Consider the following 114,576-nt stretch of genomic DNA (forward strand, 5'->3'; position numbering starts at 1 on the left):
GTGCCGGGCACTACCTTGACGCGGCTGACGTCGATGCCCAGTTCGGTCAGGCGTTCGAGGTATTCGCCGGCATCCTCGCCCACGGTGGCCACCGGCACCGGATGGCCGCCCAGCAGATTCAGGTTGTAGGCGATGTTGCCCGAACAACCGCCGTATTCCTTGCGCATGCTGGGCACCAGGAACGACACGCTCAGGGATTGGATGCGATCGGCCATGATGTGCTCTTTGAAACGGCCTTCGAACACCGCGATGGTGTCGAACGCCATCGAACCGCAGATCAGGACAGGAGGTGCCATGAATGTCATCCTTCAGGGAAAGAATTTGTCGAGTTGGTAGCCGTTGACTTGAACGCCTGTCACTTCAATCGGCACGGAGATCTTCAGTTCGCCCGCCGGTTCGAACGGGCCCCGCAATTGCTCGGGCGTGAGGTAATTCTCGGGCATCAGCACCCGCCGCACCACCACGGTATCCGACAAATCAGTCAGGTCCAGCACCAGCGCCGGCCAGTGCTGCGGCTTGTCGTAGCGGTTGCGCAGCACCAGGTTCAGCACCAGCCGCGTGCGGCCGTCATCAATGGCAGCCGCACCGGCGGGCGGCTGCAGCGATGACGACGAGATGGCGATGCGTTCGAGGCGGCGCGCATAACCGACCGTGCAGCCCAGCGGCTGGCAGGCGGCTTCGAGCGCGGGCCGCAGGACCGGCACCGAATTGGCCAGGTCGATGCGATACACATACAGCAGTTGCAGGCCCAGCGCGAGCAACCCGGCCAGGCAGGCATAGCCCCACAGCCTGCGCAGCAGGCCACGTCGCTCCTGGCGATCCTGGTCGAGGAATTCGGGCGGCGCGCGGCCGACATCGGTGGCGCTGGAGTAGCGCGTGCGCAGGTCGCCCAGGATCGGCTCGGCCCCGCCATCGTCGTGGTCGCGCGGGCCGTCGTCATCCCGATCGTCATGATGGCGGTATCCACCGGCGCCCTCGCCGTGGCCGGGTTGCCCAGGCCGGGGGGATTCAGGCACCACGAACACCGGCTCGGCCGGACGGGGGCTGCGCGGCGCGTCCCGGCGCGCGCTGTCGCGCACCGCCACGAGGGGCTCGTCGCGCGGCCCGGCGGGCGCTTGCCAGGGTGGCGCGGGGTCAGGCCGCGATGCTTCGTCGTAGCGGTCCAGGTCTTCGTTTTCGTCCTCGTCGTCGTCGCCCTCTTGCGCCAGCACGGCGTCCGGTTCGATGCGCCGCCGGATATCCTCGCGGCCGCGCAGCACGGCGGGCGGCACGGCAGGGGCGGCAGGCGCCGGCGCGGCGGCGCGATGAGCGGCGCTCTCCGGTGCGCCCGGGGCCGCGGGCAGGTCGTCCCACGGGGCCACGGCGCGCGGCTCGGCGGACGCACGCTGCGCTGGCGGCGCCTCGCCGACGGATGGCGCGGGCGCGTCCGGCGACGGCGCCAGCACCGGCGCGGCGATCGCCTGCGGCACCGCGCTGGCCGGCGGTTCGGCGGGCGCGGGCGGGATCTGTGGCGTGACGGCGGCCGGCTTGGGAACGTCAGCCGCCGGTACGCCCGTCGCCGGCAGCAGGCAGGCGCGGCCGTCGAACACGGTGGCGCAGGCGCCGCAGCGCACCAGGCCATTGCGGACCCGAAGCTGGTCGGGCACCACCTTGAATGACGTACCGCATTGCGGGCAACGGGTGGTCAGGGCCATGGCGCGATCCGGCGAAAAACTCAGGCCTTCTGGCCGTGCAGGCAGACCCAGCCGTCGCGGGCGCGCCAGACCGACATGGCGATCCAGGGCGCGTAGGCGGCGGCCACTTCCTCGGCCTGCCGCTCCAGCACGCCGGACAACACCAGGTGGCCGCCCGCGGCCACCCGGCCGGCCAGCATCGGGGCCAGCACCTTGAGCGGGTTGGACAGGATGTTGGCCACGACCACCTCGAAGGTGCCCTCGGCCAGGCCGTCGGGCAGCATGGCCTGCAATTCGACGTGGTTGACCTCGGCGTTGAAGACCGTGCTCTGCACCGCCTGGGCGTCGATGTCGACCGCCTGGGTGGGGCCGGCGCCCAGCTTGCGCGCGGCAATCGCCAGGATGCCCGAGCCGCAGCCATAGTCCAGCAGCGTCGCGCCGCGGGGCAGTTCGGCTTCGAGCCAGGCCAGGCACAGGTGCGTGGTCGGATGGCTGCCGGTGCCGAAAGCCAGGCCCGGGTCGAGTTCGATATGGATGGCCCCGTCCTCGGCCGCGGCGGTTTCCAGGCCCGGCACGTCCGGGCTGTCGCGGTGCCAGCTGGGCACGATCCAGAGACGTTCGGCGATGTGGATGGGACCGAACTGCGATTGCGTCAGGCGCACCCAGTCGGCGTCCGGCACGTCGCGCAGGCTCCAGCCGGCGAACAAGGCGGGATCGAGTTCGCCGGCCGCGGCGGCTTCTTCCATGATCTGCGCGGGATCGGCTCCGTCCGGCAGCAGGGCCACGACGCGGTTGCGTTCCCAGGCCTGCACGTCGGGCTCGGTGCCCGGCTCGCCGAACAGCGGACGCTCGTCGTCGGTGCCCAGGTCGGCGTCCTCGACCGACACCGACAGCACGCCCGCTTCCAGCAGCGCGTCGGACAGGGCTTCGGCTTGCGCCTCCTGGCAGTGGAGCACGAGTTCACGCATGATGATTCTTCCATCTGGCCAACGGGCCGCGGCATGCGCCGCGGCCCGGGTGGCCGGTTAAGGCAGTAAAAAGGGGGCCGAGGCCCCCCTGCTATCGGCTGATCAGGGACGCTGGGCCAGCTTGTTTTCCAGGTAGTGGATGCTGGTGCCGCCTTCGACGAAGCGGGCATCCTGCAGCAGTTCGCGGTGCAGCGGGATATTGGTGGAAATGCCTTCCACCACCATTTCCGACAGCGCCGTGCGCATGCGCGCCAGGGCCTGGTCGCGCGTATCGCCGTAGGTGATGACCTTGGCGATCATCGAATCATAGTTCGGCGGCACGAAATAGCCGTTGAACGCATGCGAATCGATGCGCACGCCCGGGCCGCCCGGCGTGTGCCAGTTGGTGATGCGGCCGGGGCTGGGCACGAAGCGGAACGGATCCTCGGCGTTGATGCGGCACTCGATCGCATGGCCCTTGAAGGTGATGTCGCGCTGGCGCAGCGTGAACTTCTCGCCGGCGGCGATCAGGATCTGCTGCTGCACCAGGTCGATGCCGGTGATCAGCTCGGTGACCGGGTGTTCGACCTGGATGCGGGTGTTCATTTCGATGAAATAGAACTCGCCATTTTCATACAGGAACTCGAACGTGCCGGCGCCGCGGTAGCCCATCTTGCGGCAGGCGTCGGCACAGCGGTCGCCGATGCGCTCGATCAGGCGGCGCGCGATGCCCGGGGCCGGCGCTTCCTCGATGACCTTCTGGTGGCGGCGCTGCATGGAGCAGTCGCGCTCGCCCAGCCAGACGGCGTTGCGACCGCCGTCGGCCAGCACCTGGATTTCCACATGGCGCGGGTTCTCGAGGAACTTCTCCATATAGACTTCCGGGTTGTTGAACGCGGCGCCCGCTTCCGAACGCGTCATGGTGACGGCGTTCAGCAACGCGGCCTCGGTGTACACCACGCGCATGCCACGGCCACCACCGCCGCCGGCGGCCTTGATGATGACCGGATAGCCGACTTCGCGCGCAACACGGATGATTTCCTGCGGATCGTCGGGCAACGCGCCCTCGGAGCCCGGCACCACCGGCACGCCGGCTTCGATCATGGCGCGCTTGGCGCTGACCTTGTCGCCCATCAGGCGGATAGTGTCGGGGCGCGGGCCGATGAACACGAAGCCGCTCTTTTCGACGCGATCGGCGAAGTCGGCATTTTCGGACAAGAACCCGTAACCCGGGTGGATTGCCTCGGAATCCGTGACTTCGGCCGCCGAAATGATGGCCGGCATGTTGAGGTAGCTCTCACGCGACGGCGCAGGCCCTATGCACACGGATTCATCGGCCAGGCGCACGTACTTGGCTTCGCGGTCGGCCTCGGAGTGCACCACCACGGTCTTGATGCCCAGCTCGCGGCAGGCGCGCTGAATGCGCAGGGCGATTTCGCCCCGATTGGCGATCAGGATTTTTTCGAACATTTCAGCTATCAGCCAATGACGAACAGGGGTTGGCCGTACTCGACGGGCTCGCCGTTCTCGACCAGGATTTCTTTGATGACGCCGGACTTGTCGGCTTCGATTTCATTGAGCAGCTTCATGGCTTCAATGATGCACAGCGGATCGCCTTCCTTGACCGACTGGCCGACGTCGATGAACGGCGCGGCGCCCGGATTCGGCGAGCGATAGAAGGTGCCGACCATCGGCGCCTTGACCACGTGGCCCTGCACCACCGGGGCGGCCTCGGCCGGCGCGGCCGGCGCGGCCGGGGCAGCAGGCGCGACCGGCGCGGCGGCGGCGCCGGCTTCCGGCTGGTGGTAGGCCACCGGCTGCAGGGTCTGCGAGAACTTGACGATGCGAACCTTGCCTTCGCCTTCAGTGATTTCCAGCTCGGCGATGCCCGATTCAGCCACCAGGTCGATCAGGGTTTTGAGTTTTCGAAGGTCCATAGAAGCTGCTTCCCGAGATAGTGTCGGCAACGCCCCGGTGTCCGGGTCCGCGCCATATAAGATGTAAAAGCTGAGAGTTGATGCGAGATCAATGCCGCACTGCGTAACGCAGAGCCGCTTCGTAACCGTCCGCGCCCAGGCCGCTGATGAGGCCCACCGCCAAGTCGGACAGATATGAGTGATGCCTGAAGGGCTCTCGCTTATACAGGTTGGACAAATGTACTTCAATAAATGGGATCGCGACCCCGGCCAGCGCATCGCGAATCGCGACGCTGGTGTGCGTATATGCCGCCGCGTTGATGATGATGAAATCGGTGCCGTCTTGCCGGGCCGCCTGAATGCGGTCAACCAGCGCGCCTTCATGATTGCCTTGCCACGCGTTCAGCGTGGCGCCCAATTCACCGGCCAGCCGCTCCAGGCCCTCGTTGATCTGAGACAGCGTGAGGCTGCCGTAGATATGAGGTTCCCGGGTGCCGAGCAGGTTCAGGTTCGGGCCATGCAATACCAGTATGTTTTGCGCCATGCGCTTGCCAATGAGTGGATTGCCAATTGTTGGCAAAACAGCCGATAAACCAGCTTTTTACGCCAATTCCTACTATTTGTCCAACAGACTTACGCCTTAAAACCAGAGAGTGTCTGGCTCAGGTCATCCGGTTGGATTTCACCCAATATCTTCCGGTTAATGCTGCCATCTGCATTGAAAACAATAGTAAATGGCAAGCCGCCGCTCGGGTTTCCGAGTTTGCGCAGGGTATCGACCGCCCCGGCGCCCATCACCCACAAGGGATAGGAAACCTGTACTTTCTCGACAAATTTTTGCATGTTGGACGCTGAATCGACCCCGATGCCGACAAAGCGAACCTGCGGGTGTTTTTTCTGCAAAGCGTCGAGTTCGGGCATTTCCCTGACGCAGGGCGCGCACCAGGTGGCCCAGAAATTGACCACGATGGGTTGGCCTTTCCAGCCGGCCAGCGACTGCGTCGCGCCGTTCAGGTCGGGCAATTTCATCTGTATCAGGGCGGCGACGGGATCCTCGGCGGCGGGCGCCGCCGGCTGCGGCTTGTTTCGGCCCAGCAAGGTGTAGCCACCCGCGACCGTGGCGGCCACGGCCACGGCGGCGGAAAGGAGTAGGCGTCGATTCATGGCGCGATCATAACCGCTGCGGCCGGTTTGCGCCGCAAGCGCCGGCGCGCCGGCATGACCGCCGCCTATCTATACAATGCGGGGCAGGAGAGTTTTCAATGCATCTGCACATTCTTGGCATCTGCGGTACGTTCATGGGCGGCCTGGCGCTGATCGCGCGCGCCGCCGGCCACAAGGTCACGGGCTGCGATGCGGGCGTCTACCCGCCCATGAGCACCCAGTTGTCCGAACAGGGAATCGAACTGATCGAAGGCTTCGGTCCGGAACAGATGGCGCTCAAGCCGGACCTGTACGTCATCGGCAATGTCGTCAGCCGTGGCAACCCCCTGATGGAAGCCATCCTGGAATCGGGCGCGCGCTATGTGTCCGGCCCGCAGTGGCTGGGCGACAACATCCTGCCTGGCGCCCACGTGCTGGCCGTGGCCGGCACCCACGGCAAGACCACCACCAGTTCGATGCTGGCCTGGATCCTGGAAGCCGCGGGCCTGGCGCCCAACTTCCTGATCGGCGGCGTGGCCACCGATCTGCATGTATCGGCACGCTATGACCCGGCGCGGCGTCCCTTCGTGATCGAGGCGGACGAGTACGACACGGCGTTCTTCGACAAGCGCTCGAAGTTCGTCCACTACCGGCCGCGCACCGCCATCCTGAACAACCTGGAATACGATCACGCCGATATCTTTCCCGATCTGGCGGCCATCGAAACGCAATTCCATCACCTGGTGCGCACCATCCCGGGAACCGGCCGCATCATCCGCCCGGCGCACGCTGACGCCCTGGATCGCGTGATTGCGCGCGGATGCTGGTCTGAAACCGTCACGTTCGGCGCCGATGGCGCCTGGCAAGCCGGCACGCCCGACGCCGACGGCGCCTTTGCGGTGCGCCGCGACGGCATCGCCGTCGGCACGGTTCGCTGGACCCTGAGCGGGGAACACAACCGCATGAATGCCCTGGCCGCGCTGGCCGCGGCCGATCACGCCGGCGTGCCGGCCGCCGAGGGCGTCGAGGCGCTGAGCCGTTTCGGCGGCGTGAAGCGCCGGATGGAGCTGCGCGGCACGGTCAATGGCGTCAAGGTCTACGACGATTTCGCGCACCACCCCACCGCCATCGCCACCACCCTGGAAGGCCTGCGCCGCCAGGTGGGCCCGGCGCGCATCCTGGCGGTGCTGGAACCGCGCTCCAACACCATGAAGCTGGGCGCCATGGCCGCGCGCCTGCCGGACTCCCTGCGCGATGCCGACCTGGTGTTCTGCTTCGGCGCCCGCGCCGGCAAACATGCGCTGGGCTGGAACCCGGCCGAGGTGCTGGCGCCTCTGGGCGAGCGCGCTTCCAGTTACGATGACATCGATGCCCTGGTGGCAGCCGTCACCCAGGCCGCCCTGCCGGGCGACCAGGTGCTGGTGATGAGCAACGGCGGCTTTGGCGGCATCCACGGCAAGCTGCTGGCCGCCCTGGAGGCGCGCGGCTGAGGCGGGCGCCTCCGCCCGCGACCCAGGCCGACCGATCGGAAAGGCACGCAATGATCCTTTACCTGCACGGCTTTCGTTCCTCGCCGGCCTCATTCAAGGCCCGCATGATGGCCGACGCCATGGCCGCCCGCGGTCTGGCAGGCGACTGGGCCTGCCCGCAGTTGCCGGCCAGCCCGCGCCAGGCCATCGACCTGGCGCTGCGCATCGCCGGCCAGCAGTTGGCCGGCGCCGCCGACCCGCGCGCGCTGACCGTGATCGGCTCGTCGCTGGGCGGTTTCTACGCCACCTGGCTGGCCGAGCAGCTCGGTTGCAAGGCGGTGCTGCTCAATCCCGCGGTCGAGGCCGCGCGCGACCTGGCGACCCAGGTGGGCGAGCACCGCATGTATCATTCCGACGCGCCCTTCATGTTTCTGCCGGAATATGTGGCGGAACTGTCCGCCCTGCACGTCAGCCGCATCAGCCAGCCGGAACGGTATTTCCTGGTGGCGGCGACCGGCGACGAGGTGCTGGACTGGCGCGAAATGCGCGATCGCTACGCAGGCTGCCGCCAGCGCATCGTGCAAGGCAGCGATCATGGCCTGTCCGATTTCGCCGACTGGATGCCGGAGGTGCTGGCGTTCGCCCTTGGCGCCACGCCGACCGACCCCAGATAACTCACTACACTCTTATATATATATCGCTGCGCAAGGCGGCGCTCACGCGCCGCCCAGGACGACCCTCACCATGTATGTGTTTTACGAAGACGACGGCAGCTTCAAGGCCGGCCATATCCTGTCCGAAACCGACGCCAGCCTGCAGGTGGAGTCGGAATCGGGCAAGCGCAGCAAGATCAAGCGCGCCAACACGCTGTTCAATTTCGCCGCGCCCGAACCGGCCGCGCTGATGAGCCAGGCGGCCGCCCTGGCCGAGACCCTGGACCTGCAATTCCTGTGGGAATGCGCGCCCCAGGAAGAATTCGATTCGCCCGCGCTGGCGGCCGATTACTTCGGCCACGCCCCCACCCCGGTCGAGCAGGCCGCGCTGCTGATGCGCCTGCACGGCGCGCCCGCCTATTTTCACCGCCGCGGCAAGGGCCGCTATCGCCCGGCCCCGCCCGACATCCTGGCCGCCGCCCTGGCCGCGCTGGAGAAAAAGCAGCGCCAGGCCGAGCAGCAGCAGGAATGGGTCGACGAGATGGCCGCCGGCCGCTTGCCCGAACCCATCGCCCAGGCCGCCGAATCGCTGCTGATCCGGCCCGACAAGAATTCACAGCAATGGAAGGCGCTGGACGCCGCCTGCGCCAAGCTCGGCAAGAGCCCTGACCGCCTGCTGCTGGAACTGGGCGCCTGGCCGCACGCGCTGGCGCTGCACAAGCGCCGCTTCCTGGCGGTGAACTTCCCGCGCGGCCTGGCGTTCCCCGAACTGGAACTGCCGCCGATCGACCGCGAACTGCCGCTGTCCGACGCCGAGATCTATTCGGTCGACGACATCACCACCACGGAAATCGACGACGCCCTGTCGGTCTCGACGCTGGCCGACGGCAACCTGCGCGTCGGCATCCACGTGGCCGTGCCCGGCCTGAGCGTGACGCGCGACAGCGAGTTCGACAAGCTGGCGCGCGCCCGCCTGTCGACCGTCTACATGCCGGGCGACAAGATCCCGATGCAGCCCGACAACGTGATCAAGGCGTTCTCGTTGGACGCCGGCCGCGAGGTGCCGGTGCTGTCGCTGTACGTGGTGGCCAATCCGGAAACCGGCGAGATCATCGAATCCGACACGCGCCTGGAGCGCGTGGTGGTGCGCGAGAACCTGCGCCACAACATGCTCGACGCGCAGGTCACCGAAGCAAGCCTGAACGACACCTCCGCCGACCTGCCCTACGGCCACTGGCTGCGCCCGCTGTGGAAGCTGGCGCAGGCGCTGTCGGCGCAGCGCGAGAACGTGCGCGGCAAGCCCGAGAACAATTCGCGGGTGGAATACAGCTTCTACCTGGACGGTGACCCCGACGATCCCGACACCCCGGTGCGGCTGGTGCCGCGCCAGCGCAACGCGCCGCTGGACCGGATGGTGGCCGAATACATGATCCTGGCCAACAACCTGTGGGGCGGCCTGCTGCACCAGCACGGCGTGCCGGGCATCTACCGCTCGCAACAGGCCGGCCGCGTCCGCATGAGCACCCAGGCACTGCCGCACGAAGCCATCGGCGTGCCGCAATATGCCTGGAGCACGTCGCCGCTGCGCCGCTATGTGGACCTGGTGAACCAGTGGCAGCTGATCGCCGCGGTCGAGCACGGCGTCTCGGCGCGCCTGGTGGCCCCCTTCAAGCCGCGCGACGCGGACCTGTTCGCGATCATCGGCGCCTTCGATGCGCAGTACGCGGCCTGGGCCGAGTTCCAGAGCGCGATGGAGCGCTACTGGTGCCTGCGCTGGCTGAAGCAGCACCACATCACCCGCACCGTGGCGCACGTGCTGCGCGAAGACCTGGTGCGCTTCGCCAACTGCCCGCTCGTCACCCGGATCGGGGGGATGCCCGAGCTGGAACGCGGGACGGCGGTGGAGGTGGAGATCCTGGGGATGGATGAGTTGTCGCTGGAGCTGGATTGCCGGTATGTGGGGCAGGTGGGGCCGGCGGCTGAAGAGGCTGCTGCTTAGGGCGGCGTTTGGCTTGTCGTTAGGCTGTTTCTGCTGGCGGCGGGGTGGTCTTTCTTAGGCCGCCCGCAACTTACGCGGTATCTTGGCTTGGCGTGTTGGCGCTGCGCGCGGGTGGCGGGTTGCTTGCTTGGGGCGCCGTCCGGTCGGGGGAGAGTGTGGGCGGCGCGCGGTGGAGGGTGGCTTGCGCATGACGGACTTAGCGCGCGCCTGATGCCAGGGAAGAACGGCTGACGGGGAAGATGTCTGGCGATGCACCGCTGATCCTTCCACGAGGAAGAACACCCGATGCATCGCTGATCCTCTCCACGGGAAAGAACGCCCGATGCATCCCGGATTCTTCCAAACGGAGCACCGCCGGCCTTGCCTCACCGATTCCTCCGCTTCTCGCCCGACCTCTCCCCAAATGCCAAAGAAGGCCGCCCGCGCGGCCGGTTTTGGCGGCCCCGCAAGATTTTCCGCTCCACTTGACTATCTCACCAAAACGCCAAGCACTCGATTCGCCCCCGCGCCGGTGAAATGATCATGCTGCAGCCCGTGGCGTCGGCGGCCGGTGGGCGCGGGGCGTGTAGATGCGCCCGAGGGAAACCGTAGGGAGCCGCAGGCGTACGAGGTTGACGCAGGGGCAGTCCGGAGCGAACGCTCCGGACCGCAATCGTAGCCCCGCGCCCACCGGCCGCCGACGCCACGGGCGGCCAAAAGAACCCATCCCCCCGCCGCGACAGCATCAAAACCTCCCGTTAAACTCCCGAGAAAAATCACAAATCAAATTTCGGAGGACGGACATGCGCATTCTGCTGGTCGAGGACAACCTCGACCTGGGCGATGCCGTGGAAAGCAAGCTGCGCTCGGCGGGCCACAGCGTGCAATGGGTGCGTGATGGCATCGCCGCGCTGCGCTGGGGCCGGGACGAGACCTGGGATGCCCTGGTGCTGGACATCAACCTGCCCGGCAAGGATGGCTTCAGCGTCATCCGCGAACTGCGCGCCGCCGGGCTGGACGCGCCCGTGCTCGTCATGACCGCGCGTTCCGAGATCGAAGACAAGATCGACATGCTCGACCTGGGCGCCGACGACTACCTCGTCAAGCCCTTCGACCTGCGTGAACTCGAAGCCCGCCTGCGGGCCCTGCTGCGGCGCCCCGCCGGGCAGACCAGCAGTATCACCACCTACGGCAACCTGAGCCTGGACCTGGCCAACCGCCACGTCATGCTGGCCGGCGCGCCACTGGAACTGGGCCGGCGCGAATTCCGCCTGCTGGAGATCCTGCTGGGAAAACTGGGCCAGACGGTCGCCAAGGAACGGCTCATGAACCAGCTGTTCGACCTGGACGACGGTTCGCTCAACGCGCTGGAACTGCTGATCTCGCGCCTGCGCAAGAAGCTGGCGGGCGCGTCCATCGATATCGTCACCGTGCGCGGCGTCGGCTACCAGGCCCGCAGCCATGAGCCCGCCTGAGAGCTTCTCCATCCGCCGCCGCGTCTTCACGCTGGGCGCGGCGCTGCTGGCCTGCGCCCTGATCGGCCTGGTGTTCTTCCTGCGCGGCTATGCCCAACGCGCGGCCGAGCAGGCCTTCGACCGGCTGCTGGCGGCGTCGGCGCTGACCATTGCCGGCTCCGTGCAGATCGAGGACAACGGCGTCACTGTCGAACCACCGGTCTCGTCCCTGGCCATGCTGTCGGGCAGCGAACGGGTGTTCTATGAAGCCCGCGCCTCCAATGGCCGGCTGATTACCGGCTACGCCGATCTGGCCCCCGGCCTGCCGCTGGCGCAATCGGCCACGCCGGTCTTCACCTATCTGCGCTATCACGATGAGCCGGTGCGTGTCGCCACCGTCGGCCGGCTGGTGTCGGCCAGCCAGCACGCCGGCTGGGTCACCGTGCGGGTGGCGGAAACGCTGGGATCGCGCGAGGCACTGGCCGATGAAATCCTGGGCCGCAGCGTGCTGCCGCTGATTGTGGTGTCGCTGGTGGCGCTGGGCCTGCTATGGTTCGGCGTGCAGCGCGCCTTCGCGCCGCTGGCGGTGGTCGAGGGCGAATTGCGGCAGCGGGCGCCGGACGACCTGGCGCCGCTGGTCACGCCCGTGCCCACCGAGGTGCGGCGCCTGGTCGAGGCCCTGAACGCTTTCATGCAACGCCTGTCGGGCATCATGGACACCCTCAATACCCTGGTCGCCGATGCCGCCCACCAGGTGCGTACGCCGCTGGCCTCGCTGCGCGCGCAGGCCGAAGTGGCGCTGGATGAAACCGATCCCCAGCGCCTGCACGAGCGCCTCGGCCGCATCCACCAGAATGCCACCCACGCCAGCCAGCTCATCAATCAGTTGCTGATGGACGCCACGATCACCCATCGCCTGGGCAAGGGCGCGCGCGCGCTGGTGGGCGTGGCCGAGACCATCAACGAAACCCGCCGCCGCATCGGCCCGCTGGAGGCAAGGCGCCTGCGTATCGACATCGCGCCGGCCGTGCGGCGCGCCCGCATCGCCGGCGATCGCGTGGCGTTGCGGGAGATGCTGCGCAACCTGGTGGACAACGCCCTGCGCTACGCGCCGCAGGGCACCGTCGATATCCAGGCCACGCCCGTGGCAGGCTACCGGGTGGCCTTGACAGTGTCCGACCGCGGGCCGGGCATCGCCGACGACGAAAAGGATGCGGTGCAGCAGCGTTTCACCCGCGGCCGCACCGGTGAATCGCTGCCGGGCTCGGGCCTGGGCCTGGCCATCGTGCGCTCGGTGGCCGTGGCGCATGGCGGCTCGCTGTGGCTGCAAGACCGGCCCGGCGGCGGCCTGTCGGCGCGCGTCATCCTGCCGCTGGCGCGCCAGCGCGCCGGCCGCGCAATGGCCGCCTGGCTGGCCGCGGCCGGCGCGGCGCTGGTGTTGCTGGGCGCGCCCCCCGGCGCGGCGCGGGCGGCGGAAAACGCGCAGATCGTCACCCGCTACCCGGCGCCGCAGCCGTCATCGCGCGTGCTGACCATCGCCGGCCCCACCGACACCCCGGTGGTGGCGCCGCTGATCCTCGGCTTCCAGGCACAGCGGCCCGACGTGACCGTGGTGTACCGCGAGATGGGCAGCCGCGAACTGTACGAGGCCGCCATCGAGGACCGGCTCAAGGACGTGGACGTGCTGATGAGTTCGGCCTCGGACCTGCAGATCCGCCTGGCCAACGACGGCTACGCGCAGCGTTATGCGTCGCCGTACGCGGCCAGGCTGCCATCGTGGGCGGTGTGGCGCGACGAGGTCTACGGCTTCACCTTCGAGCCGGCGGTGATCGTCTACAACCCCAAGCGCTACACCGAGGCCACCGTGCCGCGTTCGCGCCAGGACCTGCTGCGCACGCTGGAGCACGATCGCGCGCGGCTGCACGGACGCGTCGGCACCTACGACATCTCGCGCAGCAGCGTGGGCTACCTGATGGCCGAGCAGGACGAACTGGTGTCGTCGAACTTCTGGGGCCTGGCCAACGCCTTCGGCCAGGTCGGCGTGCGGTTGTCGGCCACCAGCGCCGAGCTGCTGGACGCCATCGAAAACGACGAAATTGACCTGGGCTACAACGTCCTCGGTTCGTATGCCCTGTCGCGCCAGGCGGCGGGCGCGAAGATCGGCGTGGTGTTCCCGCAGGACTATGTGCTGGTGCTGGCGCGCTCGGTGCTGATCGCGCGGCGCGCGCCCCACCCGGACCTGGGCCGCGCCCTGGTCGATTGGCTGCTGTCGCCGGCCGGCCAGCAGGTGGCGTCGAGCCATGCGGCGCTGGGTTCGATCATGGAAGACACGCCCGGCCGCTGGACCTCGGAAGCGGTGCTGGCGCGCTCGCAGGGCATCGTGCAGCCGGTGGTGCTGTCGCCGGCGCTGCTGGTGGGATTGGACCAGCGGCGCCACTCGCGCTTCGTGCAGAACTGGATCCGGCTGGTCACCGACACGCCCGAACGGCCGTAGCGCCGCCTCGGCCGGCCCGCGCCCGGACAGCGGGATTACCCCTATCCCCACTGCCGCGCCATGACAGGACGACGACAGACACCGAATCCTAAGATGGGTGCCAAGCAGGCTCCCGCGCCTGTCGATACCTATTCCAAACGGAGACAAGACATGCTTGCCAAGTCCAGACTGGCGGCCGCCTGCGCCGCTGCGTTCGCCATCGCCGCCGGTAGCGCCCACGCCCAGCAGGTTCCCGCCGGTTATCCGGCCGACTACCAGAAGATCCTCGACGGAGCCAAGAAGGAAGGCAAGGTCGTGATCTACTCGACCACCGACACCAAGGCCGCCGGCCCCATCATCAAGGGCTTCGAGGCGATGTATCCCGGCGTCAAGGTCGAATACAACGACATGAACAGCACCGAGCTGTACAACCGCTACATCAGCGAGCAGGCCGCGGGCGGCAGCAGCGGCGACATCGTCTGGAGCTCGTCGATGGACTCGGCCCTCAAGCTGGCCACCGACTACGCGCTGAAATACAAATCGCCCGAGGTGTCCAAGCTGCCGGCCTGGGCGGTATGGAAGGACTCGGCCTACGGCACCACCTACGAACCGGCGGTATTCATCTACAACAAGCGCCTGGTGCCCGCCAACGAAGTGCCGACCACGCACGGCGCCCTGGCCAAGCTGATCGCCAGCCAGCCGGACAAGTTCAAGAACAAGGTCACCACCTACGACATCGAGAAATCGGCGGTCGGCTTCATGCTGGCGGTACAGGACAAGAACAACGATCCCAAGTACTTCGAAACGCTCAAGGACATCGCCAAGGGCGGACTGGTGGTGCAATCGTCCACCGGCACCATGATGGAACGCGTGTCCTCGGGCGAAAACCTGATTGGCTACAACATCCTGGGTTCGTACGCCGAGACCCGCGCCAAGACCGATCCCTCGCTGGGCGTGGCCTATCCCACCGACTACGCGCTGGTGCTGTCGCGCGTGGCGTTCATCAGCAAGAAGGCCAAGCACCGCAACGCCGCCAAGCTGTGGATGGACTACCTGCTGTCGCGCAAGGGCCAGGAAATCATGGCCAACCAGGCCGACCTGGCCTCGGTCCGTGACGACATCGACGGCGACAACGACGTTGACGGCATGACCAAGAAGCTGGGCGCCTCGCTCAAGCCGATCCCGGTCAACGAAACGCTGCTGGACTACCTGGAGCAGAACAAGCGCCTGCAGTTCATCAAGGACTGGCGCGCCGCCACCGGCAAGTAAGCCTGAGCGCCCGTGGCGCGCGGGGGGCTTGCCGCCCCGTGCGCCGCCGGCAGGCGGGCGGGCGCGCGGGGCCGACGGACGCTGTCCGCGCCTATCGAGACAACAGGATTTCCCCATGCAGTCATTGCGCAGAAAATGGCAGTCCCTGCCGCGCGGCGTGGTGGTGCTGATCACAGCCTTGGCCATCTACGTGCCGCTGTCGTTCATCATCATCCAGAGCTTTCTCTCCGCGCCCTTCTTTTCGCCGTCCAAGGTCTTCAGCCTGGACGCGTTCCGCTTCATCTTCGCGGACCCCGATTTCTACAAGGCACTGAAAAGCGGCTTCATCCTGGCGTTCGGGCTGGCCATCATCGCCATCCCGCTGGGGGGCATGCTGGCGTTCCTGATGATCCGGACCGATCTGCCGGGACGGCGCTGGATCGAGCCGCTGATCCTGGTGCCGATCTTCGTCTCGCCGATGGTGCTGGGCTTCGGTTACGTGGTGGCGGCGGGTCCGGTGGGCTTCTTCTCGGCCTGGGTGCAGAGCCTCCTCGGCTTCGTGCCCTGGAATGTGTATTCGCTGACCAGCATCGTCATCATCGCCGGCCTGACGCACGTGCCGCATGCCTACCTGTACATCTCGTCGGCGCTGCGCAGCATGGGCTCGGACGTCGAGGAGGCGGCGCGCGTCAGCGGCGCCTCGCCGCTGCGCGTGATGATGTCGGTGAGCCTGCCCATGGTGCGGCCGGCCATGCTGTATGCCACCGTGCTGCTGTTCTTCCTGGGCCTGGAGGTGTTCGGCCTGGTGCTGGTGCTGGGAGACCCCGAGGGCAACCTGGTGCTGGCGACGTATCTGTACAAGCTGACCAACAAGCTCGGGATTCCGTCGTACCACTTGATGGCCGCGGTGGCCGTGGTGCTGATCTGCATGACGATCCCGCTGGTCATGTTGCAGCGCCGCCTGATGCGCACCGCCAACCGCTTTGTCACCGTCAAGGGCAAGGCGTCGCGCGCGCGTCCGCTGCCGCTGGGCAAATGGCGCTGGGTCGCCGGCGCGGTGGTGGCGTTCTGGCTGCTGGTCGCCATCGTGGTGCCGCTGCTGGGCGTGCTGCTGCGCGCGTTCGTGTCCAACTGGGGCCTGGGCGTGTCGTTGTTCGACGTGCTGTCGCTGGACGCGTTCCGCACCGTGTTCTCGCAGCCCAACCTGATGCGCGCGATCGTCAACTCGGTGGCCATTGGCGTGTTCGGCGGCGCGCTGGCGGTGACCTGCTATACCTTCGTCGGCCTGGCCATGCACCGCAAGCCGGACAACGTCACGCGCTTCATGGACTACAGCGTGCTGGTGCCGCGCGCCGTGCCTGGCCTGCTGGCGGGGCTGGCGTTCCTGTGGGTATTCCTGTTCGTGCCGATGTGGCTGGACAACGCGCTCGACGCCGACCTGGGCGGCTGGCTGTCGGGCCTGCCGTTCGCGGAATGGCTGCGCGAGAACTTCGTCGAATGGCTGCGCGCCATGCGCAGCACCATCTTCAGCGTGTGGCTGGCCTACACGGTGGTATGGATGGCCTACGGCCTGCGGCTGATCTCCTCGACGCTGCTGCAGGTCGGCCCCGAGCTGGAAGAGGCCGCCCGCAGCGCCGGCGCGCGCCGCGGCCAGGTCACGCGCCACGTCACGGTGCCGCTGGCCAAGTATGGCCTGATCGGCTCGTGGCTGCTGATGTTCCTGATTTTCGAGCGCGAATACTCCACCGGCGTCTACCTGCTGTCGCCCGGCACCGAGACCATCGGCTCCATGCTGGTGTCGCTGTGGGCCTCGGGCGCCATCGACATCGTGGCCGCGCTTTCCTTCATCAATATCGTTCTGGTCGTGATCGGCCTGGGTATCGCCCTGCGATTCGGAGTCAAACTTCATGATTGAGCTTTCTGTAGAAGACCTGCACCTGGATTACGGCGACAACCCGGTGCTCAAGGGCGTGTCGATGCAGTTGCGCCAGGGTGAAGTGGTATCGCTGCTGGGCCCTTCGGGCAGCGGCAAGACCACCCTGCTGCGCGCCGTGGCCGGCCTGGAAGGGCCCAAGCGCGGCCGCATCACCATCGGCGAGCGCACCGTGTACGACGGCGCCGCCCGCACCGAGATCCCGGCCGAGGAACGCAACCTGGGCCTGGTGTTCCAGTCGTATGCGCTATGGCCGCACAAGACCGTTTTCGACAACGTCGCCTACCCGCTCAAGCTGCGCAAGGTGCCGTCCGGCGAAGTGCGCGAACGCGTGCAGGCGGTGCTGGACCAGCTCGGCCTGGGCAAGCTCGGCCAGCGCCATCCGCATGCGCTGTCCGGCGGACAGCAACAGCGCGTGGCCATCGGCCGCGCCCTGGTGTATAGCCCGCCGGTGATCCTGCTGGACGAGCCGCTGTCCAACCTGGACGCCAAGCTGCGCGAGGAAGCCCGCGCCTTCCTGCGCGAACTGATCATCCGCCTGGGCCTGTCGGCATTGATGGTGACGCATGACCAGAGCGAAGCCATGGCGATTTCGGACCGAATCCTGCTGCTGAACAACGGCAAGATCGAGCAGCAGGGCACGCCGCAGGAGATGTACGGCTCGCCATCGACGCTGTTCACCGCCGAATTCATGGGCAGCAACAACCGCCTGGACGGCAAGGTCACCGAGGTGCGCGATGGCCGCGCCCGCATCGAGGGCCGCGGCTGGGCGCTGTGGGGCAAGGCGGGCGAGGGCCTGGCCGCCGGCCAGGACGCCACCGCCGTGATCCGGGTCGAACAGGTGCGCCTGGCGGACGATCCGGACGGCAACCATATCGACATGCCGCTCCTGACCAGCATGTACCTGGGCGACCGCTGGGAATACCTGTTCCGCACCCCCGACGCGGACCCGGCCGACACCCTGGCGCTGCGCGCCTACGGCCCCGAGGGACGCGAACCCGCGCTCTGCCGCCTGGCCTTGCCCGCCAGCAAGGTCTGGGTGTTCGCGCGCCCGTCCAGGTAAGGTGACGGCGGCGGGCGGAGTGGCTCTACAATGCGTGCGTGCAACGCCTCGCTGACTCCCCCTCCCCGCTGAGCCGGCCGCTGCGGTGGCTGGCCGCGCCCGCCCAGCACTACCTGCGTATCGGCATCGCGATTTCGCTGTTGGTGCACGCCGGCGCGCTGGCGTGGCGCTTCGGCGCGCCGGCCCTGTCGCGCCCGCCCGCCGCCAGCCTGGAAATCGTGCTGCTGAACGCGCGCAGCGAGACCCCGCCCGACACGCCGCGCGCCCAGGCGCAGAACCAGATGAGCGGCGGCGGCAATGCCGAACGCGGCCTGTCCACCACGCCGCTGCCCCAGACCGGCGCCTCGGCCGAAACCATCGTGCTGGAGGCCATGCGGCGGCGCCAGGTCCAACTTGAAGCGGAACAGGCCCGCCTGATGACCCAGCTGCGGGCGGCCGACAAGACCGGCGCCGAGCGCCAGGCCGTCAACCCCTGGCCCGAGGGCAACGAGCCCGGCCAGGATGCCGAAGACCAGGCCAGCGTCATCCAGAATGCCCAGATCGCGGCGCTGGCGGCCAAGGTCCAGCAGTACAGCGCCGAGCCGCGCAAGCAGTTCGTGGCGCCCTCGGCTGCGGCCTCGCGCTATGCCGCCTACCTGGATGCCTGGCGCACCCGCATCGAAACCGTCGGCACCCAGCACTATCCGGACGAGGCGCGCGGCCGCATCTATGGCTCGCTGCGCATCACCGTATCGGTGCGCGCCGACGGCAGCATCGCCAATGTCGAAATCGACCAGCCCTCGCCCCACGCGGTGCTGAACCAGGCCGCGCGCCGCATCGTGCAACTGGCCGCGCCGTTCCCGCCCTTCCCGCCCGACATCGCGCGCGATACCGACGTGCTGGTCATCACCCGCACCTGGCATTTCGTCAACGACACCCTGGAAACCGAAGCCCCATGACCGAGGCGCCCCCGCTTGCCCGCTATGCCGTGATCGGCAATCCCATCGCACACAGCCGCTCGCCGCAGATCCATGCGCTGTTTTCCCGTCAGACCGGCAAGCCGCTGCGCTACGAGCGCCTGCTGGCGCCGGTGGACGGCTTCGCGGCGGCCGTGGCCGCCTTCGCCGCCGAGGGAGGCCTGGGCCTGAACGTGACCGTACCGTTCAAGCAGGACGCCTATGCGCTGGCCGCGGCGCATCTGTCCAGCCGCGCCCGGCTGGCCGGCGCGGTCAACACCCTGTCGTGGCGCGACGGCGCCTGGCACGGCTGCAATACCGACGGCATCGGCCTGGTGTCCGACCTGCTGCGCCTGGGCGTGCGCCTGAACGGCGCCGCGGTGCTGCTGGCGGGCGCCGGCGGCGCCGCCCGGGGCGTGCTGCAGCCGCTGGCCCAGGCCGGCTGCGCCCGCATCCATATCGTCAACCGCACCGCCGCCCGCGCCCTCGAACTGGCCGAAGGCTGGCGCGAGAGCGGCGCGGAGCCGCAGACCCAGGTGACGGCCGGCGGCCTGGCCGACGCCGTCCGGTCCGGCGGCTGGGACCTGGTGATCAACGCCACCGCCAGCGGCCTGCAGGACGCCGCCCCGGATCTGCCGGCCGGCCTGTACGCCGAGGGCGCGGCCGCCTACGACATGATGTACGGCGCCCAGCCGACGGCGTTCATGCGCCAGGCCCAGGCAGACGGCGCCAGCCTCACCGCCGACGGCCTCGGCATGCTGGTGGGCCAGGCGGCCGAGAGCTTCTTCATCTGGCACGGCGTGCGGCCCGACCCCGCCCCGGTGCTGACCGCGCTGCGCGAGGCGCTCATGGCCGGGAACTGAGGCCATGGCCGCGCGCGGCAAGAGCGGCAAGGGCCGCTCCTGGTTCCGGATCATCACGGGCACGCTGATGGCGTTGGCGTGCGCGGTCTTGCTGTACCAGTTCTGGCTGTTCGGGCTGGTGGTCTGGTACAACTATCAGAACCCTGGCAGCAGCGCGATCATGCGCGAGGAACTGGCGCGCCTGCGGGACGGCAACCCCGATTTCCAGCTGAAGTACGAGTGGGTGCCCTACGACAGGATCAACCGCAGCCTGAAACTGGCGGTGGTGGCGTCCGAGGATTCCAATTTCACCGAACATGACGGCGTCGAATGGGACGCCATCCGCAAGGCCTGGGAATACAACCAGAAACAGGAGGCGGCCGGACGCAGCAAGATGCGCGGCGGCTCGACCATCACGCAGCAATTGGCCAAGAACCTGTTCCTGTCCAGTTCCCGCAGCTACCTGCGCAAGGGGCAGGAACTGGTGCTGACCTACATGATCGAACACGTCATGACCAAGGAACGCATCCTCGAGCTGTACCTGAACGTTGCGGAATGGGGTACCGGCGTGTTCGGCGCCCAGGCGGCGGCCAAGCATTATTTCAACGTGCCGGCGGCCAATCTGGGCGTCAGCCAGTCGGCGCGGCTGGCGGCCATGCTGCCCAATCCCCGCTTCTATGACAGCCACCGCAACTCCAATTACCTGAATTCCCGTGTCTACACCCTGACCCGGCGGATGCGGCTGGTCGACATTCCCTGAGACACCGGCCGGCCGCGCTGGCAAGCACCCGCCCACCCTGGCCGGCCGGATTTGTTAAGCTTTCACGTTTAGCGCTTCTTCGCCCTTTTTCATGCGTACCGCACGTCGCTACCTGGCCCGCGAGATCTATCGCTCTTGCGCAGTGGTCCTTCTGGCCCTGCTGGGCCTTTTCACGTTCTTCGCGCTGGTGGACGACCTGGACAACGTGGGCGACAAGTTCTCCATGATGGCCCTGCTGTACATGCAGGCGCTGGCCATCCCGACCCGTCTCTACGACCTGCTGCCCATCGGCCTGCTGATCGGCGCCATCCTGGCGCTGGCCGGCCTGGCGCAACGCAACGAACTGGTGATCCTGCGGGTCTCGGGGGTCAGCGGCATGCGCCTGCTGCGCATGCTCTGGATCGTGACCGTGCCGCTGATGATCGGCGCCGCCTTGCTGTCCGAATACGTCACTCCCTGGGCCGAGATGAAGTCCGGCGAGGCCAACCTGATGTTCCGCGGCAAGGCCGGCGGCGACCGCCTGAACAGCGGCTACTGGTTCAAGGAGCCCACCGCCGACGGCGGCACCCGCATCATCAACATCGCGGAATTGCAGGGCGACGGGCAGGTCACCGGCGTCACGCTGTACGAATTCAAGAAAGACCTGACCCTGTCGGTGCTGTCGACCGCGCCCAACGGCCAGTTCGCCCACGGCGACCTGGTGCTCAAGAACGTGTCCGAGACCCGGCTGGACGACAAGGCCGCCGAGGCGCTGGCCGACGCCCGCCCGCCGAAGAACCCGCCAGCGGTGGTGGTCAAGGTGCCCGAGCGCACGGTCGACACCACCCTGAGCGCCGAACGCCTGCTGGCCCGGGTCCTGACGCCCGAACGCATGTCGATCGTGACACTGCTGGACTATGTGGATTATTTGCGCAACAACCAGCTGCAATACGGTCGACAGGTCGTCGCCTTGTGGCGCAAACTGGCATATCCGTTCACGCTGCTGGTGATGATCACCATCGCCGCCCCCATCGGCCTGATGCAGACGCGCCGCGGCGGCGTGGGCGCCAAGGTGTTCATCGGCATCCTGCTGGGCGTGGGCTTCTTCATGCTCAACCAGCTGGCCCTGAACGTCGGCATGCTGGGCAAGTGGCCGCCCTGGCTTACCGCCCTGGGGCCGAACATCGGCGCCATGGCGCTGGCGCTGGGCGCCATGAGCTACATGGAATACCGCCACACCATCACCCGTATCGTCCAACAACGTTGGCCCTGGAGCAAGAGTCCCGCATGAACGGCAGTATCTGGATGATCGGCGACGTGCAAGGTTGCTGCTCGCCGCTGGATCGCTTGCTGTCCCATCCCGATCTGGTCGGCGACCCGCAATCGCGCTTCTGGTTCGCCGGGGACCTGGTCAACCGCGGCCCGCAGTCGCTCGCGACCCTGCGCCGCATCATCGACCTGGGCGAGCGCGCCACGGTGGTGCTGGGCAACCATGACCTGCACCTGCTGGCGGCCGCCGCGGGGGTGCGCAAGCCGTCCAAGTCCGACACGCTCGACGAGATCCTGCGCGCGCCAGATGCGGCCGACCTGATCGACTGGCTGCGCTCGCGCCCGCTGGCGCATTTCGAGCAAAACCACCTGATGGTGCACGCGGGCACGCTGGCCAAGTGGGACGTGGCCAAGACGCTGTCGCTGGCCGCCGAAGTGCAGGATGCGCTGCGCGGCCCGAACTGGCAGAAAGCGCTGCAGAAGATGTACGGCAACGAGCCGGCCACGTGGAAGGAAGACCACAAGGGCGGCAAGCGCATGCGGGTGATCATCAATGCGCTGACGCGCATCCGCCTGTGCACGCCGAATGGCCACATGGAGTTCGCCACCAAGGTGGCGCCCGGCGCCTGGCCGGCGGGCCTGGTGCCCTGGTTCGACGTGCCGAATCGGGCGACCCGCAATGTGACGACGGTGTTCGGCCATTGGTCGACGCTGGGCCTGATGATGCGGCCGGATGTGATCTGCCTGGACACGGGGTGCGTGTGGGGCGGCGCCTTGACCGCGCTACGGTTGCAGGACCACAAGCTGGTGCAGGTCAAGTGTTCGCAGTTCCAGGACCCATTGTCCCAGTAACGCCGGGCGCGCCCTACTGCCGTCCCTTCGAAGAAAAATCACAGCAACTGCGCGCCAGCTCGGCCACGCTCTCGCTGAACGCGTCGTCGGCCCCGCGCCGGTACATGGCGCAATACACCGACTGCGGCGCCGCGGTGCTCGTGCGCGCGATCACCAACTGCCTGGCGCTGACCATGTCGGCGAAATAATCCCGCGGCAGGCAGCTCACCCCAAATCCCGCCGCGGTCAGGCCGGCCATCGCGATCAGGCTGTTGATGGTGAACATGTTGCTGGCCGGCGTGTGTGGCTTGAGCCAGCCGTCGTAGATCATGTTCAGCCCCGATTCCCGGCTCTGGCGCAGCAGCGGCAGCGCGGCGATGGCGGCGGGCGTGTAGATGCGGCTCGGGTCGATCATGTCGGGACTGCCCATCCAGGCGAATTCGAGGCGCTGCAAGGTCACGACCTGCAGACCGGGTTCGGCGAACTCCCCATGCAGGAACGCCATGTCCAGTTGCCCCGCCTGCAAGCGCTTCTGCAGGTCCGCGCCCAGGTCGATATGCGGCTCCAGCGTAATGCGCGGATAGTGCGCGCGCAGCAGGCGGATCAGGGCCGGCAACCAGGTCATCGCGGTGATTTCGGTGATGCCGAAACGGAACGTGCCGGTCAGGGTGTGCTGGCCCTTCAGGCGCACCAGCAGGCGGTCGCGCTGGCCCAGCATTTCCTCGGCCAGCGCATAGACCTCGTGGCCGCGCGCGGTCAGCGCGGCGCGGTGGCCGGAGCGGTCGAACAGGGCCACGTCGAAATCCGCCTCCAGTTCCTGGATGCGCTTGGTGATGGCCGATTGGGTCGTGTGCAGCTTCTGCGCCGAGGCCGAGAACGTGCCCAGGCGCACCGTCCAGTAGAGCGCCTCGATCTGCTTGAAGGTCAGCATGCGGGGCTTCGCGACAGGGTCTGATTCATTCCAAAATTTCCGATAAGGGCTAACCCTTATATTCCCTTAGTAGATGAAGATCATGGAAATTTAATCCCTTTTTCGAAATGCCGAAAGCGCCGAACATTCGGTCTGACTCATTCGTTTCAGGACTACGCAGACCGCCATGGCCACCCCCATCACCGGCACGCGCATATTGCCGGCCGCCCCCGTTGCCCCCGAATCCATCCTGCAGGCGCTGGCCGGCATCGTCACGCCGCACCTGAGCGACAATCTGGCGCGCCGTGAAGGCATTGCCGGACTGCATCGCTACAACCGCGCCGGCAAGCTGGTCGGCACCGCGCTCACCGTCAAGACCCGCCCCGGCGACAACCTGATGATCTACAAGGCCATGATGCAGGTACAGCCCGGCCACGTGCTGGTGGTGGATGCCGGCGGCGACCTGTCCAATGCCGTGCTGGGCGAGATCATGAAACGCTACCTGCAGGCGCACGGCTGCGCCGGCGTGGTGGTGGATGGCGCCATCCGCGACGTCGGCGCGTTCGAAGCCGACGCGTTTCCCTGCTATGCGCGCGGCCATATCCACCGAGGCCCCTACAAGGACGGCCCCGGCGAGGTCAACGTGCCCGTCTCCATCGGCGGCCAGGTGATCCATCCGGGCGACATCGTGGTGGGCGACGAAGACGGCCTGGTGAGCTTCGCGGCCGACGAGGCGCCGGCGCTGATCGCGGCGGCGCGCGCGCATGCCGACAAGGAAGCGCGCATCATGGCCGAGATCGATGGCGGCGCCCGCACGCAGAGCTGGATGCAGGCGGCCTTCGCCGCCAAGGGGCTGGCATGAACGGCGCCGCCACCGAATTCCTGGCGGCGCGCGCCCGCGCCATCAAACCGTCGCCGAGCATGGCGGCCAAGACCCGCGTCGACCAGTTGCGCGCGCAGGGACGCGACATCATCGACTTCACCGTCGGCGAGCCCGACCTGCCGACGCCGGCGCACATTGTGCAGGCCGGCATCGACGCGCTCAACAGCGGCGACATCCGCTATACCGCCTCGACCGGCGCGCGGCCGCTGCTGGAAGCCGTGCGCGCCAAGTTCCAGCGCGAGAACGGGCTGGACTACGCGCTCGACGAACTGATCGTCGGCGTGGGCGCCAAGCAGTTGCTCCATACCGCGCTGGCCGCCACCGTGCAGGCCGGCGACGAGGTCATCATCCCGGCGCCTTACTGGGTGTCGTATCCCGACATGGTGCTGGTCAACGACGGTACGCCGGTGGTGCTGGCCTGCCCCGAGGCCGACGGCTTCAAGCTCACGCCCGCCGCGCTGGAGCAGGCCATCACGCCGCGCACCAAGTGGCTGCTGCTGAACACGCCGGGCAACCCGACCGGCGCCATGTACAGCGCACCGGAGCTGCGCGCGCTGGCGGCGGTGCTGGCGCGCCACCCCCAGGTGTGGCTGATGACCGACGAGATCTATGAGCACCTGGCCTATGGCGACCAGCGCCATGCTTCACCGGCCGCGGTCGCCCCCGAGCTGGCCGATCGCACGCTGACCATCAACGGCGTCTCCAAGGCCTACGCCATGACCGGTTGGCGCCTGGGCTACGCCGGCGGCCCCAAGGCGCTGATCAAGGCCATGGCCACGCTGATCTCGCAGAGCACCAGTTGCGTCAGCGCCATCAGCCAGGCCGCCGCGCGCGTTGCCCTGAGCGCTGACCAGGCCTGCGTCGGCGAAGCGGCCGCGGTGTTTCACGCACGCCGCGACCGCATCGTGGCGCTGCTGGACGCCGTGCCGGGAATCCGCTGCCCGCGCCCGCAGGGCGCGTTCTACGTCTATCCCTGCGTCGAGGGCCTGCTGGGCCGTCGCACGCCGGGCGGCCTGACGTTGCGCACCGACCTGGACGTCGTCATGTTCCTGTTGGACGAGGCGGGCGTCGCGGTGCTGGACGGCACGGCCTACGGCCTGTCGCCCTATCTGCGCCTGAGTTTCGCCACCTCGATGGATCACATCGAGGAAGGCTGCCGCCGCATCGCTGCGGCCTGCGGCCGGCTGGCTTGAATCCGGCGGCCCCGCGCCGGGGTCGCCGCCGTTGGCAGTACCCATACCTATATTTCAAGGGAATCAACATGAAGCAATGGATCATCACCTGCGCGGCCGCCGTCGGCCTGGCCGCCACCCTGGCCCCCATGGCCCACGCCGATACGCTGCAGGACATCAAGGCGCGCGGCAAGTTCATCTGCGGCACCATGGGCACGGCCGAGCCGTTCAGCTTCCAGGACCCCAAGACCCGCGCCATCGTCGGCTACGAGGTAGACATGTGCCAGGCGGTGGCCGACAGCCTGGGGGTGCCGCTGGAACTGAAGCTGATCGCGGTCGAGGCCCGCATCCCTGAACTGATCGCCGGCCGCGTCGACGTGGTCGCGGCGAACCTGGGCTGGAGCCCCGAGCGGGCCAAGCAGATCGATTATTCGCACCAGCATTTCGTGAGCCTGCAGAAAGTGCTGGCGCGCGCCTCGGACAAGGACCTGAAGTCGCCCGCCGACCTGGCCGGCAAGCGTGTCAGCGCCGTGCGCGGCTCGTCCTCGGAACAAGGGGCGCGCAAGTTCATCCCGAATGTCGACCCGGTGACGTTCAAGGACCCCAGCGGCGCCTTCCTGGCCCTGCAGCAAGGCAAGGTCAGCGGCTTCGTCGCCTCCGAACTGATGCTGGTCAAGCTCAAGCAGCAGGCCGCATCCAGCGCGGTGCCGGTCAAGATCCTCGAACCCGCGCTGTTCGTGGAGCCGTGGGGCATGGGCGTGCGCCGCGGCGACACGGCCATGCTGAACCAGGTCAACAAGGTGCTCGACGGCATGGAGGCATCGGGCAAGGCCACGCAGATCTTCGACAAGTGGTTCGGCCCCGGCACCCCGTTCAGCATGAAACGCGACTTCCGCATCGAAGCGATCAAGGGTTGACGCGCCGCGCGCGCCGGAGCCTTTGCCGATGCATTACGTTTTCGACTTCTCCGCCATCTTCCAGGGGGAGTACCCGGCCTGGCTGCTCAGGGGGCTGGTCACCACCCTGGCGCTGGCCGGGCTGGCCTGGATCCTGGCCTTCCTGGTGGGCAGCCTGCTGGCGGTCATCCGCCTGACGGGCTCGCCCGTGGCCAACGCGCTGATCGCGCTGTACGTGGCCTTCCACCGCAACGTGCCCATGCTGGTGCACATCCTGTTCTGGTACTTCGGCGTGCCGGCGTTGCTGCCGCAGGCGGCGGCCGACTGGCTCAACGCCCATGGCAGCGAGTTCATCCTGTCGTGCATCGCCATCGGCCTGGTGATGTCGGCCTATGTCTGCGAAGACCTGCGCAGCGCGGTGCGCGGCATTCCTCCGGGGCAGGTCGAGGCGGCGCGGGCGCTGGGACTGGGCTTTTTGCGCACCATGCGCTGCGTGGTGCTGCCGCAGGCCTTCCGCATCGCCATTCCGCCGCTGTTGAACCAGACGCTGCTGCTGGTCAAGAACACCAGCCTGGCGATGGCCATCGGCGTGGCCGAACTGACCGCCGCCGGCCGCGAAATCGAGAACTACACGTTCCGCACCTTCGAGGCCTACGCGGTGGTGACGGCGATCTATCTGCTGCTGTCGTTCCTGATCATGGGCGGCGGCGCGCTGCTGCAGCGGCGCTACCGCCCGCTGGGAGGCCATTGAATGTGGGATATCCTCAAAGACAACTGGCTGCTGCTGCTCATCGGCCAGTATCCGCACGGCCCCATCGGCGGCCTGGCCGCCACGCTCGGCCTGGCCGCGGTCAGCCTGGCGCTGGCGCTGCCTTGCGGCGTACTGCTGGCATTGGGCCGCATCAGCCCGTACCGCGCGCTGCGCTGGCCGGCCTCGGCCATGGTGTACCTGGTGCGCGGCCTGCCGCTGCTGATGTTCATCTTCTGGGCCTATTTCTTCGTGCCGCTGCTCATCGGCCGGCCAGTGGCCGGCACCACGACGATGGTGGTGGCGCTGGTGTGCTACGAAAGCGCCTATCTGGCCGAGATCATCCGCGCCGGCATCCAGGCGCTGCCGCGCGGCCAGCAGGAGGCCAGCCGCGCGCTCGGGCTGTCGTACCTGCAGACCATGCGGCGCGTGATCCTGCCGCAGGCGCTCTACAACATGCTGCCCAGCATGCTGAGCCAGTTCGTCTCGACCGTGAAGGAGACCTCGCTGGCCTATGTGATCAGCGTGCAGGAACTGACCTATGCCGCCAACCAGATCAACAGCGTGCTGCTGACCAAGCCATTCGAAGTGTTCGCGCTACTGGCGCTGACTTATTTCATCCTGAATTTCGGCCTGAGCGCTCTGGTGCACCTGACCGAGAAACGCATCGGCAGACGCCGCGCCGGCCGCGCGCCTGCCCCCAAGGTGGTCCCGATATGATCCGATTTTCCGAAGTGCAGAAGTGGTATGGCGATTACCAGGCGCTGGCCGACGTGACGGCGCAGGTCCGGCGCGGCGAAGTGGTGGTGGTGTGCGGCCCGTCCGGTTCGGGCAAGTCGACGCTGATCCGCACGGTCAACCGGCTCGAGCCGATCCAGCAGGGCGTGATCGAGGTCGACGGCCAGGACATCTATGGCGGCAAGGTGCACCTGGACACGCTGCGCAGCCATATCGGCTTCGTGTTCCAGCAGTTCAACCTGTTCCCGCACCTGTCGGTGCTGGACAACCTGATGCTGGCGCCGCTGCAACTGAAACGCGCCCGCCGCCCCGAAGCGCGCGAACGGGCCATGCAGTTGCTGGAGCGCGTGGGCCTGGCGCACAAGGCTGACGCCTATCCGGCGCAGTTGTCCGGCGGCCAGCAGCAGCGCGTGGCGATCGCGCGGGCGCTGGCGATGAATCCGCCCGTGATGCTGTTCGACGAGCCGACCAGCGCGCTGGACCCCGAGATGGTGGGCGAGGTGCTGCAGGTGATGAAAGACCTGGCCCGGGACGGCATGACCATGGTGTGCGTGACGCACGAAATGGGCTTTGCCCGGGAGGTGGCCGATACCGTGTGGTTCATGGATGCGGGCCGTATCGTCGAGGTGGGCGGACCCGAGGCGTTCTTTGTCAGTCCGCAGACGGACCGGGCGCGCAAGTTCCTGGCCGAGATTCGGCGGTGAATGGGTGGTTGCGCTTGGGGTTGTGTCGCGGGAGTTGGGTTCTTTAGGCGCGCGTGTCGGGGTCGGTGGGGGCTGGCGGGGCTACGATTGCGGTCCGGCGCGTTCGCTCCGGACTGCCCCTTCGTCATCCTCGTACGCCTTCGGCTCCCTACGGATTCCCTCGGGCGCATCTACACGCCCCGCCAGCCCCCACCGCCCCCGCCACGCGCTCGCGATGAGACGTAGCCTCGGGCGTCGGGACGGCCTGCGTGCTTGGCATGCTGGCGCACATCGGGGCTGGAGAGGACGGTCTTGCGGGGCCCGCCGCAAGCCGGCCGCGCGGGCGGCCTTTTGCGGCTTACGCGGCGTCTTGCGTCGAGATGATGATGCTCTCGCGTGTGGGAAGGGTGTCCGTGTGGAACGGTGCCAGCACGGTAGGGAGCGCGCCAGCAGCCCGGCGGCGTGGGCACGTCGCAATCGTGTGCCAATGAAATACCGCGCGCAGCGCGGCCGCGATGGGCAGCCCCGCAGGTTCCATTCCCCGCACACGGCTCTGGCAGCGCGACAAGCCTAGATGCTCGCAGCCCCTCGGGCTGCCCGCCATTGGGTCCGCCCGACCGAGGGGCGACCTACGAAGATCAAACGACGACGCCAAGAAAAACACTCAAACCACCACAAGCAAGAAGCAACCGTCCAAGCCTGCAGCAACACAAACCTCAAAGCACCGCCTGAATCGCATCGCGTGCCTGATGCGACAGCTCCAGCCGCGTCGGCAAGGTCCCGTCGGCATGCCTGGCCGCCAGCACCGGCAGAAACACCACTTCCACCGACAGCCCGGTGGCGCCCAGCACCCGCCAGAGGTTGACCACCAGCGTTTCCTCTCCGATGAACGCCGCGAAACCGCTGCGTTCACCGTGTTGCAGGAAGCGCAGCGCCACCGGTTGGATCTCGACCGCCGCCGCGCGGGCCGGCTCGAACAGGCTGGCGTGGAACGGACGCAGCGTGAAACCTTCGCTCGTCGTGCCTTCCGGGAACAGGCCGACCGCATCGCCCTGCTTGAAGCGCGCCAGCATCGACTCGCCCATCGCATGCACCGCGTGGCGTTGGCCGCGTTCGATGAAAAGCGTGCCGGCGCCCGCCACCAGCCAGCCGATCACCGGCCAGCTGCGGATCTCGCTCTTGGCCACGAACGAGGTCGCGCGGGCCGAATTCAGCACGAAGATATCGATCCAGGACACGTGGTTCGCCACCAGCAGCACGGGCCCGGTCATGCGCGGCTCGCCTTTGAAGACGATCCGCAGGCCGCAGGCCGCCATCAGGCAGCGCGACCAGGTACGGTTGAGCCAGGCGCGCGACTTCGGGCGCAGCAGCGGATACACCAGGCCCACGCACAGCAGGCCGAAGAGGATCAACGGCACCACCAGCAAAAGGCGAAGAACAAAGCGCAGCAGCTTCAAACAGGGGTCTCCCAGGCCGGGCGGCCACCCACCAAGGTGACGCGGACTCGACCGGGCAGCATCATACCCGCGAACGGTGTATGACGGCTGTGGCTGTGCAAGGCGCCGGGCGCCACCAGCCATTCGTCCTCCAGGTCCACCAGGCACAGATCGGCGGGAGCGCCCACGCCCAGTTCGCCCAGCCCGGACAATGCCGGCGACAGATCACGCAGCAGCGCTGCCGGCCCGGAGGTCACCCGGGCCAGCGCCTGCGGCAACGGCAGGCGGCCGTCGCGGGCCCATTTCAGCGTCAGCGACAGCAACAATTCCAGGCCGGTGGCGCCGGGTTGCGATTGCGGGAACGGCACCGCCTTGCCCGCGTCGTCCACCACGGCGTGGTCCGAACACAGCGCCTGCACCAGGCCCTCGCGCAGCGCCGCCTGGATTGCGTCGCGGTCGCGCTGGCCGCGCAGCGGCGGGCGCAGGTGGAAATCGGTATTGAAATAGCCGATGTCCACGTCTGTCAGGTGCAGGCTGTTGGCCGAGACGTCCGCGCTGACCGGCAGTCCTTCGCGGCGCGCGGCGCGCAGCAGTTCCAGGCCGCCCGCGGTGGACAGGCGCGACAGATGCACGCGCGCGCCGCTGGCGCGTTGCAGTTCGAAAATCGTTTGCAAGGCCAGCACTTCGGCCTGCGGCGGCAGGCCCTCCAGGCCCAGGCGGTCGGCGTAGGCGCCGGCGGCAACCACCGCGCCCTGCCCCAGCCACGGGTCCTGCGGCCGCAACCACAACGCCAGCCCCAGCCCGGCGGCATAGCGCATGGCGCCCCACAGCACCCGGGTGTCGGCGATGCCGGATTCGCCCTGCGAGAACGCCAGGCAACCGGCCTGCGCCAGCAGGCGCATTTCGGCCAGGGTTTCACCGCGCAGGCCGACGGTCAGGGCGCCGATCGGCAGCACCCGGCCGTGGCCGGGCGGCGCCTCGCGCAGCAGCGCCTCGACCTTGGCCGGTTCGTCCTGGGGCGTATCGGCGTCCGGCGGCATGGCCAGCGTGGTCACGCCGCCGGCCAGGGCCGCGCGCAGCTCGGAAAGAGACAGACGCCAATCGTTCGGCGCGCCGGCATCCTGGCGCTGCACGCGAGCCGACAGGTCCACCAGGCCCGGCAGCACCGCCAGGCCGGTGGCGTCGATCCGCCGGTCGGGCTGGAAACCGTCCGGCGCCTGGCCGACCGCCACCACGCGGCCGTCGGCGATGAACAGGTCCTGGATACCGTCGCGGCCGTTGGCCGGGTCGATCAGTCGGCCATTGGCGATGTGTAGCCTCATGCGGCGGCTCCCGCCAGCACACTCAGGGCGGCCAGGCGTAAATCGTGTTCGGCGCGGACCAGATCCGCCTCGGTGTCCACCAGGCCGGCGGCAATATCGCCATCGACCTCGATGCCCGGCGTCAGCGCGGCGGCGGGCAGCAGCAGGGCATCGGGCCTGGCCGCGGCCAGGCGGGCAGGCGTCAGGCCGTAACCGGCGGCGTACTCGCGCGCCGACGGCAACAGCGCGCCGCTCATGCGTTCGGACCGCAAGGGCAGCACGACCACGACGTCGGCGTCGGCCAGGCATTCGTGCAGCGCGCCACAGGCGCGCACGCCCAGCTGCGGCAGGCCATCGGGCAGCAGGGTGCGCGGCGCGGCGGCGCGCACTTCGGGCACGCCCAGCGTGGTCATGGCATGGATCAGGCTGCGGGCCACGGCACTATGGCGGATGTCGCCCACCAGCGCGACGGCCAGGTTGGTCAGATCGCCCTTGGCCCGCAACATCGCCTGCAGCCGGGCCAGCGCCGGCAGCGGGTCGGCGTGCGCGCCATCGCCGGCATTGAGGATACGCAGGCCCGGCGCCCGGGCGCCGGCGGCGCAGATGGCGGCGCCGCTGGCCGGGTGGCGCAGCGCCAGGATGCCGGCGGGCAGGCCGGCGGCCACAGTGGCGGCAGACAAGGCCCCGCCGCCCCGCGCCGACGCGGCCTCGCCGGCGCCCACGCCATGGCCGCGATCGACGCCGGCATCGGCGCCCTGGCCTGCGCTGGCCTCCAGCGCCACGGGCCGCAGCCCCAGGCGCACGGCGGCAGCCTCGAAGTCCTGGCGCAAGCCAGTGTCGGCGGCGGGCAGGCTGAGGAACAACGGCAGGTCGGCGGCAGGTGCGGTGGATGCGGCGGCGGCACCGGCCGCCGCCGCATCCAGCAGCCGCTCGACATGACGGCGCGGCAACCCTTCCGTGGTCAGCAGATGAATCAGTTCACCGTGGCGGTCGAGTTGCGGATTGAGCATGGGCGGGCCAGCGCCGGCATCAGGGCGCCGGCGGCTTGTCCAGGTAGCGTTGCAGGATGACGGCCGCCGCCATGGCGTCGTCGGCCGCGTGGGTGCCCAGCAACTGCTGCGCCTGCACGCTGGAGCCGCGTTCGTCGACCAGTTCGACGGCGACGCCGAAGCGGCCATGCAGCTGGTTGGCAAAACGGCGGCAGCGCGCGGTGGCGGGCTGTTCGCCGCCGTCGCTGGCGAGCGCCAGGCCGACCACCACGCGGTGCGGCTGCCATTCGCGCAGCAAGGCCTCGATGCGCGCGAAACGCACGTCGCGCACTTCGCTGAAGATGATCTCCAGCGGCCGCGCGTGGCGCGTCAGCGTATTGCCGATGGCCACGCCGATTTTCTTTTCGCCGAAGTCGAAGGCCAGCAGGGTTTCTTCAGGCATGGCCCGCGTCGCCGGCCAGCATCACCGGATCGATGCCCAGCAGCTTGAGCGCGGCCGGATAGCGTTCCTCGGGGGGCACGTCGAAGATGATGTGGTCATCGGCGCCGACCGACAGCCAGGCGTTCTGGCCCATCTCGCTTTCGAGCTGGCCGGCGCCCCAGCCGGCATAGCCCAGCGTGACCAGCATGCGGGCCGGGCCGTTGCCGTCGGCCACGGCCTGCAACACGTCGCGCGAGGTGGTCAGGGCCATTTCGCCCAGCTTGATGCTGGAGCTGTAGTCGCCGGCGGGCGCGTGCAGCACGAAACCGCGGTCGGTCTGTACCGGGCCGCCGAAGAACACCAGGGTGTCCTTGACCGGCCCGATTTCGAGCGCCAGGTCGATGCGTTCGAACAGGGTGCCGAGCGTCAGGTCGGTGGGCCGGTTGATGACCAGGCCCAGGGCGCCGCGCTCGCTGTGTTCGCAAACATAGATGACCGAGCCGGCCAGACTGCCTTCGACCATGCCCGGCATGGCGATCAGGAACTGGTTGGCGAAGTTGGCGGCCTGCGTGCTGGCCTCTTCGTGGTGTTTTTCCGTCATGGCAACCCCTCTGTGGGTAGTCTGATAAGCCGGGGGCCGCCACCATGGCGTGGCCCGTCGGAAGCGCGGAGCGGACATGGCCGCCCCTCGTTGCAAGCCTTGGCGGAATACGTCGGCGCTGCGGGTTCAGATTTCCATCAGTTCGAAGTCCTCTTTGCGGGCACCGCATTCGGGACAGACCCAGTTCGGCGGCACATCTTCCCAGCGCGTGCCGGGCGCAATACCTTCGTCGGGCAGGCCAGCCTCTTCGTCGTAGACCCAGCCGCAAATCAGACACATCCAAGTACGCATAGTTCTCTCTTACATCAATTCCCTGCCGTCGTCCCCGCTACAGGGCAAAGGCGGGAGGCATCCATTAGAATGGGGACAATCTTACCGAAACCCAATAGGGGTTCCCCTGATTCTCCGCAAAATGAGTCCGGGTACCCTTACTCTAGCGCTGTCCACGTGGCCCCCGTTACTCCCCCTCTCGTTTTGGTCTTCGGCCCGCTCGACCCCTCGGGCGCCGACGGCTTGCCCGCGGATGCCGTCACCTGTGCCCGCCTGGGCTGTCATGGCCTGGCGGCCGTCACGGCGCTGACGGTGCAGGATACCGCCGGCATCGAAGAAATCCATCCCGTGTCGCCCGACCTGCTGGACGACCAGGCCCGCTGCCTGCTCGAGGACATGTCGGTGCAGGCGATCAAGGTGGGCGGACTATACACCGCGGAAACGGCAAGCGTGGCCGCGCAGGTGGCCGCCGATTACAGCCAGGTGCCGCTGGTGCTGCACCTGGGCCAGCGCGCCCAGGTGCCGGCCGACGCCGCCGACGAGGACGAGGCCGACGATCTGCTGGCCGCCGTGCTCGAACTGGTGCTGCCGCAGACCGACCTGCTGGTCGTCGAACATCTGCGCCTGGCCCAATGGCACGCCGACGGCGACATCGATATCGGGGACGCACCTTCGCCGATGCATGCGCTGGTCGCGGCCGGCGCCGAATGGGTGCTGGTGCTGGGCAGCCCGCAGCGGCCCGGCCATTACGCCAACGTGCTGCTCGGCCCCAATGGCCAGACCACCACGCTGCCCTGGCAGGCGCCGCCCGACCGCAATGGCGATGCCGGCGGCCTGGCCGCCACCGCCATCACCGCCCAGCTGGCGCGTGGCCTGGAGATGCCCGAGGCGGTGCGCCAGGGCCTGGCCCACGCCGACGCCGCGGTCGCCGCCAGCTTCCTGCCGGGCATGGGCCGGCGCATTCCCAACCGGATCCAACCGCAATGAAAGCCCTGCGTTTTCCCACCGGCCTGTACGGCGTCACCCCCGAATGGGACGACACCGAGCGCCTGATGCGCGCGGTGCGCCAGGCCGCCGAGGGCGGCATGCGCGCGCTGCAACTGCGCCGCAAGGATGTGCCCGACGCCGTGCGCGCCGAACAGGCGCGCGCCCTGGCGCCGCTGTGCCGCGAACTGGGCGTGGTGTTCCTGATCAATGACGACTGGCGCCTGGCGCTCGAGGTCGGCGCCGACGGCGCCCACGTCGGCCGCGACGACGACAGCCTGGCGCGCATCCGCGCCGAAGCCGGCCCCGACCTAATCCTGGGCGGTTCCAGCTACGATGACCTGGCCCGCGCCCGCGAGCTGCTCGACGCCGGGGCCGACTACATCGCCTTCGGCGCCATGTTCCCCTCGCGCGTCAAGCCGGACACCGTGCGCGCGCCGCTGTCGGTGCTGACCGAGGCCCGCGCGCTGGTCGAGGAGCGCGACGCGCCGCGTCCGGCCGTGGTCGCCATCGGCGGCATCACGCCCGACAACGCCGCGCTGGTGGCCGCCGCCGGCGCCGATTCGGTCGCCGTCATCACCGGCCTGTTCGAGGCGCCCGCCATCCGCGCCGCCGCCGCGGCCTGCGCCGCGCCCTACTCCATCAACCGCAACCAGAAGCCCTGACCGCCATGTCCCGTAACGCCCAGCTTTTCGAACGCGCCTGCCGCAGCATCCCCGGCGGCGTCAACTCGCCCGTGCGCGCCTTCCGCTCCGTGGGCGGCACGCCGCGCTTCATCAAGCGCGCGCAGGGTCCTTACGTCTGGGACGCGGAAGACAAGCAGTACATCGACTACGTCGGTTCGTGGGGCCCGGCCATCCTGGGCCACTCCCATCCGGAAGTGGTGCGCGCGGTACAGGAAGCGGCCGTCAACGGCCTGTCGTTCGGCGCCCCCACTGAGGCCGAGATCGAGCTGGCCGAAGTGCTGATCGCGCGCCTGCCGTCGCTGGAACAGGTGCGCCTGGTCAGCTCCGGCACCGAGGCCACCATGACCGCCATCCGCCTGGCGCGCGGCGCCACCGGCCGCAACAAGATCGTCAAGTTCGAGGGCTGCTACCACGGCCATTCCGACAGCTTGCTGGTCAAGGCCGGCTCGGGCCTGCTGACCTTCGGCAACCCCAGCTCGGCCGGCGTGCCGCCCGAGTTCGTCTCGCACACGCTGACCCTGGAATACAACAACCTGGACGCGGTGCGCGCGGCCTTCGCCCAGCACGGCGCCGACATCGCCTGCATCATCGTCGAGCCGATCGCCGGCAATATGAACCTGATCAAGCCGGCCGCCGGCTTTCTGGAAGGGCTGCGCGAGGTCTGCACGCAGCATGGCGCGCTGCTGATCTTCGACGAGGTCATGACCGGTTTCCGCGTCGGCCCGCAGGGGGTGCAGGGCCTGTCGGGCGTCAAGCCCGACCTGACCACGCTGGCCAAGGTGATCGGCGGCGGCATGCCGGTGGGCGCCTTCGGCGGCAGCGCCGAGATCATGAAGCACATCGCGCCGCTGGGCGGCGTCTACCAGGCGGGCACGCTGTCGGGCAATCCGGTGGCCGTGGCCGCCGGCCTGGCCACGCTGCGCCTGATCGCCGCGCCCGGCTTCTACGACAAGCTGACGGCGCAGACCGCCAAGCTGGCCCAGGGCCTGCAGGAGCGCGCCCGCGCCGCCGGCCTGCCGTTCTCGGCCGACTCGGTGGGCGGCATGTTCGGCATCTATTTCAGCGACAAGGTGCCGGCCACCTTCGCCGAGGTCTCGGCCTGCGACACCGCGCGCTTCAACCGCTTTTTCCATGCCATGCTGGACCACGGCGTGCATTTCGCGCCCTCGGCGTTCGAGGCCGGCTTCGTCTCGGCCACCCATGACGACGCCGTGATCCAGGCCACGCTGGATATCGCCGCGAAAGTGTTCGCAACCCTCTGACCGGCACGCCGGGCGCGGCCCGCGCCCGCCCCTTGCTACCCGACGGCCCGCCGGCATCCGCCACGGGCCGTTGTCCTAGGGGGTCTTGTACTGCCGATACAGCGCGGTGACGTCGCGCACGTACTGCTGCGTCTCGGCGTAGGGCGGAACCGCGTCGTACTTACGCACCGCGCCCTCGCCCGCGTTGTATGCCGCCAGCGCCAGGTCCAGCCGGCCGGGATACTGGTCGATCAGGCGGCGCAGCAGGTTCGACCCCGCCTTCACGTTGGTGGCGGGATCGACCAGCGCCCTTTCGATGTCGTCCGACACCAGCAGCGTGGCTGCCGTCGCCGGCATCAGCTGCATCAAGCCCAGCGCCCCCTTGGGCGAGCGCGCATCGCTGCGAAAGCCGGACTCCACCGCGATGACCGCGGTAATCAGCGCCCGGTCCACCCCCGAATCCCTGGCCGCCTGCGCGATCAGTTCGTCGTGCGCGGTGGGCGGCGGCGTCGGCCCCCAGCGCGCGGCGCGCTGGCGCACCCCCAGCAGGCTGGCGCCGTCGCCGGCGCGCGGCTCGCATTCCAGACAGACCTTGACGCGGTTGCCGCGCACGGCGACGCGGGCCTGGGCGCGCTTGTAGTACTTGGCATAGCCGTTGGGCACTTTCATGGCGCGCCAGACGCCGAACGGATCGCGGTAGCGGTAAATCTCGTCGGCGCGGGCGCTGCCCGCCGGCGCCAGGAGCGCCGCGGCGGCCACCAGGGTGACGATGGCCAGGCCGGCCGTGGCCGCGCGCCCGCGGCGCGGCAGGGACGACAGGAAAGAAAGGGATCGGGACATGGCGTCGACGCTCCGGCGGCAGCAAAGGGGAGATGACATCGGACACTTATGCTGAGCCGCCGCGCGCGCTTTGTCGCTCCTGCCGATGGCCTAGAGCTTGTTCATCCCCAGGGCGAATGGCAGCCAGGGCGGGAGGCGCGATCGCGGCCACGCGCCCCGCCGAGGGGGGCAATCGGTCTGAAATAAGGGCCGCATCTAGACCATTTGTGCCCGTTCCAGGACGATTACTGCGCAGTAGCCCCCGCTTCCTGGGTTAACATATGTCGCAATATTTCGTTTAATTACTAAATGAATGAACCCCGGCGAAAAGCCGCCGGGCGGGAGGCGGAGATGGGCGCAGACAACACGCTCCAGCTGGTGCTGGATGCCAATACCAACGTCCTGACGGCGATATACACGCCGCCATCCGTGCCGGACAGCGCCGCCGGCACGCCCGGGGATGCCCCGGCCGGCGATGCCGCGCCGCAGGACGCCGCGGCCCAGGACAGCACCGTCCACGACGGCACGGCCCAGGATGTCGCGTCCCAGGATGCCCCCGACGCCACGCCGCCTGCCGCCCTGCCGAGCTGGGACGCCCTGGCCGCCCTGGCCAGCGCCCAAGGCTGGTCGACCGAGGCGTTGGATAACCACGCCGTCATCGCCTTCATCGAGCTGGCCCGCCAGGCCACCGAAAGGGTACAGGTTCCGGTGGGCAAGCTGGTCGACGGCTCGTTCGACCTGGAAGTGGACGCCACCTGCATGTCGGCCCTGGTCACGCTGCACCCGCCCAAGGGCGGCAAGCCGGTGAGCCTGGCGGCGCTGCGCCAGGCCATCGCCGACCAGGGCATCATCCACGGCGTGCTGGAACAGGAACTGGCCGAGGCCGTCGAACGCGGCGGCCCGCAAACCGTGCTGATCGCGCAGGGCACACCGCCCACGCGCGGCACCCCCACCCGCTTCGAGAGTCTGCTGGATCGCCTCAAGCCGCGCGCCCAGGAATTGGATGACCTGGCGCAGATCGACTACCGCGACCTGGGCAGTCTGCTGCTGGTGACGCCCGGCATGCCGCTGATGCGCCGCATTCCGCCGCTGCCCGGCATCGATGGCCGCAACGTGCTGGGCCAGCCGGTGCTGCCGGAAGAACTGCCGGACACGCCGTTCAACGCCGAAATGTCCGGCGTCGAAATCGACCCCGAGGACCCCAACCTGCTGCGCGCCGCCATCGCCGGCTCGCCCAAGCTGATCCACCAGGGCGCGCAGGTCAATCCGGTGGTCGAGGTGGACGCGGTCGACCTGTCCACCGGCAACATCAACTTCCAGGGCTCGCTGCAGGTGCGCGGCGACATCAGCGCCACCATGGAAGTGCGGGTGACGGGCGACGTGGTCGTCAACGGCACCATGGAAGCCGCGCTGGTCGAGGCCGGCGGCAACGTCACGGTCAAGGGCGGCATCATCGGCATGGCCGAGGCCATGTCGGACGCCAGCGGCGGCGCCAACGCGGCCGCGCGCACCGCCCACATCGTCTGTGGCGGCGAAGTGCGTGCCCGCTTCATCACCAACGCCATCATCAGCGCCGGCCAGAACGTCGAGGTCGAGCGCGAGATCCGCCAGAGCAGCATCGCGGCCGGCGGCAGCGTCAATGTCGGCCCGCCCAGCGCCCAGCAGACCGCGATCACCGGCGGCCAGACCCGCGCGCTGCAATCGGTGCGCGCGGGCACCATCGGGTCACCGGCGGGCGTGCCCACGCTGGTGCAGGCCGGACTGGATCCGCACGCCGACATCAAGCGCTCGGCGCTGACACGCAAACGCCTGAAAATGAACGAGGAAAAGGCCAAGCTGGAGCAGTTGCTGCTGTTCCTGCAGGCCAACCCGGGACGCGCCGCTGGCGACGTGGTCGACCGCGCCCGCAATACCCACACCAAGTTGGGCCGCGACCTGATCGAGCTGGACGAGGAAGAGGCCCAGCTGATCCGCGATCTGCAGCCGCTGCATACCGCCACCATCATCGCCGCGCGGCGCTTCTGTGGCGGCACCCGGATCCAGGTGGGCAACCGCATGCAGGAATTCATGGAGGATCAGGTCGGCGGCAAGGCCGGCCTGGAAGAAGGCGAGATCGTCATCCGCTGACGCGCGCCGGCCTGCCGCCGGTATCTTTGCGCGCGGCGCGCCGCCCCGCCCTCGCCCCGGCCGGCGAGGGGCTCAGGGCGCCAGCTGCTTGAACCAGGCGCGCGGGGAAATCCCGCGATCCGGCCCCAGGATCGAGAAGCCGCCGTCCACCGGGATATCCACGCCCGTCATCCACGAGGCCGCATCCGAGCAAGCGAAACACACCGCCGCCGCGATCTCTTCGCCCGAGCCGACCCGGCCCAGCGGATGGAAGTGCGCGCCCACCGCGTCGGCCGCGGCGCGCGAGCCGCCCGCCAGTTGCTCGACCGAAGGCGACCAGGTCCAGGCCGGCGACACCGCCAGCACGCGCACGCCGGCCGGCGCCAGTTCCACCGCGAAGTTCTTGGTGATCTGCAGCAACGCCGCCTTGGACGCCGGATACAGCGCCCGCCCCGCGGCGCCGAACTTGCCGCCGGTGCTGCCCAGGTTGACCACCACCCCGCCGCGCGGCAGCAGCGGCGCCGCCATCTGCGTGAAAATGGCGGCCGACACCAGGTTGGTGTCGAGCGTGGCGTGCCATTCCTCGCGGCTGGAGGCCAGCCCGCGATCGTTGTACTGGCAGGCGTTGTTCACCAAGATGTCGACCCGGCCGAAGCGCGCCAGCGCCGCGTCCAGACATTGCCGGATCTGCTCGTCGCGGCCGATGTCGGTTTCCTGGAACAGCGCGGCCGCGCCGATTTCGCCGGCCAGCGCCTGTCCGGCCTGGGCGTTGCGCCCCACCAGCACCACATTGGCGCCAGCCGCCGCCAGGCCGCGGGCGATGTCCGCGCCCAGTCCCTGGGTGCCGCCGGTGACGATGGCGGTCTTGCCGGCCAAGCCGGGAAAGCCTGAAAAATCCATGATGGGGTCCTAGATCAATGGGGCGTGGCCGCCCAGCTTACCGCCTGCGCCACCGAGCCGGTCTGCGCGATCAGGCGCATGCTGGCCAGCGAGGCATCGTGTACCGCCGGGTCCGCCGCAGCGCAGGCGTCTTCGGCCACCATGACATGGAAGCCGATATCGGCGGCGTGGCGCACGGTGCCTTCAACTACCGAATGCGTGGCCACGCCGGCCACCACCAGCCGGCGCGCGCCCAGCAGCCGCAGGGTTTCCTCCAGCGGCGTGCCGTAAAAGGCGCTGATCCGGGTGTGTTTGACCACGAACTCGCGCGTACTGCCCGCCAGCGGCTGCAGGCCGTCGTAGAAGGCGCTGCCCCACTGGCCTTCGGCCACCGCGCCGATGCTGGCGACGTTGCGGAAGATCGCGCAGTTGGGCAGCAGGTCGGCATAGTCGGGACGGAATGCGATACGCACATGCACGATCGGCAGGCCATGACCACGCGCGCCGTCGAGCAACGCCGCGGCGCCGCGCAGCACGCGCTGGCGCACCTCGCCGTCGGCGTCCAGCCCGACGCGGATCTTGCCGGCGGGATGCAGCACGTCGTTCTGGTAGTGCAGCGCCAGCACCGCGGTATCGCTCGCGCTCACACAAACACCTCGAACACGTCGTGCGCATCATCGCAGTTGACCAGGTCGACGCGCTTCATGCGGATACGCCAGCTGTCGCCGGCGGCCGCCAGTTTGTGGGTATAGCGGCCGGCCAATTGGCGCGGCTGGCGCTTGCGCCACTCGGTCATCTGGAATGCCGAGTGCACCACCAGGTTGCCGCCGGCATCCACGCCCTCGACCTGCACCCCGCCCACCAGCCGCGCGCTGCGCGTGGGCGGCTGCTGCGACCAATTGCGCGGATGCTGCAGCCGGCGGATGCGCACGTCGCGCAGCATGCGGTCCTCCCAGAACAACGAGATATGGTCGTAAGGGCTGGCCTGGCCCGGCTCGCGCGGCATCCAGTACATGCCGTCGTCGGTCCACAGCGCCTGCCAGTCGTCGTAGCGGCGCTCGTCCAGCAGCCGCGCCTCGCGGTACAGGAACTGGGCGATGCGGTGGTAGGCCTCGGCCGGCACGTCGGCCGGCGCCAGGTTGGCGGTGGATACGTCGAATTCCAGGTCTAGCAGCATGCGCCTTCTCCTTGGCCGTGGACGGGCGCCACGGGACCGGCCTCCATGTAGTTCTTCCAGGCGCGAAACTGGTTGCGCATCGGCAACTCGCTGGTGCCGTTGACCGACACCATGCCGTCGGCGTCGCGGCGGTCGGTGCCGTGATAACGGTGCATGCTGACCCACTCGCCGCCCCGGGTGGCGTTGCCTTCCTGGCAGCGGTTGTAGAGTTCGATATCGTCCGGCATGACGTTGGACGACGGCGAATTGATCACGTTGGCGTACAGCATGGCGCGCTTGAACACGCCCTCGGGCGCGCCCTTGCAGCGGAAGGTCTGGATCTCGATCAGGGTGCGGTCGACGGCGATCGGGCGGATCACGCGGAACTGCTGGAACACCGTATGCGGCGAACCGCTGCCGTAGATAACGGTATTGTGGCGGTTCATGCCCAGGATCTCGCGGGCGCGCTCGGCGCCATAGGCCGCGGTCAGCGACTCGAAGTGGGCGCGCGACACCGGATCGCGTTCGGCCGCGCCCGGGTTGAAGATGCCTTCCATGTAGCCGTGGCCGTTGTCGTAGGCGCGCAGCTCCAGCTTTTCCCAGAACTCGTAGGGTTCGCCGTTGCCGTCCATGATGTGCAGCTCGAACGGCATCTCGCCGATCTCCTTGGCCTCGTCGCGGGCGGCGGCAAAGGATGATTCGTGCGTCACGCGGGCGTGCATGGTGTCGTGCAGATTCTCGTAGAACACCTTCCAGTTCGAGCGCTGCATCACGCGGAAGATGCCGCCGGCCACTTCCACCTCGCCCACCGGCGAGCGGTCGCAGAGGTTGTCGATCGACGAGCGCACGCCGCCCAGGAATTCCGCCAGGCCCTGGCCGTCGCGCGCCTGACTGGCGAAGACGAAGCCACGATAGCTTTCGACGCGCGGCAGGCGGCGCATCGAAAAGGTCGGATCGGTGGGATCGTACGAAGTGCCTTCCAGCCCCTGCTTGAGCGGCACCCCAAGATGGCTCCCATCCAGCTTGAAGGTCCAGGCGTGATAGGGGCAGCGGAAAAACTTGCCGACACAGCCGTCGCCGTCCGCCACCACCTTCGCGCCCTTGTGCGGGCAGCGGTTGTACAGCACGTGCACACGGCCGTCACTGGCGCGCACCATCAGCACGTCCTGGTCGCCCAGACGCGTGGTGTGATAGTCGCCGGTCCTGGGCACCTGACTTTCGTGGCCGACGTAGACCCAGGCGCGGCCGTAGATGCGCTGCATCTCCAGCTCGAAAATCGCCGGATCGGTGTACAGGGCGCGGTGCACACTGTCGCCGCGCACCATCTCGCCCAATTGTTGATCGCTATACGGCATGGCGGTCTCCTACTTGTTCTCGCTGTCTTTCCAGCGCGCCATCAAAGTATTCGAGGGCAGGGTTTCGTCGAGCAGCTTCTGCGCGGTCTCGCGGCCCGCCACCGGCAGGCCCTTGGGATCGAGCACGCCGATCTGCACCAGCACGCTGGCCTGGTCCCAATAGATATGCTCGTGGCAGAGCTTGTCGCCGCGGAACTTGACGATGGCCACCAGCGGGATCTCGACGTACTTGCCGGTGGGCGCGATGCCAGGCAGCAGCCAGTCGATCTCGGTGGTGTGGGTGAAGCAGAACAGCAGCTCGTCGACAATCTGCGTCGCGCCCACAGTGCGCGACAACGGCACCAGCTTCGTGTCCGGCGGATTGCTGTTGACGAAGTGGTGCTGGTAGAAGCGCGACAGCTCGCGATAGCCGACGCCGCCCGTCATGGTGGGGATGTGGTTGACGTAGGGCTCGGCCACCATCGTGGCCATGGTCGCGGCCACGTCGCGGGTGCCGAATTCGTACTCGCAGTGCTTGTCCCACAGATACGAATAATCGAACTGCGGGCCGATCACCCGTTGCAGCGCGGCCATGCTGCGCTGGTGCGCCATCAGCGCCGACGGCTTGTCGTAGTGCTCGCCGCCGGTGCGGGCAAAAGCATGGTCCATGCCCGGATAGACGTACAGCTCGACGTTCGGCTTGCCGCCCAGCGCCTCCAGAATTCGCTGGCGCGCCGGCGGCGGGCAGAAGCCGTCCTGCTCGGCAATGTGCAGCACCAGCCGGCCGCGCAGGTTGGCGGCCTCGTCCAGGCTGTCCTCGATGCCCACGCCGTAATAGCCGATGGCCACGTCGGCATCGGTGCGGCAGGCGGCCAGGTAGGCCAGCTTGCCGCCCAGGCAGTAACCCAGCACGCCGGCGCCGCCTTCCTGCTCGGGCAGCGCCCGCAGCGCCGCCAGGGTCGAGGCGACATCCTTGACGCCCAGATCGACATCGAAACGCTGGTACAGCTCGAAGGCCCGCGGCATGTCGGCTGGTCCGTCGGTCAGCTGGATGCCGGGTTGCTGGCGCCAGAACAGGTCCGGCGCCAGCACCACATAGCCTTCCTCGGCCAACGCCTGCGCGGCGCGGCGCATGAAATCGTTGATGCCGAAGATCTCCTGGCACAGCACCAGCCCCGGCCCGTGGCCCGAGGCGGGCACGGCCAGGTAGGCGCCAAAGGACTTGCCGTCGTGCGAGGCGACGGTCACCTCGCGCGTCGTGATGGTTGCGGTCATGCGTCTCTCCTTGATGCTTGCGTCGCCCGGCCTACTTCATCTGGCAGGCGGCGGCGAACGGATCGTGATATTGCGTCAGCAGCGTGCCCGACAGCTTGTTGGCCAGCTTGCCGTCCGCGCCCTTGACGATGGTGCGCAGGTAGTAGTTCTGGATCGGATACTGGTTGCGATTGAACTTGAAATCGCCGCGCACCGACTTGAAATCGGCGCGGCGCAGCGCCGGCCGCAACGCGTCGGCGCCCAGCTTGCCGCCGGTCTGCCGGACCGCGCTGTCCAGCAGCATGGCCGCGTCGTAACCCTGCGAGGCATAGAGCGTGGGGGTGCGGTTGTAGGCCTTCTTGAAATCCTCGACGAACTTGCGGTTGGCGGCGTTGTCCAGGTCGGCGGCCCACTGCGAAGAATTGTGCAGGCCCTCGATCGGCGCGCCCACCGCGGCGATGGTGTCCTCGTCGCCCGAAAAGCCCGGCGCCAGCAGCGCGATGTCCTTGCCCAGGCCGGCGCCGTTGAACTGCTTGATGAAATTCACGCCCATGCCGCCCGGCAGGAAGAAGAACACGGCGTCCGGCTTGCTGGCGCGCAGGCGCGTGATCTCCACGCCATAATCGAGTTGGCCCAACTGGGTGTAGATCTCCTCGGACAGCCCGCCCTTGTACAGGCGCTTGAAGCCATTGAGCGACTCGCGCCCGCCCGGATAGTCCGGCGCGATCAGCGCCACCCGCTTGAAGCCCTGGTCGGCGGCGTACTTGCCCATGGCCGCCGGGATGTCCTCGTTTTGCCAGGCCACCGCGAAGAAATTCGGGTTGCAGCCGGCGCCCGCATAGTTCTCGGGTCCGGTATTGGTGCTGAGATAGATCGTGCCCGACTGCAGGATGGCCGGCATCACCGGCAGCAGCACATTGGAGAACACGATGCCGGTCATGACATCGACCTTGTCGCGCTTGAGCAGCCGCTCGACCGCCTGACGCCCGGCGTCGGCCTTCTGCTGGTCATCGGCCACCACCACCTCGGCCGGCAGCCCGCCCAGCTTGCCGCCGGTATGTTGCAGCGCGAGATTGAAGCCGTCGCGGATCTCATTGCCCAGCGCCGCGCCCGGCCCGGACAGCGTGGTCAGCAGGCCCACCTTGATCCTGTCCGCCGCCGCCGCGCCCGTCGCCACCGCCATACAGGCCGCCGCCACCAACGCCCCCAGCGCACCGCGGCGCCACCGTTTTCCGTTCATGAGACATTCCCCAGATAGCCGCCGGCGCCGCCGGCGCAATGCTGACAGAATCCGTCTGCCGTCGGTACACCCTGCCACCGATGAAAACTGCCAGCTTACGCGCCACGGCGCCGCCTTCCAACAACCCCCAGCTTAGGGCCGGCGCGCGCCCCGCTCTATCCGATTCGGCCCACGCCTATCCGGGATTCACTTAATTCCAAAGGCTTGACGATTGCATTACGCTCGACGGCGATACGGGAGCGTTCCCGTCCCGGAGGCATCCATGCACGGCTGGTCCCGCATCGAGCTGGCGCCATTGCTCAAACAACGCGTCTTCAGTTCCACCCAGCCCGCCGAAACCCGCGAGCGCGTCTCCGAGGCGCTCAAGGACCATCGCCTGACCTGGAAAGGCGGCCGCGTCGACGCCGAACTGAACCGCGCCCGCTTCGGCGCCCTGAGCGTCTGTACGCTGCGCTACGGTGCCGAAGTCCACATCGAACCCGACCGGCTGCAGGACTTCATGCTGGTGCAGGTGCCGCTGCGCGGCCGCGCCCGCATCGAATGCGGCGCCGACTGCGTCGATGCCCATCCCGACTGCGCCGCCGTCATCGCCCCCAACCGCGCCCTGAAGCTGCACTGGGAAGCCGGCTGCGAACAACTGCTGCTGAAGATCCCGCGCGGCAAACTCGAAGCCATCGGTCACCGCGTCTTCGGCGACGCCGCCGCCCGCCCCCTGGACTTCAGCCCCGCCCTGCGCCTGGACACCCCCGTGGGCGCCGCCTGGCGCAGCATGATGACCAGCCTGATCCACCTGCTGCCCACCCTGGACGACGGCGCCCCAAGGCCCCCGGCCGCCTGGCTCGAACACCTGGAAGACACACTGGTCCTGCACCTGCTCTACAACCAGCCCAACACCTGGCAACGCCACGCCGGCCTGGCCCCCGCCCTGCCGCGCCGCATCGCCCAGGCCGAAGCCTACATGCGCGCCCACCTGGCCGCCCCGCTGACCCTCACCGACATCGCCCGCGGCGCCGGCGCCAGCCCCAGCGCGCTCACGCGCCTGTTCCAACAGCACCGCGAGACCACCCCCATGCAGGCGCTGCGCGTCCTGCGGCTGGATGCCGCCCGCGAAAAGCTGCAACAAGGCGCCTGCGAAAGCGTGACCGAGGTGGCCGTCTCCGTCGGCATCAGCCACCTGGGCAGATTCTCCGAGTACTACCGCGACCGCTTCGGCGAACTCCCCCGCGAAACTTTCCAAGCCGGCAAATAGCCAGCCACCTGGCGCCATGCGCCAAACCCGCAGCCACGGGCACATAACTACTAACGTAGTTAAATCAACACATACGTGATAACGCGACCCCCGCAAGCGCGCAGCGTCATCCGCCCCCCGCAAGACACCACGTAAGCGTCAAAAGGCCGCCCGCGCGGCCGCCTTGAAGCGGGCCCCGCAAGCCGCTCTGAACAAGAATTACCGCCGCCAAGAACGCCAAGAAACGCGCCCTCCCCGGCATCCGCCATTAATTCTCATCGTGAGCGGGTGACGGGGCAGGCGGGGGATGGCGGGGCGTGTAGATGCGCCCGAGGGAATCCGTAGGGAGCCGAAGGCGGACGAGGATGACAACGGGGCAGTCCGGAGCGAAGGCTCCGGACTGCAATCGTAGCCTCGCCATCCCCCGCCTGCCCCGTCACCCGCGGCTCAAGAACCCAACCCGGCGCGCATCACACGCCAGGCAGGCCCCACATTCAAGCCGGCACAACAGCCGTCACTTCAATCTCCACCTTGGCCCGATCCTCAACCAGATCCGCCACCTCCACCGCCGTCATCGCCGGAAAATGCCGCCCGATCAATTCACGATAGTGCTTGCCGATCTCCGGATACGCCGCCACATAGGCATCCTTGTCCGTCACATACCACGTCATCCGCACGATATGCTCAGGCCTGGCTCCGCCTTCGGCAAGAATCGCCACGATATTCGCCAACGTCTGCCGAACCTGATCGGCCAGGTCATCCGACTCGAACTGTTGCTGCCCGTTCCAGCCCACCTGCCCGCCCACGAACACCAGCTTGCTCCCCACCGTCATCTCGGTCAGGATCCCATTCGAATAGCCCCTCGGCGCCATCCAATCCGGCGGTTGCAGAATCTTCATAACGTCTCATCCTATTATCAAAAAACAAACACCAGGGTGACCACCACCGCACTCACTCGGCGGCGACCAGATAATCCTGCATGCGCTCGCGCAGATCCGCCGGCAACGGCATCGACTTCATCGTGCGCAGATCCACCGTCACGATCGTCAGCGTCGCCGACAACCGCAACTGCCCGTCCGGCCCCTCGAACCGCACCAGCGCCTTGAACGACGCGCCGCCGATGCGCTGCACCTGCAGCGTCTGGCGCAGCCTCTCATGCCAGCGGCTCGGCGCACTGAAATCGCACGTCACCGACGCCATCGGCGTGCCGATGTGGCGCTCCACATGCAGCGCGTGGAATGGCAACCCCATGCCCTTGTCGAACCATTCCTCGACAAAGTCATTGATCATCTCGAAGTAGCGAGGATAGAAAACGATGCCCGCCGGATCGCAATGACGGAAGCGGACTTCGACCTGGCTGATGAAAGGTGCTGCCATGGAATTTCCTTGATGCAAAAAATCACGCCATCTTGCGCAACGCGAAACGCTGCAGCTTGCCCGTCTCGGTGCGCGGCAGCGCCGATACGAACTCGATGGCGCGGGGATACTTGTAAGGTGCGATGCTGGCCTTGACGAACTGCTGCAACGCCGCCACCAGCGCCTCGCTGGGCGCAAAACCCGGCTTGAGCACCACGAAGGCCTTGACCAGCTGGCCGCGCTCCTCGTCGGGCGCGCCGACCACGCCGCATTCGGCCACCGCCTCGTGGCGCAGCAGCGCGTCCTCGACCTCAGGGCCGGCGATGTTGTAGCCGGCCGAGACGATCATGTCGTCGTTGCGCGCCTGGTAGAACAGATAGCCGTCGTCGTCCTGCACGAAGGTGTCGCCCGGCAGGTTCCAGCCCTTCTGCACGAAGCGCCGCTGGCGCTCGTCGGCCAGGTAGCGGCAGCCGGTCGGCCCCTTGATCGCCAGGCGGCCCACCGTGCCATTGGGCACCGGGTTCATCTCGTCGTCCACGATCTGGGCGATATAACCCGGCACGACCCGGCCGATGGCGCCGCGGCGCACCGACTCGGGCGGGCTCGACACGAACACGTGGATCATCTCCGTGCCGCCAATGCCGTCGATCATCTCGATGCCGCTGGCCTGCTTCCACAACTGCCGGGTCGCATCGGGCAGCGCCTCGCCGGCCGACACGCTCTTCTTGAGCGAGGACAGGTCGAACTTGCCCACCAGCGCCGCCATCTGGCGGTAGAACGTGGGCGCGGTGAAGACAATGGTGGCGCGGAAATCCTGGATCAGCTGCAACAGGCTCTCCGGCGTCAGGCGCTCGGCCAGCACCGTGCTGGCGCCGACCCGCAGCGGGAAGCACAGCAGCCCGCCCAGCCCGAAAGTGAACGCCAGCGGCGGCGTGCCGCAAAAGATATCGTCCGGCCCCGGCTTGATGACATGCTTGGGAAACAGATCGCACATCGCCAGCACGTCGCGATGGAAGTGCATGCAGCCCTTGGGCGCGCCCGTGGTGCCGCTGGTGAACGCGATCAGGCAGACGTCGTCGGCGGCGGTATCGCAGGCGGCGAAGTCGTCCGGCTTGGCGGCGGCCAGCGTGTCCAGCGCATCGGGCGCCGTATCGTTGAAATACACAATCTGCGCCAGGCCCGGACAATGCTGCTCATGATCCGGCTGGGCGCAGAACTGCGCCTCGTCCTTCAGGCGGACATCGCACAGCACCGCCTGGATCTGCGCCTTGTCGATGATCTGCTTGAGCTCCTTGGCGCGCAGCAGCGGCATGGTTGGCACCGTCACCAGGCCGGCCTTGATGGCGGCCAGCCACGAAGCGGCCATCATCGGGTTGTTGGGGCCGCGCAGCAGCAGCCGGTTGCCCGGCACCAGCTTCATGTCCTCGACCAGCACGCGGGCGATGCGGTTGGTCAGCGCGGCCAGCTCGCGGTAGGTCATGCTGGCCGACTTGCCATCCTGCGCCCAGCGCAACGCGATGCGCTCGCCATGGCCGCGCCCGACCATGGCGTCCACCAGTTCGACGGCGCAATTGAAACGTTTTGGGTAGGCCACGTCCGGGCCGTCCAGCAGGAATTCTGGCCATTGTTCGCCCGGGGGCAGATTGTCCCGGGTGAAGGTGTCGATGTGGGCGGATACTTCCATGCAATTCCCCTTGCTGCTGCGATGTGGTTGACAGTGCCGAAAGCGCAAGCTCGATGGCTCGCTCAGGCTTTCAGCAACTCGCGGGCGATGATCAACTTCTGCACTTCCGTGGCGCCTTCGTAGATACGCAGCGCTCTGATTTCCCTGTAAAGCTTCTCCACCGGCATCCCCGAGACCACGCCGGCGCCGCCGAACATCTGCAGCGCGCGGTCGATCACGCTCTGCGCCGATTCGGTGGCCGTCATCTTGGCCATGGCCGCCTCGCGCGTGGTGCGTTGTTTCTGCACGTCGCGCATCCACGCGGCGCGGTAGGTCAGCAGCGCCGAGGCGTCGATGGCCGTGGCCATGTCGCCGAGCGCGGCCTGCGTCAGTTGCAGATCGGCCAGCGTCTGGCCGAACATGCGGCGCGACTTGGCGCGCGCCAGCCCTTCGTCCAGCGCGCGGCGGGCAAAGCCCAGCGCGGCGGCCGCCACCGAGGCGCGGAAGATGTCCAGCGTCATCATGGCCAGCTTGAAACCCTGTCCCGCCTCGCCCAGCCGCTGCGCCACCGGGATGCGGCAGTTGTCGAAGGTGATGGTGGCCAGCGGATGCGGCGCGATCAGTTCGATGCGCTCCGAGACCTCGAACCCCGGCGTGTCGGCATCCACCACGAAGGCGCTGATACCGCGCGCGCCCGGCGCCTCGCCGGTGCGCGCGAACACGCAATAGAAGTCGGCGATGCCGCCGTTGGAAATCCAGGTCTTGGCGCCGTTGAGCACGTAGTGGTCGCCGTCCCGCCGCGCCTCGCAGGCCAGCGCGGCCACGTCCGAGCCGGCATCCGGTTCCGACAGCGCGAAGGCCGCGATGGCCTCGCCGGCCGCCACCCGCGGCAGGTAGCGTTGGCGCAGCGCGTCCGACCCCATCAGCGAGATCGCGCCGCTGCCCAGGCCCTGCATGGCGAAGGCGAAATCCGCCAGGCCCTCGTGGCGCGCGAAAGTCTCGCGCAGGACGCAGACCGAGCGCGAGTCGACTTCGGGCAGCGCCCCGCCCCAGGCGCCGCCGGGACCGCCGGCGACCGCGTAGCGCAGCCAGCCGGCCTGGCCCATGGCCTTGACCAGCTTGCGGCAGGCGGCGTCGGCATCGTGGTGATCGACGTCCCCCAGGGCGCCTTCGCACCAACTGTCCACCTCGTGCGCCAGCTTGCGGTGGGCGTCGTCGAAAAAGGGCCAGTCCAGCCAGCTTGCGTCGCGCATCATCAGTTCCCCTCGAAGACGGGTTTTTGTTTGGCGACGAACGCCTCGTAGGCGCGGTGGAAGTCGCGCGTCTGCATGCAGATGGCCTGCGCCTCGGCTTCGGCTTCGATGGCCTCATCCACGCCCATGTTCCATTCCTGGTGCAGCAGCTTCTTGGTCACGCCGTGGGCGAAGGTCGGGCCCGCGGCCAGCTGCGCGGCCAGCTTGGCCGCCGCGTCCATCAGCGCATCCGATGCGTGCAGGGCGTTGAAAAAGCCCCAGCTGGCGCCTTCCTCGGCGGTCATGGCGCGGCCGGTGTACAGCAGCTCGGAGGCGCGCCCCTGGCCGATCATGCGCGGCAGCAGCGTGCACGCGCCCATGTCGGCGCCCGCCAGGCCCACCCGCGTGAACAGGAAGGCGGTACGCGCGGCCGGCGTGCCCAGGCGCATGTCGGCGGCCAGCGCCACCATCGCGCCGGCGCCGGCGCAAACGCCGTCCACGGCCGCCACGATGGGCTGCGGGCAGGCGCGCATGGCCTTGACCAGGTCGCCCGTCATGCGGGTGAAGTCCAGCAGCTCGGGCATGCTCATCTTCGTCAGCGGGCCGATGATTTCATGCACGTCGCCGCCCGAGCAGAAGTTGCCGCCGGCGCCGGCCACCACCACCACCTTGATGTCGGTCGCGTACACCAGCGCGCGGAACAGGTCGCGCAGTTCGGCGTAGGAATCGAAGGTCAGCGGGTTCTTGCGCTCGGGGCGGTTGAGCGTGATGGTGGCGACCTTGCCGTCGGCCGACACCTGCCACAGGAACGTCCGCGCCTGGTAGCCGGCCAGCGGGCGCTTGTGGTGCTTCATGGTGTGCTCTTCGGGCTGCGTGCTCATGCTGTCTCCGTGGTGGAATCGTGGGATGGAGTGGGGACGTGCCGGCTCAGCCGGTCATCACTTCGCCGCCGTCGACGGCGATGGCCTGGCCATTGATGGACGACGAGGCCGGCAGCGCCAGCCAGGCGACCGTTTCGGCCACTTCTTCGGGCTGCACCAGGCGGCCCTGCGGATTGCGCTCGGCCAGCTTGGCGCGGGCGGCTTGCGGCGTCATGCCGGTCTTCTCGACGATATTGGTGACCGCGCCGCGCACGATGTCGGTCTCGGTATAGCCCGGGCAGACGGCGTTGATGGTGACGCCCTTCTGCGCCGTTTCCAGCGCCAGCGAGCGGGTCAGGCCGATCACGCCGTGCTTGGCCGCGCAGTAGGCGCTGACGTAGGCGTAGCCGATCAGGCCGGCGGTGCTGGCCACGTTGATGACGCGGCCCCACCGGGCCGCCAGCATGCCAGGCAAGGCCGCCTGGATGCAGTGGAAGGTGCCGGTCAGGTTGACCGCCAGCATCGACTGCCACAGCGCGGCGTCGGTGCGGTCGAAGCGCTGGCTGACCGCCTGGCCGGCGTTGTTCACCAGCACCAGCACCGGGCCGAGCTCGGCCTCGGCCTGGGCGAAGGCCTGGCGCACCGAAGCCTCATCGGCGATGTCGGCGCTGACCGCCTGCACCTGGCCCAGGCTGGCCAGGCTGTCGACCGCCGCGTCCAGCGCGCCGCCGTCGCGGCCCAGCAGCGTGACGCGGGCGCCGCGCGCCAGCAGCGCGCGGGCGCTGGCCAGGCCGATGCCGCGGGCGCCGCCCGTCACCAGCGCGTGGCGCCCCGCCAGGGGAAGGGAGGAAGCGCTCATTTGATATCCAGTTGCGCCATGGCGGCGGCGCGCTCGAAATTGGTTTCCAGCTGGCGCTTGCCGGCGAAGTACTGGCTCGGCCAGGCCACATCGCGATAGCCCACGCGGGCCGCTTCGCGCAGCGTCCAGGAGGCATCCGCCAGATGGGGACGGGCCAGCGCGCACAGGTCGGCGCGGCCCGAGGCGATGATGGCGTTGGCGTGGTCGGCCTCGAAGATCGCCCCCACCGCGATGGTGGGGATGCCGGCCTCGTTGCGCACGCGGTCGGCGAACGGGGTCTGGAACATGCGGCCGTAGACCGGCTTTTCTTCCTTGCTGACCTGGCCCGACGAGCAGTCGATCATGTCGGCCCCGGCGGCCTTGAAGTGGCGCGCGATCTCGACGGCATCATCGGCGGTGATGCCGCCCTCGACCCAGTCGCTGGCCGAGATCCGCACCGACATCGGCTTGTCCTCGGGCCAGACGGCGCGCACCGCGCGGAACACTTCCAGCGGGAAGCGCAAGCGGTTCTCCAGGCTGCCGCCGTATTCGTCGTCGCGGTGGTTGGTCAGCGGCGAGATGAAACTGGACAGCAGATAGCCGTGGGCGCAGTGCAGTTCGAGCCAATCGAAACCGGCGGCCTGGGCGCGGCGCGCGGCGGCCACGAAGTTGTCGCGCACGTCGTCCATGTCGGCGCGCGTCATGGCGCGCGGCGTCTGTGACACGCCCTCGATGTACGGCAGCGCCGAGGCCGACAGCAGCGGCCAGTTGCCTTCGGCCAGCGGGTGATCGATCTTCTGCCAGCCCAATTGGGTCGAACCCTTGCGGCCGGCGTGGCCCAGCTGCACGCCGATGCGGGCGTCGCTGTTGCCATGCACGAAACCGACGATGCGGGCAAAGGCCTGTTGCTGCGCGTCATTCCACAGGCCCGGGCACCCCGGGGTGATGCGGCCATCGGGCGAAACGCAGGTCATTTCCACCATCACCAGCCCGGCGCCGCCCATGGCGCGCGCGCCCAGGTGGACCAGGTGGAAATCGCCCGGCACGCCGTCGGTGCAGGAATACATGGCCATCGGCGACACCATGATGCGGTTCTTCAGCGTCACGCCGCGCGCCCGGTACGGCGTCAGCATCGGCAGCGCGGGCCGCTGGCCGGCCGGCGCCGGCGCGCCAGCATGCTCGGCGATCCAGCGCTCGAAGCCTTCCAGCCAGGCCGGATCGCGCAGCCGCAGGTTTTCGTGCGAGATGCGCTGCGAGCGGGTCAGCAGCGAATAGGCGAACTGCTCGGGTTCGAGTTCGGCGTAGCGCGCCACGTTCTCGAACCACTCGGTGGAGTTGCGGGCGGCGTTCTGGATCTTCAGTACCTCGACGCTGCGCACTTCCTCGTAGTGCTTCAGGCCGCGTTCGACGCTGCCTTCGGCGCCGCTCAGGCAGCGCGCCAGCTCGATCGCGTCTTCCAGCGCCAGCTTGGTGCCCGAGCCGATGGAGAAGTGCGCGGTGTGCGCCGCGTCGCCCATCAGCACCACCGGCACGGCGCGCTTACCGCGCGGCGTGTCCAGCGAGTTCCAGTGCACCCAGGTGTTGCAGATGACGCGCGGGAAGCGGATCCAGATGGCCGAGCCACGCAGGTGCGAGGCATTGCTGACCAGCGGGTTGCCGTCGAGCCACGGCGCGAACAGCTTCTCGCAATAGGCGATGCCGTCTTCCTGGCTCATCTGCTCGATGCCGGCGGCCTGCCAGGTCTCTTCGGGCGTCTCGACGATGAAGGTCGACATGCCGTCTTCGTAGCGGTAGGCATGCGCCTGGAACCAGCCGTGCTCGGTCTGCACGAAGGCGAAGGTAAAGGCGTCGAAGGTCTTCTTGGTGCCGAGCCAGACGAAGCGGCAGCGGCGCTGGTCGATATCGGGATGGAAGGTGTCGGCGTAGCGGATGCGGATCTGGCTGTTGATGCCGTCCGAGGCAATGACCAGATCGGCGTCGTATTCGCGGGCGATGGCCTGGTCGTCCTGCACGAAGTTCTCGAACACCAGCTTGACGCCGACATCTTCGCAGCGCGCCTGCAGGATGTTGAGCAGCTTCTTGCGGCCGATGCCGATGAAGCCGTGGCCGCCGCTGCGGAGGCTGCGGCCCTTGAAGTGGATGTCGATGTCGTCCCAGTGGTTGAAGGCATCGCCGATGGTCTGGGCGGAAACCGGATCGGCTTCGCGCAGATTCTGCATGGTGGCATCCGAAAACACCACGCCCCAGCCGAAGGTGTCATAGGGTCGGTTGCGCTCGATCACGGTGACTTCGTTGGCCGGGTCCTGCAACTTCATGAGCAGACCGAAATACAGGCCGGCGGGGCCACCACCAATGCATACGATTTTCATTGCCGTAACGCTCCAAGAAGTGCGGCCCGGAAGCTTGGGGCGGGTCGCTGCTATTTTTAGGCCTTGATAGTTTAGGCTTGAAATATATACCTGGAATGAGAGGATCGCAAATGGGGGAAACGTGGAGGGGCTGGGATTCTGGGGACGGGCTTGGGGTTCGCCCGTGGGGTGCAGGGAGGGGAGGTGCCGGTGGGGGGCAGCGGAGGCGCCTTAAGCACTCAGGCGCCGCAAGAAAAGCAGACCGCTCACCCCCGCGCCCGCAACCACTCCTCAAGATCATCCGCCGGCAACGGCGGCGAAAACAGGAAGCCCTGCCCGGCCGCGCACCCCTGTTCGATCAGGAAGCGCCGCTGCTCTTCATTCTCGATCCCCTCGGCCACCACCGGCAGGCTCAGGCTCTCGCCGATCCGGATCACCGCGCTCGTCAACGCGCGGGCCGCGTCGTCGCTCTCCAACCCCTGAACGAAACTGCGGTCCAGCTTCAGCTCATCCACGATCAGGCGCCGCAAATGCCCCAGGCTTGAATAGCCGGTGCCGAAGTCGTCCATCGACAGGCGCACCCCCAGGCGATGCAGTTCCGCGATCGTGCGCAGCGTGCCCGCCGTGGCGTCCAGCACCACGCCCTCGGTGATCTCCAGCATCAGGTCTGACGCCGCCAGGCCGAATTCGGCCAGCGTCGCGGCGATCATGCGCGGCAGGTTCAGGTTGTGGAAATTGGTCGCCGACAGATTCACCGACACCGACGGCACCTGCAGCCCGCCATGGCGCCAAATCGACAATTGCGAGCAAGCCTCGCGCACCGCCCAGTCGCCCAGGTCGCCGATCAGCCCGCATTCCTCGGCCAGCGGCACGAAACGCGCCGGCGATATATCCCCCAGCGTCGGATGGCGCCAGCGCGCCAGCGCCTCCACCCCATACAGGGTGCCGTTATTCAGCCCCACCTGCGGCTGGTAATGCAGGCGCAACGCGCGGCCCTCCAGCGCATCGCGCAGCGCCGCTTCCAGCGCCAGACGCTCCTGGGCCTGGCGGTTCATCTCGGCGCTGAAGAACGAAATGCGGTTGCGGCCCGCGGTCTTGGCCTGATACATGGCCATGTCGGCGTGACGCAGCAGCGTGTCCATGTCGCGGCCGTTCTCGGGGAACACGCTGATGCCGATGCTCACCGACGGGTTGAGCGTGATGCCGCCCACCACGAACGGTTGCGCCAGCGACACCAGGATGTGCTCGGCCGCCGCCGTCAGGCGGCCATGCTCGAAATCGGGCATCAGCACCACGAACTCGTCGCCCGAGAGGCGGCCGACGATGTCGGAGGCGCGCGCCAGACGCCGCAGGCGCTGGGCAATGTCGCGCAGCAGCGCATCACCGATGGGATGTCCCAGCGTGTCGTTGACCTGCTTGAAGCGGTCCAGGTCCAGGAACAGCACCGCCACGCGCTTGCGCTCCGGCTCGGCGCGGGCGATGGCCTGCTCGGCCTGGGCGAGCAGCAGATTGCGGTTCGGCAGGCCGGTCAGTTCGTCGTAGAACGCCAGCTGGCGGATACGGGCACGAGCCTCCTCGCGCTCCAGCGCCAGCGCGCACAGATACACGCACACATCCACCAGCCGATGGTGGAAGTCGTCCGGCAGGCGGCGTTCGCGGAAATAGAAGCCGAATGTGCCGATCACGCGGCCATCGCTCGACTTGATGGGCGAAGACCAGCAGGCCTTGATGTCCTCCGGCAGCGGCAGATGGCGATAGTTTTCCCACAACGGATCGGTGGCGATATCCGGCACGATCACTGGCCGGCCCAGGAACGCCGCTGTGCCGCAGGCGCCCACTTGCGGACCGATGGCCTCGCCGTCGAGCGCCTCGCTGTAGGCGGGGGGCATGCTCGGCGCCGCCAGGGGCCGCAACTTGCCGTCATCGTCCACCCGCAGGACGGTGGCCGCCACTTCCGGCGCCAGGCGCTCGACCTCGCGGCAGACCATGTTCATCACCTCGACCACCGAGGCCTCGTTCACCATCGCCTGCAGCACACGGCGCTGCAGCACCTCGTGCACCTTGGTGGGCGTGATGTCGGTCAGCACATCGACGATATTGACCAGCGACCCGCGCTCGTCGAACACCGAATTGGCCATGACCGACACCCACAGCGGCTTGCCGCCGCGGTCATAGACCAGCACGTCCTTGTGATAGCCCTCGCGGCAGGCGATGCGGCGGTCCAGTTCCTCGCGGGTGCCGCCGTCGGGACGGCCGCCGGCCAACAGTTCGCCCAGTTCCTGGTCGCGGGCGTCGGCGCGCGAGAATCCCAGCATGCGCTGGAAACCCTCGTTGACATAGACAATGCGGCCATCACGGCCGGACACCGCCACGGCATTGCCGGTTTCGTTGATACCCAGCAACAACAGGCGGACTTCCTCCTGGCGCTCGGCGTCGGCGATGGATTTGCGCGAAATGACCGCGATGCGGCGCACCTCGCCGCTGGCGTCGCGCATCGGCATATAGGTGGCTTCGATCCACACCGATGCGCCGCAGCGCTTGCGATAGCGGCAGGTGCCCGAAAAAAACTCGCCGCGGCGCAGCCGCGCCCAGATCTGTTCGGCGCCGGCAATGCCCTTGCCTTCGTCCATGCTGTCGCACAGCAGGTCGTGGCGCAAGCAGGCGATGTCGGCGCGCGGATAATCCAGCGTGGCCAGGAAATTGTCATTCGCGTGCAGCAGGGAGCCGGCGGTATCGAAATCGAACAGCAGCAGTGCCCGGTCGATCGTCGCCAGATAGTTGCTCGTCTGCCACGCGGTCCCCTGCGGGGCCACGCTCGAACCGCCGGGATGAGAATCAAGCATAAGGGGCTCCATACCGGAAGACTGCGGTTCCGGGTTCATTCAGCGCCGGGGGAATCCAAGTGCGACGCGATCGCGTCCATCCTGCTTGGCCAGGTACAGCGCCTGGTCCGCCCGGCTGAGCGTTTCTGAAAAGGTCTCTCCGAGTTGGTGGCAGGCCATGCCGATGCTGACGGTCAGGCGCAATACGTCAGGCCCGACGTCGATGGCCAGACCGCGCACCGCGCCCACCAGTCGGTCCATCACCCCCTGCGCCGTTTCGGGCGGGGTCGCGGGCAACAGCACCAGGAATTCCTCGCCGCCCCAGCGGCCGCACAGGTCGTACTCGCGCAGGCTGTTGCGCATGGCGCCAGCCAATTCCACCAGGGCGCGATCGCCGATTTCATGGCCATAACGGTCATTGACCGCCTTGAAATGGTCGACGTCGAGCATGGCGACCACGAAGGCCTGCCCGCCGCGGGTGGCGCGCTGCACCTCCTGCTTGATCATCTCCATCAGCGCGCGGCGGTTCAGCAGGCCGGTCAGCGGATCCCGGCGCGACGTCTCTTCCAGCGTCTTGTTCAGGTCGCGCATCATGCTCTGGTAATGATCGGAGATACGCGCAATACGCGCCAGCCGCTGCAACTGCCGGTCGAACTGTTCGCACAGCCCCATTTCGCGCTGGTGCGCCATCGACTGATAGGCGTCCGACAGGTGGGTGACGCGCTCGATCCGCGCCATCTGCTCGGCGGTATGCCGCCACAGGTCCTGCAGGGCCTCGCGCAGCGGATGCCCGGCGTATGCCGGGTCGGCCAGCAGCGTGGCGATGCGTTCGTCCAGTTCGGCGTTGCCGTGCTTCATTGCCGGCCAACGACCGAGAACGGGAAGGTGCAATCTTCCTTGAATTCCTCGGCCAACTCGCCGACGCGCTCGTTGCGCATGTCGTAGAACCACGTCACGCTGACCTCGCGGCCGTTGGCGTGGGCGGCCTCCAGCAGGTCGAAGATGTCCATGACCGACTTGATGCTGCTGGTGTTCAGGTAGAGCAGTTCCAGTTCGAGCTTCAACGGCGCGGCCGAGCCGAGCAGATAGGCTTCGACCCATTCGATCACGGGGCCGAACAGCTCGAAGGAGTTCTCGGGATACGAGTCGCCGCGCATCGCCAGCACGCCGGCGGCGGCATCGGCGGTGATGGCGGGCGTGGACTGGGTCCCGGGAATTTCTAGGTCTTTCATCAATGACTCCGAAAATTTTCTTGGGCTTTGGCGCGCCGGTCAGATCACGACGCTCAAGCTGAAGAAGGCCCGGCCCTCGCCCGCCGCGGGCGTCAGGCTGGCTTCCAGCGGCGCGCCGGCCCGGCGCGCGATATCGATCAGGCCCAGGCCGGCCCCCGACGCGGCGCCGGGCGTGCGCGGCTTGTGCAGCTGCGTCTTGTATTCCGCCTTCAAGGCGGCCTTGTCCAGCGTGGCCAGTTGCTGGATGCGCGCCACCAGGCTTTGCCCGTCCTCGGCCTTGACCAGGTTGCCGGCCGACACCACATAGCGGCTTTCGTCGCGGCGCCCGATCACCACCGTGGCGCAGGCGTCGGCGTCGCCGTTCTGGGCGGCATACTGGCGGATGTTCTGGATCATCTCGATGTAGACCGAGAACACATCCATCGCTTCCGCCGGACGCGCGTGCTCGGCATTCAGGTAGTTCTTCAGCGCATTGCCGATTTCTTCGATCAGGCTGCGCGAGATCGGCCCGTTGAAGCACAACAAGGTGCGGTTCTGGTCGAAACGCTCGCCCAATGCGTAGAGATCCGAGGCATTCATGGGAGTTACCGCCCTGATAACGATTATTCGAAACGGAAAGACAGCAAGGTAATGTCGTCGCGCTGGGGCCGGCCGCCCTGGTACCGGGCCAGGACTTCGGTAAAGGCGGCCGCCTGCTCGGTTAACGGCTGGCGCGCGTGTCTCTTGAGCATTTCGGCGAAACGCGTGTTGCCGAAGCCGAAGCCATGCTCGCCACCGGCCTGGTCCAGGAAGCCGTCGGTTGCCAGGTAGTACGTCCAGCCCGGCTCCAGGCGCAATTCGACGTTCTGGTAAGTCCCGGTCCGCTTGTCGCCCAGCGCGCGCTTGCCTCCCGGCACTTCGCGCAGGGTTTCGCCGTCGCTGGCGTACAGGCTGATCTTGGCGCCGGCATACCGCAAGCTGCCGGCCTGGCGGTCAATATATACCAGCCCCGCGTCGGTATTGGTGGCCAGCGCCCGCGGCAGTTGCGCATCCGCAAGCATGGCGCGGATGGCGCTGTCGGTGCGCGTCAGGATGCCCGCGGGATCGGACGGACCGGCCTCGGTGATCGCCAGGTCGATGGCGGCGCGCGCCAGCATGGTCATCAGCGCGCCCGGCACGCCATGGCCGGCGCAGTCCATGATGCCCAGCAGACAATTGGCGCCATCGGAGCGGAACACGTAGAAATCGCCGCCCACCACATCACGGGGCTTCCACAGCACGAAATGATGGGCGCCGAGCGACTGGGTCAACTGGCGGTCAGGCAGAATGGCGCGCTGGATCAGGCTGGCGTAGTCGATGGAATCGCCGATCTTCTTGTGCGCGGCCGCCATGGCGCGGTTGGCGTCCTCCAGCTCGGAGGTGCGTTCGCGCACCTTGCTCTCGAGTTCGGCGGTGTGCTGGCGCACCTTGTCGGCCATCACGCCGAAAGCGCGGCTCAGGTCGCCGATCTCATCCTGTCCGCCGGGCGGCAGGCGCACGTCGTAGCTGCCGTCGGCGATGGCCCGGGCCGACTGCTGCAGGCGGCGCAAGGGCCGCAGCATCAGGCGTTCGATGGCGTAGCCGAAGCACAGCAACAAGGCCGCGAACAGCAGTACCAGGCCGATCGCCGCCGGCCACAGCCAGTCGGTATCCAGCACCCGGGCCGCGCCCAGGTCGACCACGGTCAGCACATGCCAGTGCAACTCGGGCATGTAGGCCACCGACACCAGCTGGCGCACGCCGTCGATCGAAACCCAGGCCGACTGCACCGACTGCGGGTCGGCCTGGGCCGCGTGCAGCGCCGAGCGCAGCTCATCGCGGCTGCTGCCGGGGTCGAGCAGGTTGAACACCATGCCGCGGCCGTTGGCGCCCCCGGCCCCCGAGTTGTAGGCGATCAGGGCGGGGTCCATATGCGCCTGGATCGCGCCCTCCTCGTCAACGATGATGGGCGTGACGCCCGGCTGGCCGCTGTTGACGAAGTCACGCAGGAAGCCGCCCACGTCCAGCCCGGCGCCGGTCAGGCCGATGACCTGGTCACCATCGCGCACCTGCACGTTGATCCAGACCCGCGTGGTCTTGAGCTTGAGGTCGGGATTGACGTTGATGTTGTAGCGCGCGCTCGCCTTGAGCGAGTTGTAGAACCAGCTATCGTCGGCCGCCGCGCGGCTGAGCGTATAGCGCGGCGCTTCCGACAACGGCTGGTCATCGTTGAAGTAGTAGTGGCCGGTGGCGGCGCTGGCAATGAAATAGGCGCGGCCCAGCAGGTCGCGGCGGTAGCCGTCGGCCTCGCGGAAGAACAGCTCGCGCGCGGCCGGATCGCTTTCATTGCGCAGCCAGCGGCGCGTCACCTCGCTGTCGGCCAGGCGCTGCGACAGCGCCAGCTCGCGCGAGACCGGCGCCAGGATGCGCTGGCGGTTCAATTGCGTGAAGTTGTCGGCGAAGGCGCGGCCGAAGTGGTCGCGCACCCCGTCCAGCACCTGCCAGCCGATCAGCGCGGCCGGCGCCAGCGCGACCACGCACGCCAGCAGCAATGCCATCAATGATTTTTTGCGCAAACCCCATTTCGCCATGCGAAGTCTTCCCTGACAGCTTGATAAGACGTGACGCATCCACGCGGTACGCACGGCGCGCTAAGTGTAGAGAACCATCGGATGAATGGAAACAGGCGTAAACGCGCGAATTTGCCAAAGGCTGGCCTATTTCGGGCGAACCGCGCGTTTATTGCGTTTTATATCGAAAAAATGGCTGACTGCCGCGCCGAAACTGCGGCTTTCACGCTACACACCCAGGTAACGTTCCCAGAGGCCGCGGTCGGCATCCAGGGCTGCGGAGTCGCCGCTCCAGACCACCTTGCCGCGTTCGAGGATGACGTGGCGGTCGGCCAGGCTCAGCAGGCGCTCGACGTACTTGTCGATCACCAGGATGGTCTGCCCGGCCTGCCGCAGGCGCGCCAGGCAGTGCCAGATCTCCTCGCGGATCTTGGGCGCCAGGCCCTCGGTGGCTTCGTCCAGGATCAAGAGGCGCGGGTTGGTCACCAGCGCGCGGCCGATGGCCAGCATCTGCTGCTCGCCGCCCGACAACTGGTTGCCCATGTTGCGGGCGCGTTCCCCCAGGCGCGGGAACAGCTCGAAGACGCGCTCGGGCGTCCAGGGCTCGCCGATGGCGGGATTGCGCGCGGCCACGAAGGCGGTCAGGTGTTCGCGCACCGTCAGGTTGGGAAAGCACTGGCGCCCTTCCGGCACGATGGCCATGCCGCTGCGGGCGATACGGTCCGGGCTCCAGCCGCTGATGTCCTGGCCGGCAAAATGGATCTTGCCGCCGCGCAGCGGCAACTGGCCGAACAGCGTGCGCAGCAGCGTGGTCTTGCCCATGCCGTTGCGGCCCAGGAGCGTCACCACCTGGCCGGCGCCGATTTCCAGGTCCACGCCGAACAGCACCTGGCTGGCGCCGTAGCCGCTCTGGGCCGATTCAATGCTGAGCATCAGGCACTCTCCTGGCGCGCGGGCGCCGTTTCATCGTCACCCAGGTAGGCCTGGCGCACATCCGGATTGGCGCGGATCTCATCGGGCGTGCCGGTGGCGATCACACGGCCATACACCAGCACCGAAATGCGGTCGGCCAGCCGGAACACCGCCTGCATGTCGTGCTCGACCAGCAACATGGCGGCGCGGCCGCGCAGCGACTCGATCAGTTCGGTCAGGCGCAGGGTTTCGTCGGGCCCCATGCCGGCCATGGGCTCATCCAGCAGCAGCACGCGCGGCCGCGCGGCCAGCGCCAGCGCGAACTCCACCTTGCGCTGTTCGCCGTGCGGCAGCGTGCCGGCGGCACGGTCCAGCAGGCTGGCGTCGATGGCGCACTCGCGCGCCAGTTCGCGCGCCTGCTCGTACAGCGCCGCTTCGGCGGCGCGCGGCTTCCAGAAGCGGAAGCTGCTGCCGGCGTGGGCCTGCGCCGCCAGCACCAGATTGTCCAGCACACTGGATTGCTTGAAGATGTTGGTGATCTGGTACGAGCGCGACAGCCCCGCCGCCACGCGCTGGTGGGCGTTCATGGCGGTGACGTCGCGGCCGTCCACGGCCAGCGAGCCCGAATCGGCCGCCAACGTGCCGGACAGCAGGTGGATCAGGGTCGATTTGCCGGCGCCGTTGGGGCCGATCAGGGCATGGATCTCCCCCGGATTCAAGGAGATCGAGACATTGTCGGTGGCCACCAGCGCGCCGAAACGGCGCACCAGGTTGCTGGCCCGCAGCGCGGGCGCCTGCGATGAGGTGTGCGTCTGGTTCATGATCCCGCCTTGCCGGTTTGCGCGGCACGGCCGCCGAACAGCGGGCCGAACAGGCCCACCAGGCCGCGCGGCGCGCCGAACACCACGCACAGCAGCAGCACGCCCAGGGGCAGGTGCCAGTATTCGGTCCACTGGCGCAGCACTTCCTCCAGCACCAGCATCACCACCGCGCCGGCCACGCCGCCGTAGCGCAGGCCGATGCCGCCCACCAGCACCATGATCAGCAGATTGGCCGACTGGGTCCAGTGCATCAGGCTGGGCGAGATGAACAGGTTGTGGTTGGCCAGCAGCGCGCCGGCCAGTCCGGCCGCGGCGCCACTCAGCGTGAAGGAGGTCAACTTGATGCGGTAGACCGGATACCCCATCGATTCCATGCGCGACTCGTTTTCCCGGATGCCCTGCAGCGCGGTGCCGAAGCGCGATTGCGTCACCCGCCCGAACAGCCACATCATGACAACGAAAATCACCAACACCAGGTAGTAGAACGACCGGTCGTCGGCCAAATCGATACCCGGCAACGACGAGTAGCCCGGCAGGTTCAGCCCGTCCTCGCCGCCGTACTGGCGCAGCGAGATGAAGATGTAGAACAGCATCTGCGCGAAGGCCAGGGTGATCATGATGAAGTACACGCCGCGGGTGCGCAGCGACACCGCGCCCGTGAGGCAGGCCAACAGCGCCGCCAGCAGCATCGCAACCGGCCACGACACCAGGGCCGAGGTCACGCCCGCCATCGCCAGGATGCCGACCGCGTAGGCGCCGGCGCCAAAGAATGCCGCGTGGCCCAGCGCCACCATGCCGCCATAGCCCAGGATCAGGTTCAGGCTGGTGGCGGCCAGTGCGTAGATCAGCACGCGCCGCACGAAGGAAATATAGAAGTCCAGGCCAAGCGCCGGCGCCACCAGCGGGAACGCCGCCAGCGCGGCCAGCAGGGCCAGGGTCCAGAGCATCGAAGAAGTCCGCATCATCAGCCTCGCGCCGGAAACAGGCCGGAAGGCCGGAACACCAGGACCGCCGCCATCAGCACGTAGATGGCGATGGCCGCCAGCGTCGGGCCGACGCTGGAGGCGACCGCCGGCGAAAACACCTGGCGCAGCAACATCGGCAGGAAGGCGCGCCCGGCGGTGTCGACCATGCCCACCAGCAGCGCGCCGACGAAAGCGCCGCGGATCGAGCCGATGCCGCCGATGACGATGCACACCAGCACCAGGATCAGGATTTCCTCGCCCATGCCGACCTGCACCGAGGTGATCGGCCCCAGCAGCGCGCCGGCCACGGCCGCCAGCATGGCGCCCAGCACGAACACGCCCAGGAACAACAGCGGCACGCGCACCCCCATCAGGGTGGCCATCTGGCGGTTCGAGGCGCCGGCCCGCACCAGCACGCCGGCGCGGGTGCGCGTCACGAACCAGTACAGCCCCACGGCCGAGGCCACGCCGAAGACGATGATCATCAGGCGGTAGGCGGGATACAGCAGATCGGGCAACAGGCGCACCGGCCCGGACAGCAGCGCCGGCATGTTCAGCATGACCGGGGCCGGGCCCCAGATCATCTTGACCAAATCATTGGCGATGAGGATGACCGCGTAGGTGCCCAGCACCTGGGCCAGGTGGTCGCGCAGCGCCAGACGGCGGATCAGCGTCAGTTCCAGCACCACCCCGACCAGCCCGGTGGCGACGGCGGCGACCAGCACGGCGGCCGTGAACGATCCCGTGCGCTGCATGGTTTCGGCGGCGACATAAGCGCCTGCCATATAGAGCGAGCCGTGCGCCAGATTCATGATGTCCATGATGCCGAACACCAGGGTCAGCCCGGCCGCAATCAGAAACAACATCAACCCAAACTGCAGACCGTTCAGCAATTGCTCGATGATGAGCGTGAACGTCATGAAAATCCCCTCTGCTGCAGCCCCACCCCCGAAGCGCTGCGCGCTTGCCCCCTCAAGGGGGCGCCGCGACGGACCGGCCAAGCCGGATCCGTGCGACCCCGCGGGCGGGGCCACATTGCATGTAGCCGTTCTTGGTTCTTACAGCTTGCAGTCGCCGACGTAGACGTCCTGGTACTTGTCGAACACCTTGCCCACCAGCTTGTTGGTGATGCGGCCGCTGGCATCCTTGTCGACCACGCGCAGGTAGTAGGCCTGGATCGGATAGTGGTTCTTGCCGTAGGTGAAGCTGCCGCGCACCGAGGGGTAGTCGGCCTTGGCCAGCGCCTTGATGATGGCCTCGCGGTCGGAGGCCTTGCCGCCGGCCTGCTTGACGGCGGCGTCCATGGCCATGATGACGTCGTAGGCCTGGGCGGCGTACACCGACGGGTAGCGGCCGTTGTATTCCTTGCGGAAGGCTTCGACGAAGGCCTTGTTCTGCGGCACGTCCAGGTCATGCGCCCACTGCGCCGTGTTGTACATGCCCAGCATCGGCTCGCCCACGGCCTGGATCACGTCCTCGTCGGCCGAGAAGCCCGGACCGATCAGCTTGACGCTTTGCGACAGGCCGGCGGACACGAACTGCTTGACGAAGTTGATGCCCATGCCGCCCGGCAGGAAGATATAGACCGCGTCCGGCTTGGCGGCGCGGATCTGGGCGATTTCGGCGGCATAGTCGATCTGGCCCAGCTTGGTGTAGACCTCGTCGCCCGGCGCGATCTTGTAGCCGCGCTTGAAGCCGGTCAGCGCGTCCTTGCCGGCGGGGTAGTCCGGCGCCATGATGAACATCTTCTTGAAGCCGCGGTCGGCCGCCACCTTGCCGGCGGCTTCGTGGAAAGCGTCATTCTGGTACGAGGTGCCGAACCAATAGTGGTTGCACTGGGCGCCGGCGAACTGGCTGGGGCCGGGGTTGTTCGACAGGTACGGCACCTTGGCCGCGAACAAGGCGGGGCCGACGGCCAGGGCCACGTTCGAGCCGATCGGGCCGGTGAAGAAATCGACCTTGTCGCGCTGGATGTAACGCGTGACCAGTTGGCGGGCCTGGTCGGGGTTGCCGCCCATGTCGGTCTGCAGGAATTCGGCGGGCTGGCCGCCGAGCTTGCTGCCCAGCTGCTTGATCGCCAGGTTGAAGCCGTCGCGGGCCTCGGCGCCCAGGGCCGAGAACGGACCGGAAATGTCATTCGCGATGCCGACCTTGACCGGATCGGCGTGTGCCAGTGCCGGCACCAGGGCGGCGGCGGCAATAAGGGAAGTGATGAAACGCATGGTGGTGTGCTCCGTGCGCGAGCCGCGCAGAGGGTGTTGTTCTGGGATTGCGATTCGAAGGACTTCTATGGCCGGCCCGCCGGCCCGGTCAGGCGGCCGTCAGACCGGTGCCCGTGGCAGCCGATCCCGTGATGCGGCATGGGGGGAACTGGCGTGGTTCATAGTTTAGGTTTAAAGTATTCGGCAAAACAAGTCTAGGGTTTTTACCAATGATCCACGGCGCGGGCACCCGCGCGGACATTACCCGACATCGGCCCGATACTCAAGAATACAAACCCATCCACGCATTCCCGGTAATCTTCCCCCACCATGACAGACGCTCCCGACCTGGAATCCCGCGCCGCCCCCGATGATCATCACGCGCTGCGCCTGTGGCTGCGCATGCTGACCTGCGCCAATCTCATCGAAGGCGAGATCCGCAGCCGGTTGCGCAACGAATTCGACACCACCCTGCCGCGCTTCGATCTGATGGCGCAATTGCAGCGCGCGCCCAAGGGCATGAAGATGGGCGAATTGTCGCGCCACATGATGGTGACCAACGGCAATATCACCGGCATCACCGACCAGCTCGAAAAGGAAGGCCTGGTGGTGCGCACCAAGGTCGAGTCCGACCGCCGCAGCTCACTCATCAAGCTGACGCCGCAAGGCCGCAAGAGCTTCGCCAAAATGGCGCGGGCCCACGAATCGTGGGTCAAGTCGATGTTCGGCGAACTGCCGGAGGGCAGCCGCAACGCGCTGTTCCAGGCGCTGGGTGAACTGAAACTACAGGTGGTGGCGACCCGCTCGGCCGGCCCCAAGGACTGACGCGGTCCGATCCGGCCGCCAGAAAAGCGCCAACGGTTTGGCGCATAATTGCCGGCATGATTCCGGTATCTCTTCCTGGCGGTAATTACTACGTCTTGATGGCCATCTCGCTGGCCTGCCTGTCGACGCTGCTGACCTGGCTGGCCATCCTGGCCACCAGCCAGGGCGCCCGCCGGTGGCTGGGCGGCCATCGCCGTGGCGGCACGGTCCTGATGGCGCTGCTGGCCCTGGTCGGCGGCCTCTTTCCCTACCAGCAGCTGAGCCTGTGGCTGGCGGCCCAGCGCGATGCCCGCCTCGGCAGCGACTTCAACCTGGTGCTGGCCCAGCCCGCGCGGCTGGCCGGGGTCGACATGCCGGCGGGTACGGCGCTGCGCCTGGCCAGCGCCGGCGATCCGGCCTCGTTCGACCGCGCCACCTTTCCCGACGACCACCCGGCCAGCGTGCAGGGCGTGAGCGCCACCCGGCTGTTCCATTACGCCGCCACCGCCCGCCAGCCCGAGACCCTGTCCGTCGAGATCGCCCGCGACCAGGCTCAGGACGGCTGGCTCTGCGCCCACGGTCATCGGATTGAATTCGTCGTGCTGAGCGGCCAGCCGCGGTTCTCCAGTTGCCACCTGGCCATCGGCAATACCCTGGACCAGCAGCCGGTGCCGGCTGGCGCCTGGCTCAAGGTGGACGAGGCGGTGCGCGCCAGCGCGCCCGATCCCGCCAACCCGGCGCCGCGCTGGCTGCTGCGCGCCGAGGGGAGCGACCCCCTGTCGGTGGCCGGCATGCCGCTGCTGAAGGTGGACATGACCCTGGACGCGCAGCGCCGCCTGCTGGGGTTCGAGGGCCTGCTGGGGCGCGAGAGCACGCTGGGCAGCATCACCTACCCCACCGGCACCCGCATGCTCACGGCCAGCCCGCGCGTACCCGGCATGCAGCCCGGCGACCTGCTGTTCTCGCCCTCGCGCGGCCGCGCCGCGCGCCAGGCCGACGGCAAGGAGATCGCGGCCGGCATGTCGGTGCTGCAGGCGCCCGACGGCACCGTGCGCGCCATCCTCTCGAACCGCGATGCCGGGGTGCTGGACGTGGCCGCCATGCGCACCGCGCCCTGACGGCCGGCGCTCCGGCGCCCGCCGCCGCCTGTCGCAAAGCAGTGGGATAATACGAAGCTTTCCCCCACGCGCCGCCTTTCGCTGGCGGCGATTTCCGTCCAGCTCATTCATGAGACGAAGTCATGGCCGTTAACCTGCAGATCCCCTCCGAGTCCGAAATTTTCCCTGTTGCCGGCGTTGAAATCGGCGTTACCGAGGCCGGCATCCGCAAAGCCAACCGACGCGACCTGACGGTTTTCCGCCTGGCCGAAGGCAGCAGCGTGGCCGGCGTGTTCACCCGCAACCGTTTCTGCGCGGCGCCCGTGCAGGTGTGCCAGGCCCACCTGGCCGACGGCGGCCCGATCCGCGCGCTGGTCATCAACACCGGCAATGCCAACGCCGGCACCGGCGCCGAAGGCCTGAAGAAGGCCCAGGACACCTGCGCCGAACTGGGCCGCCTGCTGGGCGTGCCCGCCGCCCAGGTGTTGCCGTTCTCGACCGGCGTGATCCTCGAACCGCTGCCGCTGGACCGCCTGTTCGCCGGCCTGCCGGGCGCCATCGCCAACCTGGGCGCCGACCACTGGTCGAGCGCGGCGCACGGCATCATGACCACCGACACGCTGCCCAAGATCGCATCGCGCCGCGTCCAGATCGACGGCAAGACCGTCACCTTCACCGGCATCAGCAAGGGCGCCGGCATGATCCGCCCCAACATGGCGACCATGCTGAGCTTCCTGGCCACCGACGCCGGCATCGCCCAGCCGCTGCTGCGCAAGCTGGCGGTGGAAATCGCCGACGCGTCGTTCAACCGCATCACGGTCGACGGCGACACCTCCACCAATGACTCGTTCATCATCGTCGCCACGGGCAAGTCGGGCGTCGAAGTCAATGCCGAGTCCGACGCCGCCTACGCCGCCGTGCGCGAGGCGCTGACCGCCGCCGCGCTGGAACTGGCGCAGAAGATCGTGCGCGACGCCGAAGGCGCCACCAAGTTCATGACCATCCGCGTCGAAGAGGCCGGCACCACCGAGGAAGCCCTCAAGGTGGCCTACGCCGTGGCCCACTCGCCGCTGGTCAAGACCGCCTTCTTCGCCTCGGACCCCAACCTGGGCCGCATCCTGGCCGCCGTGGGCTACGCCGGCATCGACGACCTGGACGTGTCGAAGATCCGCCTGTGGCTCGACGACGTGCTGGTGGCCAAGGACGGCGGCCGCAACCCCGACTACCAGGAAGCCGACGGCCAGCGCGTGATGAAGCAGGCCGAGATCAGCGTGCGCATCGCGCTGGGCCGCGGCCAGGTCAATGACACCGTCTACACCTGCGACTTCTCGCACGAGTACGTGTCGATCAACGCCGACTACCGTTCCTGATCAAGACCCGCCATCCGCCCGGCTGATCCCCGGGCGCGGAACCCCGGCATTGTCTGCCGGATCCGACGGCGCCCGCGAAAGCGACGCGGGACCGATGCCGGGCCCGTCCGTTCGCTCTTCCTGGACCACACCGTGACCGCGACCGAATTCACCACCCTCATCCAGCGCGCCGAGCGCGTGCTGGCACAGCTCGAAGCCTGGCTGCCCCCCGCCCCGCCTGACATCGACTGGAACGCCCACGCCTTCCGCTGGCGCAAACGCGGTTCGCGCGGCTGGCTCGACGCCGTGCGCCACGTGGCCCGCATCGAACTCGAAGACCTGCAGCACATCGAGCGCCAGAAAGGCATCATCGACCGCAACACGCGGCAATTCATCGACAAGAAGCCCGCCAATAACGTCCTCATGACCGGCGCCCGCGGCACCGGCAAGAGCTCGCTGGTCAAGGCCATGCTCGCGGCCTACGGCGACCGCGGCCTGCGGCTGATCGAGGTCGACAAGTCCGACCTGGCCGACCTGGCCGACATCGTCGAACTGGTGGCCTCGCGCCCCGAGCGCTTCATCGTCTTCTGCGACGATCTGTCGTTCGAGGAAGGCGAGGCCGGCTACAAGGCGCTCAAGTCCGTGCTGGACGGCTCGGTCGCCGCCGCGGGCGACAACGTGCTGATCTATGCCACCTCCAACCGGCGCCACCTGATGCCGGAATACATGAGCGAGAACCTGCAGGCCAAGCACCAGCCCGACGGCGAGATCCACCCCGGCGAAACCGTCGAAGAGAAGATCTCGCTGTCCGAGCGCTTCGGGCTGTGGCTGTCGTTCTATCCCTTCAAGCAGGACGACTACCTCGACATCGTCTACCACTGGCTGCGCGAGCTGGGCTGCCCGGAAGCGCAGATCGAACCGTCCCGCACCGAGGCGCTGCAATGGACCATCGAGCGCGGCTCGCGCTCGGGCCGTGTCGCCTATCAATTCGCCCGCGACTGGGCTGCCCGCCATGTCTGACAAAATCATCGATGTCGCCGCCGGCCTGATCCTGCGCCCGGACGGCATGCTGCTGCTGGGCCAACGCCCCGAAGGCAAGCCCTGGTCGGGCTGGTGGGAACTGCCCGGCGGCAAGCTCGAACCCGGCGAAACCGTGCTGCAGGCGCTGGCGCGCGAGCTGCAGGAAGAGATCGGCATCCGCGTGACGCAGTCGCGGCCGTGGGTGACCTACGTGCACGCCTATCCGCACACCACGGTGCGGCTGGCGTTCTGCCACGTCACTGCCTGGGAAGGCGAGCCGCGCAGCCTGGAAAACCAGCGCCTGGAGTGGGTCGATCCGGCCAATGCGGCGGCGGTCGGCGACCTGCTGCCGGCCACCCTGCCGCCGCTGCGCTGGCTGCAGCTGCCGACGGCCTATGGCATCAGTTCCATCGGCTCGCGCGCCGGCCTGTCCTCCTTCCTGGGCCGGTTGGACGCGGCGCTGGCGCGCGGCGTCAAGCTGGTGCAGTTGCGCGAACCGCAATGGCCCGACGGCCCGGCCTCGGCCTCGCTGCGCGAGGCCTTGCTGCAGATCGTCAAGCGCTGCCACGCCGCGGGCGCGCGGGTGCTGGTCAACAGCGCCCATCCGGCCGCCTGGTGGCGCGAGGCCGACGGCGTGCACCTGCGCAGCGCCGACGCCGCGCGGCTGACGGCCCGGCCCGACCTGCCGGCGGGCGCGCTGGTGGGCGTCTCGGCGCACGACAACGCCCAGGTGGTGCATGCGCGCGAACTGGGCGCGGATTTCGCCGTGCTCGGCCCGGTGCTGGACACGCCCAGCCACCCGGGCGCGCCGACGCTGGGCTGGGACGGCTTCGTCGCCGGCAACCGCGATGCCGGCATCCCGGTCTTCGCGATCGGCGGGCAATCCACCCAGACCGTCTCGCAGGCCCTGCGCCACGGCGCGCACGGCATCGCCGGCATCCGCGGCCTGATCTGACGCGGGCCTGGATCGCCACCCGCCCACGACCGGCGCGCCGCGCCGGTTTTTTTACGCCCTAGGGAAACTCCCCCCTTGCCGCAAAAGGTGGCGGCGTCCTATCTTGGCGACTGATGTGACCAAGTGGTCACGTTTGAGGGCCGGCGCCACCGTCCTGCCGTCCCGCTTGATTGCTTTTGCTGCACCGTTTCTTTGTCGTCGTTCCCACAACAAGGAAGTCCAGCATGCCCCTGCCTCCCCCTCCCGATGACCGCTGCGGTCCATTCCCGGCCGACGCCCAGCGTCGCGACTTCATCCTGCGCGGCGCCGCAGGCCTGGCCGGCGCGGCCGGGCTGGCGGCCGGCGGCTGGCCCCTGCGGGCGCTGGCACAGGCGGCCTCGCCACTGACCTTCGCCTTCTGGCCCTGGGGCAGCGAAATCGTGCAACAGGGCGCCGCCCGCTTCACGCAGGAAAGCGGCGTGCCGGTGAACCTGTCGCCCATCCCCGGCGACTACGCCGCGGTGCTGGAAACGCAACTGGCCGCCAAGGCGCCGCTGGACATGTTCTACGCCCAGCGCGGCCAGGCCTCGCGCTGGTACGCGGCCGGCTGGATCCGACCGATCGACGACATGCCCGGCCTGGACGAGATCCAGAAGCAGATGTTTCCCGGCATCGTCGAGGACGCCAAGGCCACCGACGGCCGCTACCTCGGCCTGACCTATTACAACGGCGGCCCCTACGCGCTGTTCCGCAACGAGAAGATCCTGGGCGCAGCCGGCTACGGCGGCACCGCCAACGCCGCCGACTATCCGCAGGACTGGGCCACGGTCGAAAAGCAGGCGCGCGACATCAAGAAAAAGGGGCTGGCCGAGCATCCGATGCTGATGCCCTGGTACAACGCCTGGACCGGCCTGCCGTGGGCCCTGATCGCGCAATGCTTTGCCGAGGGCGAGCGTTTCGTCGACGGCGAATTGCGCGCCACCTTCGGCCCCGACACCCCACTGACCAAGGTGCTGTCCGACTGGAAGCGCTGGTGGGACGACGAACTGGTGCAGCGCGCCGTGCTGACGTGGTCAGGCACCGAGACCTCCAGTTCCTGGATGAAGGGCCAGCACGCCTTCCACCTGAACATCGATTACTACAGCTTCAACTACAACGATCCGGCCAAGAGCCAGATCGCCGACTATTCCAGCTACAACCCGGTGGTGCCGGGCGCCACCCACGACACCGTGCTGGTGGGGCACGCGCTGCTGTGCATGTCGACGCGCAAGCGCAGCGACGCCGAGCAGGCCGCGCTGTGGGAGCTGGTCAAGTACTTCGGCTACCGCGACCGTGCCGGTCAGTTGACCACGCACAAGAACTGGATCGCCAAGGCCAACCTGGAAGTGCCCTTCCCCGAGCTGTACCGCGACCCCGACAGCCGCGCCGCCATCATGAAATGGATGTATCCGGCGCATCGGGAGCAGGTCTACCAATGGCTGTTCGAGGGCCGCGAAAAGGCCGTGGCCGCCAACATCCTGAAAGCGCCGTGGTACCAGGAATGGGACACCGGCATGCACGAGATGATCGCGCAGGACATGCTGATCAAGGGCACTCGCACGCCGGCCCAGGTGGCCACTGAACTGCGCGCGCGCTGGGACGGCCTGTACAAGAAGTACGCCAAGATCCTCAAGCGGAGCTGATGACATGGCCAGCGTCTGCCTGCAAGGCATAGAGAAGTCGTACACCCACTTCCAGGCGGTGCGCTCGCTCGACCTGGACATCCGCGACGGCGAATTCGTGGTTTTGCTGGGGCCGTCGGGCTGCGGCAAGACCACCACGCTGAACATGATCGCCGGCCTGGACACGCCCACCGGCGGCCAGATCCGCATTGACGACCGGCGCGTGGACCAGGTGCCGCCGCACCGGCGCAACGTCGCCATGGTGTTCCAGAGCATCGCGCTTTATCCGCACATGACGGTGCGCGAGAACATCGGTTTTCCGCTGCGCATGCAGAAGCTGCCGGCCGCCGAAGTGCGCGCCAAAGTGGACCGGGCGGCCGCGCTGCTGCGGGTCGAATCGATGCTGGACCGCAAACCCTACCAGCTGTCGGGCGGGCAGCGCCAGCGCGTGGCGATCGGCCGCGCGGTGGTGCGCGACCCCGACCTGTTCCTGTTCGACGAGCCGCTGTCCAGCCTGGACGCCAAGCTGCGCACCGACATGCGGGTCGAACTCAAGCGCCTGCACCGCAGCCTGAACGCGACCTTCATCTACGTCACGCATGACCAGGTCGAGGCCATGACGCTGGCGGACCGCATCGCCGTCATGTCGGGCGGCAACCTGCTGCAGTTCGCCGACCCTGACACCATCTACCGCCGCCCCGCCACCATGGAAGTGGCGGACTTCATCGGCAACCCCGGCATGAACTTCCTGCGCGGCACGCTGGAGGCGCACGACGGCGCGCCGGCGCTGCGCAATGCGGGCGGCACCTATCCGCTGCCCGCCGCGCTGGCGGCCGCCGCGCGCCGGCTGCCGGCCGGCAGCCAGGCCGCCCTGGGCATCCGCCCCGAGGCCATGGCGCCGGCGCCGCTGGCCGGCGACGGCCTGCTGCTGCAGGGCCGGGTGTGGGCAGTCGAGCCGGTGGGTTCGGACCAGTTCATCGACATCACCACCGCCGGCGAGGACGGCCCGCGGCTGCGCGCCAGGTTGTCGCCGGAACGGCGCTACGAGGTCGGCGCACCGATCGCGCTGGCGTTGCCGGCGGCCCGCCTGTACCTGTTCGACGCCGCCGGCCTGCGGGTCCATGGCGGCGAGGAGCCGCGCGCATGAGCGCCGCCAGCCTGCCGCGCGCGTCCGTGCCGCTGCCCGCCCGCGGCGGCAAGGAGATGTCGGACCTGGGCTTCGCGCTCACGGTGATCATCGCGGTGTACGCGCTCAACACCCTCATCATCGGCGTGCCGCTGGGCTATTCGTTCTGGCTCAGCCTGCACGACACCAACGCCATCCTGCGGACCCATGAGTTCGTCGGCGCCGACCTGTATGGCGAAGTGCTGTCCGACAGCGCCGTCACCGATGCCATCTGGCGCAGCCTGGGCTTCGTCGCGATGTGCGTGGCCGGCTCGTTCGTGGCGGCCTTGGGCATCGCCCTGGTGCTGAACGAGGACATGCCGCTGCGCGGCCTGGTGCGTGGCCTGGCGCTGCTGCCGTGGGCCATGTCGCAGGTGGTGACGGCGACGGTGTTCTCGTTCCTGCTCAATCCCAGCTTCGGCGCGCTCACCGGCCTGCTGGCGCCGCTCGGGCTGGCCGGTCCGGGCACGGTGTGGCTGAACAGCGACTGGGCCCTGTTCTGGGTGGCGCTGGCCTTCGTCTGGCACATCGCGCCGCTGGGCAGCTTCTTCTACCTGGCGGCGCTGCAGACCATTCCGCGCGATCTGTACCGCGCGGCGCGGGTGGACGGCGCCGGCCCGCTGGCGCGCTTTCGCCACATCACCCTGCCGCACCTGAAGCACACCACGCTGATCGTGCTGGTGGTGATGACGGTGGAGGCGGTACGCCAATTCGACCTGCTGTTCTCGCTGACGCGCGGCGGGCCCGGCACGTCCACGCAGATCCTGCCGCTGCTGATCTTCCGCTACAACTTCGAGTTCTCGAAGTACGGGCTGGCCTCGGCCGCGGCATTCCTGCTGACGGTGCTGTCGCTGTTGCTGGCCACCGCCTACTTCATGCTGATCCGCAAGAAGCGCACGCAAGGAGGCCATCATGCGCAATGACGCGGCCCGCGTGGCCGGCGAAGGCTGGCGCCCCTGGCTGGTGGGCGCGGGCGTGGCCCTGGTGGCGTTCTGGTGCCTGTTCCCGCTGTACTGGACGCTGAAGGCCTCGTTCATGGACGAGTCGGCCATCATCATGGGCGTGGCGAACCATGCTGGGGGCTACACCTTCGACAACTATCTGCGGGTGCTGGGCCTGTCCAGTTCCGATTCCATCTTCGGCGGCCAGACCCGTGCCATCATGGCGGGGTTCGTCAACAGCGCGCTGGTGGCGCTGCCGGCCGCGGCCGCGGGCACCGCCATCGCCACATTGGCCGGCTATGTGCTGGGGCGCTTCGAGTTTCCGTTCAAGGGGCCGCTGCTGTACGTGCTGCTGGCCTCGCGCACGCTGCCGCCCATCGCGCTGCTGATCCCGTACTACGTGTTCTTCGCCGCCATCGGCCTGGCCGGCAGCCTGTTCGGCCTGTGGATCGTCTACCTGACCGCCGTGATCCCGCTGCTGTCGTGGGTGCTGATGGGCTATTTCGCCTCGCTGCCGGTCGAGATCGAACGGGCTGCGCGCATGGACGGCTGCACCCGCTGGCAGATGCTGCGCCACGTGACCCTGCCGATGGCGCTGCCGGGCATCGCGGCGGCCTTCATCATCGCCTTCCTGGTGGGCTGGAACGACCTGCTGTTCGCCATCGTATTGACCGGCGGCACCTCGGCCCAGACCCTGTCCGCGGCGCTGCTGGGCCTGTCGCCGCTGATGCCGGGCTTTCGCGCCGACCTGGGGCTGTTCGCCGCCGCCAGCATGCTGGCCGCCCTGCCGCCGCTGGCGCTGGCCATGCTGTTCCAGCGCTTCATCACCAACCTGAACATCGTCGATCCCGTGACGAGCAACACGGACTAGGAAGCACGCATGACCATCGGCATCGCGGCATACGGATCCAACGCCGGCGCGGCCGTGCGCGCCGCCGCCCTGGGCGCCGAGCTGCTGGGCCACGGCGCCATCGGCGGCTTCGCCGTGTTCGCGGTGCTGGACGAGGCAGGCCGGGTTCATCATGCGGCCTGCCAGCGCGGCGGCGTCACCGCGCTGGACCTGCCGCCGGCCTGGCTGCGGGCGCGCCATGCCGCGCTGATCGAAAGCGGCCCCGACCGCCCCGAACCGCTGGCGCAGTTCCTGCCCGGCGCCGATGGCGTCGGCCTGGTGACCGGCCACCGCCTGCCCAACCGTCCCGGCGCCGACGGCGTGCCACTCAATCAGGCAGTGCTGCGGCGCCTGGCGGCGGGCGAGCCGGCGCAGGTCGCCGTGGCCGAGGTGCTGCATGCGCATCCGGAAGTCGATGCCGGCCTGATCGCATTGTCCGCGTCCGGCCAACTGGCCTGCGGCAACAGCGCCCGCGTGGCGCGCCGGCCCGACCAGGGCCAGGCCGGGCGCGACGACGGCGCCAGCCGGCTGGCGCTGCTGCACAATTCGATCTTTCCCTGCCCGCCCCTGGCCGAGGCCATGGCCGACCTGGCCTGGCAGGTGCTGACCGGCGGCGTCGGCGCCTATCGCGCCCTGAGCCTGCGCGCTCCCGTGGCCATCACCGCCGGCCCGCGCGACCGGGTGCGGGTGGACGACCGGCTGCGCGTCACCGCCATCGAACAGGCCGACCCATCGCTGCCGGTGACCCGGCGGCGCGCCAATGCCATCTACCTGGGCAGCGAAGTCTGGCAAGATGGCAGGCATATCGGCCATACCGTCAGCGAACTCGTTGTGGATATGGCCGACGGCCGGGTGTTCGGTCTGCCGGACCCCGCCCGCTCCCTCATCATCATGAAGGAACCGGCCAATGTCCCGACGTGAGAATACCGAGCGCCAGATACTGCAAGCGCTGGAAGACCAGATCAAGGAAACCGGCATGGGCGGCGTGGGTATCAACGCCATCGCCAAGCGCGCCGGCGTCAGCAAGGAGCTGATCTACCGCTACTTCGACGGCATGCCCGGCCTGATGCTGGCCTGGATGCAGGAACAGGACTTCTGGACCCGCAACCCCGGCCTGCTGGCCGCCGGCGAATCCAGCCAGCGCAGCCCGGGCGAACTGGTGCTGTCGATGCTGCGCGCGCAGCTCGACGCGCTGGCCGGCAACGAGACGCTGCGCGAGGTGCGCCGCTGGGAGCTGATCGAACGCAACGAGGTGTCCGCGCCGCTGGCCGAACGCCGCGAGCGCGCCGCGCGCGGTTTCATCGACCGCGTCGACGGCCTGACCGACGACATGGATACGCCCGCCGTGGTCAGCGTGATGCTGGCGGGCGTGCTGTACCTGATGCTGCGCGCCAAGACCGAAAGCCACTTCCTGGGCGTGCCGCTGCGCACCCCGGAAGGCTGGGACCGCATCAACGGCGCGCTCGAACACCTGGTCAAGCACGGTTTTCCCGCTGCGCTCAACCAAGAATCCCTGGCCAACCTGGAGGCGCGCCGCAAGAAGCCGCGGCCGCCCGCCGACACCGAGACCTGACCGCCCCATGCCCGCGCAACCCGACCCGCAGGAATATGACCTCATCATCAGCGGCGGCCGCATTGCCGACGGCCTGGGCGGCCCGGCGCGCCGCGCCGACCTGGCGATCCGCGGCGAACGCATCGCCGCCCTCGGCGACGGCTCGGGCTGGCGGGCGGCGCGCCGCATCGACGCCAGCCGCCAGGTGGTGGCGCCGGGCTTCATCGACTGCCACACCCACGACGACCGCGCCCTGCTCAATTCGCCGCTGATGCGGCCCAAGGTCAGCCAGGGCGTCACCACCGTGGTCACCGGCAACTGCGGCATCAGCCTGGCGCCGGTGCACGCGCCCGGCGATGCCGTGCCGCCGCCGCTGAACCTGCTGGCGCAGCACACCGGCGAACTGTATGCCCGCATGCAGGACTACGCCGCCGCCCTCGACGCCAGCCCGGCCGCCGTCAACAGCCTGGCCCTGGTGGGGCATTCGAGCCTGCGGGTGTCGGCCATGGCGCGCCTGGACCGGCCCGCCGACAAGCGCGAGATCGCCGCCATGCGCCATGCGCTGGACCAGGCCATGGCGGCCGGGGCCGCGGGCCTGTCCACCGGCCTGTACTACCCCACCGCCATGCACGCCAGCACCGAGGAAGTGATCGGCGTGGCCGAGCCGCTGTCGTCCTGGCAGGGCCTGTACACCACCCACCTGCGCGACGAGGCCGACCACGTCTGCGACGCCATGGAAGAAGCCTTCCTGATCGGCCGCGCCGCCGACGTGCCGGCGATCCTGTCGCACCACAAGGTCACCGGCAAGCACAACCACGGCCGCACCGCCGAAACGCTGGCGCTGTTCGACCGCGTGCGCGCCGACCAGCCGCTGGGCATGGACGTCTACCCCTACGCCGCCTCGTCCACCATCCTGGAACCGCGCCGGGTGCCGGCCGGCGAGAAGATCATCGTTACCTGGTCGCAGGCGCGGCCCGAGATCCAGGGCGTGGATCTGCGCGAACTGGCGGCGCGCGAGGGCAAGGACCCGCAGCGCCTGGCCGAGGAGCTGTCGCCTGGCGGCGCCATCTATTTCTCGATGGACGAAGACGACGTCAAGCGCGTCATCGGCCACGGCAGCGTGATGATCGGCTCCGACGGCCTGCCGCACGACCAGCGGCCGCATCCGCGCCTGTGGGGCGCGTTCTCGCGGGTGCTGGGACGCTATGTGCGCGAAATGCGGGTGCTGGGCATGGAAGAGGCGATCCGCCGCATGACCAGCCTGACCGCGGCCCAGTTCGGCCTGCGCGATCGCGGCGTGCTGCGCGCCGGCAGCTATGCCGACGTGGTGGTGTTCGACCCGGCCAGGGTGGCCGATATGGCCACCTTCGCCGAGCCGCTGCAACCGTCCGCCGGCATCCAGGCCGTGCTGGTCAATGGCCAACTGGTGGAAGCCGGCGGGGCGCCCACCGGCGCCCGCCCCGGCCGCCTGTTGCGCGGCGCGGACCGCGCCGCGCCCGGCTTCGAGACGCCTGCCTGGGCCGCCTGAATCCCGTCATCCGGCGCCGCTCGCGGGCGGCGCCCCGTTCCCGGAGCATCATGCACACAATCGTCATCGGCGCGGGCGTGGTCGGCATGGCCACCGCCTACTATCTGCACCGCGAAGGCCATCGGGTCAGCGTGGTCGACGCCGGGCCCGGCCCCGGCCTGGCCACCAGCCGGGCCAACGGCGCCCAGCTCAGCTACAGCTTCGTCGCGCCGCTAGCCGACCCCGCCGTGCTGCCCAGGTTGCCCGCCTGGCTGCTGGGCCGCGACACGCCGCTGCGCTGGCGGCCGCGGCTGGACCCGGCGCAATGGCGCTGGTGCCTGCATTTCCTGCAGGCCTGCACCCATGGCCGCAGCCGCGCCACCACCCGCGAGTTGCTGGCCCTGGGACTCTACAGCCGCCAATGCGTGCACGATCTCGTCGAGCGCGAACGGCCCGATTTCGATTTCAGCTCGCGCGGCAAGCTGCTGGTGTACCAGGACGCCGCCGCCTACGGCCGCGCGCTGGCGCAGAGGGACTACCAGGCCACGCTGGGCTGCGAGCAACGCGCCCTGGACCGACAGGCCTGCCTCGACCTGGAGCCGGCGCTGGCCGACATCGGCGCCAGCATCGCCGGCGCCATCTACACGCCCACCGAGGACGCCGGAGACTGCCTGAGGCTGTGCACCGAACTCGAACGCCTGCTGCGCGCCGCGCCCGGCGCGGTGGATTTTCATTTCGACACCCCGGTCACGGCGTTGCGCGCCGAAGGCGGCCGCATCGTCGCGCTGGCCACGCCGCAAGGCGAGCTGCAGGCCGACCATTACGTGCTGGCCGGCGGCATCGGCGCCCAGGCGCTGGCGCGCCGCATCGGGCTGGACCTGCGCATCTATCCGCTCAAGGGCTACAGCCTGACCTACGCCCTGACGCCCGACAGCATCGCGCCCGCCTCGAGCATCAGCGACATCGGCCGCAAGGTGGTCTATGCCCGGCTGGGGCAGCGCCTGCGGGTGGCGGGCATGGTCGATATCGGCGCCGCCGACGGCGCCGTCGATCCGCGCCGCACACGCAGCCTGGAAGCGGATGTGGCGCGCTTCTTCCCGCGCCTGAATCCGGCCGGCGCGCCGCAGACCTGGGCCGGCCTGCGACCGGCGCGCCCCGACGGCAAGCCGCTGATCGGCGCCACCCCGTGGCACAACCTGTGGCTCAATGCCGGCCACGGCGGCCTGGGCTTTACGCTGGCCGCCGGCAGCGCGCGCATGCTGGTCGACCTGATGCGCGGCCAGCGTCCAGCGGTCGAGGCGGCCGCATTCGCCCTGGCGGCCTGAAGGCGCGCCGGCAGCGGCGCGTTCCGCATGATCGCGGCCGGCAACGCGCCCGGCCGCCGTCCCGGCCTCAGTCCGCCTTGATGGCGCGGCTCTGGATCAGCTTGCCCCACTTGTCGCGTTCCTTCACCTCGAAGGCTGCCAGGTCGGCGCCGAACAGGTTGCCCGGCGTGGCGCCGCCCTGCGCCAGCGACTGTTTCAAGGCGGGAGATTGCAGCGCCTGCTTCATGGCGGCGATCAGTTTTTCGACGACCGGCGCCGGCGTGCCACGCGGCGCATACAGGCCCGACCAGGCCGTGACCTCGAAGCCGGGCAGGCCGGCTTCGGCCATGGTCGGCAGGTCGGGCGCGGCCGGACTGCGCTCGGCCGACGTCACCGCGATGCCGCGCAGACGGTCGCCGGCCTTGAGCGCGGCCATCGAACTGGGCAGGTTGTCCATCAGAATGTCGACCTGCCCGCCGATCACCGCCGGTATCGCCGCCGACGAGCCCTTGAACGGCACATGCAGCATCTGCAGGCCGGCCATCGATTCGAAATAGGCGCCCGTCAGGTGCACTGAAGACCCGATACCCGGCGAGGCATAGGAGTACTTGCCCGGGTCTTTCTTCACCGCGGCCACGACATCCTGCAACGTGCGCCACGGCGAACCGGCCGCGACCGCCATCACGTTGGGCGTGGACGCGATCATGCCCAGCGGTACCAGGTCGGTGGCGGGATCGAAGCCGATGTTGCTGTACAGGAACTCATTGACGCTTTGCGTGCCGATCGAGCCCAGCACGATGGTGTAGCCGTCCGGCCGGGCGCGCGCCGCCGCCGCCACGCCCAGGTTGCCGGCAGCGCCGGGCTTGTTCTCGACCACGATGGACTGGCCCAGCGCCGGCCGCAAGTGCTCGGCGATGGTGCGCGCAAAGATATCGGTGGTGCCGCCCGGCGGGAACGGCACGATCAGGGTGATGGGCCGCTCCGGCCACGTGGCCGCGGCGGCCGGGGCAATCATGGCGCCCGCTATCGCGGCCGCCCCCGCGAGCGCCCGCACGGCGCCGGTTCCTGCACGAAACAACCTGCCCATCCTCTTTCCCCTTCGTGTGAAGTGTTCGATTGATCAAACGGAATCGGGTGCATCGGTACTTCGCGGTTCGACACGGCCGGCGCTGCCGTGGGCAGGCCTTCGTGTCGCGGGCTGGCGCCCGACGTGACCATGCGGTCACTTTTCCCGCATTAGGAACCCGGGGGCCCGGCTTGTCAATCGGGAGAAAGAGGAATCGGGCGTTATCCCTAGGGCCGGCTGGCCGGTTGCGGGGCCGCTGGCGCCACGGTCTGGCCCGCGCCCGCGCCATCCTGCGGCGCCAGCCCGTCCCAGCCGCCGCCCAGGGCGACTATCAGATTGACGCTGGCCACCAGGCGGTTGCCATACAGGCTGAGCGCGCTGCGCTCGTTACTGAGCGCGGTGGCATCCACCACGGCCACACTCAGGTAGTCCACCAGGCCGGCCTTGTACTGGTTCTGGATCAGCCGCAGCGATTCGCGCGCCGACTCCAGGGCGCGGCGCTGCACGGCCTGCTCGTTCTCCAGCACGCGCAACTGGATCAGGTAGTCCTCGACCTCGCGCAGTCCGGTCAGCGCCGCCTGGCGGTACGCCGCTGCCTGCGCGTCATAGGATGCGCGCGCCTGCTCGACCTGCGCCTGGCGCGCGCCGCCGTCGAAAAGCGTCAGCGCCAGCGCCGGCCCCAGCGACCAGAAACGTGCCGGGGCGGTCAGCAGCTCGGCGAACTGGCCATTGCGGAACCCGCCGTCGGCCGACAGCGTCAGGCTCGGGAACCAGGCGGCCTGCGCCACGCCGATCTGCGCATTGGCGGCGGCCGCGCGGCGCTCGGCGGCGGCCACGTCAGGCCGGCGCTCCAGCAGCTCGGACGGCAGCCCCACCGGGATCTGCGGCAATTGCACCGAGAAGGGCGCCGGCGGCAGGCTGAACTGCGACGGCGCCTGTCCCATCAGCACCGCGATGGCGTGCTCGTACTGGCCGCGCTGCCAATCCAGGTCGATCGACTGCGCGCGCGTGCTTTCGAGTTGGGTGCGCGCCACGGCCACGTCCGCCTGCCCCGCCACGCCGACGTTATAGCGGTTCTGCGTGAGTTGCAGCGACTTCTCGTAGGCCGCGACGGTGGCGTCCAGCAGGCGCTTCTGCTCGTCCAGCACGCGCAGCTGCAGATAGGCCTGCACCAACGCGGCCTGCGCGCTCAGGCGGGTCGCGGCCAGGTCCGCCAGGCTGGCGGCGGCGCTGGCCTCGGAGGCTTCGACGCTGCGCCGCACCCGGCCCCACACGTCCAGCTCCCAGCTGACGCTGCCGGTCAGCGAATATTGATTGGCGACGTTGCCCCCGCCGGCCGACGAGGACGACGCACCGCTGCCCCCGCCGCTGCCGGAGCGGGTCAGGCCCGCGCCCGCCCCCACCGTGGGGAAGAAGCCGGCGCGCGCGCCGCGCACCAGGCCGAGCGCCTGGCGGTAGTTGGCCTCGGCCTGGGCGATGGTCTGGTTGGAGGCATTGAGCCGGTCCACCAGGCCGTCGAGCGTGGCATCGTCGTAGACGCGCCACCATTGGCCGCGGTCGGCGACATCGCGCGGCTCGGCCCGCTTCCAGCCCGGCACTTCGCCTTGCCCTTCTTTGTAGACGTTGCCCAGGTCCAGCGCCGGCCGCTGGTAGTCGGGACCGACGGCGCAGGCGGCCAGCGCCGCGCACAACGCCAGCGTGAGGCCGGCGCGCGGCAGGAAGGCGAAAGCAGGAGACTTGGCGTTGCGGATCATGGTTGTTCTATCGAAGCGGCGCCGCCGCGCCGGGTGCGCCCGCGCGCGGCCCAGAGACGGAAACGGTCAAGGTAGAGATAGACCACCGGGGTGGTGTACAGCGTCAGGATCTGGCTCAACACCAGTCCGCCCACGATGGTAATGCCCAGCGGCTGGCGCATCTCGACGCCGGCGCCGGACGCCAGGACCAACGGCAGCGCGCCGAAGATGGCGGCCATGGTCGTCATCATGATCGGCCTGAAGCGCGTCAGGCAGGCCTGGAAGATCGCCTCCCTGGGCGCCATGTGCTGGTTACGCTCGGCCTCGAGCGCGAAGTCCACCATCATGATGGCATTTTTCTTGACGATGCCGATCAGCAGGAACACCCCGATCAGCGCGATCAGCGTGAAGTCGGTGCGCACCAGCAGCAGCGCCAGCAACGCGCCCAGCCCGGCCGACGGCAGGGTCGACAGGATCGTCAGCGGATGCACGAAGCTCTCGTACAGGATGCCCAGCACGATGTACATGGTGACCAGCGCCGCCAGGATCAGCCACGGCTGCTGCGACAGCGTTTGCTGCAGCACCGCCGCCGTGCCCTGGAAGCCGGCCTGGATCTGGTCCGAAGGCAGCCCGATGCGCGCCACCGCGGCGTCAATGGCGGCGGTGGCCTGGCCCAGCGACACGCCCGGCGCCAGGCTGAACGACACCGTGTCCGCGACGAACAGCCCCTGGTGCTGCACGCTGAGCGGCGCGTTGGCGTTCTCGAAGCGGGCGAACGCGGCCATCGGCACGCGCTCGCCGCTCGCCGTGATGACCTCGACCTGCTTGAGCGACTCGATATCCTGGGCGAACTTCGGGTCCACCCCCAGCACCACGTGGTACTGGTTCAGCGGCCCGTACATCACCGATACCTGGCGCTGGCTGAAGGAATTGTTGAGCACGGCGGAAATGGTCGACATGCTCACGCCCAGCCGGGTCGCGGCATCGCGATCGATCACCAGGTTGATCTCGCGGCCCTTGTCCTCGACATCGGTGTCGACGTCGGTGATCTCGGGCACCTTGGCCATGGCCTGCTGCACCTTGGGCATCCAGGTGCGCAACAGTTGCAGGTCGCCAGACATCAACGTGTAGTCGTACGACCCCTGGCTCTGGCGGCCGCCGACGCGGATGTCCTGCTGCGCCACCAGGAACATGCGCGCGCCCGGCATGTTCTGCAATCGCGCCCGCAGGCGGTTGATGACAGCTTCGGCCGATACCTTGCGCTGCGCCAGCGGCTTGAGCTGGATCTGCATGAAGCTGCTGTTGCTGCCGCCACGGCCGCCGGCGTAGCCGGTCATGCTCTGCACCGCCGGATCGGCCAGCACCACCTTGCGCAGGGCTTCCAGCTTGGGCACCGTGGCCTGGAACGAGGTGCCCTGGTCGACCCGGAAGAAGCCCAGCAATTGGCCGGTATCCTGTTGCGGAAAGAAGCCCTTGGGCACCACGGTGTACAGGTACAGGTTCAACCCCACCGCCGCCGCCAGCACCAGCATCATCAGGCGGCTGTGCGCCAGCGCCCAGGCCAGGCTGCGGCGGTAGCCGTCCTGCATCCAGTCGAAGCCGCTCTCGGCCCAGCGCGCCAGGCGGCCGGGCGGCTTGGGCTGGTGGGGTTCGGCCTTGAGCAGGCGCGCGCACATCATCGGCGTCAGCGTCAGCGACACCACCAGCGACACCATGATGGACGCCGACAGCGTCACCGCGAACTCGCGGAACAGGCGCCCCGCCAATCCGCCCATCAGCAGGATCGGAATGAACACCGCCACCAGCGACAGGCTCATCGACAGCACCGTGAAGCCCACCTCGCGCGAGCCGCGCAGCGCCGCCCGCATCGGCGACATGCCGTTCTCGACGTGGCGCATGATGTTCTCCAGCACCACGATGGCGTCATCCACCACGAAGCCGGTGGCCACGATCAGCGCCATCAGCGAAATGGTATTGAGCGTGAAGCCGCACAGATACATGACGCAGAAGGTGCCGATCAGGGATACCGGCACCGCGATGCTGGGAATGATGGCCGCGCGCCAGCGCCGCAGGAAAAGCAGCACCACCAGCACCACCAGGCCCACCGAGATGATCAGCGTCAACTCGGCCTCGTGCAGCGAAGCGCGGATGCTGGGCGTGCGGTCCTGCGCCACGGTCAGCTGCACGTCGGCCGGCATCAGCGCCAGCAGCGTCGGCAACTGGGCGCGCACCGCGTCCACGGTCTCGATGATGTTGGCGTCGGCCTGGCGCCGCACGATCATCAGGATCGCATTGCGCTGATTGAAGAAACCGGTCTGGTACAGATCCTCGACCGAATCCTCGACCTTGGCCACGTCCGCCACCCGCACCGGCGCGCCGTCGCGCCAGGCCACGATCAGCGGCCGGTACTGCTCGGCGCGGCTGAGCTGGTCGTTGACCATGATCTGCCAGTGGTAGCGGTCGTTCTCCAGCACCCCCTTGGGCCGGTTGGCGTTGGCATTGGCCAGCGCGGTGCGCACTTCGTCCAGCGACACGCCGCGATTGGCCAGCGCGCCCGGCAGCACGGTCACGCGCACCGCTGGCAGCGAACTGCCGCCCACCGTGACCTCGCCCACCCCATTCACCTGCGACAGCTTCTGCGCCACGATGGTCGAGGCCAGGTCGTACATCTGCCCCTGGCTCAGGGTATCGGACGTCATCGCCAGCGTCATGATGGGCGCGTCCGACGGGTTGAACTTGTGATACGTAGGGTTGCTGCGCAGGCTGGTCGGCAGCAGCGAGCGCGCCGCGTTGATGGCGGCCTGCACGTCGCGGGCAGCGCCGTTGATGTCGCGCGACAGATCGAATTGCAAGGTCACGCGGGTCGAACCCTGCGTGCTGCTGGACGTCATCTCGGTCACGCCGGCGATGCTGCCCAGCGAGCGCTCCAGCGGCGTGGCGACGCTGGAGGCCATGGTCTCGGGGCTGGCGCCCGGCAGGCTGGCCGACACCGAGATGGTGGGAATGTCCATCTGCGGCAGCGGCGCCACCGGCAGCAGGAAGAACGACAGCATGCCCGCCAGCACGACCGCCAGCGACAGCAGCGTGGTCGCCACCGGCCGCACGATGAAGGGCGCCGACAGGATCACGGCGCGTCTCCGGCAGGCGCTTCGCGCAGGCCGCGCCAGCGCCGCGACAGGCGGTCGAACATCAGGTAGATCACCGGCGTGGTGAACAGCGTCAGCACCTGGCTCAGCAGCAGGCCGCCGACCATCACCAGGCCGAGCGGCTGGCGCAGCTCGGCGCCGGTGCCGGTCGACAGCATCAGCGGCAGTGCGCCGAACAACGCGGCCAGCGTGGTCATCAGGATCGGCCGGAAGCGCAGCAGCGCCGCCTCATGGATCGCGGCGCGCGGCGACAGCCCGCGCTTGCGCTCGGCGTCGAGCGCGAAGTCGATCATCATGATGGCGTTTTTCTTGACGATGCCGATCAGCAGGATGATGCCGATGATGCCGATCATGTCCAGCTCGGTGCCGCTGATCAGCAGCGCCAGCAGCGCGCCGACCCCGGCCGACGGCAGCGTCGAGAGGATGGTGATGGGGTGGATGTAGCTTTCGTACAGCACGCCCAGCACGATGTACATGGTGACGATGGCCGCCAGGATCAGCCACAGCGTGCTCGACAGCGAATTCTGGAACGCCAGCGCCGCCCCTTGGAAACGTGTCTCGATGCCGGCCGGCAGGCCGATCCCGGCCTCGGCCGCGGTGATCGCCTCGACCGCGTCGGACAGCGAGGCGCCGCGCGCCAGGTTGAACGACACCGTGACCATCGGGAACTGGTCCAGCCGGTTCACTGCCAGCACCGTCTTGCCCTCGGTGATGCGGGCGATGGACGACAACGGCACTTGCGCGCCGGAGGAGGTCGGCACGTGGATCTGGCCCAGCGAGGCCGGGTTCATCTGGAACTGCGGCTGCACCTCCAGCACCACGCGGTATTGGTTGGACTGGGTGAAGATGGTGGATATCAGGCGCTGGCCGAAGGCGTCGTACAGCGCCTCGTCCACCACCGACGCCGTAATTCCCAGGCGCGAGGCGGCGTCGCGGTCGATCTCGACCCAGGTCTGCAAGCCGTCATCCTGCAGGTCATCGGTCACGTCCGTCAGGCCCGGCACCTGGCGCAGCCGCTCGATCAGCTTGGGGGTCCATTCGCTCAGCACCTTCAGGTCCGGATTGGACAGCGTCATCTGGTATTGCGTGCGGCTGACCCGGTCCTCGATGGTCAGGTCCTGCACCGGCTGCATGTAGACGGTCAGGCCATCCTGCTTGCCAAAGGCTTCCTGCAGCCGCGCCATGACGGCGCGCAGATCACCGCTGCGCTCGGACTGCGGCTTGAGCGCGATCTGCATGCGGCCGGCGCTGAGCGTGGCGTTGCTGCCATCCACGCCGATGAACGACGACACCGCCTGCACATCGGGATCCTCCAGCGCCAAGCGCGCCGCCGCCTGCTGGCGCTCGGCCATGGCGGTGAACGAGATCGATTGCGGCGCCTGCGTAATGGCCTGGATCAACCCGGTGTCCTGCTGCGGGAAAAAGCCCTTGGGAACCAGGATGTACAGCAGCACCGTCAGCGCGAAGGTGGCCAGCGCCACCAGCAGGGTCAGCGGCTGATGCCGCAGCACCTTCTGCAGCATGCGGTCGTAGGCGGCGATGGTGCGGTCGATGAAGGCGCCGGTGACCTGATGGAAGCGGCCATGCTTCTGTTCGGATTCGGCGCGCAGCAGGCGCGCGCACATCATCGGTGTCAGTGTCAGCGACACCACCAGCGATATCAGGATCGACACCGCCAGCGTGATGGCGAACTCGCGGAACAGCCGGCCCACCACCTCGGTCATGAACAGCAGCGGAATCAGCACCGCGATCAACGAGAAGGTCAACGAGATCAGCGTGAAGCCGATCTGCTGCGCGCCCTTGAGCGCGGCCTGCAGCGGCGTCTCGCCTTCTTCGATGTGGCGGGCGATGTTCTCGATCATGACGATGGCGTCGTCCACCACGAAACCGGTGGCGATGGTCAGCGCCATCAGCGTCAGGTTGTTGATGGAAAAGCCCGCCAGGTACATGATGCCGAAGGTGCCCACCAGCGACAGCGGCACCACCACGCTGGGAATCAGCGTCGCGGTCAGGCTGCGCAGGAACACAAAGGTCACCATCACCACCAGCGCCACCGCCAGCAGCATCTCGAACTGCACGTCGGCCACCGAGTCGCGGATGGTCTGGGTGCGATCCGACACCACCGTCACGTCCAGCGTGGCCGGCAGCGCGGCGCGCAGTTGCGGCAGCAGCGCCTGGATGCGGTTGACCACGTCGATGACGTTGGCGCCAGGCTGGCGCTGGATGTTGAGCAGGATGGCCGGTTTGTCGCCGGCCCAGGCGGCCTGGCGCGTGTCCTCGGCGCCCTCGACCGCGCGCGCCACATCCGACAGGCGCAGGGGCGCGTTGTTCTTGTAGGCGATGATCAGGTTGTTGTAGTCGGTCGGCGTCTTGAGCTGGTCGTTGGCGTTGACGGTGGTCGAGCGCAGCGGCCCATCCAGGTTGCCCTTGGGCTGGTTGACGTTGGCGCCCACCACGGCGGTGCGCAGGTCGGCCAGCCCCAGGCCATTGGCCGCCAGCGCCTGCGGATTGACCTGCACGCGCACGGCCGGGCGCTGCCCGCCCGCCACGCTCACCAGGCCCACGCCCGGAATCTGCGACAGCTTCTGCGCCACCCGCGTGTCCACCAGGTCGCGCACCTGCGGCAGCGGCATGGTCGGCGAGGTGATCGCCAACGTCAGCACCGCCGCGTCGGCCGGGTTGACCTTGTTATAGGTCGGCGGCACCGGCAGGTCGCTGGGCAGCAGGTTGGACGCCGCGTTGATGGCGGCCTGCACCTGCTGCTCGGCCACGTCCAGCGGCAGCGTCAGGTTGAACTGCATGGTGATGACCGAGGCGCCGCCCGAACTGGTCGACGACATCTGGTTCAGGCCCGGCATCTGGCCGAACTGCCGCTCCAGCGGCGAGGTCACCAGCGACGTCATCACATCGGGACTCGCGCCCGGGTACAGCGTGGTCACCTGGATGGTGGGGTAGTCGACTTCGGGCAGGGCCGCGACCGGCAGCAGACGGTAGGCGATGAAGCCGGCGATCAGGATGGCCACCATCGACAGCGTGGTGGCCACCGGCCGCAGAATGAACAGGCGCGACGGGCTCACGGCGCGGCCTCCGGGTCAGCGCGTGGCGGGCGTGGTGCCCGCCGGCGCGCCCCCGCCCAGCGACTTGTCCTTGGCGGCGGGAATCACCTTGTCGCCACCCACGATCTCGACCTTGGCGCCAGCGCGCAGGCGGTCGGTGCCCTCGGTGACGACGCGATCGCCCGGCTGCAGGCCTTCGTTGACGGCCACCATGCCGTTGTTGATGGCGCCCAGCTTGACCTGCCTGACCTGCACGGTATTGTCCGGCTGCACCAGGAACACGAAGGCGCCGGCCGACCCCTGCTGCACCGCCGCCGTCGGAATCGCGGTCACGCCCTTGCGTGTCAACACGTGCAGACGCACGTTGACGAACTGGTTGGGAAACAGCGCGTCGTCCTGGTTGTCGAACCTGGCCTTGAGCTTGAGGGTGCCGGTGGCAACGTCGATCTGGTTGTCCAGCGTCTCCAGCGTGCCGGACGCGATGCGGTGGGTGTCGGCGCGATCATAGGCTTGCACCGCCAGGGTCTTGCCCTGGGCCAGTTCGGCGCGCACTTCCGGCAACTGCGTCTCGGGCAGCGTGAACACCACCGAGATCGGCTGGGTCTGCGTGATCACCACCAGGCCATTGGTGTCCGAGCTGGACACCAGGTTGCCGCGGTCGACCAGGCGCAGGCCGAGCCGGCCGCTGATCGGCGCGGTGATGCGGGCGTAGTCCAGCTGCAGCCGGGCATTGTCGACATTGGCCTGGTCGCTCTTGATGGTGCCTTCGTACTGGCGCACCAGCGCGGCCTGGGTGTCGACCTGCTGCTTGGCGATGGAGTCCTGCTTGAACAGGGCCTGGTAGCGCTGCAGATCGCGGCGCGCGTTTTCGAGCAGCGCCAGGTTCTGCATCTGCGTGCCGCGGGCCTGATCCAGCGCCACCTGGAAGGCGCGCGGGTCGACCTGGGCCAGCAGATCGCCGGCCTTGACCCGCTGGCCTTCCTGGAAGGCCACGTCGACCAGTTCGCCGCTGACGCGGCTGCGCACGGTGACGGTGTTGTAGGCCGTAACGGTGCCCAGGGACTTGAGGAAGATGTCGATGTCCTGCGTGACGGCGCTGGCCACCCGCACCGGCACGGCCATATTGGCCATCGCCGCGGCCATGTTGGGCCGCCCGCCCGCGCCCGGCCGCCCGCCGCCCGGCTTGGCCGCCGGCCGCAGCGCCAGCCAGGCAATACCGGCAACCACCAGCAACAGCACCGCCAGCCCGATGATTCTGCGGCGGGTCCAGCGGGAAGGCGATGAAACGGGACGGCTATCGGACATGGGATACGGTTCCGGCACAGACGGAGAAAACCGTATTGTGACCCAGGCGGCCGACATTTCCGTGATTGCCCGTTGCCGCTGAAATAGGCCGCAACAGGAATCGGGGCGGGATCGACGCCGGACACGGCGTCCGGGCGGCGGGCTACGCGTGCTGCCGCTCGCCGGTGCGAGGCAAGCCCGGATGCGGGCTGCCCGAATACCGGTTGCCCGTATGCCGCCTCAGGAATTGCAGAGCGTCATCTGGAACGGGATGCTGCGGGCCACCTGCTGGGGTTTGAACTCGCCGTCCTGGGTCGAGAAGCGGATCCAGATCATGTACTTGTTGGCGCTGATCTCGGGAAACACGCCCTGGGCCGAGTCCACCCACACCCGCAGCAACTGGTACTGCTTGCCGCCCAGCATCTGCTGGTAGGCGCCCTGCTCGGCCACGATGTCGGTCTTGCGGCCGGACTCGCGCAACAGGCGCAGCGCCATGGTCAGGCCCTCGAACAGCGGAGCGAAGGGAGCCAGCCAGGCCTGCAGGTCGGCGCAACGCGCGGCCTCGGGCTTTTGCTGCCAGGCATAGTACGAGGGCATGTCGACCTGGGTGGCGCCGCCGGGCACCGCCAGCCGGCCACGCAGGCTGGTGAGCCATTCGTTTTCCCGCAACGACTGGCCGGTCTTGCCGGGCGCGGCGAGCGACGCCGAGACTTTCTCCAGCTCGCGCAGCATGCCTTCGAGCGCGTCCTGCGCCACCCCGGGGTGATCGCGCAGGCCCACCAGCGCCACGCGCTGGCGTTCGAGGTCCTGCAGCACCGCGCCCTTGACGTCGGTGCGCTCGCACACGTCGAGCAGGTCGAACAACGAGGTGACGGCGACCTGGTGCAGGCGTGAATCCCCCTCGCGGGCAAAGAAGAACAGCCTGTCGAACAGGTATTCGAGCCGCAGGTAAGCGCGAATGCGCTCATTGAAGGGATATTCGAAAACAATCACGCTTGTAATCAGGCCCATCGGAAGCCGGCCCGCGGGCCGGGATTATTCGGGAGTGCCGGCCAAGCCCGGGGCTTGCCGGCCCGTCGAGGCCGCCAGTGCAAGCCAGCGGTCGTGCAGGATCTTTGCCTGCGCGCGCAAATGCGCCGGCGAGGTCGCGCCGCCATTGTCGATGACGTCGTCCGCGACTTCGAGCCGGCTGGCCCGCGCAGCCTGTGCCGCCATGATACGCCGGATGGCTGAGTCCGTCAGCCCGCTGCGCGCCCGCACGCGCGCCACCTGCGTGTCCGGATCGCAGTCCACCACACAGATGCGATCGACACGATCGCGCCAGCGCGCGATCGACTCCACCAGCAGCGGCACCACGAATACCAGGTAGGCGCCGCGCGCGGCCTCGGCCTGGCGCTCGGTCTCCAGGCCGATGGCCGGATGCAGGATGGCCTCCAGGCGCAGGCGGACCTGGGCGTCGGCAAAGGCGCGCTCGCGCATCCAGTCGCGATCGAGCGCGCCGGCCGGCGTCAATGCGTCCGGGCCGAACTCGCGCTCGATGGCGTCCATGGCGCCACCGCCCGCCGCCGTCAGCGCACGCGCGATCTCATCGGTGTCGATCACCGACGCGCCCCATTCGCCCAGCATGTCGGCCACGCGCGACTTGCCCGAGCCGATGCCGCCTGTCAAACCAATCTTGAACATGTTCGTCCTTCGCTTGCGGCCCGGCCCCGCCCGGCTACGCCATCCGGCGCGTGCCGCCGCGGGCCATGCGCGCGTTCACAACAACCACCCCAGGCCCTGCTCGCCCCCCAGCAGCAGCACGGCCAGGCCGGCCAGCGCCAGGTACGGACCGAATGGCAGCGCCTGGCCCCGGCGGACCCGGCCGCTGAGCGTCAGGGCGCCTCCCACCAGCACGCCCGCCACCGACGCGGCCAGCAGCAGCATGGGCAGCGCGCCGACGCCGAACCAGGCCCCCAGCGCCGCCAGCAGCTTGAAGTCGCCAAAGCCCATGCCTTCACGCCCGGTCAGCAGGCGGAATGCATGAAAGATAACCCACAGGAACAGATAGCCGGCGACCGCGCCCACCACCGCCATCGGCAAGGGAGTGAAGGCATCGAACAGGTTCACCAGCAGGCCGGCCCAGGCCAGCGGCAACGTAATGGCATCGGGCAGCAGCGTCGATTCCAAGTCGATCCAGGCCAACGCCACCAGCGCCGCCGACAGCCCCATGGCGCACAGCGCGATGGGGGTGGCGCCGAAGCGCCAGGCGCAGACGGCGAACAGCACGGCGGTGAACCCTTCGATGGCGGGATAGCGCCAGCCGATCGGCGCCTGGCAGGCGGCGCAACGGCCGCGCAGCGCCAGCCACCCCGCCAACGGCAAGCGGCGCCACCCGGTCACGGGCGCGGCGCAATGCGGACAATGCGCCGCCAGCGCCCACAGGCCAGGATCGGCGGGCGGCCGCGCCTGGCCCGCCGTCTCCTGGCAATGCGCCTGCCATTCGCGCTCCATGAGACGCGGCAGGCGATGGGTCACCTGGGTCAGCCAGCTGCCGACCGCCAGGCCGGCCAGCGCGGCCAACGCCACGAACCACGCCAGGGGTATGGGAAAGACATGCCAGAGCGTTGTCATGGCCGCTCCGGCCAAGCGGCGCGGCGGGTCCGCCATCCGGTGGGAACGGCGCGCCCGCGGGCGGGCCGCCCGGAGCCGTGTCGTAATTTGTGCATAAAGTGCCGCCGGCGCCTTTCACGGTTGGGGTGAACGTATCGAATCTTCGCATAAGTGCGTAAAATCGGAGACAGACTCAATTTACGGATCAGTTGCCATGACCGCGCGCGTCCACCTCCTTACCCGCCCCCGTAAACTCGGCATTCTGGGGCTGCTGCTAGCGGGCACGGCGCTGGGTGCCGCGGGCTGTGCCCAGCAACGCACCGAAGGCTATTACGATCCCCCCGCCGAAAGCACCGTGACCGACGCCCAGTACCAGGGTTCCGGCGCGGGTTATCGCACCGTGCTGCGGGCGCCGTCGCAGGTGCAGATCGCGCTCAAGCCCGACCAGAAGAAGACCCCGTCGCAGGCTGCCGCCAGCCAGGGCGCCACCACCGAGGACGGCCAGGCCGTGCCCGAAGGGGCCAGCGCCGATGCCGCCGCCCCCGCGCCAGCGCCGGTTGCCTCGCAAAGCACCGCCGCCAACAGCCTGGTGCCGCAGCCGCAGACCTACATGGGCACCCTGCCGTGTTTCTCGCCCGCCATGCAATGCACGGCGCAGCGCGTGACCCTGACGCTGGCGCCCAACGGCCGCTGGCGCGGCCGCACCGCCTACCTGGAAGACGATCCGAAAAAGGCGGCGCCGGTGGTCGAACAAGGCTGCTGGGATGCCACCGACGAACATCCGCCGCGCGTCATCCTGCTCGATGCCCGGGGCAACGTGCGGGTCGAATTCGTCGTGGCCGCCAACAACGTGCTGCGCGTGCGCTCCATCGGTGGCAAGACGCCCAACCTGAACTACAACCTGACGCGTCAGCCGGATCTCGATCCGATCGACGAACTGGCCAAGGCCCAGGCGCCCCAGTGCCCCTGAGCCTGGCCGGCCGCTGATCCGCCAGCCGCCAGCACCCACCGCAGGGCCTGCCTGACAACGCGTCGGCAGGCCCTGTGTCTTTCGCGGCGCGCCTCCAGCGCTGCCCGATGTGAGCGCCTACTTGCTCCAGAATCCTTTTTTGACAAGCTCCGTGGCGCGATCCGCGATCACCACGGCGACCGTGTCAGGGGAGGTCGCATAGCGGGCCGGCGCGGACCCGGCCCGCGCGCAGCCGGACATCGTCGGCGCCGCTGGCGCCACGCCGGAGTGGCCGCGCCCGCACAGCCGGCATGCCAGCGCCATGGCGTTGCGCACGTCGAGCTTGGCGAAGATCCGGGCGCGATGGGCTTCGACGGTGCGCAGCGAGATCTCCAGGTCGATGGCGATGACCTTGTTGGGACGCCCTGCCACGATGTAATCGACGATCTCGCGCTCGCGCGGCGTCAACACGGAGAGGATGGCGGGCAGATCGGGATGGGGAACGTACATAGAACAACTCTGCAATGAAAGGTTGCAGAGAGTCTGCCCCCCCGCGGCTGGCCGCGTAAGCTGGCAATTTTGTCAGGGGGAGCCGCGCGCCGGTGAACGCGGCTCCTGCCGCGCACGGGCCGGCGACGCGAGCGGGCGCCCCCGGTCTGGATGAATCTCGGACCGGATCAGGCCGTGTAGGACAGTTCCAGATTGTCGATCAGACGCGTCGCGCCCAGCTTGGCGGCGGCCAGCACCACCACGGGTTCGCCGGCCAGCAGGTCGGCGGCTTCCGGACGCTTGAGGTCGCGCTGGCGGCGCAGGGCGATGTAATCGACCTGCCAACCGCGATCGGTCAGGTGCCGGGTGGCATCGGCTTCGAGCGCGGCGGCATCGCGTTCGCCCGCCGCCAGGCGCTGACCCAGCTGCCGCAGCGCGGCGTACAGGGCAGGCGCCTCGGCGCGCTCGGCATCGCTCAGGTAGCGGTTGCGCGAAGACAGCGCCAGGCCGTCGTCGGCGCGCACGGTCTCGTGCGCCAGCACCTCCACCGGCAGCTGGAACTGGCGGCACATGTTGCGCACCACCATCAGCTGCTGGTAATCCTTCTTGCCAAACACCGCCACCCGCGGCTGGACACAGGAAAACAGCTTGAGCACCACGGTGCTGACGCCGGCGAAGAAGCCCGGACGGAACTCGCCTTCGAGAATGTCGCCCAGGTCGTCCGGCGGCTGCACGCGAAAGTTCTGCGGTTCCGGGTACATCTCGCGCTCATTGGGCGCGAACAGCACATAGACGTCGCGCGCACGCTCGAGTTTCTCGATGTCGGCGGCCAGGGTGCGCGGGTATTGGTCGAAATCCTCGTTCGGCCCGAATTGCAGGCGGTTCACGAAGATGCTGGCGACCACCGGATCGCCGTGCTGGCGCGCCAGCTTCATCAGCGCCAGGTGGCCTTCGTGCAGGTTGCCCATGGTGGGCACGAACGAGACGCGGTTCTGGCCGCGCAGGTGGTCGCGCAATTCCTGGATGGTGTGGACGACTTTCAAGGGAAATCTCCGGGATTGGGCGCACAGCCCGGGGGGAATCGGATCAGGCGGCGACCGCCGCAACGCTGGTATAGGCCAGGCGCACGTAGATGGGCGCGTACGGCTCGGCCTGGGTGATTTCCAGCAGCGACTCGCGCGCCAGTTCCAGCATGGCGATGAAATGCACCACCACCACCGCGGCCGGCGCGCCTTCGCGCACCCGTTCCATGAACAGGTCGCCGAACTCCATGAAGCGCACGTCGTTCAGGCGCCGCAGGATGTGCGTCATGTGGTCGCGCACCGACAGCTGTTCGCGGGTGATGTGATGGTGCTGGTTGAGCTTGGCCCGCTTCATGATGTCGGCCCACGCGGCGCGCAGGTCGTCGACGCTGACCTCGGGCAGCATGCGCTCGACGCTCAAGTCGGCGACCGCATGGCTGGTGACGAAGTCGCGGCCCAGCTGCGGCAAGGCGTCGAGCTTCTGCGCGGCCAGCTTCATCTGTTCGTATTCGAGCAGGCGGCGCACCAGTTCGGCGCGCGGGTCCTCGGGCTCTTCGCCGGTGTCGGTCTTCTTGACCGGCAGCAGCATGCGCGACTTGATCTCGATCAGCATGGCCGCCATCAGCAGGTACTCGGCGGCCAGTTCCAGGTTGTGGATGCGGATCTGTTCCACATACGACAGGTACTGCCGCGTGACATCCGCCATCGGGATGTCCAGCACATTGAAGTTCTGCTTGCGGATCAGGTAGAGCAGCAGGTCCAGCGGCCCCTCGAAGGCCTCCAGGAACACCTCCAGCGCGTCCGGCGGAATGTACAGGTCCGTCGGCATCTGGAACAGCGGCTCGCCGTACAGGCGCGCGAAGGCGACGCTGTCGACGGTATCCGGCGTGCTGTCGACGGAGGGTTCCACTAGCGCGGCCAGGGCATCGCCCGGGACGGAGGGGTTGTGGGCCATGGCTGCCGCAACGGTATCAGTCGGCCTGATACACGTACGGCCTTTGCGGCACGCGGGCCGCGCGGAAGCCTTCCAGCAGTTCCGGGTCCTGCGGCTTGTCCCAGAGACGGGCGCGGCCTTCGCGCTGGCGCTCTTCGGTGCCAGGATGCGACTGCTTGTAGTCTTTCAGGAACTGGGTGATCTCGGATTCGTAGTTGGTTGCCATGGCACCAATTTCAGTGGGTTTCGGATACCCGGAGTTTACTGCACGCCGGCCCGGGGCCCGGCGTTACAATCTTCCGGGTCCCACCGCCCGCCTCCGCCATGTCCGCCGAATCCGCAGCCGCAGCCAATCCCGCTCCTCCTTCAACCCCGGACGCGGTACGCGCGGCGCGCATGATTCCCTTCATCGTCGGCTGCGCGCTATTCATGCAGATGCTGGACGCCACCGTGGTCGCCACCGCCCTGCCGGCCATGGCGCGGGCCCTGGGATCGACCCCGGTGCGGCTGAACGTCGCCATCACCGCCTACCTGCTGTCGGTGGCCGTGTTCGTGCCGGTCAGCGGCTGGGCCGCCGACCGCTACGGCGCGCGCCGCGTCTTCATCGCCGCCATCGGCCTGTTCACCCTGAGTTCCGTGGCCTGCGCCCTGTCGCAGGACCTGCCACAGCTGGTCATCGCCCGGGTGGTGCAGGGCATGGCCGGCGCCATGATGGTGCCGGTCGGCCGCATCATCCTGCTGCGCACCGTGCCCAAGCAGGACCTGCTCAAGGCCATGTCGTTCCTGTCGATCCCGGCGCTGCTGGGGCCGGTGATCGGGCCGCCGCTGGGCGGCTTCATGGTCACGTACATGTCGTGGCACTGGATCTTCCTGATCAACATCCCCATCGGCGTGCTCGGCATCGTGCTGGTGCTGCGCTACGTGGCGGAAATCAAGGAAGCCGCCGCGCCGCGCCTGGACTGGATCGGTTTCCTGCTCAGCGCGGTGTGCCTGGCGACCCTGGTCAGCGGCTTCGAGGCCATCGGCCGCGACGTCATGCCGCTGCCGCTGCTGCTAGGCCTGATCGCCGTGGGCATCGCCTGTGGCCTGCTCTATGGCCGGCATGCGCGCCGCACCGAGCATCCCATCATCGACCTGGCGCTGATGCGCATTCCGACCTTCGCCATCTCGACGCTCGGCGGCAACCTGTGCCGCTTCGCCGTGGGCGCCACGCCCTTCCTGCTGGCCATGCTGCTGCAAGTGGGCTTCGGCCTGTCGCCGTTCTCGGCCGGCCTGATCACCTTCGCCAGCGCCGCCGGCGCGCTGCTGATGAAATTCGTCGCCACGCCCATCGTCAGGCACTTCGGCTTTCGCCGCGTGCTGACCGTGAACGCGGTGCTGACCGGCGCCTTCATCGTGATCTGCGCCACCTTCACGCCCACCACCCCGGTCTGGCTGATGATCGCCATCCTGCTGGTGGGCGGTTTCTTTCGCTCGCTGCAATTCACCGGCGTAAATACGCTAACCTATGCCGACATCCCCTCGGCCAGAATGAGCCGCGCCAGCAGCTTCGCCGCCATGGCGCAGCAACTGGGCATCAGCCTGGGCGTGGGCGTGGCGGCGGTGACGCTGAACATCAGCATGACCCTGCGCGGGGCCGACACGCTGGCGGTGGGCGACGTGATCGCCGGCTTCATCGTCATCGGCCTGCTGTGCGCGGCCTCGGTCTTTTCCTTTAGACGCCTCGACCCGCTGGCCGGGGCACACCTGAACGGCGCCAAAAACAGTGACGACGAATGAATTTATCCTGGCCCTGGACCAGGGCACGACCAGCTCCCGCGCCATCGTGTTCGACCGCGACGGCGTGGTGCGCGGCATCGGCCAACGTGAATTCCGCCAGCACTACCCGCGGCCGGGCTGGGTCGAACACGACCCCGGCGAGATCTGGCACAGCCAGCTCGACGTGGCGCGCGAGGCCTTGCGCAATGCCGCCGCCAGCGCCGCCGACGTGGCCGCCATCGGTATCACCAACCAGCGCGAAACCACTCTGATCTGGGACCGCGCCAGCGGCCGCCCGCTGGCCCGCGCCATCGTCTGGCAGGACCGCCGCACCGCCCCCATGTGCGACCAGTTGCGCCAGGACGGCCACGCCGATTTCCTGCAATCGCGCACCGGGCTGGTACTGGACGCCTACTTCTCCGGCACCAAGCTGGCCTGGCTGCTGGATCATGTGCCGGGCGCGCGCCAGAAGGCCGAGCGCGGCGAACTGGCCTTCGGCACCGTCGACACCTGGCTGATCTGGCAACTGACCGGCGGCGCGGTGCACAGCACCGACCCCAGCAACGCCTCGCGCACCATGCTGTTCGACCTGCACACGCAGGACTGGAACGACGAGATCCTGGCGCTGCTGAAGATTCCGCGCAGCGTGCTGCCGTCGATCGCCGCCAGCAGCGCGGTGGTGGGCGAAGCCCTGCCCGAATGGCTGGGCGGCTCGATCCCCATCGCCGGCGTGGCCGGCGACCAGCAGGCCGCCACCTTCGGCCAGGCCTGCTTCAAACCCGGCATGGCCAAGAACACCTATGGCACCGGCTGCTTCATGCTGATGAACGTGGGCGACAAGCCGGTGCAGTCGCGCAACCACCTGCTGTCGACCGTCGGCTGGGGCCTGCCGGTGGCGGGCCAGGACGGCTGGCGCCCGGCCTACATGCTGGAAGGCGGCGTGTTCGTGGCCGGCGCCGCGGTGCAATGGCTGCGCGACGGCCTGGGCATCATCCAGCGCTCCGAGGAAATCGAATCGCTGGCCGCCAGCGTGGCCGACACCGACGACGTGTTCATGGTGCCGGCCTTCGCCGGCCTGGGCGCGCCGCACTGGGATCCCTACGCCCGCGGCACGCTGGTGGGCCTGACGCGCGGCACCACCCGCGCCCACATCGCCCGCGCCACGCTCGAATCGATTGCGCTGCAAAGCGCCGAACTGCTGAGCTGCATGAATGGCGACAGCGGCATCGCCCTGACCGAGCTGCGGGTGGACGGCGGCGCGGCCCGCAACGATCTGCTGATGCAGATGCAGGCCGACCTGCTGGGCGTGCCGGTGGTGCGGCCGCGGGTGGCCGAATCGACCGCGCTGGGCGCGGCCGGACTGGCGGGCCTGGCGGTCGGGTTCTGGTCCAGCCAGGACGAATTCGCCTCCAAGTGGCAGGCCGAGCGCACCTTCGAGCCGGCCTGGCCGGAATCGGTGCGCCAGGCCCGCATGCAGCGCTGGCGCCAGGCGGTGGAATTGTCCAAGGGCTGGGCCAACTCCGCCAGGTAAATGGCCGCCATCCGGCGCGCCACCGAGGCGCGCCGGCCGGCCACTCAGGGCCGCCGCGCCCGCGCCTGCATCGCCCGCAACGCCATGCGGTAACCGGCGAACACATAGAACGCATTGCTGTTCATCAGCAGCCAGGCGCCCGCGCCGCCCAACAGCGCCACCACCGGCCCGACCGCCCGCATATCGCCCTGCGACCAGGCGACCAGGCCCAGCACGCCCGCCGCCGCCAGCACCAGCGCCGTGCGCTTGAGCAGCACCAGGCCCAGGCTGTGGCCGCTCATGAAGGCCACCACGCCGATCGCCAGCACCAATGCCGTCACGACGCAGGCCAGCACCAGCGCGAAGGCGGCCAGCGCCGGCCCCGCCGGGCGCAGCAACAGGCTCAAGAGGCCGATGCCCACGCCGATGCCGCCCACCATCGTCAGTACCGCCAGCGCCAGCGGCGACCACAGGCCCGGCGGCGCGGCGCGCGCATCCATCGCGGCGACGAAGCGGTGCATGGCCGCGGACGCTTCCGGCGCGCTCGCCTGGCCGCCATCCTGGCGCAGCGCCGCCTCCAGCCGCCGGCATTGCGCGATCAGCGCATTCAGCCCGGGGCCGGACGGCGCCATCACAGCCTCGTCACGCCCGGGGCGTGTTCGGCCACCGTCTTGCGCAGAGCGGCCATGGCCTCCTGCACGGCGGTCGGCCGGAACGCGTCCTCGCGCCAGTACATGGCCACCGAGCCGAAGCCCGACAACCGCACCGGGATGATGCGCATCGCCTTCATCTGCGCGAAGCGCAGCGCGGCGCGGTGCGAGGCCACCCCGATCATGTCGCTGTTGTTGATCAAGGTGAGGTTGATGGTGACCGAATTGGACTCGACGTGGTCGGCCGGCGGCGCCTGCCCGGCCGAGGCCAGCGCGGCGTCGACCGCGTTGCGGATCGGCGTGCCCTTGGGCCACAGGATCCAGCGGTACGACAGCAGATCCGGCCAGCCCGGCTGCTCCAGCGCGAACAGCGGATGGCGCGGCCGCGCCACCAGGTGGATCGGCTCCAAGTACAGCGCTTCGAAGCGGATGGCCGGATCATGGTGCTCGGGCGCCGAGCGGCCCACCACGATGTCCAAGTCGCCCTGCGCCAGTTGCGCCAGCAGGCGGTCGGTGGTGCCCTCCACCAGTTTCACACGCGCCTGCGGCATGCGTTCGAGCAGCTTCATCACCGCCAGCGGCACGGTGTCCGACGCCGACGCGCCCGAGGCGCCGATCACCACCCGGCCGCCGCCGCCCTCGCGCAAGGCGGCCATGTCGGCGCTGGCGCGGTCCAGCTGCGCCTCGACCCGCTGCGCGTGCGCGATCAGCACGTCGCCATGCGGCGTCGGCCGCAGGCCGCGCGCATGGCGCTCGAACAGCGGCAGGCCAATGTCGTCTTCCAGATCCTTCAGCCATTTCGACAGCCCCGGCTGGGTCGTGTTGAGCATGGCGGCCGAATGGCTGATGTTGCGGGTCTGGGCCAGGCTGAGCAGCATTTTCAGGTTGCGCAGCCGCAACCGGTGAGTCCAGTCCATGGAGCCCCCCTTGTCTCTTATCCATATTGTTATTGGTATGGATAATAAGATAATTTCATTTCAAAACACATAGCTCGTTCCGCATAATCGCCTCCATATCAGGTCCCGCCGCGCCCGCCGCGACGGGGCGACAGAAGCCGGCGCCGACGCCGGCCCCAGGAGACAACCATGCCCGACGGCCACCCCCTCGGCGCGGATCGCGCCGCCTATTACGCGCGCATCGCCCAGAAGCACATGGCCCCCTTGTGGGAATCGCTGCACAACCTGGTGCCGCGCCAGCCCGCGCCGCGCTGCGTGCCGGCCATCTGGAAATACGACGAGGTGCGCGATGACGTGCTGGCCTCCGGCTCGCTCATCAGCGCCGAGGAAGCCGTGCGGCGCGTGCTGATCCTGGAGAACCCCGGCCTGCCCGGCCAGGCCAGCATCACGCAGAGCCTGTATGCCGGCCTGCAGTTGATCCTGCCCGGCGAGATCGCGCCCAGCCACCGCCACACCCAATCGGCGCTACGCTTCATCGTCGAGGGCAGCGGCGCCTATACCGCCGTCAACGGCGAGCGCACCACCATGCATCCGGGCGACTTCATCATCACGCCGTCCTGGACCTGGCACGACCACGGCAACGCCGAGACCGTCGAAGGCGGCGAACCGGTGGTCTGGCTCGACGGCCTGGACATTCCCCTGCTGCGTTTCCTGGACGCCGGCTTCGCCGAGAACTATCCGTCCGCCACCCAGCCGGTCACGCGCCCGGAAGGCGACAGCATGGCGCGCTACGGCCACAACATGGCGCCAGTGCGCCACCGCGCCGCCAGCGGCACCTCGCCGATCTTCAACTACCCCTACGAGCGCAGCCGCGAGGCGCTGGACGCGCTCTACCGCCACGGCGAACTGGACCCCTGGGACGGCGTCAAGCTGCGCTACCTGAACCCGGCCACGGGCGGCTACCCCATGCCCACCATGGCCACCTTCATGCAGTTGCTGCCGGCCGGCTTCCAGGGCAAGGCCTATCGCAGCACCGACTCCACCGTCTACAGCGTGGTGGAAGGCCGCGGCATCGCCCGCATCGGTGACGCCGAATTCCATTTCGGCCCGCGCGACGTGTTCGTCGCGCCGTCGTGGCAGCCGGTGCAGCTGGCGGCGCTGGAAGACGCCACGCTGTTCAGCTATTCCGACCGCCCGGTGCAGGACGCACTGGGCCTGTGGCGCGAAGAACGCATCGCCTGACGCCGGCGGGCCGCCGCGCCTGCCTTCCCCTTTTCGTTCCGCCTTCAAAGGTTGATTCATGTCTTACGTGTTTGCTCCCGCCGACCCTGTCGCCGTGCCCGTCGCCGGCAGCCAGGACCGCTTTCCCGTGCGCCGCGTCTATTGCGTCGGCCGCAACTACGCCGCCCACGCCCGTGAAATGGGCTTCGATCCCGACCGCGAGCCGCCGTTCTTCTTCTGCAAGCCGGCCGACGCCGTGGTGCCGGTGGCCGAGGGCAGCACGCTTTCGCTGCCCTACCCGCCCGAAACCGCCAACCTGCACTATGAGATCGAGCTGGTCGCGGCCATCGGCAAAGGCGGCGCCAATATCGCGGTCGAGTCCGCGCTGGAACACGTGTGGGGCTATGCCGTCGGCCTGGACATGACGCGCCGCGACCTGCAGATGAAGATGCGCGAGGCCGGCCGTCCCTGGGAGCTGGGCAAGGCCTTCGACCAGAGCGCGCCGATCGGCCCGCTGCTGCCCGCGGCGCAGGCGGGCGATCTCCATCATGCCGGCATCTGGCTGCAGGTCAACGGCGCCGACAAGCAACGAAGCGACATCGGCAAGCTGATCTGGTCCGTCGCCGAGACCATCGCCTACCTGTCCAAGTACTTCCGCCTGGAAGCCGGCGACCTGATCTATACCGGCACGCCCGACGGCGTGGGCCCGGTGGTGCGCGGCGACACGATGCTGGGCGGGGTGGACGGCCTGGGCACGCTCAGCGTGCAGATCGCCTGAGGACCGACATCCATGCAACTGCACAGCTTCTTCAACAGCTCCACCTCGTACCGCGTGCGCATCGCGCTGGCGCTCAAGGGCCTGCCCTTCGACATCGTGCCGGTCAACCTGCGCAAGCAGGAGCAGCGCGCCGCCGGCTACGTGGCGCAGAACCCGTCGGCCGGCGTGCCGCTGCTGACGGACGGCGATTTCCAGCTGACGCAATCGCTCGCCATCATCGACTACCTGGACGCCACGCACCCCGAGCCGCGCCTGATTCCGGCCGCGCCGCGCCCACGCGCCCGGGTGCTGGAATTGGCTAATGCCATTGCCTGCGACATCCACCCGGTCAACAACATGCGCATCCTGCGCTACCTGCAGGAAGCGCTGGGCGCCACCGATGCGCAGAAGAACGCCTGGTACCACCATTGGATCCGCGAGGGCCTGACCGCGGTCGAGGCCCTGCTGGCGCGCCATGGCCAAGGCCCCTATTGCTGCGGCGACACGCCGACGCTGGCCGACTGTTGCCTGGTGCCGCAGGTGGCCAACGCCCAGCGCATGGGCTGCGACCTGTCCGGCTACCCGCGCCTGGTCGGCGTCTATGAACACTGCCTCGCGCAGCCCGCCTTCCAGCAGGCCGCGCCCGCCAACCAACCGGACTACATCAAGTGACTTCGCAAGCTTCTCCGGGCCAGGAGCCCGACACCCAGGGTGCGCCGCTGCGCGAGTACACCGATCCGGCCTACCGCCCGCTGTGCGCCAACCTGGCCGAGGTGCGCGCCAACATCGACCGCCTGGACGATGAGATCGTGCGCCTGATGGCCGAGCGCGCCATGTACGTCAAGGACGCCGCGCGCTTCAAGCGCGACGCCTTCCAGGTCAGCGCGCCGGCGCGCCAGGCCGAGGTCTTCGAGAAAGTGCGGCGCCTGGCCGAGCGTCACAACCCGGGCTTCGAGAACCTGGACCAGGTGGTGGACGCGGCCTACCGCGCCATGGTGGCGGCCTTCATCGCCAACGAACAGACCTACTTCAACAATATGAAAATCGCGGGAGACAAACATGCATAAATCCTCAACCCTGGCGCGGACGCGCGCTGTCGCGGCGCGCGCGCTGGCGCTGGGACTGATCACGCTGGCGCCATTGGGCGCGGCGCAGGCCGCCGACGCCTGGCCGTCGCAGCCGCTCAAGGCGCTGGTGCCGTTCGGGCCTGGTTCCAGCCCCGACCAGGTCGCGCGCATCGTCGGCGAGAAGGCCGGCGCCATTCTCGGCCAGACCGTCGTGGTGGAAAACAAGCCGGGCGCCAGCGGCAACATCGGCACCTTCGCCATCGCCAACGCCAAGCCCGACGGCTACACCTTCGGCGTATCGATCACCGGTCCGCTGGTGAACAACACGCTGCTGTTCGACAAGCTGCCGTATGCCCCCGCCACCGACCTGTCGCCGCTGACGCTGGCGGTGCACCAGCCCAACGTGCTGGTGGTACCGGCCAGCGCCGGCATCAGCACTATCGGGCAGTTGCTCGATGCGCTCAAGAAGAACCCCGACAAGTACAACTTCCCTTCCCCCGGGGCTGGCACCGTCTCGCACCTGGCGGTGGAGCTGATGCTGCAGCAGATCGGCGCGCGCGCCACGCATGTGCCCTATCCCTCGTCGCCGGCCGCGCTGACATCGCTGCTGTCGGGCGACACGCAGTTCGCCGCGCTGCCGCCGATCGCGGTCATGAGCATGGTCAAGGACGGCCGCCTGAAGGCGCTGGCCGTGACCTCGTCCAAGCGCTCCGCGCTGCTGCCCGAGATTCCCACGCTGGCTGAAGTGGGCGTGCCCGGCATCGAGGGCTCGGCCTGGATCGGGTTCGTGATCTCGTCCAAGGTGCCCGCCGACATCCAGAAGAAGCTGTCGGACGCGCTGATCCAGGCGATCCGCGACCCCGAGGTGACCAAGCGCCTGCAGGCGCAGTTCATGGACCCGGTGGGCAGCACGCCGGCGGAGTTCCGCGCCTACATGGACGATGAGCTCAAGCGCTGGAAGCCGCTCATCACCAAGCTCGGCATCAAGGGGCAGTGACCCGCCGGTACATGGGACCGGTAATAGGGGCTGGCGATAGGGGCTTCCGCAAAGGCGCCGCCGCCGGCCCGGCAATTCGCAACACATGACGCAGTCAAGCAGGACAAGCAAGGAGACAGGCATGACCCTCACCGAACCCGCCCGCCAGGTACCGCTTTACGGCGACTACGACGTCGTCGTGCTGGGCGGCGGCCCCGCCGGCATCCTGGCCGCCGCCAGCGCTGCCCGCAACGGCGCCAGCGTGCTGCTGGTGGAACGCTATGGCTTTCTCGGCGGCATGGGCACGGCGGCGGGCGTCTCCAACTTCTGCGGGCTGCACGCGAACGTGCGCGGCGCCATCCGCCAGGTCGTGCACGGCATGACCGATGAACTGCTCGACCGCATGCGCGCGCTGGACGGGCTGAACGACCCGCACCTGATCCTGGGCAAGATCCACGCCCAGGCCTATGACATCTCGGCCTTCAAGTGCGCGGCCGACGGTATGGTGCAGGACAGCGGCGCGCACATCCTGTTCCACGCGCTGGCCACGGGGGTGGCGCGCGATGCCGCCGGCAATGTCGATGCGCTGTTCCTGGAAACCAAGTCGGGCCGCTGCGCCGTGCGCGGCAAGGTCTTCATCGACTGCTCGGGCGATGCCGACATCGCGCAATGGGGCGGCCTGCCGTTCGAGAAAGGCGATGCCCACGGCCACATGCTCTACCCCACGCTGATGTTCAAGGTCGGCAACGTCGACGGCGCCCGCGCCCAGGAAGCCTGGAAGACCATCCCGCAACTGATGGACCAGGCCGCCGCCAGCGGCGAATTCACCTTTCCGCGGCGCGGCGCCATCGTGCGGCCGCAAAAGCATGACTACGAATGGCGCGTCAACGTGACGCAACTGGCCAACACCGATGGCAGCGCGGCCGACGGCACCGACGCCGCCTCGCTCTCGGCCGGCGAGCTGGAAGGCCGCCGCCAGATCACGGAATACCTGAAGTTCCTGCGCGCCAAGGTGCCGGGCTTCGAAAACGCCTATGTGCTGGACATCGCGCCGCAGCTGGGCATCCGCGAAACCCGCCGCATCGTCGGCGAGGCCATGCTGACCAAGGAAGACGTGCTGGGCTGCGCCGATTTCGAAGACAGCATCGGCGTCAATGGCTGGCCGCTGGAAATGCACACCGCCGGCGATGTGCAATGGCTGTGGCCGCCGATTCCCGAATCGCGCGGCTACAACCAGTTGCCGTTCCGCATGATGGTGCCGCGCCGCGGCCCGGGCATCGCCACCAACGTGCTGGTGGCCGGGCGCTGCGCCTCGATGACCCACGAGGGCCAGTCGGCCGCGCGCGTCAGCGGCAGCTGCTTCGTCATGGGCGAGGCCGCCGGCACCGCGGCCGCCATGGCGCTGCGCGACGGCCACGCCCCCGCCGACGTGCCGATGGCGGCGCTGCAGGCGCAGTTGCAACGGCAAGGCGCCTTCCTCGGCCGCCAGGAATGAACCCGCAAGGAACCCGGTAATGAACGCAACCCCCGCAAAGAACCCGCCCCAATCCGTCATCGTCGTGGGCGGCGGCATCGGCGGCCTGGCCGCGGCGCTGGCGCTGACGCGCCAGGGCATCGCGGTGCAACTGCTGGAACAGGCCGCGCACATCGGCGAAATCGGCGCCGGCATCCAGCTCGGCCCCAATGCCTTCGCCGCGCTCGACGCACTGGGCGTGGGCGCCACGGCGCGCCAGCGCGCGGTGTTCACCGACCACATCATCATGATGGACGCGGTCGACGCGCGCGAAGTGGTGCGCATCGACACCGGCGCCGCCTTCCGCGCGCGCTTCGGCGGCCCCTATGCCGTGATCCACCGCGCCGACATCCACCTGTCGATTCTGGAAGCCGTGCAGCAGAACCCGCTGATCCGCTTTCGCACCTCGACCCAGATCGCCGCGGTCACACAGGACGGCAGGCGCGTCGAGGTCACCGACACCGACGGCAACCGCTACCAGGCCGACGCCGTGGTCGGCGCCGACGGCGTCAAGTCGGTGATCCGCGAGCACCTGATCGGCGACCCGCCCCGCGTGACCGGCCACGTGGTCTACCGCGCCGTGGTCGAGCGCGACAACATGCCCGAGGAACTGCGCATCAACGCGCCGGTGCTGTGGGCCGGCCCGCACTGCCACCTGGTGCATTACCCGTTGCGCGGCGGCCAGCAATACAACCTGGTGGTGACCTTCCACAGCCGCGAACAGGAACAGTGGGGCGTGCGCGAAGGCAGCAAGGAGGAAGTGCTGTCGTACTTCCAGGGCATCCACCCACGCCCGCGCCAGATGCTGGACCGCCCCACGTCCTGGAAGCGCTGGGCCACCGCCGACCGCGAGCCGGTCGAGCAATGGGGCCAGGGCCGCGTCACGATCCTGGGCGATGCCGCCCACCCCATGACCCAATACATGGCCCAGGGCGCCTGCATGGCGCTGGAAGACGCGGTGACGCTGGGCGAGGCCGTCCAGCGCTGCGATCACGACCTGCAGGCCGCCTTCCGCCTGTACGAATCGGTGCGCATCCCGCGCAGCGCGCGCGTGGTCTGGTCGACGCGCGAGATGGGCCGCCTCTATCACGCGCGGGGCGTCGAACGCACCGTGCGCAACACGCTGTGGACCGGCCGCGACCAGTCCCAGTTCTACGACGCGTTGCAGTGGCTCTACGGCTGGAAGGTGGAGAACTGTCTCGCGGGCCCCATCCAGCCATAGAAAAAACAGGCACAGGAGGAGACAACCATGACGACACGCATCACCCGCGGCGGCGCCGCGCTGCTGCTGGCATTGGCCGCCGGCGGCGTCCAGGCGCAGCAGAAACCCGTGGACATCGGTTTCATCGGCACGCTGTCCACGCCCGCCGGCTACATCGGCGAGGACGAGCGCGATGCCTTCATGCTGGCGGTCAAGGAAGGCGGCGGCAAGCTCGGCGGCGTGCCGGTCAACGTGCGGGTGGAAGACGACGCGCTCAAGCCGGCCAACGCCAAGCAGATCGCCGACAAGATGGTGCAGGGCGGCGTACGCCTGTTCACGGGCGTCAATTTCTCCAACGTCATGGCGGCCGTCGGGCCGACGGTGCTCAATGCCGGCGGCTTCTATGTCAGCCTGAACGCCGGCCCCTCGAACTATGCCGGCAAGGCCTGCAACCCGAACTACTTCGCGGTGGCGTTCCAGAACGACTCATACGCCGACACCGCCGGCATGGCCGCCAATGAACTGGGCGCCAAGCGCGTCGTGGTCATGGCGCCCAACTACCAGGCCGGACGCGATGCGGTCGCCGGTTTCAAGCGCACCTACAAGGGCGAGATCGCCGAAGAGATCTACACCAAGCTCGATCAGGCCGATTTCTCGGTAGAACTGGCGCGCATCCGCTCGCTCGCCCCCGACGCCATCTTCCAGTTCCACCCGGGCGGCGCCGGTATCAACCTGACCAAGCAGTACGCCAACTCCGGCCTGGCCGACAAGATCAGGATGATCACGCCGATCTACTCGATGGACGAACGCATGCTGGCCGCCACCGGCAGCGCCGGCAAGGGCTTCTATCTGAGTTCGCTGTGGAGCGCGGACCTGGACAACGCGCAGAACAAGCATTTCGTCGAGGCCTTCACCAAGGCCTACAACCGCGCGCCGACCGCCTACGCGGCGCAGGCCTACGACACCGCCAACCTGATCGGCTCGGCCCTCAAGGCCGTGGACGGCGACGTTACCGGCAAGGCCGATGCGTTCCGCGAGGCGCTGCGGCGCGCCGATTTCCCCAGCGTGCGCGGCAAGTTCCGGTTCGGTCCCAATCAGCATCCGGTGCAGGACTGGTACCTGTTGCATATCGAGGCCGGCCCCGACGGCAAGCTGGTCTACAGGAACCTGAAGGTCATCGCCCGCGATCACACCGACGTGCACGCGGCCGACTGCAAGATGTAGCGGCGCTGGCGCGTTCCCGCGGGAACGCGCCAGGCGTCCGCCGTCAGTTCAGGCTGGCGCCGGAGATCTTGACGATCTCCTGGTACTTGGCCTTTTCGTTCTTGACGAATTCGGCGAAGGCTTCGGGCGTCATCGGCGCCGCTTCCGAACCCATCAGCAGCAGGCGCTGCTTGACGTCGGGCTGCTGCATGGCCTGGGCATAGGCCTTGTTCAGCTTGGCCACCACCGGCGCCGGCGTGCCGCCGGTCGTGAACACGCCGAACCAGGTGCCCAGGTCGAAGCCCTTGATGCCCGACTCTTCCACCGTCGGCACGTCGGCCAGCAGCGACGAGCGCTTGGCGGTGGTCACGGCCAGCGCCTTGACCTTGCCGTCCTTGATCAGCGGCGCCGCGGCCGCCAGGTTGTCGAACATGAAGTCCGACTGGCCCGACAGCAGCGCCAGCTGCGCCGGCGCCGCGCCCTGGTAGGGGATGTGCTCGACGTTGATGCCGGCGCGCGCCTTGAGCAGTTCGCCGGACAGGTGGCCGGCGCTGCCGTTGCCGCCCGAACCGTAGTTCAGCTTGCCCGGATTCTTCTTGGCGTAGTCGATCAGGTCGGCCAGCGTCTCGATCTTGTTTTTCTTGGCGAAATCGAGGTTCATGACCAGCACGTTCGGCACCGCGGCCACGATGGTGACCGGCGCGAAGTCCTTGATCGGGTCATACGGCAGATTGGCGAACAGCCAGGGGTTGATGGCATGGGTCGCCACGGCGCCCATCACCAGCGTGTAACCATCGGCCGGGGCCTTGGCCACCAGGTCGGCGCCGATGTTGCCGCCGGCGCCGGAGCGGTTTTCCACCACCACTGGTTGGCCGAGCGAGCCGCGCACCTTCTCGGCCAGCATGCGGGCCATGGTGTCGAGCGGGCCGCCGGGCGGGTATGGCACCACGAAGCGCAACGGCTTGGTGGGGAAGTCGGTGTTCTGGGCCAGCGCGGGCGCGCCCAGGGTCAGCGTGGCGGCCAGGGCCGCGGCGCCGCCCAGCAAGATGCGGCGCACGGCGCTGCGGGGGGTCGGTTTCATTTCGTTTGCTCCTCTCTGTGCATCGATGGCGGTGGGTAGCATACCGCAGCGGGGTAAACGGCGTAACAAAGGGATACCACGGAAAGCGGCCGTTGTTCGGCTGACCGGCATACCGGCGCGCCCCCCCCCCGCGCGGCGCCCGCGACAAATCCAGGCGTATCAGTAAAAACCCCCGAAGGTTGGATCTTCGTCCAACTTCCGGGGGTCGGTTCAGGCAAGGCGTCGACCGTGGCCAGGCGCAGGCCGGCGCCGCCGCCCGCTCAATGCAGGATCTGGCTCAGGAACAGCTTGGTGCGCTCGTTCTGCGGATTGTCGAAGAACTCGTCCGGGCTGTTCTGCTCGATGATCTCGCCGCGGTCCATGAAGATGACGCGGTTGGCGACCTTGCGCGCGAAACCCATTTCGTGGGTCACGCACAGCATCGTCATGCCGCTTTCCTGGGCCAGGTTGACCATCACGTCCAGCACTTCCTTGACCATTTCCGGGTCGAGCGCCGAGGTCGGCTCATCGAACAGCATGATCTTGGGGCTCATGCACAGCGAACGGGCGATCGCCACGCGCTGCTGCTGGCCGCCCGACAGTTGGCCGGGGAATTTCTTGGCCTGATCCGGAATGCGCACGCGCTCCAGGTACTCCATGGCCGTGGCCTCGGCCTCAGCGCGCGGCTTTTTCAGCACCCACATCGGGCCCAGCGTCAGGTTCTCCAGCACCGTCAGGTGCGGGAACAGGTTGAAGTGCTGGAACACCATGCCGACGTCCTTGCGGATGGTCTCGATGTGCTTGAGGTCGTTGGTGAGCTCCGTGCCGTCCACGATGATGTGGCCTTGCTGGTGCTCTTCGAGCCGGTTGATGCAGCGGATCATGGTGGACTTGCCCGAGCCGGACGGCCCGCACACCACGATGCGCTCACCCGGCGCCACGTCCAGGTTGATGTTGCGCAGCACGTGGAACTGGCCGTACCACTTGTTCACGTCCTGCAGTCGAATGATGGCATCAGACATGCCTGTACTCCCGTAAATATCGCGTTGCGGGTCCGCCCGGGGCGGACCCGCGGCAAGGTTCTAGCGTGCGTGGCCCGTGGCCAGGCGTTTTTCCAGCGCCTGACTGTATTTGGACATGGAGAAGCAGAAGACGAAGTAGATCAGCGAGATGAACAGATACGCCTCCACCCCGAATCCGCGCCATGCCGCGTCGGACAGGGCCGCCTTGGCCGCCAGCGTCAGGTCGAAGATGCCGATGATCACCACCAGCGAGGTGTCTTTGAACAGCGCGATGAAGATGCTCACCAGCGGCGGGATCACGATCTTGAGCGCCTGCGGCAGGATGATCTTGCGCATCTGCTGCCAGTAGTTCAGGCCGAGCGAATCGGCGCCTTCGTACTGGCCCTTCGGGATCGCCTGCAGGCCGCCGCGCACCGTTTCGGCGATGTACGCGGCCGCGAACATGATGATCGCGATCTGCGCGCGCAGCAGCTTGTCGATCGAGAAGCCCTCGGGCAGGAACAGCGGCAGCATCACCGACGACATGAACAGCAGGCTGATCAGCGGCACGCCGCGGATCAGCTCGATGTACACGACGCACAGCGCCTTGATGGCCGGCATCTTCGAGCGCCGGCCCAGCGCCAGCAGCACGCCGATCGGGAAAGCGAAGGCGATGCCGAACGTCGACAGGATCAGCGTCAGCGGCAGGCCGCCCCAGCGCGCGTTCTCGACGTAGGTCAGGCCCAGCACGCCGCCCCACATCAGAATCGCCACGGCGACCAGGCCGAAGGTCCAGATGATGGCGAGCTTCCAATTCCAGAAGCGGCGGATGCCGCTGCACACGATCACCGCGACCAGGATGATGGTCGCGATCAGCGGCCGCCATTGCTCGTCGTAGGGATAGGTGCCGAACAGGATCAGCCGGTGCTTCTCGATGATGAAGGCCCAGCAGGCGCCCCCCACCGAGGCGCGGCATTCCTGCGCATTGGTGGCGGTGTAATTGGCCTTGATGAAGGCCCATTCGAACAGCGCCGGCAGCGCCATCAGCAGGAACCACGCCAACAGCACCGTGATCAGGATGTTGAGCGGCGAGGAGAACAGGCGCGAGCGCAGCCACGCCCAGGCGCCTACGTGGGTCTTGGGCGGCGGCAGCCCTTCGCTGGGGGTATGCGTAGTGCTGCTCATATCAACGCTCCACCAGCGCGATGCGCTTGTTGTACCAGTTCATGAAGATCGAGATCGACAGGCTGACCGTGAGGTACGCGCCCATGATGATGAGAATGCCCTCGATGGCCTGCCCGGTCTGGTTCAGCGTGGTGTTGACCACCGACACGATGTCCGGATAGCCAATGGCCACGGCCAGCGAGCTGTTCTTGGTGAGGTTGAGGAACTGGCTGGTCATCGGCGGGATGATCACGCGCAGCGCCTGCGGCAGCACCACCAGGCGCAGCACCTGCTTGCGGCGCAGGCCCAGCGCGCCGGCGGCTTCCCATTGGCCGGTATTGACCGCCTGGATGCCCGAGCGCACCACTTCGGCGATGAACGCCGAGGTGTAGATCACCAGGCCCGCCAGCAGCGCGGCGAACTCCGGCGAGAGGGTCAGGCCGCCGGCGAAGTTGAAGCCCTTGAGCACCGGCATATCCAGGGTCAGCGACGCGCCGCTGACCAGCCACCCCAGCACCGGCAGGCCGATGATCAGGCCAAGCGCAACGCGCCCCAGCGGAAACACCTGGCCGGTGGCTTCCTGGCGCTTTTTGCCCCAGTGTCCCAGGAACAGGATGGCGACGATCGCCAGGCCCAGGCCGCCCAGTATCCAGTCCAGCGAATAGCCTTCCAGGCCCGGCACTTTCAGGCCCCGGTTGGAAATGAACACGCCCGGCAGCGGGTTTTGCGCCTGGCGCGGGCCCGGCATGTTCTCGGTGATCAGCGCGTACCAGAAGAACAGCTGCAGCAGCAGCGGCACGTTGCGCATCACTTCGACATAGACCGAACAGATCTTGGCCACGAGCCAGTTCTTGGACAGGCGGCCAACGCCGATCAGGGTGCCGAAGATCGTCGCCAGCACGATACCGAGCACGGCAACGCGCAGGGTGTTGAGCAGCCCCACCAGAATGGCGCGCCCATAGGTGTCGGCGGGAGAGTAGGCGATGGACGTCTCGCCAATGGCGAAACCGGCCTCGCGGTCAAGAAAATCAAAGCCCGTGGCGATATTGCGCACGGACAGGTTGTGCAGCGTGTTTGAAACCAGGAACCATACCGCGGCCGCGACGGCGGCCAGTGCGATCACTTGGTAGACCACGGCGCGCACGCCGGGATCGTTCCAGTTCAGACGCCGGGGAGGTGCCGAAATCGGGGCGTTTTTATTTGGCGTTGTCATTGGATGAATCTACAGAAGTCGGACACCGGGCGGCCGGGGCCTTGCGGCCCGCGCCGTCCACTCCTGCCGCCCGCTCGAAGGCGGGCCAGGCATGGCGCCCAGGGCGCCATGCCGGCAGCCGTGTGTTAGCGCACCGGCCAGCCGTACATCAAGCCACCTTGCTTGTAGCTGGCATTCAGGCCGCGCTCCAGCTTCATCGCGCTGCTCTTGCCCAGCGTGGCCTCGAAGCTTTCGCCGTAGTTGCCGACCTGCTTGATGATGTTATAGGCCCACTTGTCATCCACGCCCAGGTTCTTGCCCATGCCAGGCGTCACGCCCAGGATGCGTTGGATGTTGGGATTGGTGCTCTTGAGCATCGCATCCACGTTCTTGGACGTGATGCCGTATTCCTCGGCTTCCAGCATCGCGTTCAGCGACCAGCGCACCACGTTGAACCATTGCTCGTCGCCCTGGCGCACCATGGGGCCCAGCGGCTCCTTGGAGAAGTCTTCCGGCAGGATCACGTACTTGTCGGGATTCTCCAGCGTGGTGCGG

Annotated in this window: 105 protein-coding genes (2 of these 105 running past the window's edge); 48 read left to right on the forward strand and 57 right to left on the reverse strand. The window is 68.3% G+C overall.

All coding sequences use genetic code 11. The features are described 5' to 3' along the window. From K2W61_RS05205 to K2W61_RS05235, 7 genes are all read right to left on the reverse strand, one after another. Positions 1-296, reverse strand: the start of a protein-coding gene (locus K2W61_RS05205) for a carbohydrate kinase family protein (protein WP_175134695.1). It extends 646 nt beyond the left edge of the window; only the first 296 of its 942 coding nucleotides appear in the window; its start codon is at positions 294-296; its stop codon lies off the left edge, out of view. A 12-nt stretch (positions 297-308) separates the two neighbouring features. After that, on the reverse strand, positions 309-1,694 hold the full coding sequence (locus K2W61_RS05210; RefSeq protein WP_236755146.1) for a DUF3426 domain-containing protein: 1,386 nt from the start codon (positions 1,692-1,694) through the stop codon (positions 309-311). A 20-nt stretch (positions 1,695-1,714) separates the two neighbouring features. Then, positions 1,715-2,641: a 50S ribosomal protein L11 methyltransferase gene (prmA, locus tag K2W61_RS05215; RefSeq protein ID WP_175135867.1), complete on the reverse strand. Its 927-nt coding sequence runs from the start codon at positions 2,639-2,641 to the stop codon at positions 1,715-1,717. A gap of 102 nt (positions 2,642-2,743) precedes the next feature. Then, entirely contained in the window at positions 2,744-4,090 is a 1,347-nt protein-coding gene (gene accC / locus K2W61_RS05220; RefSeq protein WP_175135866.1) for an acetyl-CoA carboxylase biotin carboxylase subunit, read from the reverse strand. Between the two features lie 8 nt (positions 4,091-4,098). Continuing rightward, the gene (gene accB, locus K2W61_RS05225) at positions 4,099-4,557 is read right to left on the reverse strand and encodes an acetyl-CoA carboxylase biotin carboxyl carrier protein (RefSeq protein WP_175135865.1); all 459 of its coding nucleotides are present in this window, start codon (positions 4,555-4,557) and stop codon (positions 4,099-4,101) included. Positions 4,558-4,645: 88 nt separating this feature from the next. Continuing rightward, positions 4,646-5,080 (reverse strand): type II 3-dehydroquinate dehydratase, encoded by a 435-nt coding sequence (gene aroQ / locus K2W61_RS05230; RefSeq protein WP_175135864.1) that lies wholly within the window; start codon positions 5,078-5,080, stop codon positions 4,646-4,648. 89 nt (positions 5,081-5,169) lie between these two features. Continuing rightward, the gene (locus K2W61_RS05235; RefSeq protein WP_175135863.1) at positions 5,170-5,700 is read right to left on the reverse strand and encodes a TlpA family protein disulfide reductase; all 531 of its coding nucleotides are present in this window, start codon (positions 5,698-5,700) and stop codon (positions 5,170-5,172) included. Between the two features lie 98 nt (positions 5,701-5,798). Between K2W61_RS05235 and mpl the strand changes: the two genes are divergently transcribed. The 13 genes from mpl (at position 5,799) to K2W61_RS05300 (ending at position 22,587) form a co-directional block, all read left to right on the forward strand. Continuing rightward, positions 5,799-7,169 carry a UDP-N-acetylmuramate:L-alanyl-gamma-D-glutamyl-meso-diaminopimelate ligase gene (gene mpl, locus K2W61_RS05240; RefSeq protein WP_175135862.1) on the forward strand — a complete coding sequence of 457 codons (1,371 nt, stop codon included), beginning with the start codon at positions 5,799-5,801 and terminating at the stop codon, positions 7,167-7,169. A gap of 50 nt (positions 7,170-7,219) precedes the next feature. Continuing rightward, complete coding sequence (locus tag K2W61_RS05245) at positions 7,220-7,822, forward strand: YqiA/YcfP family alpha/beta fold hydrolase (RefSeq protein WP_175135861.1); 603 nt, start codon at positions 7,220-7,222, stop codon at positions 7,820-7,822. 70 nt (positions 7,823-7,892) lie between these two features. Next, positions 7,893-9,800: a ribonuclease catalytic domain-containing protein gene (locus K2W61_RS05250; protein WP_175135860.1), complete on the forward strand. Its 1,908-nt coding sequence runs from the start codon at positions 7,893-7,895 to the stop codon at positions 9,798-9,800. A 782-nt stretch (positions 9,801-10,582) separates the two neighbouring features. After that, the gene (locus tag K2W61_RS05255) at positions 10,583-11,254 is read left to right on the forward strand and encodes a response regulator transcription factor (protein WP_236755147.1); all 672 of its coding nucleotides are present in this window, start codon (positions 10,583-10,585) and stop codon (positions 11,252-11,254) included. Beyond that, positions 11,241-13,727: a sensor histidine kinase gene (locus K2W61_RS05260; protein WP_236755148.1), complete on the forward strand. Its 2,487-nt coding sequence runs from the start codon at positions 11,241-11,243 to the stop codon at positions 13,725-13,727. The genes K2W61_RS05255 and K2W61_RS05260 overlap by 14 nt, the downstream gene beginning before the upstream one ends. Before the next feature lie 150 nt (positions 13,728-13,877). Further along, positions 13,878-14,975 (forward strand): ABC transporter substrate-binding protein, encoded by a 1,098-nt coding sequence (locus tag K2W61_RS05265; protein WP_175135968.1) that lies wholly within the window; start codon positions 13,878-13,880, stop codon positions 14,973-14,975. A gap of 115 nt (positions 14,976-15,090) precedes the next feature. After that, positions 15,091-16,869 carry an ABC transporter permease gene (locus K2W61_RS05270; RefSeq protein ID WP_175135802.1) on the forward strand — a complete coding sequence of 593 codons (1,779 nt, stop codon included), beginning with the start codon at positions 15,091-15,093 and terminating at the stop codon, positions 16,867-16,869. Then, the gene (locus K2W61_RS05275) at positions 16,862-17,950 is read left to right on the forward strand and encodes an ABC transporter ATP-binding protein (protein WP_236755149.1); all 1,089 of its coding nucleotides are present in this window, start codon (positions 16,862-16,864) and stop codon (positions 17,948-17,950) included. Before K2W61_RS05270 ends, K2W61_RS05275 begins: the two co-directional genes overlap by 8 nt. A gap of 38 nt (positions 17,951-17,988) precedes the next feature. Beyond that, entirely contained in the window at positions 17,989-18,888 is a 900-nt protein-coding gene (locus tag K2W61_RS05280) for a TonB family protein (protein WP_175135800.1), read from the forward strand. Next, positions 18,885-19,748, forward strand: coding sequence for a shikimate dehydrogenase (gene aroE, locus K2W61_RS05285; RefSeq protein ID WP_175135799.1), 864 nt, complete (start codon positions 18,885-18,887; stop codon positions 19,746-19,748). The genes K2W61_RS05280 and aroE overlap by 4 nt, the downstream gene beginning before the upstream one ends. A gap of 4 nt (positions 19,749-19,752) precedes the next feature. Then, positions 19,753-20,487, forward strand: coding sequence for a monofunctional biosynthetic peptidoglycan transglycosylase (gene mtgA, locus K2W61_RS05290; protein ID WP_175135798.1), 735 nt, complete (start codon positions 19,753-19,755; stop codon positions 20,485-20,487). 91 nt (positions 20,488-20,578) lie between these two features. Beyond that, on the forward strand, positions 20,579-21,757 hold the full coding sequence (lptG, locus tag K2W61_RS05295) for an LPS export ABC transporter permease LptG (protein WP_175135797.1): 1,179 nt from the start codon (positions 20,579-20,581) through the stop codon (positions 21,755-21,757). After that, positions 21,754-22,587 carry a symmetrical bis(5'-nucleosyl)-tetraphosphatase gene (locus K2W61_RS05300; protein ID WP_175135796.1) on the forward strand — a complete coding sequence of 278 codons (834 nt, stop codon included), beginning with the start codon at positions 21,754-21,756 and terminating at the stop codon, positions 22,585-22,587. Before lptG ends, K2W61_RS05300 begins: the two co-directional genes overlap by 4 nt. A gap of 13 nt (positions 22,588-22,600) precedes the next feature. On the opposite strand, the gene K2W61_RS05305 is transcribed toward K2W61_RS05300, so the two are convergent. Next, positions 22,601-23,497, reverse strand: a complete 897-nt coding sequence (locus tag K2W61_RS05305) for a LysR family transcriptional regulator (protein ID WP_175135795.1) — start codon at positions 23,495-23,497, stop codon at positions 22,601-22,603. 166 nt (positions 23,498-23,663) lie between these two features. Here K2W61_RS05305 and K2W61_RS05310 point away from each other — a divergent pair, with 166 nt between their 5' ends. The 6 genes from K2W61_RS05310 (at position 23,664) to K2W61_RS05335 (ending at position 28,617) form a co-directional block, all read left to right on the forward strand. Then, positions 23,664-24,338, forward strand: a complete 675-nt coding sequence (locus K2W61_RS05310) for an RraA family protein (protein ID WP_175135794.1) — start codon at positions 23,664-23,666, stop codon at positions 24,336-24,338. Next, on the forward strand, positions 24,335-25,552 hold the full coding sequence (locus K2W61_RS05315) for an aminotransferase class I/II-fold pyridoxal phosphate-dependent enzyme (RefSeq protein ID WP_175135793.1): 1,218 nt from the start codon (positions 24,335-24,337) through the stop codon (positions 25,550-25,552). Before K2W61_RS05310 ends, K2W61_RS05315 begins: the two co-directional genes overlap by 4 nt. A gap of 68 nt (positions 25,553-25,620) precedes the next feature. Next, positions 25,621-26,448, forward strand: a complete 828-nt coding sequence (locus tag K2W61_RS05320) for an ABC transporter substrate-binding protein (RefSeq protein ID WP_175135792.1) — start codon at positions 25,621-25,623, stop codon at positions 26,446-26,448. A 28-nt stretch (positions 26,449-26,476) separates the two neighbouring features. After that, positions 26,477-27,178, forward strand: a complete 702-nt coding sequence (locus K2W61_RS05325; RefSeq protein WP_175135791.1) for an amino acid ABC transporter permease — start codon at positions 26,477-26,479, stop codon at positions 27,176-27,178. Further along, positions 27,179-27,895 carry an amino acid ABC transporter permease gene (locus tag K2W61_RS05330; protein ID WP_175135790.1) on the forward strand — a complete coding sequence of 239 codons (717 nt, stop codon included), beginning with the start codon at positions 27,179-27,181 and terminating at the stop codon, positions 27,893-27,895. It begins immediately after the preceding gene. Further along, positions 27,892-28,617 (forward strand): amino acid ABC transporter ATP-binding protein, encoded by a 726-nt coding sequence (locus K2W61_RS05335; RefSeq protein ID WP_175135789.1) that lies wholly within the window; start codon positions 27,892-27,894, stop codon positions 28,615-28,617. Before K2W61_RS05330 ends, K2W61_RS05335 begins: the two co-directional genes overlap by 4 nt. A gap of 695 nt (positions 28,618-29,312) precedes the next feature. Here the strand turns inward: K2W61_RS05335 and K2W61_RS05340 are convergent. The 6 genes from K2W61_RS05340 to K2W61_RS05365 all read right to left on the reverse strand — a co-directional run bounded on the left by K2W61_RS05340 (position 29,313) and on the right by K2W61_RS05365 (position 33,635). Continuing rightward, a complete protein-coding gene (locus tag K2W61_RS05340) occupies positions 29,313-30,053 on the reverse strand; it encodes a lysophospholipid acyltransferase family protein (RefSeq protein ID WP_236755150.1) in 741 nt (246 codons plus the stop codon). Continuing rightward, complete coding sequence (locus K2W61_RS05345; RefSeq protein WP_236755151.1) at positions 30,050-31,354, reverse strand: dihydroorotase; 1,305 nt, start codon at positions 31,352-31,354, stop codon at positions 30,050-30,052. The genes K2W61_RS05340 and K2W61_RS05345 overlap by 4 nt, the downstream gene beginning before the upstream one ends. Beyond that, the gene (locus tag K2W61_RS05350; protein ID WP_236755152.1) at positions 31,351-32,343 is read right to left on the reverse strand and encodes an aspartate carbamoyltransferase; all 993 of its coding nucleotides are present in this window, start codon (positions 32,341-32,343) and stop codon (positions 31,351-31,353) included. Before K2W61_RS05350 ends, K2W61_RS05345 begins: the two co-directional genes overlap by 4 nt. Positions 32,344-32,362: 19 nt before the next feature. Beyond that, positions 32,363-32,764 carry a Holliday junction resolvase RuvX gene (ruvX, locus tag K2W61_RS05355; RefSeq protein WP_175140138.1) on the reverse strand — a complete coding sequence of 134 codons (402 nt, stop codon included), beginning with the start codon at positions 32,762-32,764 and terminating at the stop codon, positions 32,363-32,365. Beyond that, positions 32,757-33,344 carry a YqgE/AlgH family protein gene (locus K2W61_RS05360; protein WP_175135437.1) on the reverse strand — a complete coding sequence of 196 codons (588 nt, stop codon included), beginning with the start codon at positions 33,342-33,344 and terminating at the stop codon, positions 32,757-32,759. The genes ruvX and K2W61_RS05360 overlap by 8 nt, the downstream gene beginning before the upstream one ends. Positions 33,345-33,470: 126 nt before the next feature. Beyond that, on the reverse strand, positions 33,471-33,635 hold the full coding sequence (locus K2W61_RS05365; protein ID WP_003814980.1) for a rubredoxin: 165 nt from the start codon (positions 33,633-33,635) through the stop codon (positions 33,471-33,473). A gap of 156 nt (positions 33,636-33,791) precedes the next feature. On the opposite strand from K2W61_RS05365, the gene K2W61_RS05370 reads away from it, so the two are divergent. Genes K2W61_RS05370 through hemL form a run of 3 tightly spaced genes read left to right on the forward strand, consistent with a single transcriptional unit; the run spans position 33,792 to position 36,546 of the window. After that, positions 33,792-34,601, forward strand: coding sequence for a hydroxymethylpyrimidine/phosphomethylpyrimidine kinase (locus tag K2W61_RS05370; RefSeq protein ID WP_175135436.1), 810 nt, complete (start codon positions 33,792-33,794; stop codon positions 34,599-34,601). After that, positions 34,598-35,263: a thiamine phosphate synthase gene (thiE, locus tag K2W61_RS05375; RefSeq protein WP_175140140.1), complete on the forward strand. Its 666-nt coding sequence runs from the start codon at positions 34,598-34,600 to the stop codon at positions 35,261-35,263. The genes K2W61_RS05370 and thiE overlap by 4 nt, the downstream gene beginning before the upstream one ends. 5 nt (positions 35,264-35,268) lie before the next feature. Beyond that, positions 35,269-36,546 carry a glutamate-1-semialdehyde 2,1-aminomutase gene (hemL, locus tag K2W61_RS05380; RefSeq protein WP_175135434.1) on the forward strand — a complete coding sequence of 426 codons (1,278 nt, stop codon included), beginning with the start codon at positions 35,269-35,271 and terminating at the stop codon, positions 36,544-36,546. 75 nt (positions 36,547-36,621) lie between these two features. On the opposite strand, the gene K2W61_RS05385 is transcribed toward hemL, so the two are convergent. Further along, positions 36,622-37,365 carry a lytic transglycosylase domain-containing protein gene (locus tag K2W61_RS05385; RefSeq protein WP_175140141.1) on the reverse strand — a complete coding sequence of 248 codons (744 nt, stop codon included), beginning with the start codon at positions 37,363-37,365 and terminating at the stop codon, positions 36,622-36,624. Positions 37,366-37,695: 330 nt separating this feature from the next. Between K2W61_RS05385 and K2W61_RS05390 the strand changes: the two genes are divergently transcribed. After that, positions 37,696-39,471, forward strand: coding sequence for a DUF342 domain-containing protein (locus tag K2W61_RS05390; RefSeq protein ID WP_236755153.1), 1,776 nt, complete (start codon positions 37,696-37,698; stop codon positions 39,469-39,471). A gap of 72 nt (positions 39,472-39,543) precedes the next feature. Here K2W61_RS05390 and K2W61_RS05395 read toward each other — a convergent pair whose 3' ends face one another. The 6 genes from K2W61_RS05395 to K2W61_RS05420 are packed head-to-tail and all read right to left on the reverse strand — an operon-like array spanning position 39,544 to position 45,313. Then, entirely contained in the window at positions 39,544-40,350 is an 807-nt protein-coding gene (locus K2W61_RS05395; protein WP_175135431.1) for an SDR family oxidoreductase, read from the reverse strand. A 14-nt stretch (positions 40,351-40,364) separates the two neighbouring features. Beyond that, entirely contained in the window at positions 40,365-40,976 is a 612-nt protein-coding gene (locus K2W61_RS05400; RefSeq protein ID WP_175135430.1) for a cysteine hydrolase family protein, read from the reverse strand. Then, positions 40,973-41,506: an aromatic-ring-hydroxylating dioxygenase subunit beta gene (locus K2W61_RS05405; protein WP_236755154.1), complete on the reverse strand. Its 534-nt coding sequence runs from the start codon at positions 41,504-41,506 to the stop codon at positions 40,973-40,975. Before K2W61_RS05405 ends, K2W61_RS05400 begins: the two co-directional genes overlap by 4 nt. Next, entirely contained in the window at positions 41,497-42,840 is a 1,344-nt protein-coding gene (locus K2W61_RS05410; protein WP_175140143.1) for an aromatic ring-hydroxylating dioxygenase subunit alpha, read from the reverse strand. Before K2W61_RS05410 ends, K2W61_RS05405 begins: the two co-directional genes overlap by 10 nt. A gap of 9 nt (positions 42,841-42,849) precedes the next feature. Further along, positions 42,850-44,094 (reverse strand): dienelactone hydrolase family protein, encoded by a 1,245-nt coding sequence (locus K2W61_RS05415; protein WP_236755155.1) that lies wholly within the window; start codon positions 44,092-44,094, stop codon positions 42,850-42,852. A 31-nt stretch (positions 44,095-44,125) separates the two neighbouring features. Further along, positions 44,126-45,313, reverse strand: coding sequence for an ABC transporter substrate-binding protein (locus tag K2W61_RS05420; RefSeq protein WP_236755156.1), 1,188 nt, complete (start codon positions 45,311-45,313; stop codon positions 44,126-44,128). A gap of 262 nt (positions 45,314-45,575) precedes the next feature. Here K2W61_RS05420 and K2W61_RS05425 point away from each other — a divergent pair, with 262 nt between their 5' ends. Beyond that, the gene (locus K2W61_RS05425; RefSeq protein ID WP_236755157.1) at positions 45,576-46,562 is read left to right on the forward strand and encodes an AraC family transcriptional regulator; all 987 of its coding nucleotides are present in this window, start codon (positions 45,576-45,578) and stop codon (positions 46,560-46,562) included. A gap of 473 nt (positions 46,563-47,035) precedes the next feature. Here K2W61_RS05425 and K2W61_RS05430 read toward each other — a convergent pair whose 3' ends face one another. From K2W61_RS05430 to K2W61_RS05510, 17 genes are all read right to left on the reverse strand, one after another. Then, on the reverse strand, positions 47,036-47,440 hold the full coding sequence (locus K2W61_RS05430) for a RidA family protein (RefSeq protein ID WP_006388562.1): 405 nt from the start codon (positions 47,438-47,440) through the stop codon (positions 47,036-47,038). Between the two features lie 52 nt (positions 47,441-47,492). After that, the gene (locus K2W61_RS05435; protein ID WP_175135424.1) at positions 47,493-47,918 is read right to left on the reverse strand and encodes an acyl-CoA thioesterase; all 426 of its coding nucleotides are present in this window, start codon (positions 47,916-47,918) and stop codon (positions 47,493-47,495) included. A gap of 22 nt (positions 47,919-47,940) precedes the next feature. Next, on the reverse strand, positions 47,941-49,581 hold the full coding sequence (locus K2W61_RS05440) for an AMP-binding protein (RefSeq protein ID WP_236755158.1): 1,641 nt from the start codon (positions 49,579-49,581) through the stop codon (positions 47,941-47,943). Positions 49,582-49,643: 62 nt separating this feature from the next. Beyond that, a complete protein-coding gene (locus tag K2W61_RS05445) occupies positions 49,644-50,813 on the reverse strand; it encodes an acyl-CoA dehydrogenase family protein (protein ID WP_236756950.1) in 1,170 nt (389 codons plus the stop codon). A 2-nt stretch (positions 50,814-50,815) separates the two neighbouring features. Continuing rightward, on the reverse strand, positions 50,816-51,673 hold the full coding sequence (locus K2W61_RS05450; RefSeq protein ID WP_175140147.1) for an enoyl-CoA hydratase family protein: 858 nt from the start codon (positions 51,671-51,673) through the stop codon (positions 50,816-50,818). A 46-nt stretch (positions 51,674-51,719) separates the two neighbouring features. After that, complete coding sequence (locus K2W61_RS05455; RefSeq protein WP_236755159.1) at positions 51,720-52,511, reverse strand: SDR family NAD(P)-dependent oxidoreductase; 792 nt, start codon at positions 52,509-52,511, stop codon at positions 51,720-51,722. Continuing rightward, on the reverse strand, positions 52,508-54,859 hold the full coding sequence (locus tag K2W61_RS05460; protein WP_236755160.1) for a bifunctional salicylyl-CoA 5-hydroxylase/oxidoreductase: 2,352 nt from the start codon (positions 54,857-54,859) through the stop codon (positions 52,508-52,510). The genes K2W61_RS05455 and K2W61_RS05460 overlap by 4 nt, the downstream gene beginning before the upstream one ends. A gap of 245 nt (positions 54,860-55,104) precedes the next feature. Further along, complete coding sequence (locus tag K2W61_RS05465; RefSeq protein ID WP_236755161.1) at positions 55,105-57,681, reverse strand: sensor domain-containing protein; 2,577 nt, start codon at positions 57,679-57,681, stop codon at positions 55,105-55,107. Positions 57,682-57,720: 39 nt separating this feature from the next. Beyond that, positions 57,721-58,518 carry a biofilm regulation diguanylate cyclase SiaD gene (gene siaD, locus K2W61_RS05470; protein WP_236755162.1) on the reverse strand — a complete coding sequence of 266 codons (798 nt, stop codon included), beginning with the start codon at positions 58,516-58,518 and terminating at the stop codon, positions 57,721-57,723. Next, positions 58,515-58,892 (reverse strand): biofilm regulation phosphoprotein SiaC, encoded by a 378-nt coding sequence (siaC, locus tag K2W61_RS05475; protein ID WP_175135417.1) that lies wholly within the window; start codon positions 58,890-58,892, stop codon positions 58,515-58,517. Before siaC ends, siaD begins: the two co-directional genes overlap by 4 nt. Positions 58,893-58,931: 39 nt before the next feature. Beyond that, positions 58,932-59,471: a biofilm regulation protein kinase SiaB gene (gene siaB, locus K2W61_RS05480; RefSeq protein WP_175135416.1), complete on the reverse strand. Its 540-nt coding sequence runs from the start codon at positions 59,469-59,471 to the stop codon at positions 58,932-58,934. A 23-nt stretch (positions 59,472-59,494) separates the two neighbouring features. Next, complete coding sequence (gene siaA / locus K2W61_RS05485; RefSeq protein ID WP_236755163.1) at positions 59,495-61,480, reverse strand: biofilm regulation protein phosphatase SiaA; 1,986 nt, start codon at positions 61,478-61,480, stop codon at positions 59,495-59,497. Between the two features lie 207 nt (positions 61,481-61,687). Next, the gene (locus K2W61_RS05490; RefSeq protein ID WP_175135414.1) at positions 61,688-62,392 is read right to left on the reverse strand and encodes an ABC transporter ATP-binding protein; all 705 of its coding nucleotides are present in this window, start codon (positions 62,390-62,392) and stop codon (positions 61,688-61,690) included. Beyond that, entirely contained in the window at positions 62,392-63,192 is an 801-nt protein-coding gene (locus tag K2W61_RS05495) for an ABC transporter ATP-binding protein (protein ID WP_175135413.1), read from the reverse strand. The genes K2W61_RS05490 and K2W61_RS05495 overlap by 1 nt, the downstream gene beginning before the upstream one ends. Further along, the gene (locus K2W61_RS05500; RefSeq protein ID WP_419761587.1) at positions 63,189-64,157 is read right to left on the reverse strand and encodes a branched-chain amino acid ABC transporter permease; all 969 of its coding nucleotides are present in this window, start codon (positions 64,155-64,157) and stop codon (positions 63,189-63,191) included. The genes K2W61_RS05495 and K2W61_RS05500 overlap by 4 nt, the downstream gene beginning before the upstream one ends. Continuing rightward, complete coding sequence (locus K2W61_RS05505; RefSeq protein WP_175135412.1) at positions 64,157-65,077, reverse strand: branched-chain amino acid ABC transporter permease; 921 nt, start codon at positions 65,075-65,077, stop codon at positions 64,157-64,159. The genes K2W61_RS05500 and K2W61_RS05505 overlap by 1 nt, the downstream gene beginning before the upstream one ends. A gap of 138 nt (positions 65,078-65,215) precedes the next feature. Then, positions 65,216-66,379: an ABC transporter substrate-binding protein gene (locus tag K2W61_RS05510; protein ID WP_175135411.1), complete on the reverse strand. Its 1,164-nt coding sequence runs from the start codon at positions 66,377-66,379 to the stop codon at positions 65,216-65,218. 309 nt (positions 66,380-66,688) lie between these two features. On the opposite strand from K2W61_RS05510, the gene K2W61_RS05515 reads away from it, so the two are divergent. The 13 genes from K2W61_RS05515 (at position 66,689) to K2W61_RS05575 (ending at position 80,602) form a co-directional block, all read left to right on the forward strand. Further along, complete coding sequence (locus K2W61_RS05515; RefSeq protein WP_175135410.1) at positions 66,689-67,183, forward strand: MarR family winged helix-turn-helix transcriptional regulator; 495 nt, start codon at positions 66,689-66,691, stop codon at positions 67,181-67,183. A gap of 56 nt (positions 67,184-67,239) precedes the next feature. Next, positions 67,240-68,280: a hypothetical protein gene (locus K2W61_RS05520; protein ID WP_175140152.1), complete on the forward strand. Its 1,041-nt coding sequence runs from the start codon at positions 67,240-67,242 to the stop codon at positions 68,278-68,280. Positions 68,281-68,402: 122 nt separating this feature from the next. Beyond that, positions 68,403-69,629, forward strand: coding sequence for a bifunctional glutamate N-acetyltransferase/amino-acid acetyltransferase ArgJ (gene argJ / locus K2W61_RS05525; protein WP_175135408.1), 1,227 nt, complete (start codon positions 68,403-68,405; stop codon positions 69,627-69,629). Positions 69,630-69,761: 132 nt separating this feature from the next. Continuing rightward, complete coding sequence (locus K2W61_RS05530; protein ID WP_175135407.1) at positions 69,762-70,628, forward strand: ATP-binding protein; 867 nt, start codon at positions 69,762-69,764, stop codon at positions 70,626-70,628. After that, a complete protein-coding gene (locus K2W61_RS05535) occupies positions 70,621-71,583 on the forward strand; it encodes a Nudix family hydrolase (protein ID WP_236755164.1) in 963 nt (320 codons plus the stop codon). The genes K2W61_RS05530 and K2W61_RS05535 overlap by 8 nt, the downstream gene beginning before the upstream one ends. A gap of 224 nt (positions 71,584-71,807) precedes the next feature. After that, positions 71,808-73,244, forward strand: coding sequence for an ABC transporter substrate-binding protein (locus K2W61_RS05540; RefSeq protein ID WP_236755165.1), 1,437 nt, complete (start codon positions 71,808-71,810; stop codon positions 73,242-73,244). Positions 73,245-73,248: 4 nt separating this feature from the next. Beyond that, positions 73,249-74,370: an ABC transporter ATP-binding protein gene (locus K2W61_RS05545; RefSeq protein ID WP_175140154.1), complete on the forward strand. Its 1,122-nt coding sequence runs from the start codon at positions 73,249-73,251 to the stop codon at positions 74,368-74,370. Continuing rightward, entirely contained in the window at positions 74,367-75,311 is a 945-nt protein-coding gene (locus K2W61_RS05550) for a carbohydrate ABC transporter permease (RefSeq protein WP_236755166.1), read from the forward strand. Before K2W61_RS05545 ends, K2W61_RS05550 begins: the two co-directional genes overlap by 4 nt. Beyond that, positions 75,301-76,200, forward strand: a complete 900-nt coding sequence (locus K2W61_RS05555) for a carbohydrate ABC transporter permease (protein WP_175140155.1) — start codon at positions 75,301-75,303, stop codon at positions 76,198-76,200. Before K2W61_RS05550 ends, K2W61_RS05555 begins: the two co-directional genes overlap by 11 nt. Positions 76,201-76,209: 9 nt before the next feature. After that, positions 76,210-77,139, forward strand: a complete 930-nt coding sequence (locus K2W61_RS05560; RefSeq protein WP_175135006.1) for a DUF6963 family protein — start codon at positions 76,210-76,212, stop codon at positions 77,137-77,139. Then, complete coding sequence (locus tag K2W61_RS05565) at positions 77,126-77,791, forward strand: TetR/AcrR family transcriptional regulator (RefSeq protein WP_175135005.1); 666 nt, start codon at positions 77,126-77,128, stop codon at positions 77,789-77,791. Before K2W61_RS05560 ends, K2W61_RS05565 begins: the two co-directional genes overlap by 14 nt. 7 nt (positions 77,792-77,798) lie before the next feature. Further along, on the forward strand, positions 77,799-79,298 hold the full coding sequence (locus K2W61_RS05570; protein ID WP_236755167.1) for an N-acyl-D-amino-acid deacylase family protein: 1,500 nt from the start codon (positions 77,799-77,801) through the stop codon (positions 79,296-79,298). A gap of 50 nt (positions 79,299-79,348) precedes the next feature. Next, positions 79,349-80,602: a D-amino acid dehydrogenase gene (locus K2W61_RS05575; protein WP_175135003.1), complete on the forward strand. Its 1,254-nt coding sequence runs from the start codon at positions 79,349-79,351 to the stop codon at positions 80,600-80,602. 67 nt (positions 80,603-80,669) lie between these two features. Here K2W61_RS05575 and K2W61_RS05580 read toward each other — a convergent pair whose 3' ends face one another. From K2W61_RS05580 to K2W61_RS05615, 8 genes are all read right to left on the reverse strand, one after another. Next, positions 80,670-81,668, reverse strand: a complete 999-nt coding sequence (locus K2W61_RS05580; protein ID WP_419761588.1) for a Bug family tripartite tricarboxylate transporter substrate binding protein — start codon at positions 81,666-81,668, stop codon at positions 80,670-80,672. A gap of 206 nt (positions 81,669-81,874) precedes the next feature. Next, positions 81,875-83,401: an efflux transporter outer membrane subunit gene (locus K2W61_RS05585; protein ID WP_236755169.1), complete on the reverse strand. Its 1,527-nt coding sequence runs from the start codon at positions 83,399-83,401 to the stop codon at positions 81,875-81,877. Then, a complete protein-coding gene (locus K2W61_RS05590) occupies positions 83,398-86,508 on the reverse strand; it encodes a multidrug efflux RND transporter permease subunit (RefSeq protein ID WP_175135001.1) in 3,111 nt (1,036 codons plus the stop codon). Before K2W61_RS05590 ends, K2W61_RS05585 begins: the two co-directional genes overlap by 4 nt. Beyond that, complete coding sequence (locus tag K2W61_RS05595; RefSeq protein ID WP_175135000.1) at positions 86,505-89,603, reverse strand: MdtB/MuxB family multidrug efflux RND transporter permease subunit; 3,099 nt, start codon at positions 89,601-89,603, stop codon at positions 86,505-86,507. The genes K2W61_RS05590 and K2W61_RS05595 overlap by 4 nt, the downstream gene beginning before the upstream one ends. Before the next feature lie 15 nt (positions 89,604-89,618). Then, positions 89,619-90,887, reverse strand: a complete 1,269-nt coding sequence (locus tag K2W61_RS05600) for an MdtA/MuxA family multidrug efflux RND transporter periplasmic adaptor subunit (protein WP_175134999.1) — start codon at positions 90,885-90,887, stop codon at positions 89,619-89,621. 219 nt (positions 90,888-91,106) lie between these two features. Beyond that, positions 91,107-91,859, reverse strand: coding sequence for a cell division protein ZapD (gene zapD, locus K2W61_RS05605; protein ID WP_244957784.1), 753 nt, complete (start codon positions 91,857-91,859; stop codon positions 91,107-91,109). Between the two features lie 42 nt (positions 91,860-91,901). Beyond that, on the reverse strand, positions 91,902-92,549 hold the full coding sequence (coaE, locus tag K2W61_RS05610) for a dephospho-CoA kinase (protein WP_175134998.1): 648 nt from the start codon (positions 92,547-92,549) through the stop codon (positions 91,902-91,904). Positions 92,550-92,624: 75 nt separating this feature from the next. After that, a complete protein-coding gene (locus K2W61_RS05615; protein ID WP_236755170.1) occupies positions 92,625-93,479 on the reverse strand; it encodes a prepilin peptidase in 855 nt (284 codons plus the stop codon). Positions 93,480-93,672: 193 nt separating this feature from the next. Between K2W61_RS05615 and K2W61_RS05620 the strand changes: the two genes are divergently transcribed. Next, a complete protein-coding gene (locus K2W61_RS05620) occupies positions 93,673-94,428 on the forward strand; it encodes a copper resistance protein NlpE N-terminal domain-containing protein (protein ID WP_175134996.1) in 756 nt (251 codons plus the stop codon). A gap of 117 nt (positions 94,429-94,545) precedes the next feature. Here K2W61_RS05620 and K2W61_RS27715 read toward each other — a convergent pair whose 3' ends face one another. The 4 genes from K2W61_RS27715 to K2W61_RS05640 form a co-directional block, all read right to left on the reverse strand. Beyond that, positions 94,546-94,917 carry a response regulator transcription factor gene (locus K2W61_RS27715; protein ID WP_175134995.1) on the reverse strand — a complete coding sequence of 124 codons (372 nt, stop codon included), beginning with the start codon at positions 94,915-94,917 and terminating at the stop codon, positions 94,546-94,548. 167 nt (positions 94,918-95,084) lie between these two features. Next, on the reverse strand, positions 95,085-95,939 hold the full coding sequence (gene panC, locus K2W61_RS05630; RefSeq protein WP_175140162.1) for a pantoate--beta-alanine ligase: 855 nt from the start codon (positions 95,937-95,939) through the stop codon (positions 95,085-95,087). 43 nt (positions 95,940-95,982) lie between these two features. Then, the gene (locus K2W61_RS05635) at positions 95,983-96,873 is read right to left on the reverse strand and encodes a segregation and condensation protein A (protein ID WP_175134993.1); all 891 of its coding nucleotides are present in this window, start codon (positions 96,871-96,873) and stop codon (positions 95,983-95,985) included. Between the two features lie 16 nt (positions 96,874-96,889). Next, positions 96,890-97,078, reverse strand: coding sequence for a DUF3460 family protein (locus K2W61_RS05640; protein ID WP_175134992.1), 189 nt, complete (start codon positions 97,076-97,078; stop codon positions 96,890-96,892). A 98-nt stretch (positions 97,079-97,176) separates the two neighbouring features. Here K2W61_RS05640 and K2W61_RS05645 point away from each other — a divergent pair, with 98 nt between their 5' ends. Continuing rightward, on the forward strand, positions 97,177-98,631 hold the full coding sequence (locus K2W61_RS05645; protein ID WP_175134991.1) for a DHA2 family efflux MFS transporter permease subunit: 1,455 nt from the start codon (positions 97,177-97,179) through the stop codon (positions 98,629-98,631). After that, positions 98,618-100,141: a glycerol kinase GlpK gene (gene glpK, locus K2W61_RS05650; RefSeq protein WP_175134990.1), complete on the forward strand. Its 1,524-nt coding sequence runs from the start codon at positions 98,618-98,620 to the stop codon at positions 100,139-100,141. The genes K2W61_RS05645 and glpK overlap by 14 nt, the downstream gene beginning before the upstream one ends. Before the next feature lie 44 nt (positions 100,142-100,185). Here glpK and K2W61_RS05655 read toward each other — a convergent pair whose 3' ends face one another. Beyond that, on the reverse strand, positions 100,186-100,752 hold the full coding sequence (locus K2W61_RS05655) for a hypothetical protein (protein ID WP_175140163.1): 567 nt from the start codon (positions 100,750-100,752) through the stop codon (positions 100,186-100,188). Continuing rightward, positions 100,752-101,687, reverse strand: a complete 936-nt coding sequence (locus tag K2W61_RS05660) for a LysR substrate-binding domain-containing protein (RefSeq protein ID WP_175140164.1) — start codon at positions 101,685-101,687, stop codon at positions 100,752-100,754. Before K2W61_RS05660 ends, K2W61_RS05655 begins: the two co-directional genes overlap by 1 nt. Before the next feature lie 168 nt (positions 101,688-101,855). Here K2W61_RS05660 and gtdA point away from each other — a divergent pair, with 168 nt between their 5' ends. From gtdA to K2W61_RS05700, 8 genes are all read left to right on the forward strand, one after another. After that, positions 101,856-102,908: a gentisate 1,2-dioxygenase gene (gene gtdA / locus K2W61_RS05665; protein ID WP_175134987.1), complete on the forward strand. Its 1,053-nt coding sequence runs from the start codon at positions 101,856-101,858 to the stop codon at positions 102,906-102,908. Positions 102,909-102,966: 58 nt separating this feature from the next. Further along, entirely contained in the window at positions 102,967-103,665 is a 699-nt protein-coding gene (locus K2W61_RS05670) for a fumarylacetoacetate hydrolase family protein (protein WP_236755171.1), read from the forward strand. 12 nt (positions 103,666-103,677) lie between these two features. Beyond that, positions 103,678-104,316 (forward strand): maleylacetoacetate isomerase, encoded by a 639-nt coding sequence (gene maiA / locus K2W61_RS05675; RefSeq protein WP_175140166.1) that lies wholly within the window; start codon positions 103,678-103,680, stop codon positions 104,314-104,316. Continuing rightward, on the forward strand, positions 104,313-104,711 hold the full coding sequence (locus K2W61_RS05680) for a chorismate mutase (protein ID WP_076408546.1): 399 nt from the start codon (positions 104,313-104,315) through the stop codon (positions 104,709-104,711). The genes maiA and K2W61_RS05680 overlap by 4 nt, the downstream gene beginning before the upstream one ends. Then, on the forward strand, positions 104,704-105,708 hold the full coding sequence (locus tag K2W61_RS05685; RefSeq protein WP_175134982.1) for a Bug family tripartite tricarboxylate transporter substrate binding protein: 1,005 nt from the start codon (positions 104,704-104,706) through the stop codon (positions 105,706-105,708). The genes K2W61_RS05680 and K2W61_RS05685 overlap by 8 nt, the downstream gene beginning before the upstream one ends. 121 nt (positions 105,709-105,829) lie before the next feature. Continuing rightward, positions 105,830-107,182 (forward strand): FAD-dependent oxidoreductase, encoded by a 1,353-nt coding sequence (locus tag K2W61_RS05690; RefSeq protein WP_175140167.1) that lies wholly within the window; start codon positions 105,830-105,832, stop codon positions 107,180-107,182. Between the two features lie 19 nt (positions 107,183-107,201). Continuing rightward, positions 107,202-108,422, forward strand: a complete 1,221-nt coding sequence (locus K2W61_RS05695) for a 3-hydroxybenzoate 6-monooxygenase (protein ID WP_236755172.1) — start codon at positions 107,202-107,204, stop codon at positions 108,420-108,422. Between the two features lie 27 nt (positions 108,423-108,449). Further along, positions 108,450-109,625 carry an ABC transporter substrate-binding protein gene (locus K2W61_RS05700; RefSeq protein WP_175134979.1) on the forward strand — a complete coding sequence of 392 codons (1,176 nt, stop codon included), beginning with the start codon at positions 108,450-108,452 and terminating at the stop codon, positions 109,623-109,625. Positions 109,626-109,668: 43 nt separating this feature from the next. On the opposite strand, the gene K2W61_RS05705 is transcribed toward K2W61_RS05700, so the two are convergent. From K2W61_RS05705 to K2W61_RS05725, 5 genes are all read right to left on the reverse strand, one after another. After that, positions 109,669-110,685, reverse strand: a complete 1,017-nt coding sequence (locus K2W61_RS05705; protein ID WP_175134978.1) for a Bug family tripartite tricarboxylate transporter substrate binding protein — start codon at positions 110,683-110,685, stop codon at positions 109,669-109,671. Positions 110,686-110,945: 260 nt separating this feature from the next. After that, a complete protein-coding gene (locus K2W61_RS05710; RefSeq protein WP_175134977.1) occupies positions 110,946-111,686 on the reverse strand; it encodes an amino acid ABC transporter ATP-binding protein in 741 nt (246 codons plus the stop codon). Positions 111,687-111,746: 60 nt separating this feature from the next. Continuing rightward, entirely contained in the window at positions 111,747-112,850 is a 1,104-nt protein-coding gene (locus K2W61_RS05715) for an amino acid ABC transporter permease (protein ID WP_175134976.1), read from the reverse strand. A gap of 1 nt (position 112,851) precedes the next feature. Then, a complete protein-coding gene (locus K2W61_RS05720; protein ID WP_236755173.1) occupies positions 112,852-114,042 on the reverse strand; it encodes an amino acid ABC transporter permease in 1,191 nt (396 codons plus the stop codon). Positions 114,043-114,167: 125 nt separating this feature from the next. Continuing rightward, positions 114,168-114,576, reverse strand: partial view of an amino acid ABC transporter substrate-binding protein gene (locus tag K2W61_RS05725; RefSeq protein WP_175134974.1) — the end only. 608 nt of this gene lie beyond the right edge of the window; 409 of the gene's 1,017 nt are visible here — the last part of the coding sequence; its start codon lies off the right edge, out of view; the stop codon is at positions 114,168-114,170.

This window comes from Achromobacter pulmonis, assembly GCF_021733725.1.
Lineage (GTDB): Bacteria > Pseudomonadota > Gammaproteobacteria > Burkholderiales > Burkholderiaceae_B > Achromobacter > Achromobacter pulmonis.

Coding starts and splice junctions, on each gene's coding strand:
- gtdA (WP_175134987.1), top strand. CDS start 101,856: ATGCCCGACGGCCACCCCCTCGGCGCGGATCGCGCCGCCTATTACGCG.
- K2W61_RS05350 (WP_236755152.1), bottom strand. CDS start 32,343: ATGCTCAATCCGCAACTCGACCGCCACGGTGAACTGATTCATCTGCTG.
- K2W61_RS05520 (WP_175140152.1), top strand. CDS start 67,240: ATGATTCCGGTATCTCTTCCTGGCGGTAATTACTACGTCTTGATGGCC.
- thiE (WP_175140140.1), top strand. CDS start 34,598: ATGAAAGCCCTGCGTTTTCCCACCGGCCTGTACGGCGTCACCCCCGAA.
- K2W61_RS05405 (WP_236755154.1), bottom strand. CDS start 41,506: ATGCTGCTAGACCTGGAATTCGACGTATCCACCGCCAACCTGGCGCCG.
- K2W61_RS05705 (WP_175134978.1), bottom strand. CDS start 110,685: ATGAAACCGACCCCCCGCAGCGCCGTGCGCCGCATCTTGCTGGGCGGC.
- prmA (WP_175135867.1), bottom strand. CDS start 2,641: ATGCGTGAACTCGTGCTCCACTGCCAGGAGGCGCAAGCCGAAGCCCTG.
- hemL (WP_175135434.1), top strand. CDS start 35,269: ATGTCCCGTAACGCCCAGCTTTTCGAACGCGCCTGCCGCAGCATCCCC.
- mpl (WP_175135862.1), top strand. CDS start 5,799: ATGCATCTGCACATTCTTGGCATCTGCGGTACGTTCATGGGCGGCCTG.
- K2W61_RS05490 (WP_175135414.1), bottom strand. CDS start 62,392: ATGCTCAGCATTGAATCGGCCCAGAGCGGCTACGGCGCCAGCCAGGTG.
- K2W61_RS05495 (WP_175135413.1), bottom strand. CDS start 63,192: ATGAACCAGACGCACACCTCATCGCAGGCGCCCGCGCTGCGGGCCAGC.
- K2W61_RS05360 (WP_175135437.1), bottom strand. CDS start 33,344: ATGACGGAAAAACACCACGAAGAGGCCAGCACGCAGGCCGCCAACTTC.
- K2W61_RS05260 (WP_236755148.1), top strand. CDS start 11,241: ATGAGCCCGCCTGAGAGCTTCTCCATCCGCCGCCGCGTCTTCACGCTG.
- K2W61_RS05315 (WP_175135793.1), top strand. CDS start 24,335: ATGAACGGCGCCGCCACCGAATTCCTGGCGGCGCGCGCCCGCGCCATC.
- K2W61_RS05615 (WP_236755170.1), bottom strand. CDS start 93,479: ATGACAACGCTCTGGCATGTCTTTCCCATACCCCTGGCGTGGTTCGTG.
- K2W61_RS05335 (WP_175135789.1), top strand. CDS start 27,892: ATGATCCGATTTTCCGAAGTGCAGAAGTGGTATGGCGATTACCAGGCG.
- K2W61_RS05690 (WP_175140167.1), top strand. CDS start 105,830: ATGACCCTCACCGAACCCGCCCGCCAGGTACCGCTTTACGGCGACTAC.
- K2W61_RS05535 (WP_236755164.1), top strand. CDS start 70,621: ATGTCTGACAAAATCATCGATGTCGCCGCCGGCCTGATCCTGCGCCCG.
- K2W61_RS05305 (WP_175135795.1), bottom strand. CDS start 23,497: ATGCTGACCTTCAAGCAGATCGAGGCGCTCTACTGGACGGTGCGCCTG.
- accB (WP_175135865.1), bottom strand. CDS start 4,557: ATGGACCTTCGAAAACTCAAAACCCTGATCGACCTGGTGGCTGAATCG.
- ruvX (WP_175140138.1), bottom strand. CDS start 32,764: ATGCCTGAAGAAACCCTGCTGGCCTTCGACTTCGGCGAAAAGAAAATC.
- K2W61_RS05685 (WP_175134982.1), top strand. CDS start 104,704: ATGCATAAATCCTCAACCCTGGCGCGGACGCGCGCTGTCGCGGCGCGC.
- K2W61_RS05310 (WP_175135794.1), top strand. CDS start 23,664: ATGGCCACCCCCATCACCGGCACGCGCATATTGCCGGCCGCCCCCGTT.
- K2W61_RS05635 (WP_175134993.1), bottom strand. CDS start 96,873: ATGGCCCACAACCCCTCCGTCCCGGGCGATGCCCTGGCCGCGCTAGTG.
- K2W61_RS05345 (WP_236755151.1), bottom strand. CDS start 31,354: ATGAGGCTACACATCGCCAATGGCCGACTGATCGACCCGGCCAACGGC.
- K2W61_RS05395 (WP_175135431.1), bottom strand. CDS start 40,350: ATGGATTTTTCAGGCTTTCCCGGCTTGGCCGGCAAGACCGCCATCGTC.
- K2W61_RS05655 (WP_175140163.1), bottom strand. CDS start 100,752: ATGGCGCCGTCCGGCCCCGGGCTGAATGCGCTGATCGCGCAATGCCGG.
- K2W61_RS05575 (WP_175135003.1), top strand. CDS start 79,349: ATGCACACAATCGTCATCGGCGCGGGCGTGGTCGGCATGGCCACCGCC.
- K2W61_RS05330 (WP_175135790.1), top strand. CDS start 27,179: ATGTGGGATATCCTCAAAGACAACTGGCTGCTGCTGCTCATCGGCCAG.
- K2W61_RS05550 (WP_236755166.1), top strand. CDS start 74,367: ATGAGCGCCGCCAGCCTGCCGCGCGCGTCCGTGCCGCTGCCCGCCCGC.
- K2W61_RS05695 (WP_236755172.1), top strand. CDS start 107,202: ATGAACGCAACCCCCGCAAAGAACCCGCCCCAATCCGTCATCGTCGTG.
- K2W61_RS05445 (WP_236756950.1), bottom strand. CDS start 50,813: ATGCGCGACGCAAGCTGGCTGGACTGGCCCTTTTTCGACGACGCCCAC.
- K2W61_RS05500 (WP_419761587.1), bottom strand. CDS start 64,157: ATGATGCGGACTTCTTCGATGCTCTGGACCCTGGCCCTGCTGGCCGCG.
- K2W61_RS05385 (WP_175140141.1), bottom strand. CDS start 37,365: ATGTCCCGATCCCTTTCTTTCCTGTCGTCCCTGCCGCGCCGCGGGCGC.
- K2W61_RS05660 (WP_175140164.1), bottom strand. CDS start 101,687: ATGGACTGGACTCACCGGTTGCGGCTGCGCAACCTGAAAATGCTGCTC.
- K2W61_RS05620 (WP_175134996.1), top strand. CDS start 93,673: ATGACCGCGCGCGTCCACCTCCTTACCCGCCCCCGTAAACTCGGCATT.
- K2W61_RS05250 (WP_175135860.1), top strand. CDS start 7,893: ATGTATGTGTTTTACGAAGACGACGGCAGCTTCAAGGCCGGCCATATC.
- siaB (WP_175135416.1), bottom strand. CDS start 59,471: ATGAATGCCTCGGATCTCTACGCATTGGGCGAGCGTTTCGACCAGAAC.
- mtgA (WP_175135798.1), top strand. CDS start 19,753: ATGGCCGCGCGCGGCAAGAGCGGCAAGGGCCGCTCCTGGTTCCGGATC.
- K2W61_RS05710 (WP_175134977.1), bottom strand. CDS start 111,686: ATGTCTGATGCCATCATTCGACTGCAGGACGTGAACAAGTGGTACGGC.
- K2W61_RS05465 (WP_236755161.1), bottom strand. CDS start 57,681: ATGCTTGATTCTCATCCCGGCGGTTCGAGCGTGGCCCCGCAGGGGACC.
- aroE (WP_175135799.1), top strand. CDS start 18,885: ATGACCGAGGCGCCCCCGCTTGCCCGCTATGCCGTGATCGGCAATCCC.
- K2W61_RS27715 (WP_175134995.1), bottom strand. CDS start 94,917: ATGTACGTTCCCCATCCCGATCTGCCCGCCATCCTCTCCGTGTTGACG.
- coaE (WP_175134998.1), bottom strand. CDS start 92,549: ATGTTCAAGATTGGTTTGACAGGCGGCATCGGCTCGGGCAAGTCGCGC.
- accC (WP_175135866.1), bottom strand. CDS start 4,090: ATGTTCGAAAAAATCCTGATCGCCAATCGGGGCGAAATCGCCCTGCGC.
- K2W61_RS05365 (WP_003814980.1), bottom strand. CDS start 33,635: ATGCGTACTTGGATGTGTCTGATTTGCGGCTGGGTCTACGACGAAGAG.
- K2W61_RS05585 (WP_236755169.1), bottom strand. CDS start 83,401: ATGATCCGCAACGCCAAGTCTCCTGCTTTCGCCTTCCTGCCGCGCGCC.
- K2W61_RS05505 (WP_175135412.1), bottom strand. CDS start 65,077: ATGACGTTCACGCTCATCATCGAGCAATTGCTGAACGGTCTGCAGTTT.
- K2W61_RS05450 (WP_175140147.1), bottom strand. CDS start 51,673: ATGAGCACGCAGCCCGAAGAGCACACCATGAAGCACCACAAGCGCCCG.
- argJ (WP_175135408.1), top strand. CDS start 68,403: ATGGCCGTTAACCTGCAGATCCCCTCCGAGTCCGAAATTTTCCCTGTT.
- K2W61_RS05235 (WP_175135863.1), bottom strand. CDS start 5,700: ATGAATCGACGCCTACTCCTTTCCGCCGCCGTGGCCGTGGCCGCCACG.
- K2W61_RS05275 (WP_236755149.1), top strand. CDS start 16,862: ATGATTGAGCTTTCTGTAGAAGACCTGCACCTGGATTACGGCGACAAC.
- K2W61_RS05435 (WP_175135424.1), bottom strand. CDS start 47,918: ATGGCAGCACCTTTCATCAGCCAGGTCGAAGTCCGCTTCCGTCATTGC.
- K2W61_RS05720 (WP_236755173.1), bottom strand. CDS start 114,042: ATGACAACGCCAAATAAAAACGCCCCGATTTCGGCACCTCCCCGGCGT.
- maiA (WP_175140166.1), top strand. CDS start 103,678: ATGCAACTGCACAGCTTCTTCAACAGCTCCACCTCGTACCGCGTGCGC.
- K2W61_RS05300 (WP_175135796.1), top strand. CDS start 21,754: ATGAACGGCAGTATCTGGATGATCGGCGACGTGCAAGGTTGCTGCTCG.
- K2W61_RS05570 (WP_236755167.1), top strand. CDS start 77,799: ATGCCCGCGCAACCCGACCCGCAGGAATATGACCTCATCATCAGCGGC.
- K2W61_RS05670 (WP_236755171.1), top strand. CDS start 102,967: ATGTCTTACGTGTTTGCTCCCGCCGACCCTGTCGCCGTGCCCGTCGCC.
- aroQ (WP_175135864.1), bottom strand. CDS start 5,080: ATGGCGCAAAACATACTGGTATTGCATGGCCCGAACCTGAACCTGCTC.
- K2W61_RS05715 (WP_175134976.1), bottom strand. CDS start 112,850: ATGAGCAGCACTACGCATACCCCCAGCGAAGGGCTGCCGCCGCCCAAG.
- K2W61_RS05320 (WP_175135792.1), top strand. CDS start 25,621: ATGAAGCAATGGATCATCACCTGCGCGGCCGCCGTCGGCCTGGCCGCC.
- K2W61_RS05425 (WP_236755157.1), top strand. CDS start 45,576: ATGCACGGCTGGTCCCGCATCGAGCTGGCGCCATTGCTCAAACAACGC.
- K2W61_RS05255 (WP_236755147.1), top strand. CDS start 10,583: ATGCGCATTCTGCTGGTCGAGGACAACCTCGACCTGGGCGATGCCGTG.
- K2W61_RS05210 (WP_236755146.1), bottom strand. CDS start 1,694: ATGGCCCTGACCACCCGTTGCCCGCAATGCGGTACGTCATTCAAGGTG.
- lptG (WP_175135797.1), top strand. CDS start 20,579: ATGCGTACCGCACGTCGCTACCTGGCCCGCGAGATCTATCGCTCTTGC.
- K2W61_RS05515 (WP_175135410.1), top strand. CDS start 66,689: ATGACAGACGCTCCCGACCTGGAATCCCGCGCCGCCCCCGATGATCAT.
- K2W61_RS05440 (WP_236755158.1), bottom strand. CDS start 49,581: ATGGAAGTATCCGCCCACATCGACACCTTCACCCGGGACAATCTGCCC.
- K2W61_RS05245 (WP_175135861.1), top strand. CDS start 7,220: ATGATCCTTTACCTGCACGGCTTTCGTTCCTCGCCGGCCTCATTCAAG.
- K2W61_RS05565 (WP_175135005.1), top strand. CDS start 77,126: ATGTCCCGACGTGAGAATACCGAGCGCCAGATACTGCAAGCGCTGGAA.
- siaD (WP_236755162.1), bottom strand. CDS start 58,518: ATGAAGCACGGCAACGCCGAACTGGACGAACGCATCGCCACGCTGCTG.
- K2W61_RS05545 (WP_175140154.1), top strand. CDS start 73,249: ATGGCCAGCGTCTGCCTGCAAGGCATAGAGAAGTCGTACACCCACTTC.
- K2W61_RS05700 (WP_175134979.1), top strand. CDS start 108,450: ATGACGACACGCATCACCCGCGGCGGCGCCGCGCTGCTGCTGGCATTG.
- K2W61_RS05410 (WP_175140143.1), bottom strand. CDS start 42,840: ATGCCGTATAGCGATCAACAATTGGGCGAGATGGTGCGCGGCGACAGT.
- K2W61_RS05555 (WP_175140155.1), top strand. CDS start 75,301: ATGCGCAATGACGCGGCCCGCGTGGCCGGCGAAGGCTGGCGCCCCTGG.
- K2W61_RS05270 (WP_175135802.1), top strand. CDS start 15,091: ATGCAGTCATTGCGCAGAAAATGGCAGTCCCTGCCGCGCGGCGTGGTG.
- K2W61_RS05265 (WP_175135968.1), top strand. CDS start 13,878: ATGCTTGCCAAGTCCAGACTGGCGGCCGCCTGCGCCGCTGCGTTCGCC.
- K2W61_RS05640 (WP_175134992.1), bottom strand. CDS start 97,078: ATGGCAACCAACTACGAATCCGAGATCACCCAGTTCCTGAAAGACTAC.
- K2W61_RS05540 (WP_236755165.1), top strand. CDS start 71,808: ATGCCCCTGCCTCCCCCTCCCGATGACCGCTGCGGTCCATTCCCGGCC.
- K2W61_RS05510 (WP_175135411.1), bottom strand. CDS start 66,379: ATGCGTTTCATCACTTCCCTTATTGCCGCCGCCGCCCTGGTGCCGGCA.
- K2W61_RS05600 (WP_175134999.1), bottom strand. CDS start 90,887: ATGTCCGATAGCCGTCCCGTTTCATCGCCTTCCCGCTGGACCCGCCGC.
- K2W61_RS05325 (WP_175135791.1), top strand. CDS start 26,477: ATGCATTACGTTTTCGACTTCTCCGCCATCTTCCAGGGGGAGTACCCG.
- K2W61_RS05560 (WP_175135006.1), top strand. CDS start 76,210: ATGACCATCGGCATCGCGGCATACGGATCCAACGCCGGCGCGGCCGTG.
- K2W61_RS05645 (WP_175134991.1), top strand. CDS start 97,177: ATGTCCGCCGAATCCGCAGCCGCAGCCAATCCCGCTCCTCCTTCAACC.
- K2W61_RS05415 (WP_236755155.1), bottom strand. CDS start 44,094: ATGACCGCAACCATCACGACGCGCGAGGTGACCGTCGCCTCGCACGAC.
- siaA (WP_236755163.1), bottom strand. CDS start 61,480: ATGGCGAAATGGGGTTTGCGCAAAAAATCATTGATGGCATTGCTGCTG.
- K2W61_RS05430 (WP_006388562.1), bottom strand. CDS start 47,440: ATGAAGATTCTGCAACCGCCGGATTGGATGGCGCCGAGGGGCTATTCG.
- K2W61_RS05390 (WP_236755153.1), top strand. CDS start 37,696: ATGGGCGCAGACAACACGCTCCAGCTGGTGCTGGATGCCAATACCAAC.
- siaC (WP_175135417.1), bottom strand. CDS start 58,892: ATGAAAGACCTAGAAATTCCCGGGACCCAGTCCACGCCCGCCATCACC.
- K2W61_RS05460 (WP_236755160.1), bottom strand. CDS start 54,859: ATGAAAATCGTATGCATTGGTGGTGGCCCCGCCGGCCTGTATTTCGGT.
- K2W61_RS05580 (WP_419761588.1), bottom strand. CDS start 81,668: ATGGGCAGGTTGTTTCGTGCAGGAACCGGCGCCGTGCGGGCGCTCGCG.
- K2W61_RS05455 (WP_236755159.1), bottom strand. CDS start 52,511: ATGAGCGCTTCCTCCCTTCCCCTGGCGGGGCGCCACGCGCTGGTGACG.
- K2W61_RS05420 (WP_236755156.1), bottom strand. CDS start 45,313: ATGAACGGAAAACGGTGGCGCCGCGGTGCGCTGGGGGCGTTGGTGGCG.